The organism is Actinoallomurus vinaceus (assembly GCF_039542055.1).
GTDB lineage: Bacteria > Actinomycetota > Actinomycetes > Streptosporangiales > Streptosporangiaceae > Actinoallomurus > Actinoallomurus vinaceus.
This window is the reverse complement of sequence record NZ_BAABHK010000002.1, coordinates 1,016,078-1,129,562: the sequence shown is the minus strand read 5'-3', so window position 1 is coordinate 1,129,562 and position 113,485 is coordinate 1,016,078. Positions and strand designations below refer to the sequence as shown.

General features: G+C 71.2%; 101 protein-coding genes and 1 pseudogene (2 of these 102 cut by a window edge). 50 read left to right on the top strand and 52 right to left on the bottom strand.

The genetic code is table 11. The annotated features are described in order from the left end of the window. The 4 genes from ABEA24_RS10990 to amaB all read left to right on the top strand — a co-directional run. On the top strand, positions 1–179 hold the final stretch of the coding sequence (locus ABEA24_RS10990; RefSeq protein WP_345430590.1) for a LysR family transcriptional regulator. Its footprint begins 751 nt before the window's first position; the window shows 179 of its 930 coding nt (coding positions 752–930); its start codon lies off the left edge, out of view; the stop codon is at positions 177–179. 282 nt (positions 180–461) lie between these two features. Next, the gene (locus ABEA24_RS10985) at positions 462–1,604 is read left to right on the top strand and encodes a Glu/Leu/Phe/Val family dehydrogenase (protein ID WP_345430589.1); all 1,143 of its coding nucleotides are present in this window, start codon (positions 462–464) and stop codon (positions 1,602–1,604) included. Between the two features lie 14 nt (positions 1,605–1,618). Beyond that, the gene (locus ABEA24_RS10980; RefSeq protein ID WP_345430588.1) at positions 1,619–2,767 is read left to right on the top strand and encodes an NAD(P)/FAD-dependent oxidoreductase; all 1,149 of its coding nucleotides are present in this window, start codon (positions 1,619–1,621) and stop codon (positions 2,765–2,767) included. Positions 2,768–2,784: 17 nt separating this feature from the next. Next, on the top strand, positions 2,785–4,317 hold the full coding sequence (gene amaB / locus ABEA24_RS10975; RefSeq protein ID WP_345430587.1) for an L-piperidine-6-carboxylate dehydrogenase: 1,533 nt from the start codon (positions 2,785–2,787) through the stop codon (positions 4,315–4,317). A 65-nt stretch (positions 4,318–4,382) separates the two neighbouring features. Here the strand turns inward: amaB and ABEA24_RS10970 are convergent, their stop codons facing one another. Further along, entirely contained in the window at positions 4,383–4,739 is a 357-nt protein-coding gene (locus ABEA24_RS10970; protein ID WP_345430585.1) for a peptidase inhibitor family I36 protein, read from the bottom strand. Between the two features lie 318 nt (positions 4,740–5,057). Then, on the bottom strand, positions 5,058–5,798 hold the full coding sequence (locus ABEA24_RS10965; protein WP_345430584.1) for an SDR family oxidoreductase: 741 nt from the start codon (positions 5,796–5,798) through the stop codon (positions 5,058–5,060). A 318-nt stretch (positions 5,799–6,116) separates the two neighbouring features. Here ABEA24_RS10965 and ABEA24_RS10960 point away from each other — a divergent pair, with 318 nt between their 5' ends. After that, positions 6,117–7,007, top strand: coding sequence for a TIGR03619 family F420-dependent LLM class oxidoreductase (locus ABEA24_RS10960; protein ID WP_425551161.1), 891 nt, complete (start codon positions 6,117–6,119; stop codon positions 7,005–7,007). A 69-nt stretch (positions 7,008–7,076) separates the two neighbouring features. Here ABEA24_RS10960 and ABEA24_RS10955 read toward each other — a convergent pair whose 3' ends face one another. The 6 genes from ABEA24_RS10955 to ABEA24_RS10930 form a co-directional block, all read right to left on the bottom strand. Then, positions 7,077–7,769, bottom strand: a complete 693-nt coding sequence (locus ABEA24_RS10955; RefSeq protein ID WP_345430582.1) for a haloacid dehalogenase type II — start codon at positions 7,767–7,769, stop codon at positions 7,077–7,079. Between the two features lie 33 nt (positions 7,770–7,802). Beyond that, a complete protein-coding gene (locus tag ABEA24_RS10950; RefSeq protein ID WP_345430581.1) occupies positions 7,803–8,507 on the bottom strand; it encodes a hypothetical protein in 705 nt (234 codons plus the stop codon). A gap of 52 nt (positions 8,508–8,559) precedes the next feature. Continuing rightward, positions 8,560–9,456, bottom strand: coding sequence for a phosphotransferase (locus ABEA24_RS10945; protein ID WP_345430580.1), 897 nt, complete (start codon positions 9,454–9,456; stop codon positions 8,560–8,562). A gap of 234 nt (positions 9,457–9,690) precedes the next feature. Further along, positions 9,691–10,326, bottom strand: a complete 636-nt coding sequence (locus ABEA24_RS10940) for a type 1 periplasmic-binding domain-containing protein (protein WP_345430579.1) — start codon at positions 10,324–10,326, stop codon at positions 9,691–9,693. 30 nt (positions 10,327–10,356) lie between these two features. Then, positions 10,357–11,916 (bottom strand): class I adenylate-forming enzyme family protein, encoded by a 1,560-nt coding sequence (locus tag ABEA24_RS10935; RefSeq protein ID WP_345430578.1) that lies wholly within the window; start codon positions 11,914–11,916, stop codon positions 10,357–10,359. 172 nt (positions 11,917–12,088) lie between these two features. Next, entirely contained in the window at positions 12,089–12,589 is a 501-nt protein-coding gene (locus ABEA24_RS10930; protein ID WP_345430577.1) for an Lrp/AsnC family transcriptional regulator, read from the bottom strand. Between the two features lie 110 nt (positions 12,590–12,699). On the opposite strand from ABEA24_RS10930, the gene pdhA reads away from it, so the two are divergent. The 3 genes from pdhA to ABEA24_RS10915 are packed head-to-tail and all read left to right on the top strand — an operon-like array spanning position 12,700 to position 16,450. Beyond that, on the top strand, positions 12,700–13,812 hold the full coding sequence (gene pdhA, locus ABEA24_RS10925; protein WP_345430576.1) for a pyruvate dehydrogenase (acetyl-transferring) E1 component subunit alpha: 1,113 nt from the start codon (positions 12,700–12,702) through the stop codon (positions 13,810–13,812). Positions 13,813–13,826: 14 nt separating this feature from the next. Next, complete coding sequence (locus tag ABEA24_RS10920) at positions 13,827–14,828, top strand: alpha-ketoacid dehydrogenase subunit beta (RefSeq protein WP_345430642.1); 1,002 nt, start codon at positions 13,827–13,829, stop codon at positions 14,826–14,828. Next, positions 14,825–16,450, top strand: a complete 1,626-nt coding sequence (locus tag ABEA24_RS10915; RefSeq protein WP_345430575.1) for a dihydrolipoamide acetyltransferase family protein — start codon at positions 14,825–14,827, stop codon at positions 16,448–16,450. Before ABEA24_RS10920 ends, ABEA24_RS10915 begins: the two co-directional genes overlap by 4 nt. 71 nt (positions 16,451–16,521) lie before the next feature. On the opposite strand, the gene ABEA24_RS10910 is transcribed toward ABEA24_RS10915, so the two are convergent. Continuing rightward, positions 16,522–17,388, bottom strand: coding sequence for a C39 family peptidase (locus ABEA24_RS10910; protein ID WP_345430573.1), 867 nt, complete (start codon positions 17,386–17,388; stop codon positions 16,522–16,524). Between the two features lie 267 nt (positions 17,389–17,655). Here ABEA24_RS10910 and ABEA24_RS10905 point away from each other — a divergent pair, with 267 nt between their 5' ends. Next, positions 17,656–19,662, top strand: a complete 2,007-nt coding sequence (locus ABEA24_RS10905; RefSeq protein WP_345430572.1) for a zinc ribbon domain-containing protein — start codon at positions 17,656–17,658, stop codon at positions 19,660–19,662. Between the two features lie 4 nt (positions 19,663–19,666). On the opposite strand, the gene ABEA24_RS10900 is transcribed toward ABEA24_RS10905, so the two are convergent. Next, positions 19,667–20,095 (bottom strand): SRPBCC family protein, encoded by a 429-nt coding sequence (locus tag ABEA24_RS10900; protein WP_345430571.1) that lies wholly within the window; start codon positions 20,093–20,095, stop codon positions 19,667–19,669. 332 nt (positions 20,096–20,427) lie between these two features. Here ABEA24_RS10900 and ABEA24_RS10895 point away from each other — a divergent pair, with 332 nt between their 5' ends. After that, the gene (locus tag ABEA24_RS10895; protein ID WP_345430570.1) at positions 20,428–21,477 is read left to right on the top strand and encodes a LacI family DNA-binding transcriptional regulator; all 1,050 of its coding nucleotides are present in this window, start codon (positions 20,428–20,430) and stop codon (positions 21,475–21,477) included. A 6-nt stretch (positions 21,478–21,483) separates the two neighbouring features. Further along, positions 21,484–23,034 carry a glycoside hydrolase family 43 protein gene (locus ABEA24_RS10890; protein ID WP_345430569.1) on the top strand — a complete coding sequence of 517 codons (1,551 nt, stop codon included), beginning with the start codon at positions 21,484–21,486 and terminating at the stop codon, positions 23,032–23,034. Between the two features lie 100 nt (positions 23,035–23,134). Here the strand turns inward: ABEA24_RS10890 and ABEA24_RS10885 are convergent, their stop codons facing one another. Continuing rightward, a complete protein-coding gene (locus ABEA24_RS10885; RefSeq protein ID WP_345430568.1) occupies positions 23,135–24,166 on the bottom strand; it encodes a LacI family DNA-binding transcriptional regulator in 1,032 nt (343 codons plus the stop codon). 257 nt (positions 24,167–24,423) lie between these two features. Between ABEA24_RS10885 and ABEA24_RS10880 the strand changes: the two genes are divergently transcribed. The 8 genes from ABEA24_RS10880 to ABEA24_RS10845 all read left to right on the top strand — a co-directional run bounded on the left by ABEA24_RS10880 (position 24,424) and on the right by ABEA24_RS10845 (position 34,080). After that, on the top strand, positions 24,424–25,737 hold the full coding sequence (locus tag ABEA24_RS10880; RefSeq protein WP_345430567.1) for an ABC transporter substrate-binding protein: 1,314 nt from the start codon (positions 24,424–24,426) through the stop codon (positions 25,735–25,737). Positions 25,738–25,799: 62 nt separating this feature from the next. After that, on the top strand, positions 25,800–26,732 hold the full coding sequence (locus ABEA24_RS10875; RefSeq protein WP_345430566.1) for a carbohydrate ABC transporter permease: 933 nt from the start codon (positions 25,800–25,802) through the stop codon (positions 26,730–26,732). 10 nt (positions 26,733–26,742) lie between these two features. Further along, positions 26,743–27,573 (top strand): carbohydrate ABC transporter permease, encoded by an 831-nt coding sequence (locus ABEA24_RS10870; protein WP_345430565.1) that lies wholly within the window; start codon positions 26,743–26,745, stop codon positions 27,571–27,573. 14 nt (positions 27,574–27,587) lie between these two features. Further along, entirely contained in the window at positions 27,588–29,507 is a 1,920-nt protein-coding gene (locus tag ABEA24_RS10865) for a glycoside hydrolase family 127 protein (RefSeq protein ID WP_345430564.1), read from the top strand. 76 nt (positions 29,508–29,583) lie between these two features. After that, complete coding sequence (locus ABEA24_RS10860; protein ID WP_345430563.1) at positions 29,584–31,263, top strand: glycoside hydrolase family 43 protein; 1,680 nt, start codon at positions 29,584–29,586, stop codon at positions 31,261–31,263. A 62-nt stretch (positions 31,264–31,325) separates the two neighbouring features. After that, positions 31,326–32,063, top strand: a complete 738-nt coding sequence (locus ABEA24_RS10855) for a 2OG-Fe(II) oxygenase (protein ID WP_425551160.1) — start codon at positions 31,326–31,328, stop codon at positions 32,061–32,063. Continuing rightward, entirely contained in the window at positions 32,060–32,689 is a 630-nt protein-coding gene (locus ABEA24_RS10850; RefSeq protein ID WP_345430561.1) for a type 1 periplasmic-binding domain-containing protein, read from the top strand. Before ABEA24_RS10855 ends, ABEA24_RS10850 begins: the two co-directional genes overlap by 4 nt. Positions 32,690–32,925: 236 nt before the next feature. Next, a complete protein-coding gene (locus ABEA24_RS10845) occupies positions 32,926–34,080 on the top strand; it encodes a PLL family lectin (protein WP_345430560.1) in 1,155 nt (384 codons plus the stop codon). A gap of 149 nt (positions 34,081–34,229) precedes the next feature. On the opposite strand, the gene ABEA24_RS10840 is transcribed toward ABEA24_RS10845, so the two are convergent. After that, complete coding sequence (locus ABEA24_RS10840; RefSeq protein WP_345430559.1) at positions 34,230–34,892, bottom strand: class I SAM-dependent methyltransferase; 663 nt, start codon at positions 34,890–34,892, stop codon at positions 34,230–34,232. Positions 34,893–35,146: 254 nt separating this feature from the next. On the opposite strand from ABEA24_RS10840, the gene ABEA24_RS10835 reads away from it, so the two are divergent. Both ABEA24_RS10835 and ABEA24_RS10830 read left to right on the top strand, forming a co-directional pair. Further along, positions 35,147–36,361, top strand: coding sequence for a cytochrome P450 family protein (locus tag ABEA24_RS10835; protein WP_345430558.1), 1,215 nt, complete (start codon positions 35,147–35,149; stop codon positions 36,359–36,361). Between the two features lie 400 nt (positions 36,362–36,761). Next, on the top strand, positions 36,762–37,628 hold the full coding sequence (locus ABEA24_RS10830) for a chitosanase (protein ID WP_345430557.1): 867 nt from the start codon (positions 36,762–36,764) through the stop codon (positions 37,626–37,628). Between the two features lie 76 nt (positions 37,629–37,704). Here the strand turns inward: ABEA24_RS10830 and ABEA24_RS10825 are convergent, their stop codons facing one another. The 7 genes from ABEA24_RS10825 to ABEA24_RS10795 all read right to left on the bottom strand — a co-directional run bounded on the left by ABEA24_RS10825 (position 37,705) and on the right by ABEA24_RS10795 (position 47,620). Then, entirely contained in the window at positions 37,705–38,844 is a 1,140-nt protein-coding gene (locus tag ABEA24_RS10825) for a VWA domain-containing protein (RefSeq protein WP_345430641.1), read from the bottom strand. A gap of 127 nt (positions 38,845–38,971) precedes the next feature. Next, positions 38,972–41,551, bottom strand: coding sequence for a DUF5682 family protein (locus ABEA24_RS10820; RefSeq protein WP_345430556.1), 2,580 nt, complete (start codon positions 41,549–41,551; stop codon positions 38,972–38,974). Between the two features lie 2 nt (positions 41,552–41,553). Continuing rightward, entirely contained in the window at positions 41,554–42,636 is a 1,083-nt protein-coding gene (locus ABEA24_RS10815) for an ATP-binding protein (protein ID WP_345430555.1), read from the bottom strand. Between the two features lie 475 nt (positions 42,637–43,111). After that, positions 43,112–44,794 (bottom strand): DUF5691 domain-containing protein, encoded by a 1,683-nt coding sequence (locus ABEA24_RS10810; RefSeq protein ID WP_345430554.1) that lies wholly within the window; start codon positions 44,792–44,794, stop codon positions 43,112–43,114. Beyond that, positions 44,791–45,774, bottom strand: coding sequence for an SWIM zinc finger family protein (locus tag ABEA24_RS10805; RefSeq protein WP_345430553.1), 984 nt, complete (start codon positions 45,772–45,774; stop codon positions 44,791–44,793). The genes ABEA24_RS10810 and ABEA24_RS10805 overlap by 4 nt, the downstream gene beginning before the upstream one ends. Before the next feature lie 178 nt (positions 45,775–45,952). Further along, the gene (locus tag ABEA24_RS10800) at positions 45,953–46,432 is read right to left on the bottom strand and encodes a macro domain-containing protein (protein WP_345430552.1); all 480 of its coding nucleotides are present in this window, start codon (positions 46,430–46,432) and stop codon (positions 45,953–45,955) included. A gap of 297 nt (positions 46,433–46,729) precedes the next feature. Beyond that, entirely contained in the window at positions 46,730–47,620 is an 891-nt protein-coding gene (locus ABEA24_RS10795; protein WP_345430551.1) for an NAD(P)-dependent oxidoreductase, read from the bottom strand. Positions 47,621–47,715: 95 nt separating this feature from the next. Between ABEA24_RS10795 and ABEA24_RS10790 the strand changes: the two genes are divergently transcribed. Next, on the top strand, positions 47,716–48,093 hold the full coding sequence (locus tag ABEA24_RS10790) for a winged helix-turn-helix transcriptional regulator (RefSeq protein WP_345430550.1): 378 nt from the start codon (positions 47,716–47,718) through the stop codon (positions 48,091–48,093). 26 nt (positions 48,094–48,119) lie between these two features. Here ABEA24_RS10790 and ABEA24_RS10785 read toward each other — a convergent pair whose 3' ends face one another. Continuing rightward, positions 48,120–48,344: a DivIVA domain-containing protein gene (locus tag ABEA24_RS10785; protein WP_345430549.1), complete on the bottom strand. Its 225-nt coding sequence runs from the start codon at positions 48,342–48,344 to the stop codon at positions 48,120–48,122. Positions 48,345–48,574: 230 nt separating this feature from the next. Between ABEA24_RS10785 and ABEA24_RS10780 the strand changes: the two genes are divergently transcribed. Beyond that, on the top strand, positions 48,575–49,201 hold the full coding sequence (locus ABEA24_RS10780; protein ID WP_345430548.1) for a LysE family translocator: 627 nt from the start codon (positions 48,575–48,577) through the stop codon (positions 49,199–49,201). Positions 49,202–49,399: 198 nt separating this feature from the next. Here the strand turns inward: ABEA24_RS10780 and ABEA24_RS10775 are convergent, their stop codons facing one another. The 4 genes from ABEA24_RS10775 to ABEA24_RS10760 all read right to left on the bottom strand — a co-directional run bounded on the left by ABEA24_RS10775 (position 49,400) and on the right by ABEA24_RS10760 (position 54,683). Further along, entirely contained in the window at positions 49,400–51,004 is a 1,605-nt protein-coding gene (locus tag ABEA24_RS10775) for a DHA2 family efflux MFS transporter permease subunit (RefSeq protein ID WP_345430547.1), read from the bottom strand. A gap of 13 nt (positions 51,005–51,017) precedes the next feature. Continuing rightward, the gene (locus ABEA24_RS10770; protein ID WP_345430546.1) at positions 51,018–51,824 is read right to left on the bottom strand and encodes a class I SAM-dependent methyltransferase; all 807 of its coding nucleotides are present in this window, start codon (positions 51,822–51,824) and stop codon (positions 51,018–51,020) included. A gap of 285 nt (positions 51,825–52,109) precedes the next feature. Beyond that, on the bottom strand, positions 52,110–53,738 hold the full coding sequence (locus tag ABEA24_RS10765) for a LuxR C-terminal-related transcriptional regulator (RefSeq protein ID WP_345430545.1): 1,629 nt from the start codon (positions 53,736–53,738) through the stop codon (positions 52,110–52,112). A gap of 87 nt (positions 53,739–53,825) precedes the next feature. Next, complete coding sequence (locus ABEA24_RS10760) at positions 53,826–54,683, bottom strand: NAD-dependent protein deacetylase (protein ID WP_345430640.1); 858 nt, start codon at positions 54,681–54,683, stop codon at positions 53,826–53,828. A gap of 184 nt (positions 54,684–54,867) precedes the next feature. On the opposite strand from ABEA24_RS10760, the gene ABEA24_RS10755 reads away from it, so the two are divergent. From ABEA24_RS10755 to ABEA24_RS10735, 5 genes are all read left to right on the top strand, one after another. Further along, positions 54,868–55,206, top strand: coding sequence for a HEAT repeat domain-containing protein (locus tag ABEA24_RS10755; protein WP_345430544.1), 339 nt, complete (start codon positions 54,868–54,870; stop codon positions 55,204–55,206). 388 nt (positions 55,207–55,594) lie between these two features. Beyond that, positions 55,595–56,206 (top strand): hypothetical protein, encoded by a 612-nt coding sequence (locus tag ABEA24_RS10750; RefSeq protein WP_345430543.1) that lies wholly within the window; start codon positions 55,595–55,597, stop codon positions 56,204–56,206. Between the two features lie 1,134 nt (positions 56,207–57,340). Next, positions 57,341–58,465 carry an ABC transporter substrate-binding protein gene (locus ABEA24_RS10745; RefSeq protein ID WP_345430542.1) on the top strand — a complete coding sequence of 375 codons (1,125 nt, stop codon included), beginning with the start codon at positions 57,341–57,343 and terminating at the stop codon, positions 58,463–58,465. Next, the gene (locus ABEA24_RS10740) at positions 58,458–59,510 is read left to right on the top strand and encodes a FecCD family ABC transporter permease (RefSeq protein WP_345430541.1); all 1,053 of its coding nucleotides are present in this window, start codon (positions 58,458–58,460) and stop codon (positions 59,508–59,510) included. The genes ABEA24_RS10745 and ABEA24_RS10740 overlap by 8 nt, the downstream gene beginning before the upstream one ends. Then, entirely contained in the window at positions 59,510–60,280 is a 771-nt protein-coding gene (locus ABEA24_RS10735; RefSeq protein ID WP_345430540.1) for an ABC transporter ATP-binding protein, read from the top strand. The genes ABEA24_RS10740 and ABEA24_RS10735 overlap by 1 nt, the downstream gene beginning before the upstream one ends. 232 nt (positions 60,281–60,512) lie before the next feature. Here the strand turns inward: ABEA24_RS10735 and ABEA24_RS10730 are convergent, their stop codons facing one another. Further along, on the bottom strand, positions 60,513–61,097 hold the full coding sequence (locus tag ABEA24_RS10730) for a dihydrofolate reductase family protein (protein WP_345430539.1): 585 nt from the start codon (positions 61,095–61,097) through the stop codon (positions 60,513–60,515). Between the two features lie 178 nt (positions 61,098–61,275). Here ABEA24_RS10730 and ABEA24_RS10725 point away from each other — a divergent pair, with 178 nt between their 5' ends. Together ABEA24_RS10725 and ABEA24_RS10720 are read left to right on the top strand one after the other, a co-directional pair. Further along, positions 61,276–62,340 (top strand): serine hydrolase domain-containing protein, encoded by a 1,065-nt coding sequence (locus ABEA24_RS10725; RefSeq protein WP_345430538.1) that lies wholly within the window; start codon positions 61,276–61,278, stop codon positions 62,338–62,340. A gap of 157 nt (positions 62,341–62,497) precedes the next feature. Next, positions 62,498–63,742, top strand: coding sequence for a phospholipase D-like domain-containing protein (locus ABEA24_RS10720; protein ID WP_345430537.1), 1,245 nt, complete (start codon positions 62,498–62,500; stop codon positions 63,740–63,742). A gap of 13 nt (positions 63,743–63,755) precedes the next feature. Here ABEA24_RS10720 and ABEA24_RS10715 read toward each other — a convergent pair whose 3' ends face one another. From ABEA24_RS10715 to ABEA24_RS10705, 3 genes are all read right to left on the bottom strand, one after another. Beyond that, on the bottom strand, positions 63,756–65,321 hold the full coding sequence (locus tag ABEA24_RS10715; RefSeq protein WP_345430536.1) for an MFS transporter: 1,566 nt from the start codon (positions 65,319–65,321) through the stop codon (positions 63,756–63,758). Further along, complete coding sequence (locus tag ABEA24_RS10710) at positions 65,318–66,007, bottom strand: LppX_LprAFG lipoprotein (protein ID WP_345430535.1); 690 nt, start codon at positions 66,005–66,007, stop codon at positions 65,318–65,320. Before ABEA24_RS10710 ends, ABEA24_RS10715 begins: the two co-directional genes overlap by 4 nt. Before the next feature lie 275 nt (positions 66,008–66,282). Further along, complete coding sequence (locus ABEA24_RS10705) at positions 66,283–66,750, bottom strand: hypothetical protein (RefSeq protein WP_345430534.1); 468 nt, start codon at positions 66,748–66,750, stop codon at positions 66,283–66,285. A gap of 403 nt (positions 66,751–67,153) precedes the next feature. Here ABEA24_RS10705 and ABEA24_RS10700 point away from each other — a divergent pair. The 6 genes and pseudogenes from ABEA24_RS10700 to ABEA24_RS10675 all read left to right on the top strand — a co-directional run. Further along, positions 67,154–67,846: pseudogene (locus ABEA24_RS10700) on the top strand (response regulator); the annotation flags it as partial. 236 nt (positions 67,847–68,082) lie between these two features. Beyond that, positions 68,083–69,213, top strand: a complete 1,131-nt coding sequence (locus ABEA24_RS10695) for a sensor histidine kinase (protein ID WP_345430532.1) — start codon at positions 68,083–68,085, stop codon at positions 69,211–69,213. Between the two features lie 286 nt (positions 69,214–69,499). Then, positions 69,500–70,096, top strand: a complete 597-nt coding sequence (locus tag ABEA24_RS10690; protein WP_345430531.1) for a hypothetical protein — start codon at positions 69,500–69,502, stop codon at positions 70,094–70,096. An 88-nt stretch (positions 70,097–70,184) separates the two neighbouring features. Then, complete coding sequence (locus ABEA24_RS10685) at positions 70,185–72,113, top strand: hypothetical protein (protein WP_345430530.1); 1,929 nt, start codon at positions 70,185–70,187, stop codon at positions 72,111–72,113. 130 nt (positions 72,114–72,243) lie between these two features. Continuing rightward, entirely contained in the window at positions 72,244–73,530 is a 1,287-nt protein-coding gene (locus tag ABEA24_RS10680) for a hydroxyacid-oxoacid transhydrogenase (RefSeq protein WP_345430529.1), read from the top strand. Between the two features lie 169 nt (positions 73,531–73,699). Then, entirely contained in the window at positions 73,700–74,113 is a 414-nt protein-coding gene (locus tag ABEA24_RS10675; protein WP_345430528.1) for a DoxX family protein, read from the top strand. 6 nt (positions 74,114–74,119) lie between these two features. On the opposite strand, the gene ABEA24_RS10670 is transcribed toward ABEA24_RS10675, so the two are convergent. Further along, positions 74,120–74,527: a cupin domain-containing protein gene (locus ABEA24_RS10670; RefSeq protein WP_345430527.1), complete on the bottom strand. Its 408-nt coding sequence runs from the start codon at positions 74,525–74,527 to the stop codon at positions 74,120–74,122. Positions 74,528–74,670: 143 nt separating this feature from the next. Between ABEA24_RS10670 and ABEA24_RS10665 the strand changes: the two genes are divergently transcribed. Next, positions 74,671–75,636, top strand: a complete 966-nt coding sequence (locus ABEA24_RS10665) for a helix-turn-helix domain-containing protein (protein ID WP_345430639.1) — start codon at positions 74,671–74,673, stop codon at positions 75,634–75,636. Positions 75,637–75,816: 180 nt separating this feature from the next. On the opposite strand, the gene ABEA24_RS10660 is transcribed toward ABEA24_RS10665, so the two are convergent. The 4 genes from ABEA24_RS10660 to ABEA24_RS10645 form a co-directional block, all read right to left on the bottom strand. Then, positions 75,817–77,016: a cytochrome P450 gene (locus tag ABEA24_RS10660; protein WP_345430526.1), complete on the bottom strand. Its 1,200-nt coding sequence runs from the start codon at positions 77,014–77,016 to the stop codon at positions 75,817–75,819. 161 nt (positions 77,017–77,177) lie between these two features. Then, the gene (locus ABEA24_RS10655; protein ID WP_345430525.1) at positions 77,178–78,020 is read right to left on the bottom strand and encodes a patatin-like phospholipase family protein; all 843 of its coding nucleotides are present in this window, start codon (positions 78,018–78,020) and stop codon (positions 77,178–77,180) included. Continuing rightward, positions 78,017–79,525 (bottom strand): DHA2 family efflux MFS transporter permease subunit, encoded by a 1,509-nt coding sequence (locus ABEA24_RS10650; RefSeq protein ID WP_345430524.1) that lies wholly within the window; start codon positions 79,523–79,525, stop codon positions 78,017–78,019. Before ABEA24_RS10650 ends, ABEA24_RS10655 begins: the two co-directional genes overlap by 4 nt. 46 nt (positions 79,526–79,571) lie before the next feature. Continuing rightward, complete coding sequence (locus ABEA24_RS10645; protein WP_345430523.1) at positions 79,572–80,186, bottom strand: NADPH-dependent FMN reductase; 615 nt, start codon at positions 80,184–80,186, stop codon at positions 79,572–79,574. 107 nt (positions 80,187–80,293) lie between these two features. Here ABEA24_RS10645 and soxR point away from each other — a divergent pair, with 107 nt between their 5' ends. Then, positions 80,294–80,749, top strand: coding sequence for a redox-sensitive transcriptional activator SoxR (gene soxR / locus ABEA24_RS10640; protein WP_345430522.1), 456 nt, complete (start codon positions 80,294–80,296; stop codon positions 80,747–80,749). A gap of 142 nt (positions 80,750–80,891) precedes the next feature. Here soxR and ABEA24_RS10635 read toward each other — a convergent pair whose 3' ends face one another. The 3 genes from ABEA24_RS10635 to ABEA24_RS10625 form a co-directional block, all read right to left on the bottom strand. Beyond that, positions 80,892–81,806 carry a phosphotransferase gene (locus ABEA24_RS10635; RefSeq protein ID WP_345430521.1) on the bottom strand — a complete coding sequence of 305 codons (915 nt, stop codon included), beginning with the start codon at positions 81,804–81,806 and terminating at the stop codon, positions 80,892–80,894. Between the two features lie 4 nt (positions 81,807–81,810). Next, complete coding sequence (locus ABEA24_RS10630; protein WP_345430520.1) at positions 81,811–84,504, bottom strand: hypothetical protein; 2,694 nt, start codon at positions 84,502–84,504, stop codon at positions 81,811–81,813. Positions 84,505–84,845: 341 nt separating this feature from the next. Further along, a complete protein-coding gene (locus ABEA24_RS10625) occupies positions 84,846–85,265 on the bottom strand; it encodes an ATP-binding protein (RefSeq protein WP_425551159.1) in 420 nt (139 codons plus the stop codon). Between the two features lie 177 nt (positions 85,266–85,442). On the opposite strand from ABEA24_RS10625, the gene ABEA24_RS10620 reads away from it, so the two are divergent. The 4 genes from ABEA24_RS10620 to ABEA24_RS10610 all read left to right on the top strand — a co-directional run bounded on the left by ABEA24_RS10620 (position 85,443) and on the right by ABEA24_RS10610 (position 87,522). Next, positions 85,443–86,258, top strand: coding sequence for a helix-turn-helix domain-containing protein (locus ABEA24_RS10620; RefSeq protein ID WP_345430518.1), 816 nt, complete (start codon positions 85,443–85,445; stop codon positions 86,256–86,258). Further along, positions 86,255–86,371 (top strand): DUF397 domain-containing protein, encoded by a 117-nt coding sequence (locus ABEA24_RS53465; RefSeq protein WP_425551158.1) that lies wholly within the window; start codon positions 86,255–86,257, stop codon positions 86,369–86,371. The genes ABEA24_RS10620 and ABEA24_RS53465 overlap by 4 nt, the downstream gene beginning before the upstream one ends. Before the next feature lie 62 nt (positions 86,372–86,433). Next, on the top strand, positions 86,434–86,847 hold the full coding sequence (locus ABEA24_RS10615) for a DUF302 domain-containing protein (protein WP_345430517.1): 414 nt from the start codon (positions 86,434–86,436) through the stop codon (positions 86,845–86,847). A gap of 12 nt (positions 86,848–86,859) precedes the next feature. Then, a complete protein-coding gene (locus ABEA24_RS10610; protein WP_345430516.1) occupies positions 86,860–87,522 on the top strand; it encodes a hypothetical protein in 663 nt (220 codons plus the stop codon). 203 nt (positions 87,523–87,725) lie between these two features. On the opposite strand, the gene ABEA24_RS10605 is transcribed toward ABEA24_RS10610, so the two are convergent. Further along, the gene (locus ABEA24_RS10605) at positions 87,726–88,052 is read right to left on the bottom strand and encodes a putative quinol monooxygenase (protein WP_345430515.1); all 327 of its coding nucleotides are present in this window, start codon (positions 88,050–88,052) and stop codon (positions 87,726–87,728) included. A gap of 197 nt (positions 88,053–88,249) precedes the next feature. Beyond that, complete coding sequence (locus tag ABEA24_RS10600) at positions 88,250–88,867, bottom strand: LUD domain-containing protein (protein WP_345430514.1); 618 nt, start codon at positions 88,865–88,867, stop codon at positions 88,250–88,252. A 44-nt stretch (positions 88,868–88,911) separates the two neighbouring features. On the opposite strand from ABEA24_RS10600, the gene sigJ reads away from it, so the two are divergent. Then, the gene (sigJ, locus tag ABEA24_RS10595; RefSeq protein ID WP_345430513.1) at positions 88,912–89,979 is read left to right on the top strand and encodes an RNA polymerase sigma factor SigJ; all 1,068 of its coding nucleotides are present in this window, start codon (positions 88,912–88,914) and stop codon (positions 89,977–89,979) included. A gap of 279 nt (positions 89,980–90,258) precedes the next feature. On the opposite strand, the gene vph is transcribed toward sigJ, so the two are convergent. Continuing rightward, positions 90,259–91,122: a viomycin phosphotransferase gene (gene vph, locus ABEA24_RS10590; protein WP_345430512.1), complete on the bottom strand. Its 864-nt coding sequence runs from the start codon at positions 91,120–91,122 to the stop codon at positions 90,259–90,261. A gap of 194 nt (positions 91,123–91,316) precedes the next feature. On the opposite strand from vph, the gene ABEA24_RS10585 reads away from it, so the two are divergent. Both ABEA24_RS10585 and ABEA24_RS10580 read left to right on the top strand, forming a co-directional pair. Beyond that, positions 91,317–92,129, top strand: a complete 813-nt coding sequence (locus tag ABEA24_RS10585; RefSeq protein ID WP_345430511.1) for an AAA family ATPase — start codon at positions 91,317–91,319, stop codon at positions 92,127–92,129. Beyond that, the gene (locus ABEA24_RS10580; RefSeq protein WP_345430510.1) at positions 92,023–92,403 is read left to right on the top strand and encodes a radical SAM protein; all 381 of its coding nucleotides are present in this window, start codon (positions 92,023–92,025) and stop codon (positions 92,401–92,403) included. The genes ABEA24_RS10585 and ABEA24_RS10580 overlap by 107 nt, the downstream gene beginning before the upstream one ends. An 88-nt stretch (positions 92,404–92,491) precedes the next feature. On the opposite strand, the gene ABEA24_RS10575 is transcribed toward ABEA24_RS10580, so the two are convergent. The 3 genes from ABEA24_RS10575 to ABEA24_RS10565 form a co-directional block, all read right to left on the bottom strand. After that, entirely contained in the window at positions 92,492–92,845 is a 354-nt protein-coding gene (locus tag ABEA24_RS10575) for a hypothetical protein (RefSeq protein ID WP_345430509.1), read from the bottom strand. 193 nt (positions 92,846–93,038) lie between these two features. Beyond that, a complete protein-coding gene (locus ABEA24_RS10570) occupies positions 93,039–95,213 on the bottom strand; it encodes a TerD family protein (RefSeq protein WP_345430508.1) in 2,175 nt (724 codons plus the stop codon). 113 nt (positions 95,214–95,326) lie between these two features. Continuing rightward, a complete protein-coding gene (locus ABEA24_RS10565) occupies positions 95,327–95,662 on the bottom strand; it encodes an STAS domain-containing protein (RefSeq protein ID WP_345430507.1) in 336 nt (111 codons plus the stop codon). Between the two features lie 172 nt (positions 95,663–95,834). Between ABEA24_RS10565 and ABEA24_RS10560 the strand changes: the two genes are divergently transcribed. The 3 genes from ABEA24_RS10560 (at position 95,835) to ABEA24_RS10550 (ending at position 98,111) form a co-directional block, all read left to right on the top strand. Beyond that, entirely contained in the window at positions 95,835–96,158 is a 324-nt protein-coding gene (locus ABEA24_RS10560) for a helix-turn-helix transcriptional regulator (protein WP_345430506.1), read from the top strand. A 125-nt stretch (positions 96,159–96,283) separates the two neighbouring features. Continuing rightward, a complete protein-coding gene (locus ABEA24_RS10555) occupies positions 96,284–97,504 on the top strand; it encodes a low temperature requirement protein A (protein WP_345430505.1) in 1,221 nt (406 codons plus the stop codon). Between the two features lie 52 nt (positions 97,505–97,556). Then, positions 97,557–98,111, top strand: a complete 555-nt coding sequence (locus ABEA24_RS10550; RefSeq protein ID WP_345430638.1) for an alkaline phosphatase family protein — start codon at positions 97,557–97,559, stop codon at positions 98,109–98,111. Here ABEA24_RS10550 and ABEA24_RS10545 read toward each other — a convergent pair. Together ABEA24_RS10545 and ABEA24_RS10540 are read right to left on the bottom strand one after the other, a co-directional pair. Further along, on the bottom strand, positions 98,026–98,877 hold the full coding sequence (locus ABEA24_RS10545) for an NmrA/HSCARG family protein (protein ID WP_345430504.1): 852 nt from the start codon (positions 98,875–98,877) through the stop codon (positions 98,026–98,028). The genes ABEA24_RS10550 and ABEA24_RS10545 overlap by 86 nt on opposite strands. Before the next feature lie 98 nt (positions 98,878–98,975). After that, complete coding sequence (locus tag ABEA24_RS10540) at positions 98,976–99,680, bottom strand: YoaK family protein (protein ID WP_345430503.1); 705 nt, start codon at positions 99,678–99,680, stop codon at positions 98,976–98,978. Positions 99,681–100,035: 355 nt separating this feature from the next. On the opposite strand from ABEA24_RS10540, the gene ABEA24_RS10535 reads away from it, so the two are divergent. Continuing rightward, entirely contained in the window at positions 100,036–101,685 is a 1,650-nt protein-coding gene (locus ABEA24_RS10535) for an MFS transporter (protein ID WP_345430502.1), read from the top strand. Positions 101,686–101,709: 24 nt separating this feature from the next. Here the strand turns inward: ABEA24_RS10535 and ABEA24_RS10530 are convergent, their stop codons facing one another. From ABEA24_RS10530 to ABEA24_RS10500, 7 genes are all read right to left on the bottom strand, one after another. Then, a complete protein-coding gene (locus ABEA24_RS10530) occupies positions 101,710–102,135 on the bottom strand; it encodes a universal stress protein (RefSeq protein WP_345430501.1) in 426 nt (141 codons plus the stop codon). A 257-nt stretch (positions 102,136–102,392) separates the two neighbouring features. Beyond that, positions 102,393–103,118 carry an alpha/beta fold hydrolase gene (locus ABEA24_RS10525; RefSeq protein ID WP_345430500.1) on the bottom strand — a complete coding sequence of 242 codons (726 nt, stop codon included), beginning with the start codon at positions 103,116–103,118 and terminating at the stop codon, positions 102,393–102,395. Between the two features lie 64 nt (positions 103,119–103,182). Next, the gene (locus ABEA24_RS10520) at positions 103,183–104,157 is read right to left on the bottom strand and encodes an alpha/beta hydrolase (RefSeq protein ID WP_345430499.1); all 975 of its coding nucleotides are present in this window, start codon (positions 104,155–104,157) and stop codon (positions 103,183–103,185) included. Positions 104,158–104,294: 137 nt separating this feature from the next. Next, positions 104,295–105,260 carry a helix-turn-helix domain-containing protein gene (locus tag ABEA24_RS10515; protein ID WP_345430498.1) on the bottom strand — a complete coding sequence of 322 codons (966 nt, stop codon included), beginning with the start codon at positions 105,258–105,260 and terminating at the stop codon, positions 104,295–104,297. Continuing rightward, a complete protein-coding gene (locus tag ABEA24_RS10510) occupies positions 105,257–106,327 on the bottom strand; it encodes an AraC-like ligand-binding domain-containing protein (protein WP_345430497.1) in 1,071 nt (356 codons plus the stop codon). Before ABEA24_RS10510 ends, ABEA24_RS10515 begins: the two co-directional genes overlap by 4 nt. Before the next feature lie 77 nt (positions 106,328–106,404). Beyond that, complete coding sequence (locus ABEA24_RS10505; protein WP_345430496.1) at positions 106,405–107,391, bottom strand: alpha/beta hydrolase; 987 nt, start codon at positions 107,389–107,391, stop codon at positions 106,405–106,407. 112 nt (positions 107,392–107,503) lie between these two features. Then, entirely contained in the window at positions 107,504–110,311 is a 2,808-nt protein-coding gene (locus ABEA24_RS10500) for an AAA family ATPase (RefSeq protein ID WP_345430495.1), read from the bottom strand. 280 nt (positions 110,312–110,591) lie between these two features. On the opposite strand from ABEA24_RS10500, the gene ABEA24_RS10495 reads away from it, so the two are divergent. Continuing rightward, a complete protein-coding gene (locus ABEA24_RS10495; protein ID WP_345430494.1) occupies positions 110,592–113,372 on the top strand; it encodes a helix-turn-helix transcriptional regulator in 2,781 nt (926 codons plus the stop codon). A gap of 36 nt (positions 113,373–113,408) precedes the next feature. Here ABEA24_RS10495 and ABEA24_RS10490 read toward each other — a convergent pair whose 3' ends face one another. Next, positions 113,409–113,485, bottom strand: the 3' end of a protein-coding gene (locus ABEA24_RS10490; protein WP_345430493.1) for a pyruvate dehydrogenase. 1,663 nt of this gene lie beyond the right edge of the window; the window shows 77 of its 1,740 coding nt (coding positions 1,664–1,740); its start codon lies beyond the right edge, outside the window — the gene reads right to left on this strand; the stop codon is at positions 113,409–113,411.

Sequence of the window (113,485 nt, the reverse complement as noted above, 5' to 3'; positions counted from 1 at the left end):
ACCAGCCGAGCGAGGGCGTGGTCGCGACCCGCCTCGACGGGGCCGAGGCCCGCCGGCGCGTCGTCGCGGTGTACCGGCCCGCGGCCGCGAACCCCGTGGTGACGGGCGCGGTTGAGGTGCTGCGCGAATCCGCGGCCCGGCTCGCCGGCGACCTCCCCGGTATCGCGGCGGAAGCATGAGAACTCCCTCGGAAGCATAAGAACTTCTTCGGCCACGCCCACAGATGGCGGTGCTCAGCCGCTTCCTCCGGCTCGGCGCGCTCCCCGATGCTGGACGCACCGACCGAGACGCGAGGCGGAAACGCCGCTGTGAGCGATGCCGCGAGGCGGAAACGCCGCTGTGGGCGATGCCGAGAGGCGGAGCGCCGCCGTGACGAATGCCGAGAGGTGGAAGCACCGCCGTGACCGACGACAAGAGGTGGAAGCGCCGCCGTGAGCGATGCCGAGAGGTGGAGCGCCGCCGTGACCGATGACGTCTTCGCGCTCATGGACGAGTGGGGACCCGAGAAGGTCGTCTGCGTGTCCGACCGCAGAACCGGCATGCGCGGTGTCCTCGTGCTGGACAACACCTCGCGCGGGATGGGCAAGGGCGGCACCCGGATGAGCCCGGCCGTGACCGTCGGCCAGATCGCCCGGCTCGCCCGCACCATGACCTGGAAGTGGGCCGCGGTCGACCTGTTCCACGGCGGCGCCAAGGCCGGCATCGTCGCCGACCCCGCCGCGCCGAACAAGGAGGAGATCCTGCGCGCCTTCGCCCGGGCGCTGGCCAACGAGGTGCCGAAGGAGTACGTGTTCGGCCTCGACATGGGCCTGACCGAGAACGACGCCGCCGTCCTGCTCGACGAGCTCGGCGATCGCGGCGCGGCCGTCGGCCTGCCCAGCGCGCTCGGCGGCCTCCCGTACGACCAGCTGGGCGTCACCGGCTACGGCGTCGCGGAGGCGACCGACGCCGCCGCCACCGAGCTCGGCCTCGAACTGCGCGGCGCCCGTGTCGCCGTCCAGGGTTTCGGCGCCGTCGGCCGGGCCGCCGTCCGCCGGCTGGCCGAGCTCGGCGCCGTGGTGGTGGCCGCGTCCACCGCGTCGGGCTGCGCGTACGACCCCGACGGCCTCGACGTGGACCGGCTCCTCGCGCTCAGCGCCGAGCTCGGCGACGACTGCGTCCGCGAGTACGGCCCGCCGGCGCCGCCGGAGCGGGCCCTGACGGTTGCCGCGGACATCCTGGTGCCGGCGGCCCGCGAGGACGTGATCGACGCCGGCGTGGCCGAATCGACCACCGCCAAGCTCGTCGTCGAGGGGGCGAACCTCCCGGCCACCCCGGAGGCCCGCGCCATCCTGCACAAGCGCGGCGTCGCGGTGGTGCCCGACTTCATCGCCAACGCCGGCGGCATCGTCGCGGCCGCGCACTCGATGGACGCCCGCCACTCACCCTTCCCGGTGCGCCCGGACGACGTCTTCGCCATGATCTCCGCCAAACTGCGCGCCAACGCGGTCGCCGTGCTGCGCGAGGCCCGCGACCAGGAGATCACGCCCCACGAGGCGGCGTACGCGCTGGCCCAGAGCCGCGTCCGCGAGGCGATGGTCCTGCGCCGGCGCATGCCGGCTTGAGAGGAGACCTGCCGATGAGTCGTGAGCTGCCCTCCCGCGCCTCGGTGGTCATCATCGGAGGCGGCGCCGTCGGCGTCGCCTCCGCCTACGAGCTCGCCGCGGCCGGGGTGACCGACGTCGTCCTCATCGACAAGGGGCCGCTGGGCTCCGGCTCGACCTCCAAGGCCGCCGGGGGAGTGCGCGCGCAGTTCTCCGACCGGGTCAACATCGAGCTCGCCGTACGCAGCCTCGAGACGTTCGACGCCTTCGCCGAGCGCTTCGGGCAGGAGATCGATCTGCACAAGCCGGGCTACCTGTTCCTGCTCGACTCGCCGGAGGCCGTCGCGGAGTTCGAGAAGAACGTCGCGGTGCAGAACGACCTCGGCGTCCCCAGCCGGATCATCACGCCGTCCGAGGCCGCGGAGCTCTCACCGCTGATCGACACCGACGGGCTGCTCGCCGCCGCCTACTCGCCCACCGACGGCCACTGCACACCCGAATCCGTGGTGCTCGGCTACGCGAGCGCGGCCCGCCGCCACGGCGCGCTCCTCCTGCCGAACTGCGCCGGGACCGGCATCGAGACGGCCGACGGCCGCATCGTCGCCGTACGGACCGAGGGCGGCCGCATCGAGACCGACACCGTGATCTGCGCGGCCGGGGCCTGGTCGCATGCCGTCGGCGAATGGGTGGGCGTCGACCTGCCGGTCACGCCGCTGCGCCGGCAGATCCTCGTCACCGAGCCGATCCCCGACCTGCCGCCGACCGCGTTCACCATCGACTTCGCCACCTCCTTCTACTTCCACCCCGAAGGCCGCGGCCTGCTCATCGGCATGTCCGACCCCGAGGAGACCCCAGGCTTCAAGCTCGACCGGTCCGACGCCTGGCTGCCGCGGCTCGGCGAGGCCATGGCCCGCCGCGCCCCGGCCCTGCTGGACGTCGGCTTCGGCACCGGATGGGCGGGCCTGTACGAGGTGACGCCCGACCACAACGCGCTCATCGGCGCCGCCCTCGACCGGTTCATCTACGCCACCGGCTTCTCCGGCCACGGGTTCCTGATGAGCCCGGCCGTCGGCGAGGTCGTCCGCGACCTCTACCTTGGCAGGGAACCGTTCGTCGACGTCACCGGCTTCGACGCGCACCGCTTCGCCCGTACCGGGGCCAGGCCCGAACTCAACATCGTCTGACGAGAGGAATAACCCTGATGGTGACCACGCTGCCCGGCGCCGAGGAACTGGCCGCGCTGGCGCGAGACACCGCCAAGCGCTGTGGTGTGGACGTGGACGCGCTCGGCGCCCAGGTCGCGACCACCTCGCCGGTCAACGGCGAACGGCTGGCCGCCGCGACCTGGGTCGACGCGGGCGCCGTCGACGCCGCCGTCGCGCGGGCCGGGGAGGCGTTCCTCGCCTGGCGCCGCGTGCCCGCCCCCGTACGGGGCGCGCTGGTGAAACGGTTCGGCGAGCTGCTCACCGAGCACAAGGAGGACCTCGCGGCCCTGATCAGCCTGGAGGTCGGGAAGATCACCTCCGAGGCGCTCGGCGAGGTCCAGGAGATGATCGACATCTGCGACTACGCGCTGGGCCTGTCCCGCCAGCTGTACGGCCGCACGATCAGCTCCGAGCGCCCGGGCCACCGCCTCATGGAGACCTGGCACCCGCTCGGTGTCGTCGGCGTGATCAGCGCGTTCAACTTCCCGGCGGCCGTCTGGGCGTGGAACACCGCGATCGCCCTCGTGTGCGGCGACCCGGTCGTGTGGAAGCCGTCGGAGCTCGCGCCGCTGACCGCCCTGGCGAGCGCGGCCCTGCTGGAGCGCGCCGCGGCCGAACAGGGCGCGCCCGCGCACCTGAGCCAGGTCGTCATCGGCGGCCCCGAGGTCGGCGAGGCGCTGGTGGACCACCCGGGGGTCGCCCTGGTCAGCGCCACCGGCTCGACCCGCATGGGCCGCGCGGTCGGGCCGCGCGTCGCGGAGCGCTTCGGGCGGTCCCTGCTCGAGCTCGGCGGGAACAACGCCGCCATCGTGTGCCCGTCGGCCGACCTGGACCTGACCGTACGCGGCATCGTGTTCTCCGCCGCGGGGACGGCGGGCCAGCGCTGCACGACGATGCGCCGCGTCATCGCCCACACCGACGTCATCGACGCGCTCGTCGACCGCCTCGCCGAGGCGTACGGCCGACTGCCCATCGGCAACCCGATGACGCCCGGCACGCTCGTCGGGCCGCTCATCAACGAGCGCGCGTACGAGGCCATGCGCGGCGCGCTGGACGCCGCCGTCGCACAGGGCGGAAGGCTCGTGGCCGGCGGCGGGCGCAGGCTGGAGGACCAGGCGCCGGGCGCCTACTACGCCGAGCCGGCGCTGGTACGGATGCCGCAGCAGACCACGATCGTGACCCAGGAGACGTTCGCGCCGATCCTGTACGTCATGCCGTACGAGAGGCTCGAGGAGGCCATCGCGCTCAACAACGCGGTGCCGCAGGGGCTGTCGTCCAGCATCTTCACGCGGGACCAGGCGGAGGCGGAGCTGTTCGTCTCGCCCGAGGGCTCCGACTGCGGCATCGTCAACGTCAACATCGGCACGTCCGGGGCCGAGATCGGCGGCGCGTTCGGCGGCGAGAAGGAGACCGGCGGCGGCCGCGAGTCCGGCTCCGACGCCTGGCGCGGCTACATGCGCCGCGCCACCAACACCATCAACTACTCCGGCGAGTTGCCCCTGGCCCAGGGCGTCGAGTTCGACGTCTGACCGGGCGCCCGGCCCACCGTGAGGCGGTGGGCCGGGCGCGACATCCGCGGTGCGTGCGCAGGGCCTCAGGCCGGGCAGTTCCCCGGCCGGGCGGAGTGGGCATGGAATCCGAGGTCGCCGATGGTCTGGCCGCGGTCGATCTCGCGATGCTCCCCGTTGAACCCCGGGTCCCTGTAGAGGCACCAGGGGAGAGGACTCTGGTTCTGCGCGCTGCGCACGGGCGGGGCCAGGAACTGCTCCTCGTGACGGAACAGCCTCAGCTCACCATGGCCATTTGGTCCGGTGAAGACGCACAGCACCCCGAAGATGCGTGGGCACGGCAGCGGCTCATCGGCATGCGCCGCCGAGACCGGTACTGTCACCCCGGCCGCGACGGCGGCCCCGGCCACCGTCAACGAAACGCGACGGACGATCCCGTTCATGGTCCTCCTTCGTGTGGGGGCACAACCTCTACACGTGGAGTTATAGCAGAGAGTAACCATTCTTGAGCGAGGAGTAGTTACTGCTGGCCGGGTGACGTGATGGTCGCTTGCGTGACACTGGCTCCCAGGCTCCAATACGGGCCCGGTCTCCGTCAGGCCGGTGGGGGCCGGTTGGAGTCGGCTTCAAGGAAGTGTGTCGGGATTCCGCTGTGCTGGCCTCGGTCGTCCGATCCTCGACGGGTGCGCCAAGAGCGCTGTGGCCCGCGACAGAGTCGGCCTGACGCTATCGCGTTGCAGGAAGCGCGCGGTGCGGTCCCTTCACAGAAGGCCGCCGGTAGCGCGGATATTCTGCCCAGTGACCCACTGGGCATCGGGTCCTGCGAGATACGCTACGACATTCGCGATGTCGCTAGGTTGTCCAAGGCGCCGAAGCGCTGTCGCTGCTACGAAGTTTTCTATTATCGAGGGGCTCTGTTCCTCGTACAGTGCATCGGTTTCGGTCGCTCCCGGGGACACGCTATTTACGGTGATGCCGCGGTGGCCGAATTCGTGAGCTGCTACGGACATCAGCTGCTCACAAAAAGCCTTGCTTGCGGTGTACAGGCTCCATTTAGGGGTCGAGCGGGCCGTGCCGATGGTGGAGATATTAATAATCCGACCGTTCTTGCGCATCATCTGATCGGCGAGTTGTAGGGCGACAAACGGCCCTTCAGTGTTGACTGCCATGACGCGATTGAAGTCGCTTTCTTTGACGTCCGCTATCCTGGCCTTTCCGAACGATGCGGCATTGATAACAAGAATGTCTAGTCCGCCGAGACGCCGATTGCTCTCCTCGAAAAGGCGTTTGAGGTCGTCTCTCCGCCCCTGATCGGCTTGAATAGGATGGATCTGATCATGCGGTGCGTGTGAAGTATCTGCCACTTCGTTTGCGGCTGACTTGTTGGTTAGGTAGCTAAACGCCACCGATGCGCCCTCTCTGGCGAGTCGGTGCACGATAGCGCGCCCAATGCCACGCGATCCACCTGTCACCAGTGCGGTCTTTCCGTCAAGTGTTCCCATATTCCCTCATCAAGGAGCCTGTGATGGCTGGAAGTACTCCATCATTGGTATACGCATCCGGTATTGCAAGTGTCGAGGTGGCCTGTGCATGCGATGGAAAAGGGGGCGGTGGGCTAAGGGGTAACGGTCAGGCCATAAATCGGTCGTGAAGTGCATTCACCTTGTGGGTGAGCGGTGACGCCCCCGGGTGAGTGGCGTCCACGGGCTCGCGCCGACGATGCAGGACCGACTTAAGATTCTCTAGAGTACACAAATTTGTCAGTTGAGATAACATGGAATTACTTAGATGGAGGTTGCTTCGTGCGAATTGGGCTAGCGATGGCACAGTACGGTACGTTCGCCTCGGTCGACTCGGTCAAACGAGTTGCTTGCGAGGCCGAAGCCATCGGCTACCAGAGCGTATGGGTCGGTGACCGCGCTATGGTGCCAATTGCACCCAAAGATGCTTACCCTAGCCTCGACGGATTGATTCCCGACGAGCATCGCAGATTCCTTGATCCGCTCGCAGTGCTTTCCGGCATCGCGCTGATAACCAGCCGGGTCCGACTGGGCACAAGTACACTGAATGCGCCATGGTATCCACCGCTCCTTCTGGCCCGCTCACTCGCAACGATTGATCTGCTGAGTGGTGGTCGGCTGGACGCTGGGTTCGGCTTGGGTTGGTCCACCGAAGAATATGCGGCTGTCGGCGTACCGTGGGCTGAACGGGCAGGGCGCCTGGAGGAGACTCTTGATGTGCTTGAGGAAGTCTGGACCCGTGATCCCGCATCTCATGAAAGCTCGCGCTGGCCGATCCCACCGTCCTATGTCCATGCCAAGCCGGTGCAGCGACCGCGACCACCGATCTATCTTGGCGGCTTCACCCCAGCGGCATTGGAGCGGGTCGGTCGCCGTGCCGACGGCTGGCTCGGGGTCGCGATGCCATTCTCGGATCTACTGGGATTGTGGAACATCGCTCGGGTATCGGCTGAGCGCGTTGGGCGAGATCCCGACGGGCTACGCCTGGTGTTGCGTGTGAACGCCACCGTCACCGAATCGCCGGCACCGGCGAACATGGTCCCCTATTCGGGCACCGTGGAGCAGATTGCCGACTATCTGCGGTCAGCGGCCATGGCGGGTGTGCACGAAGCGTTCCTCGATCTCCAGCTCGGCTGTACTAATGGCGATCAGTTGCTGGCACTTGCGCAGCGTCTGATTCGCGCGCTATGAGGCGGTCCGGTTAGGGAGGACGTGCAACGAATGCTTCTGCGGTCACACGAACGGCACCGACCTGGGTCGTCAGGTCGCGTTGAGACGCATGGCCAGGTCATCGAGGCTCTTTGCGTGCAGCTCGAATGCGTCGATCGCACTGGGAGGGTCCCCGACGGGGCGTTCGACGTAGGCGGTCCTCATGCCCACAGCCTGCGCGCCTCGAAGGTCCCAGGCATGGGCGGCGACCATGAGCAGGCGGTCCGGCGAGCAGCCTGCGTTGGCGATCGCGAGTCGGTAGACGGCGGGATGGGGTTTGTAGTTGTGCGCGTCTTCGGCCGAGAGCACCTGGTGCCAGCGAAGCCCGGCGTGCGCGCTGATGCGGGTGAGCGCTGAGCGGCTGGCGTTCGACAACCCGACCACCGGGAACCGCGAGGCGATCCGGTCCAACGCCGGGACAGAATCCGGCCACGGCTCCAGCCGCTGCCCGGAGGCCGCCAGCGAGCGAACCGCGTCCGCGTCGCTGACACCGGCCTCGGCCGCGACGCGTGTCGCCGCCTCGAGGTCGATCACCGTGCTGTCGGAGTAGGGGCGACGGCCCGCGAGAACCTCCTGCTGTTGCTCGTCGACATGCCGGTACCACACCTCGACAAGCTCGCTCGTCCTCGCGTCGTCGATGTCTGGGAGCAAGGTTCGGATGCCGCGTCTGATCCCGCTTGGCTCATCGACCATGGTCCCGAGAATGTCGAAGACGATCACGTCTATGTCGGGGTGTGAACTCACGAGAAGCGCTCCTGGGGTGGACGGCAGACGCGGTCAAGCAAGGTTCCGGGCGCGGATCACCGTACCGTCCTCCATACGGCACTCGATGATGTGCGAGAGCATGCTCGCGTACGACTCGAACGCGGGATAGACCGATTCAGTGCCTGGCCTGCCCGCGTAGCGGTTGTCCATGATGTCCTCGTCGCACAGGTCGACGATGCGTCCGTTCGCAGGATCGCGGAGGTCGGCGGCGAGCAGGTATTCCACCCCGGTCGTGGCGGACAAGATCGGGTAGCACTCGGCCCCCGTCATCAGCCGGTCACGGTCTTCGTCTTGCAGATAGCCGAAGAAGCGGTCCTCGTACCACAGGTCGATGAAGCCGTCGTCGTCATCCGTGTCATCCGCGCGTGGGCTGAGCCAGTCGTCGAAGTCGTCGAAACGGATCTGAACGTCCGGCCCCAGGCCGGACAGCGTCTGCCGGACCTCCCACAGCCAAGGCGGCAGTACCACCGCGTTGCGTAGCTCCAGGTGAGCCAGAAGAGCCGCGTCGTCGCGGTAGAAGGTGAGTCCGGGAAACCTGTCCACGAAGACGCGAAACGCGGCCTTGTCCACCTCGGGCAGCGACGAGCACTCAACCCAGTTCACGGCTTCAGCGGCTGAACCGATCACGCGGTGTGCCGGATAGTCGAACTTGTCGCTGATGATGTCTGGAATATCGGTGGATGGGGAGTCTGGGGCGATGTCTGGACCCTCGGACATGGCGCGCCTACCTTGCTTGACCGGCACAAATACGGATGAACGATCGAACTTTTCAAACCTCACTAAGGTGCGCAACTGCTTCCAGGAGGCCTTGCCATGCCTCTTCCGTGTCGAGGGAACGGTCATGAGGTGCGCGGAACCAGTCGACGTAGCTGGACACCTCTTCGAGATCCCAGCGGAGTGGGTAGAGCGTGAGGGCCGAGGCGTTGACGGTGTGGCCAGTGGCCTCGGCGTACCGCTCCAGGTCTTCTGGGCTCTGCGCGACCGACCACAGGTCGCGTTCAGGCGGTGCGAGGCCGACCGTGTCCCAGTCGATCAGCAGGTAGCGGCTCTCGCACTGCAGGAGGTTGCCCGGGTGCGGCTCGCCGTGGGTGAGGACGGGTGCGCCGTCGCTTCTTCTGACGTCTTCGACCAGCCGGTCGAACTCCTCCACTCGTCGCAGAATCGCGGGGGCATGCGTGGACAGCAGGGTTCTGGCAGGTTCGGTGAACGGCCCGGACGCCCAGCGGATCGCGTCGTTGAGAGCGCTGTGCAGGAGGCCGCGCATGGATAGCTCGAGGTCGAGAACCGGCACCGATGCCGGCGGCGCCTGTCGATGCAACTCGGCGAGCAGTTCCAAAACGGCGCCGCGTTCGTGCGCGGTCCGGGGCTGGTCGAAGTCTCCGGGAACCCCGTCCACGAAGGGAAAGACGCTGAGGGCGTACCGAGGGCCGAGTCGGCGGACGGTTTCGCCGCCGGCGGCCCGCAACGGGGCCACCACGAAATCTACGCGCCCCTCATCACGCAGGGCTGCGGCGGTGTCCATGGCCGCGCGTAGGCTCCGCAGCGCGGCGTGTGAGTCCTGCTCGCCCTTGAGCTCCAGGTCCGCGACGGTGACGAACCACTTTTCTCCGGCGTCACCGACCGCGATCCAGTGATGGTCACCGAAACCGACCGGGGCATACTCCACTGAGGTCGCACCGATTCCCCACTCACCCAAAGCTCGGAGCAATCGCTCCTCGTCGAGATCTTCCGGCTGCGTCCTCACTCCGATCACGTTAGGTGCCCATGGTCGGCTCCGCACCGCAATATTCACTCGACCGCCCGCTACTGCCGCCGATGGCCGTCGGGGTGGCGGTCGTCTTCCAGTCCCCGCGTGCGAGGTGGCTTTTGCTGGAAGTAGCCGTGACTCAGCGGACCGCCGTCACGCTCTCCCGTTCGAGGAAGCGGGCGGCGACGACGGTGCGGCGGCCTCGGCGGGTCGCGTCCAGCGGGCTGGAGCGTCCCATCTGGGTGAAGAGCTGTCGGCGGCGGCGCGGCCCATGTCGTACGACGGCTGTACGTCGACCGAGATCCGGGGTCGTACGAGCGTGGTCCACTCCAGGTCGTCGAAGCCGTCAGGGAGAGCTCGTCGGGGATCGCGATGTTCCGCTCGGACACTAGCTCGAACGCGCTTTTCGTCATGTAGCCGTCGGCGGTGAACAGCGCGGTCGGGAGGGCGTTCGGTGTCGAGCATCGTCTCGACCGCGTGCTCGCGGCGCTTCGGCTCGTCGTGCGGGACCAAGGCGATGAGGTCGCGGTCCGCGTGGATCCCCGCTGCGGACAATGCCCGCAGGCAGCCCCGCACGCGCTCCAGGGACGGCCGGGCGGGGCCCGCGACGCTCGCCCGGACGTTGCCGATCCGCAGAGTGGGGGGCTCTTCGGGTCGGACCGAGCCGAGGAAGGCGATGCGGCGGTGGCCCAGGCCGATGAGGTGGTCGATCGCGGCGGCGGTGGCCGTCTCGTTGTCGGCGACGACGCTGTCGATGCCGCCGTCGCTGAGCCGGCGGTCGAGCGTCAAGGCTCCGTTTCGGCTCTGGGGCTCGCGCGGCTATTCCGCGCGGCTCGACAGGTGGCTCTCCTTGAGGAGCGCCTTGTGGATCTTTCCGACGGGGGTCAGCGGCACGTCGGCGGTGACGACGAACTGGCGGGGCACCTTGTAGTCGGCCAGTCGCTCCCGGCAGTAGGCGGTGAGTTCGTCGACAGTGGGCGGCTCGGCTCCCGGTCGCGGCACGACGTAGAAGCGGCCGACCTCCCCGAGCACGCCATCGGGCACGCCGATCCCGGCGACCATGGCGACCTTCGGGTGCGTGGCCAGGACGTTCTCGATCTCCACCGGATAGACGTTGAAGCCGCCCTGGATGTACATCTCCTTCTTGCGGCCGCGCAGCACCAGATGCCCGTCCGGCTCCATGGCGACCATGTCCCCGGTGGCCAGCCAGCCGTCGGGCAGGAAGACCTCGGCAGTCTCCTCGGGCATGTCCCAGTAGCCGGCGGTCACGCAGTCGCCGCGGACCTGGAGTTCGCCGGTCTCGCCCGGCGGGAGGACCACCTCACCCGGACCGACGACGCGGGCCTCGAAGTCGCCGATCATCACGCCCAGCGTGCGGGCGACCGTCCCGGGATCGTCGTCCGACCGCGAGATCACGCACGCTCCGGAGGACTCCGAGAGCCCGTACAGGCCGTACAGCCGTGCCCCGGGGAAGCCGCGGCGGATCGCGTCGGCCAGCGCCGGCTCGACGTTGGACCCGCCCGCCAGACAGACGCGCACCGACGAGACGTCGTGGTCGGCGAAGTCCTCCCGGCCGAGCATGAGCACGTACATCGTCGGCACCGCGCCCAGGAAGGTCACCCGGTGGCGCTCGACCGCGCGCAGCGCCGCCTGCGGGCCGAAGGCGGGCAGCAGCGCCACCGACCCGCCGCTGACCAGCGCGGCCATGAGTGTGCAGGTGATGCCGGCGACGTGGTTGAACGGCAGGTGCCCGAGCAGCACGTCGCGGTCGCTCATCCCGCAGTGGTCCGCCTGCGCCGACGCCGAGGCCAGGATGCCGTGGTGGGTGATCATCGCGCCCTTGGGCCGCCCGGTCGTGCCCGAGGTGTAGAGGATCATCAGCGGGTCCTCGGGGACCACCGTCGGGCGCACCGCCGCGAGCAAGGCCGCATCGGCCGGTGTCGCGGTGAGTTCGTCGAACGAGGCACTGCCCGCGAATCCGCTGCCGAAGAACACGTAGTCGCCGACGTGGGGCAGCCGCTGCCGGAAGCCCTCGAAGAACGCCGCGAAGTCGAAGTCGGGCGTACGGTCGAGGCAGATGACCATCCGGGCGCCGCTCTGGCCGAGCATGTACGACAGCTCCCGTTCCCGGTAGCGGACGTTGAGCGGGACGACGACGGCGCCGATCCGCGCCGCGCCGAAGAACGCGGCCAGCCACTCCGGCGTGTTCAGGCCGAGCAGGCCGATCCGGTCGCCGCGCCGGATCCCGCGGGCCAGCAGCCCGCACGCGACCCGGTCGGTCAGCTCGTCGAACTCGGCGAACGTGATGGGGTCGTCGCCGTCGTACAGGAACGCCTTGCCCCGTACCGCCGCGCCCTCGAGCACGGCTCCGACCGTCATCGCCCGCATGGTGCTCCTCCTCGACCGATCTCACTCAACGATCACTGATCGGGGACGGTCTGCCAACGCCTCGCCACTTCGGGTGAAGGCGCCGTGTCACTTTAGCGGCGAATGCCGGGCTTTATCGATCTCCGTCGCTCGTCGGCCGGAAGAGCCCCGCATGTCGAGCGATTCACTCGAAGCGGCTTCCGCCGGCCGCCTCGTCGAAGATGAGCCACGTCCGCGTCGACCGTACGCCCGGGACCGCGTGGATCCGGGCGATCACGACGTCGCGGAGCGTGACGTTGTCGGGCGTGCGCACCAGCAGCACGAGGTCGACGTCGCCGCCGACGAACGCCATGTGCTCGATGTACGGCACGTCGCGCAGACGGGCGGCCACCTCGCGCCACGAGTGCTGCTCGATGGTGAGGAGCACGTACGCCGAGGTGCCCAGCCCGGCGCGTACCGGGTCGATCCGGGCGGTGAATCCGGTGATGACGCCTTCGGAGATCATCCGTTCGACGCGCGTGTAGGCGTTGGAGCGGGAGATGCTCACCCGCTCGGCCAGGGCGCGCATGGACAGGCGGCCGTCGGCCTCCAGCTCGCGGAGGATCGCCCGGTCGATGTCGTCGAGCGCCGCCGATCGTCCGGCGGGACGAGGGTGCGCCGCCGCCTCGAACGACAGATGGTCCATCAGCCGTCCCTATCTGAGCAATGCGTTCCTGATTTGGCCTGGCATCTGTTCTTTTGGCCCTGTTTCGAACGATATTCCTACCACTGGTCGAGCAAGGAGGGTGGGGCCGTATGACCGAGCGACATCATGACGGCGGCCCGGAGGCGCTGCTTCCCTCGGCGCAGCCGGTCCGTTTCCTGACCGACACCGGAGCGGCGGTACGAAGCCGTCCCCGCTATCCGCTGCCGGACTCCGAGACGCTGCGACAGGCGTACCGCGCCATGGTCGTCGGGCGCCGGTTCGACGCCCAGGCCACGGCGCTGACGAAACAGGGACGCCTCGCCGTCTACCCGTCGAGCCACGGCCAGGAGGCGTGTCAGGTCGGCGCCGTCCTCGCCTTGGAGGACGGCGACTGGCTGTTCCCCACCTACCGGGAGTCCGTCGCGCTCGTGACGCGCGGCATCGAGCCCACCGAGGTGCTCGCGCTGCTGCGCGGCGACGCGCACTGCGGCTACGACCCGAACCGGCACCACGTGGCGCCGCAGTGCACGCCGCTGGCGACCCAGACCGTCCACGCGGCCGGTCTGGCGTACGCCGAGCGGCGCAAGGGCAGCGGCCGGATCACGCTCGCCTGCGTCGGCGACGGCGCGACCAGCGAGGGCGACTTCCACGAGGCGCTGAACTTCGCCGCCGTGTTCAAGGCGCCGGTCATCTTCCTGGTGCAGAACAACCAGTACGCCATCTCCGTCCCGCTCGACCGGCAGACCGCGGCGCCCTCCCTGGCCCACAAGGGCGTCGGCTACGGGGTGCGCTCGGAGCGGGTCGACGGGAACGACCCGGTCGCGGTGCTGGCGGTGCTGTCCGCCGCCGCGGAGCACGCGCGGTCCGGCCAGGGACCGTTCCTGGTCGAGGCGCTCACCTACCGACTCGAGTCGCACACCAACGCCGACGACGCGACCCGCTACCGCACCGACGCCGAGGCGGAGGAGTGGCGTCGGCGCGACCCCATCGCCCGTCTGGAGGCGTACCTGCGCCGCCGCGGCCACCTCGGCGACGACGACGTCACGGAGGCGGCGGCCGCCGCCGAGGAGTACGCCGCCCGGCTGCGCACCAGGATGAACGCCGACCCGGAGCTCGACCCGCTCGGGCTGTTCGACCACGTCTATGACGTCCCGACCCCGCAGCTGGGCGAGCAGCGGGAGTCGCTCCGCTCCGAACTCGAGGCCGAGGAGGCGCTGACTTGACCGGTACGACCACCATGGCGCAGGCCCTGAACGCCGCGCTCCGCGACGCCCTCGCAGGCGACGAACGGGTCGTGGTCTTCGGCGAGGACGTCGGCCCGCTCGGCGGCGTCTTCCGCATCACCGACGGCCTCACCGCGGAGTTCGGCGACGACCGCTGCTTCGACACGCCGCTCGCCGAGGCCGGCATCGTCGGGTTCGCGGTCGGCATGGCGATGGGCGGCTTCCGGCCTGTGGTCGAGCTGCAGTTCGACGCCTTTGCCTACCCGGCGTTCGAGCAGATCGCCTCGCACGTGGCCAAGATGCGCAACCGCACCCGCGGGCGGGTCGAACTGCCGATGGTGATCAGGATCCCGTACGCCGGCGGCATCGGCGGCGTTGAGCACCACTGCGACTCGAGCGAGGCCTACTACGCGCACACCCCGGGGCTGAAGGTCGTCACGCCCGCGACGGTGGACGACGCGTACTCCCTGTTGCGGGAGGCGATCGACGACCCGGACCCCGTCGTCTTCCTGGAGCCCAAGAAGCTGTACTGGGCGAAGGCGCAGGTCACCCTGCCGGCGCGCACCGAGCCGTTCGGCCGTGCCGCCGTCCGCCGCCCCGGCGGCGATGCGACCCTCGTCGCCTACGGCCCGACCGTCCCCGTCGCGATGGAGGCGGCCGAGGCCGCCGCCGAGGAGGGGTGGGATCTGGAGGTCGTCGACCTGCGGACGATCGTGCCGTTCGACGACGAGACCGTCACCGCGTCGGTGCGTAAGACGGGCCGGTGCGTGATCGTGGGGGAGGCCGCGGGCTTCGCCGGAGTGGGCGCGGAGATCGCGGCGCGCGTCCAGGAGCGGTGCTTCCACAGCCTGCACGCCCCGGTGCTGCGGGTGACCGGGTTCGACATCCCGTACCCGCCGCCGATGCTCGAACACCATCACCTGCCGAACGTCGACCGGATCCTCGACGCGCTCGACCGGCTGCAGCGCGACGACCGGCCCGACACCCGTTTCCTCCCGCTGGGCGGTGCGGCGTGAGCGAGGTGGTCTTCCGGCTCCCCGACCTCGGCGAGGGCCTGACCGAGGCCGAGATCACCGAGTGGCGCGTCTCCCCAGGGGACACCGTCACCGTCGACCAGAACGTCATCGAGGTCGAGACGGCCAAGGCCGCGGTCGACGTCCCCATCCCGATCGCGGGCACCGTGGCGAGGCTGTACGGAGGGGTCGGATCCGTCATCGGCGTCGGCGAGCCCCTCATCGCGGTGACCGTCGAGGACCGACCCGCCGCCCCGGAACCGGACGCCACGGCACCGCCGCCGACGGCGGGCCCGTCCGCCCGCGACGAGCGGTACCGCGAGGAGGAACGCGCCGGATCGGGCAACGTCCTCGTCGGGTACGGGACGGGTACGGCACGCCGATCGCGCCGCCGCCGCGCCGGACGCACCGGGTCCGTGCCGCCCCGCCGGGCGACCGGACCGGTTCCCGGCCCTCGGGTGTCCGTGGTGAGCGGGCAGGTTCCCGCGGCCCCGCCCTCAGCGGCGGCCGGGCCGGTTCCCTCGTCCCGCACGTCCTCCGTGCCCCCGGCGTCCACGGCGGCCGGGCCGGTTCCCTCGTCCCGCACGTCCTCCGTGCCCCCGGCGTCCACGGCGGCCGGGCCGGTTCTCGAGGCCCCGGTGACCACGCCGGGCGGGCCGGCGCCCGCGGCTTCGGCCCCCGTCACGGCCGCGCGGGCGGAGGCTCCGCGCGTCATATCACCGGTGGTCCGCCAGCTGGCGCGGACGCACACCATCGACATCGCCGCCCTCACCCCCAGCGGTCCCGGTGGCGTCGTGCTCCGCCGGGACGTCGACGCCGCCATCGCCGCGATCACGTCCGGAACGGCTCCGGCGGCCACTGTCAGGTCCGCGTCGGCGCCCGGCCTGGCCGTCGCACCAGAGACGCCGGAACGGCCGGCGCCTGATCAGGAAGCCCCCGTCCGGGTGCCCCTGCGGGGCGTGCGGCGGACCGTCGCCGAGAAGCTCTCCCGCAGCCGGCGTGAGATCCCGGACGCGAGCACGTGGGTCGACGTCGATGCAACGCCGCTGGTGGAGCTCAAGGCCGATCTCGACCGAGCTCTCCCGGACGCCCGCATCGGCCTGCTGGCGCTGTTCGCCCGGATCTGCGTCGCCGGGCTGCGGAGGTTCCCCGAGCTGAACTCCTACGTCGACACCGAACGTCAGGAGATCGTCCAGGTCCCGCAGGTGCACCTCGGCTTCGCCGCGCAGACCGACCGGGGCCTCGTCGTGCCGGTCGTCCGCGACGCGCACCGGCTCACGCTCGCCGAGCTCGCCGCCCGGCTCCGAGAGCGGACCGAGGACGCGCGCGCCGGCCGGCTCGGCCCGCAGGACCTCACCGGGGGGACGTTCACGCTCAACAACTACGGCGTGTTCGGCGTGGACGGCTCCACCCCGATCATCAACCACCCCGAGGCGGCCATGCTCGGCGTCGGGCGGATCATCGACCGGCCCTGGGGGTACGAAGGGGAGATCCGGCTGCGCAAGGTCACGCAGCTGTCGTTCACGTTCGACCACCGGGTCTGTGACGGAGGCGTGGCCGGGGGATTCCTGCGCTTCATCGCCGACTGCGTGGAGCGACCGGAGCTCATGGTCGCCCATCTGTAGCCCGCCGCAGTCTGCCACGGCATTCGCCCCGGCACCGCGTCCGCGGCGCCGGGGCGAACAGGCGTCTTCGGTCAGTTCCCCCACACCTGGGTGGGTTGCAGGTAGGCGGTGCTGTAGGTCATGCCTTCGCCGCCGGGGCCGCCATTGGTCCACGGACCGAAGGGGTCGTTGACGATCCACTGGCCATCGTCGGTGTAGCCCTTGATGAGGACCATGTGACCGGCGCTGGTCATGTTGCCGGCCACGACGACCAGGTTGCCGATGTCGATCTGGTGCCTGACCCACGCGGCGTCCCAGCCGTTCTCCTGGGCCCAGCCGGTGTGGCGGTTCAGGTAGTCGAACAACCGGCTCCAGACGTTGCCCAACTGCGGGTCGTACATCCAGCCGTGCGCACCGGCCCACGCGCCGTTGCCGGAGTAGTCGGGTGCGGTCCGGTTGAAGGTGGTCCCGTTGTAGGTGTAGGCGTCGGTGACGTACCGGCCGTAGTTCGTGACATGGGTGCCGCCGTAGTTGACCGTGATGGGCGACGCGGCGAGCTGGTAGCCGGCGAGGTCCATGACGGCACTGGTGGAGGCGCAGGACCCTCGGCCGTCGAACGCGTCGCGGGTGTCGTAGATCTGGTTCACGAACGCCGCGGAGTTGGTGCGCGCCATGGGGCGCACCACCCGGGGCGCGAGGCCGCTCGCCGCAGGCGCCGTCGCGGTGCCCTGGGCGATCGCCGCGGCGTTCACGGTCTTGTCGCCGAACCGGTCGGAGGCGACTCGCAGGACACCGCGGTCGACTCCGGCGAGCCGGAAGTCCGATGACAGGCCGGTCACCGCCCGGGTCCGCCGGCCCGTCGACGCGTCCGCGAGGTAGGTTCCCGCGACGCTGTCAGCCTGCCGCGCGGCGGCGGCGGGCGCGGTTCGCACCTTGTCGGCCGGGCGGTCCAAGCTCACAGGTTTCTTGGGGATCTGTGATGTTGCATAGCGGGGCTCTGACCCATCAGGAGTGGGTCAGAGCCCGTAGCGGTCACTGGAAGGTGTCGAGTTGCTGTGGTTGCACAAGATGGCGTAAGCGAGGTGCACTCGATGGTGCTTCGCCGGTAGGCGGTGGATGTCCTGAAGGCGCTGATCTCGCTCGGATTTTCGAATCGCCGAGCGGACTGCGGATACGGATCGCTACTGTGCGTACATGCTTGGTCGCGTGTCGTCCGGTCGTGTCGTATGAGCCGCAAGCTTGCGCTGGCCGACGGCCAGGTGGCGCGGGCTGCGGCCGCCCATGTTCTGCTGCGCGGCGGGGTGGATGAGAAAACGGGAGAGGCCCTGACGGCGCGGGTCGTGGCTGAGCGGGTGGGCTGGGCCGCAGACCTGGTCGCCGGGATGGCCACCGGTCTGCTGGCCGGGCACTGGAATGCTGGTGATGTGGCCGTGCTGGCCGCTGGGGTGGATGGCGCGGGTCGCGTCTTGCCGTCGAATGCGTGGATGGCGTTGCGCCGGTTGGGCTGGGGCGTGGCCGTGCCTGAGGGGGTGCGGGTCAATGACCGGATCGTGCGGATGGCTCAAGAACAGGCCGGGCGGATCCTGCGCGGTGCGCAGCACCGTGTCGAGATGGTCGGCGGGATCGTGGCGGCCTGGCCTGCCGACCCGGGCAAGCGCACGCCGGCCGAGTGGGACGCTGTCCGCGAGGCGATCCCGGACGGCAGGACCCTGACCAGCAGCGTGATCAAAGCGCGCACACGGCAGATCACCGCGTTTGCCGACGCTCAGGGGCGGTTTCCGGTCGATGTGTTCGACCTGGAAGACCCGCCGAACGCGGCGCGGATGCTAGTGCTCGCTGCGGTGGACCGCCAACAGGCCACCCTGGAACGCGCCGACGACGATGCGGCCAGGGTGTTGCTGCGGCTGCAGTTGCCCACCCGCCCGGATCCGTACTCGTATGCCGACTGGGCCTGGGTGTCCTGTCCGATCACGCTGCCGTCCACCGTGCCGCCGGATGCGGTGCTGCACCTGCCCACACTGCGCCCCCGAGGCCAGAAAGTACACGCGGACCTGTCGTTCTCCCACCCCGTCCCCAAGACTGAACGGAAGGATCACTCGACGGCGCTGGGTGTGGACTGGGGTCTGAACACCCTGCTCAGTGCGGGGGCTTGTCGGTTGTATCCCGACGGCGCCATCACCGCGCTGGGCGCCGGGGCGATGTTTCGAGCCGCCGGAGTGGTGGCCCGTCAGCACCGGCTTCGCCGCCACGGCGAACACCTGCACGCCAAAACCGATACTTACGAACAGCTGATCGGAGGCGGCCAGGGCCACGCCCTGGCCGCCAAACACGCCGTCCTGACGGCCGAACGCCAGCGCGTGGCCGACCGCCGGTCGGGGCTGAACGACGCACTGGCATGGGCGGCGGCGCGGTGGGCGGTGGATCAGGCGATCGCTGCGGGTGCGAGTGTGATTTATGTGGAGGATCTGCGGTCGATGGAGGCCAAGGGCATGGGCCGCACCCTCAACACCCGCCTGTCCCAAGCCGTGCGCGGGCAGATCGTCGGCAACATGCGGCACGTTGCCGCCGAGACCGGCATCGCCGTGGTCACCGTCCCGGCCCGCAATACTTCTAAGCACTGCCCGCAGTGTCTGGTCCCTTTGCGGCACTGCAAGGCACCCGACCGGCCCACCATCCCCGGATGGAAATGGGCGATCTGCCCCGACCCCGATTGTGGCTGGCAGGGCGACCGCGACCACGGCGCATGGCGCCGCATCGCCGCCCGCGGCCTGACCCACCAGACGAAGACCACCATCGACCGCGCCACCGGCCAAATGGCCATCCCCGGTGTGATCGACACCCTCGAAGCCGGCGCGGTCGTCACCCCGACCGCGCCTGCTCAGGCCAGCGGAGGTGACCGGTCCAAGGCCGGACCCACCCCCCGCCGAACCCCACGCCCCGCGCCCAGGCGACGCAGGGCACCCTCCACCCCCAGCCCCAACAGGCCGGCGGGTCAGCGTCCGGAGGGACACGCTCACACGGACCACAGACTGCCGCGGGCGGCCTGCCGGTACCAGGGCGTGCGCACACCCGTGCACACGATCAGCTCAAACACCCCTACCAGCCGGGGCCGTCCACGGCACCGGCCCAAAGGGGCGGCACTGGGCGCAGGCTTCCACCTGCACGCCCACGCCACCCCACCACGGTGGGCAGATCCCCCAGCCACAACACTCGTTCTGACTACGGATCCCTAGCTGATCAGAGACGCTCTGGTGCAGGGCCCGTTCCGCTGGCCGACTCACCCCGTTCCACCTTGTCGGCCAGGCGGTCCAGGCTCTCGTGCAGGGCCTGTTCGACCTTCGCGCCGGGTGGCGCGTGGTCGGGGTCGAAGAACGACAGGTGGACGACCACCTCGCTGTGCTCCGGTTCGATGCCGGTGACCTGGAGCCAGCCGGCGTAGTCGCCGGTGTCACGGGTGCCCCACTCCACCCGGAGCTGATCCCGCTCCGCCCGCAGCAGGGCGCGTTCCCGGTCGGCGCCGTGGCTGACCGTCACCTCCGGCAGGTCGGCGGATTCCAGGTGGACGTTCTGGGGCAGCCACGCGTCCATCGTCCCCGGGTCGGACGCCTCGTCGAACACCAGCTCCGCGGGCGCGGTGATGCGCCGGGAGGCCTCGTACTCGCTCATCGTCGTATTCCTTCCGGTCAGGGCGGCGGTGACGTGCGCCCGCCGCGCTGCTCGCTCGGCTACCCGCAGCGGCCGGGCCGACACGTGGATCGATCCGCGGAAGCCCGGCGGAGCGGAGACCGGTCGGCCTATCGTGGCACCGGCAGGGGGACCGCGAGTCTGATCGATACCTTTCGAAATTTGTCGGCGGCCCACTCCGGCCATTCGGCCGGAACTCCCGGTGTCCGTGTGTCCAACAGGGCGTGACGGCCACCCGGGCGACCTGGAATCAGGGTTCGCCGAAAGATTGCGCTAATCTTCGAAACGTACGGTCGACGATGTGGAGGAGTGCGGTGGGACGTCCAGCCGGAACGGGATCGGAGCCGACGACCGGTCGGCGCTCCCGGCCCACCTTGGCCGACATCGCCATGGAGGCGGGCGTCTCCACGGCCACGGTGTCCAAGGTGCTCAACGGCCGGACCGACGTCGCCGCGGCCACGAGGGAACGGGTCGCCCGGCTGCTGAAGGCCCACAGCTACCTCGCGCCCGGCGTACGGCGGGCGCGCCGGTCCGGGCTGGTCGACGTCGTCATCGGCGGCCTGGACAGTCCCTGGGCGGTGGAGATCCTGCGCGGGGTGGAGGCCGAGTGCGCCGAACGCGGCACCGGCACGGTCGTCTCGCTCGTACGCGGGGAGGACGCCCGGCCGCCGAGTTGGGCGTCGCTGAGCGTCCAGCACCACAGCGACGGCGTGATCCTCGTGACGTCCCGGATCACCGCGCAGCAGCGCGCACAGATCGAGCGGGCGGGTGTCGCCCTCGTCGTCATCGACCCGGTCGACCTGCCCGACCCGGATCTGGCGAGCGTCGGCGCGACCAACTGGTCGGGCGGCCTGTCGGCGACCGAGCACTTGATCTCCCTCGGGCACCGGCGGATCGCCGCGATCGGCGGCCCGCAGGAGATGCTGTGCACCCAGGCCCGGATCGACGGGTACCGTGCCGCGCTCGAACGCGCGGGCATGGAGCTCGATCGCACTCTGATCAGGTATGGCGACTTCCGGTACGAGGGCGGGTTCCAGGCGGCCCGTGAGCTCCTCGAGCAGCCGGACCGGCCGACCGCGATCTTCGCGGGCAGCGACCAGCAGGCGATGGGCGTCTACGAGGCGGCGCGCCAGGCGGGTCTCAGCGTCCCGGCGGACCTCAGCGTCGTCGGCTTCGACGACCTGCCGCTGTGCCAGTGGCTGTCGCCACCCCTGACCACCGTCCGCCAGCCGCTCGAGGAGATGGGGCGGATCGCCGCCCGGACGCTGTTCCAGCTGCTCGACGGCGAGCCGCTGGTGAGCCCGCGCGTCGAACTCGCCACCGAGCTGCGCATCCGGCTGTCCACCGCTCCGCCGTCCGCCTGACCGGCGATGCGCACCTTCCGCAACCCGATCCTGGCGGGCTTCCATCCCGACCCCTCGATCTGCCGGGTCGGCGCCGACTACTACCTGGTGACCTCCTCGTTCGAGTGGTTCCCCGGGCTGCCGATCCACCACAGCCGGGACCTGGTGAACTGGCGGCCGCTCGGACACGTCCTCGACCGGCCCGAGCAGCTTCCGCTCGACGGCGTCCGGCCGTCGGGAGGTCTGTTCGCGCCGACGATCCGGCACGCCGGCGGCACGTTCTACGTCGTGTGCACCCTCGTCGACGGCACCGGGCCGTCCGGGAACTTCGTGGTGACGGCCACGGACCCGGCCGGGCCGTGGTCCGAGCCGCACTGGCTCGGCGAGCCCGAGAGCTTCGACCCGTCCCTGCTGTTCGACGAGGAGGGGCGGGCCTGGTTCCACGCGACCCGGCCGGTCGACGCGGCGGGGCACACCGAGATCTGGCTGCGGGAGTTCGACCCGGCGACGCTGGACCTGACCGGCCCGGAGCACGTCCTGTGGAACGGCGCTCTGAACGGTGCCGTCTGGACCGAGGCGCCGCACCTGTACCGGGTCGGGGACCTCTACCACCTCCTGGTCGCCGAGGGCGGCACCGAGCTGAACCACGCCGTCACCGTGGCCCGGTCCCGCGACGTCACCGGCCCGTACGAGGGCAATCCGCGCAACCCGCTCCTGACCCACCGCCACCTCGGGGCCGGGCATCCGATCGTCGCGACCGGGCACGCCGATCTGGTGGCGACCGGCGCGGGGGAGTGGTGGGCGGTGCTGCTCGGGGTCCGTCCGTCCGGCGGGTACCTGGGCAACCTCGGCCGGGAGACCTTCCTCGCCGAGGTGGTGTGGGAGGACGACTGGCCGGTCATGGCCCCCGGCGTCGGCCGGGTCGAGCCCGTCGGCGCCGCCCCGAACCTGCCCGAACACCGCTGGCCCGCCGAGGCCGCCTGCGACCACTTCGACGACCTCGAACTCGGCCCCCAGTGGAACCAGCTCCGTACGCCGCGCGAGCGGTTCTGGGACCTGACGGCACGGCCCGGTCACCTGCGGCTGCGACTGCGGCCGGAAACGGTCACCGAGCGCGCCTGCCCGAGCCTGATCGCCCGCCGGCAGAGCCACGCGCACTTCGCCGCCCACACCGCGGTCGACTTCGCCCCCTGGGGCTCGAACGAGTGCGCGGGCCTGGTCCTCCTGCAGAACGACGGCTTCCAGATCCGGTGCGCGGTCACCCTCCGCGACGGCCGGCGTGTGCTCCGGTTGATCCGCAGGGCGGCCGGAGCCGACGAGACGCAGGCCGAAGAGGTCCTGCCCGACGGGCGCGTCCGGCTGGCGGTCGAGGCCCACGACCAGTCCTACGCGTTCCGGTACGCCACCCCGGCGTCGGCGTGGCGGCCGCTCGGCGGTCCGGTCGACGGCAGCGTGCTGAGCACCGAGATCGCCGGCGGCTTCGTCGGGGCCTACCTCGGGATGTACGCCAGCAGTACGGGACGGCCGAGCACCAACGTCGCCGACTTCGACTGGTTCGAGTACCGCGGCCTGGACTGAGGCGCGCTCGCCCTGTCGCAGTCAGCGGCGAGTACCGCCCGTCTCGTGCGGTCGGCCGCATCCGGTCGGTGGTGAGGCTTTCGCCGGGTCGGCTCCGGGCTCAACCGGCCGGCTGTGAATCCACCGGGACGGTGGTGGACTCGCGGACGACCAGCCGGCACGGCCGGACGTGCGGCCCGGGGGAGGGCTCGCCGTTGATGGCCGTGAGCAGCAGGTCGGCGGCGGCGCGCCCGAGGCCTTCGAGGTTCATGTCGACGCTGGTCAGCGGGGGCTGGCAGCCGAGGACCATGACGTCCCAGTTGTCGAATCCGACCACGGCGACGTCCTCGGGCACTCGTCGGCCCGCCGCCCGCAGCGCGTCGGTGACGCCCCGGGCGACCTGGTCGCTGCCGCAGAAGACCGCGTCGAACTCGCCGGCCGTCGCGAGGAGCATGCCGACGGCCCGCCGCCCCCAGGCCTCGCTCCACTCGCCGAACAGCGGCGGACCGGCCGGCTGCAACCCCGCCTCGGCCAGCTGTTCGATCGCCGCGGAGGACCGTACGACGGCGGAGTGATGGTGCTCCGGCCCGGTGACGTGCGCGATCCGGCGACGGCCGACGGCGAGCAGATGGTCGATGGCCTTCCGGGCGCCGCCGGCCTCGTCGGCCACGACAGAGCAGTCCTCCGGATCGGTGGAGCTGACGAACGCGTACACCACCGGGACCGGCAGGCCCGATCCGATCGGAGGCCGCGGCCGGGCGTGGCGGCCCGTCACGATGATCCCGTCGACCCGGCGGCTGAGCAGCGTCTTCAGGTAGTACTGCTCACGGATCGGGTCGTCTCGTCCGTCGCACAGGAACACCGACATGCGGCCCGCGCCGAGTGCGTCCTCCACTCCGATCAGCAGCGGGATGCTGAACCGGCCGATGGTGTCCGTGGTGATCATCCCGACGGTGTAGGTGCGGCCGGAGCTCAGGGTGCGCGCCGCGGCGTTGGCCTGGAAGCCGAGCTGCTCGGCGGCCGCCTGCACCCGCTGCCGGGTCTCGGCCCGCAGGGAGCCGCGGCCGTTGAGCGCCTTGGAAGCGGTGCCGACCGAGACGCCCGCCAGCGCGGCCACATCGCTGATGGTGGCCGGCCGCGCCGACTTTCCCATGTTTCCTCCGGTTTCCTGATGTGCCGATACTCGAATGTACCGCACACCGCCAGACGGGGTAGCGGGGCCCGTAACACTAGGGAAATACGGGTCTTGACGGCGATTCACCGGCGACTTAGCCTCCGAGGCAATCGGTTTCCGAATTTTCTTACTAGCGGTCAGATGGTGCTCCGCTCCGCATGGTCGGCCGCACCTCGGGGGTTCGACCGGCGTGGGCCGTGGCCGGCGCCGGATTCCGTTGGACACAAGGAGGCACGATGGCCCTCTCCCGCCCCCGGGCACGGCTCCGGCAGGCTCCCGTCCTCACCGCGCTGGCCACCGCGACGGTGCTCCTCGCGGCGTGTCAGAGCGGGGGAACCGCCTCCTCCGCGAGCGACACCAGCGCGAAGGACGACGGCACGACCATCACCATGTGGACCCGGTCCCCGACGGCGATCTTCAGCCAGACGCTGATCGACGCCTACAACCGCGGCCACCGCAACAAGGTGAAGCTGACGGTGATCCCGGCCGACTCCTACCAGCAGAAGGTCGGCACGGCCGCGGGCGCCCGGCAGCTGCCGGACGTGCTCGCCTCCGACGTGGTCTACGCGCCGAACTACGCCTCGAAGGGCGTCTACCTCGACCTGACCGCCCGGGTGAACAAGCTGCCGTTCAAGGCGTCCCTCGCCCCGGCCCACATGAAGACCGCCACCTACAACAACAAGATCTACGGCGTGCCGCACGACATCGACCTGTCCGCCGTCTTCTACAACAAGGCGCTGTTCACCAAGGCGGGCCTGAACCCGGACAAGCCACCGACGACACTGGACGAGCTCTACGCCGACGCCAAGAAGATCAACGGCGTGGGCGGCGGCGCGCACGGCTACTTCTTCGGCGGCGCCTGCCCCGGCTGCATGCTCTTCACCACCTGGCCGATGATCTGGGCCTCGGGCGGGACCGTGCTCAACGAGAAGGGCACGGCGTCGACCATCGCCAACGACACGGCGGGGAAGGTCTACGCCCTCTACCGCCGGATGTACCAGGAGGGACTCGTCCCGGCCTCGGCCAAGAACGAGAACGGCCCGACGTGGACCCAGCAGTTCGCCAACGGGAGGATCGGCATCCAGCCGATGGGCGCCACCGTGCTGCAGACCCTGAAGGAAGGGCCCGGACTCAAGGTGGGCGTCGCCCCGATCCCGGGCCTGACGGGCGGCACCTCGTCGTTCGTCGGCGGTGACGTGCTCGGCGTGAGCTCCAACAGCAAGCACGCCGCGCAGGCATGGGACTTCATCTCCTGGACCCTGTCCAAGGACGCCCAGGTCGACGTCGTCGCGAAGAACAAGAACATCACCGTGCGCACCGACCTGGCCGACAACACCTACGCGCAGCAGGACCCCCGGCTCGCGACGTTCAACAAGCTTGCCGCTCAGGGCCAGACGCCCATCTCGGTCGACTTCGGCAAGACCTACAACGACCCGAACGGCCCGTGGACGTCAACGGTGACCGACGCGGTCTTCGGCTCGGGCGATCCGGCCGCCATCCTGCAGCGGCACAACGGCGCCATCACCGAGTCCCTGTCCGGCAACGGCTGAGCGGCCCCAGCACCGAGCCCGACCGCCACGCCGCCGTCTCCGTGATCAGCGAGGAGCACCCGATGGTCTCCCTCTCACCCACCCGCGCGCCCTCCCGCGACGCGCCGTCGTCCCCGCCGCGCGCCCGTCACGACGTCTCCCCGCTGCGGCGCGGCCACCGGCGCCTGGCGATGGTCTACGCGACCCCGCTGGCCGTCATCGTCGCCGTCCTGTTCGTCGTCCCGCTCGGCCTGATGGTCTGGATGTCGTTCAACCACTGGCCGCTGCTCGGCGCGTCCGCGCCGAACGGGGTCACGAACTACCGGGCCCTCGGCGACCCGCTCTTCCTGCACGCCCTCTGGTTCACCGTGAAGTACACGGTCGTGACGACCGTCGTCCTCGGCCTCGTCGCCTTCGGCCTGGCGCTGCTCGTCCAGGAGGGCCCGCGGGGCGTGGGGCTGTTCCGTACGGTGTTCTTCCTGCCGAGCGCGGTCGGCCTCGCCTCGGCGAGCCTGCTCTTCTACGGCATGTTCAACACCGACTCCTCACCGTTGAACGCGGCCATGCGGCTGCTGGCGGGCGGCGACGTCGACTGGCTCGGCAGCAGCGGCAACGCGCTGATCTCCACGGTCGGCATGATCACCTGGCGGTTCGCCGGCTTCTACATGCTGATCCTCATGACCGGCCTGCACGGGATCGACCCGGTGCTGTACGAGGCCGCCCGCACGGACGGGGCCGGCTGGTGGCAGACCATGCGGCGGGTGACGCTGCCGCTGCTGCGGCCGACGATCGCGCTGATGATGGTGCTCTCCGTCACCGGGTCCCTCCTGGCCTTCGACCAGTTCTTCATCCTGACCGGCGGGCGGCACGGCACGGCGACCATCGTCATCGACGTCTACCGGGAGGCGTTCCTGTCCCAGGACCTCGGACGGGCGGCCGCCGTCTCGGTCGCCATCCTCGTCGGCCTGGTCATCATCAACGGCGCGCAGCTCCGCCTCCTGCGACGCGATTCCTAGGAGCCGATCAATGTCACGACCGCGTCACCGCGCCGCCCGGTCCGCGGGCTTCTACTCCACGTCCACCGTGCTCGCGGTGCTGTTCCTGTTCCCCATGGTCTGGACGCTGTTCTCCTCGGTGCACGGCCGCCAGGCGAGCGGCCGCGGCAACGGCTGGGGGATCGACGACTACAAGCGCCTGTTCCACTACGGCAGCGGGTTGCCGGCGTACCTGCTCAACACCACGGTGGTCGCGCTCATCACGGTGTGCGTCACCGTCGTGGTCACCACGCTGGGCGGCTACGCCGTGGCGCGGTTCGACTTCCCAGGCAAGAACGTCCTCTTCCTGGTCACCCTCGCGATCCTCATGGTCCCGTACGCGACCATCCTCGTGCCGCTGTACGTGTTCCTCGGCTGGATCGGCCTGCAGAACTCCCTGATCGGCCTGGGACTCGTCCTCGCGATGTTCCAGCTGCCGTTCGGGCTGTTCATGATGCGCAACTCGTTCGAGGCGCTGCCGGTGGAGCTGGAGGAGGCCGCGCTGATCGACGGCTGCACGCCGACGGGGGTGCTGCGCCGGGTGCTGCTGCGCGGGGTGGCGCCGGGCATGGTGACCGTCGCGCTGTTCGCGTTCCTCGCCGCGTGGAACGAGTTCGTCGCGCCACTGATCTTCCTGACGGACGGCGCCAAGTTCACCCTTCCCGTGGCGCTGTTCAACCTGGAGGCCGGCAACTTCGGGTCGGTCGACTTCGGGGCGCTGCAGTCCGGCGTGGTGACCGCGGCGGTGCCGTGCGTCGCGGTGTTCCTTCTCCTGCAGCGCTACTACGTGCGCGGGTTCACTTCCGGTGCCCTCAAGGGCTGACGAAGAGAGAGAGCATGACCGATTCACACCCCGGCCCGGTCTCCCCGACGACGGAAGCCCTCGGCACGCTGCGGCCGCTCCCCCTCGACGCCGTACGGCTCGAACCCGGCGGACTGCTCGGCGCGTGGCAGCGGCGCAACGCCGCAGCGACGATCCCCTACTGCGTCGACCAGATGTCGGCGACCGGCACGCTGGAGAACCTGCGTCGTGCCACGGGGCAGAGCGATCGGAAGTACGCGGGCATGTGGTTCCGCGACTCCGACATCTACAAGACCCTCGAGGCGGCCGCCTGGCAGCTGGCCCACGGGGACGACCCCGGGCTGCGGGACTTCCTCGACACCACGGCGTCGCTGCTGGCCAAGGCCCAGCAGGACGACGGCTACCTCAACTCCTACTTCACCGTGGTGCACCCGGAGAAGCGGTGGCGGGAGCTGGACTGGAGCCACGAGTTGTACTGCGCCGGCCACCTGGTCCAGGCCGCGGTCGCCGCCGCCCGCACCGACGCCTCCGCCGAGCTGATGACGGTCGCGCGGCGGTTCGCCGACCTGATCGTGGAGCGGTTCGGCCCGGACGGGACCGACGGCGTGTGCGGGCACCCCGAGATCGAGACCGCGCTCGTCGAGCTGTACCGCGCGACCGGGCACCGGCCGTACCTCGACACGGCGCGCAGGTTCCTGGACCTGCGCGGGCGCGGCCTGCTGGGGGAGGGGAGGTTCGGCGCGGCGTACCACCAGGACCACGTCCCGGTCCGCGAGGCCGAGGAGGTGGCCGGCCACGCCGTCCGGCAGCTGTACCTGCTGGCGGGCATGGTCGACGTCGCCGTCGAGACGCGCGACACCGCGCTGCTCGACGCGGCGAAACGGCTGTGGGACAGCGCGTTCCGCACCAAGACCTACCTCACCGGCGCGCACGGATCCCGGCACCGCGACGAGGCCTACGGCGACCCGTACGAGCTGCCGCCCGACCGCGCGTACGCCGAGACGTGCGCGTCGATCGCGAGCTTCCACTGGAGCTGGCGCATGCTGCTGGCCACCGGCGAGCGCCGCTACGCGGACGAGATGGAGCGGGTCCTGCACAACGCAATCGCGGCGGGGATCGCGGCGGACGGCCGGCACTTCTTCTACTCGAATCCGCTCCACCTGCGCACGGGGCACGACGGGTCGGACGAGGACGCGCCCTCGCAGCGGTTGAGCTGGTACTCCTGCCCCTGCTGCCCGCCCAACCTCGCCCGGCTGATGGCCTCCCTCCACGGCTACCTCGCGACGGCCGACGACGACGGCCTGCGGGTCCACCTGTACGGCGCCGGCATCCTGCGGTCGCCGGTTCCCGACGGCGAGGCGGAGGTGACGACGCGGACCGCCTACCCCTGGGACGGGCGGATCGAGCTGACCGTGACGGCGACGACCGCCCGGCCGTGGACGCTCGCGCTGCGGATCCCGGGATGGTGCGGCCGCTTCACCGTCGAGGTGGACGGTACGACGGTCGCGGGCGACGCCGAGGACGGCTACCTCCGCCTGACGCGGAGCTGGGACACCCCGACGGTGATCGTCCTGGACCTGGACATGCCCGCCCGCCTGGTCTCCGCGCACCCGAGGGTCGACGCGGTGCGCGGCTGCGTCGCCCTGACGCGCGGCCCGCTGGTCTACTGCCTCGAGCAGGCCGACCTCCCCGACGGGACCGTGCTGGAGGACGTACGGCTGGACGCGTCCGCTCCGGTGCGCGCGGTCGAGCGCGCGGACCTGCCGGACTTCCCCGTGGCGCTGGCCGCCGGCGGGACCGTGGACCGGTCGCCCTCGCCCGAGCCGTACCGCGACCACGCGGCGGCCGAAGATGCGGCCGAGCCCCTGCCCCTGACCGCCGTGCCCTACTTCCTGTGGGCGAACCGGACACCGGGCCCCATGCGGGTCTGGATCCCGCTCGCCGCCACCGGCTGACCAGGCCTTGACCGCCTGGGGACCTGTTGAGAGACTCCGTCGGAAAACCTTTTCCTAAACCCCTGGGAGCACGCGGATGGGTGAGCAGAGTCGCAGGCGGGTCCTCCAGGCGGGCGTCGGTGCGGTGGCCGGATCGGTGGCCCTCGGCCGGCTCGGTGGCACGGCCGGCGCCGCCGAGCGCGCGGCGGCCGCGTCCGCGGACGGCCGGCCGACCGGCCTTCCGTGGGTCGCGGACCTCGGGGACGGCCGCTACCAGAACCCGGTGCTGAACGCCGACTGGTCCGACCCGGACGCCGTACGCGTCGGGCCGTACTTCTACCTCACCGCCTCGACGTTCAACCGCATCCCGGGACTGCCGATCCTCCGATCGCGCGACCTGGTGAACTGGACGATCATCGGCCACGCGCTGACCGAGCTGGAGCCCCGCGACGTATTCAGCGTGCCCCAGCACGGGAACGGCGTGTGGGCGCCGGCCATCCGTCACCACGCCGGCAGGTTCTGGATCTTCTACCCGGACCCGGACTACGGCATCTTCGTCACCACCGCCGTCGACCCGTCCGGCCCGTGGACCAAGCCGCACGCACTGAAGCCCGGCAAGGGCTTCATCGACCCGTGCCCGCTGTGGGACACCGACGGCCGGGCGTACCTCATCCACGCCTACGCCAAGAGCCGGGCCGGGATCAACAACCGGCTGACCCTGCACGAGATCAGCCCGGACGGCCGGGTGCTCCTCGACGACGGCCGGATCGTCGTGAACGGCGACGAGATCCCCGGCTACACCACCCTCGAGGGACCGAAGCTCTACAAGCGCGACGGCTGGTACTGGATCTTCGCGCCGGTCGGCGGCGTGACCGGCGGCTGGCAGTCGGCGTTCCGCTCGCGCAGCATCTTCGGCCCGTACGAGAACCGCATCGTCCTGGCCCAGGGCGACACCCCGATCAACGGCCCGCACCAGGGCGCCTGGGTCGCCACCGAGCGGGGTGAGGACTGGTTCCTGCACTTCCAGGACCGCGGCGTCTACGGTCGCGTCGTGCACCTGCAGCCGATGCGGTGGCGGGACGACGGCTGGCCCGTGATGGGCGAGGACGACGGCAGCGGACGCGGCAAGCCGGTCCTCGTGTACCGGAAGCCCGCGGTGGGCCGGCCGTCGAAGATCACCGCCCCCGCGAGCGGGGACGAGTTCACCGGCCACCGGCTGGGCGAGCAGTGGACCTGGCAGGCGAACTCCGACCCGTCGTGGGCGTCGCCGCGCGGCGGACGGCTCCGGCTGACCTGCCCGCCCAGCGCCGACACCGCCGACCTGCGACTCCTGCCGAACGTCCTGGGCCAGCGCTTCCCCGCCGAGTCGTTCGTCGCCACGACCTCGCTCACGCTGCACGCCGGCAGCACGGGAGCGCGGTCCGGGCTCGTCGTCCTCGGCTACGGCTACGCCTGGATCGGGCTGCAGCGGCTCGACTCGGGGCTCGCGCTCGTGCACCGCACGGCCGCCCAGGACAAGGCCGAGGTCGACGCCGCGACGCCGATCCCGATGCCGCGCGGCCGGTCCTGGGTACGGCTGCGGGTCGAGGTCGGGTCCGGCGGCGTGTGCCGGTTCGCGGCCGACGTGGACGGGCGCGGGTTCCAGCCGGTCGGCGGGCCGTTCACCGCGTCACAGGGCAAGTGGATCGGGGCCACGCTGGGCCTGTTCGGCACCGCCCCGGCCGGCGCGCACGGCGACGCCGCCGAGGTCGACTGGTTCCGCGTCGGGCCCGCCTGACGACCCGGAAACCTGGTGTCGGTTTCCTGCCAGCGACGACGCCGGGCCTGCCGCACAGTGGAATGGTGACGACCGAATCGACGACCATCGACACCACCGCCGCGCGGCAGGTCGGCGCCGCCGACTGGACGGCGCTCGCCGAGGAGCTGGACGCCTACGGCTGCGCGCTCACGCCCCGGCTGCTGACGCCCGAGCGGTGCCGCGCCATCGCCGGACTGTACGAGCGGGCGGAGCTGTTCCGTACGACGGTCGACATGGCCCGCCACCGGTTCGGCTCCGGTCAGTACCGCTACTTCACCCACGACCTGCCCGAGCCCGTCGCCGAACTGCGCCGCGCCTTCTACCCGCACCTGCTGGCCATCGCGCGCGACTGGGCGGCGAGGCTCGGCAGACCGGCGCCGTGGCCCGACGACCTGGACGAGTGGCTCGCGATGTGCCACGCCGCCGGGCAGGACCGGTCCGCCCAGATCCTGCTGCGCTACGGGCCGGGGGACTGGAACGCCCTGCACCGCGACGTGTTCGGCGACATGGTGTTCCCGCTCCAGGTCGTCATCGGCCTGGACGAGCACGGCACCGACTACACCGGCGGGGAGTTCCTGCTCGTCGAGCAGCGGCCCCGCGCCCAGTCGCGCGGCACCACCACGGTGCTCCGGCAGGGCCACGGTCTCATCTTCACCACGCGCGACCGGCCCGTCCCCACCAAGCGCGGCTGGTCGGCGGGCGCCGTACGGCACGGCGTCAGCACCGTACGGTCGGGCCGCCGCCACGCGCTCGGCCTGGTCTTCCACGACGCCACGTGACCACGGGGATGGTGCGCTTCTCGTCGCCGCGACTCACGGAGGCGGCGGCGTACGGGGGATCACCACGGCTCACCGAGGTGGAGGCGGCGGTGTACGGGGAATCGCCGCGACTCACTGAGGCGGAGGCGGCGGTGTACGGGGAATCGCCGCCACCCGGTCCGCACACCGACGCCGAACTCGCCACGCTGATCGGCCTCCTGGAGCGGGACCGACCGCGCATCGCGACGGTGGTCGTCGGGCACGGCCGCGACGGCGCGTCCACGGCCACCGCCCGGGCCTTCCTCGACGCGTGGCAGGCTCTCGGCAGGGAGATCCTCGCGGTGGTGGACTGGCCGGAGCAGGCCGCCTCATGGCTCCGTCCGGCCCGGCGGATGACCGCGCAGACCCCGGACGCGTGGGTCGTTGCCGCCGCACCGCTCGGCTTCGCCCAGCTCGCCCGCCGGCTACGGCACGACACCGACTGGGATCCCCGGCGCACGTTCGCGTTCGCCTCGCTGCACGATCCGCGCGTCCCGGCGCTCGCCGGGCCCGGCACGGTACGCGGGCTGCGCGGAGCGACCGCGGACGGCGCGACCTGGGAGGCCGCGGACCGCTGGATCACCACACGCCTGCCGGAGCGGCCATAGGCACCTGGCGTCAGTGCCGCGCACAGGTCCCGATACAACCGGCCCTCGGCAGTCCCCATGCTGCCAGGCGTGGCGGCACGCGCCTGTGTCAACCCCCCAAAGTTCGGAATTCCCGAGGGGCCCGGCGCCAGACGATCCTCGACTACGTGCCCCGGCAGGGGGCCTGGCGGCCTTCATCGGCTCAGGCCCCTGCCCAGCACATTCATGCACCGAAGCTGCGCGAAAGGACGAGCGCATTGCGTGGGTACCTGAGAACACTCGCCGGCCTCATCGTGGCCGGCCTGCTCCTGGCCGGTCTTCCCGGCATGGCCGCCCAGGCCGCGCCCGGCCGGCCCGGCCCGGCCGCCGCGCAGGACGTCGGACGGCCCGGAAGCGTCGCGACGACCTCGTGGAAGGACGGGCGCTTCGACGTCTACCGGCTCTTCCCCGAAGGCAACGCGAGTACGGTGCGGCTTCGCACCTTCGACGGCCGGCAGTGGAGCCCCTGGCTACCGCTCGGCGGGACGTTCTACAACACCGCGGGCATCTCCGCGCTGTCCAGCGGCTACAGCCACATCGACATCTTCCTCGTCGGCACCACCACCCCGAACGAGGTCCGGCGCACCCTCGTCCACCGGTACTTCGATGGAAGCTGGCACGGTTGGGAGCCGATGGGCACCGGCTACCTCGACTACGCGCCGGACGTGGTATCTCCCGCGCCCGACCGCCTCGACCTGGTTGGCCGGAAACCGGGCGGCGACATCAGCCACCGCTCCTTCGTCCAGGGCCGTGGCTGGGGCCCGTGGGAGGACCTCGGCTTCCGCTCCTGGGCCGGCCCCCACGCGGCCGGCCGCACCGCCGCCGGCGTGGACATCGTGCAGGGCGACTCCGAAGTCGGGCTCTCCCACGTGTACGGGACGGACGGGCAGTGGCAGAGCAGCCGGATCGAGCCGCCCAGCTCCGCGCAACACACCTCGTACGCCGACACAGCCGGACTGGTCCCCCTCCCGTACGGGAACGAGCAGCCGCGGATGCTGCTGTACAGCTGGCGCCACAACGTCGACACGCTGTACCTCAACATCTACAACGGCTACTGGCACGGTTCGGACGTGGTCCCGTACAGCGACGCGCTCTACTGGAACTCACCCGTGGCCGGCACCTCCTGGGACAAGCGGGCCGACCTGTTCAGCAAGGGCAAGGACGGCTACGTCTACCACAGCGCGATCGACCTGGCCGGGACGGGCGGCGACAGCCACTGGCAGTCGCTCGGTGGGCCGCGCGACATCAGCGCCAGCCCCGTGGTGACCTCCTGGGCCACCGGCCACATCGAACTCTTCGCGGTCGACGGGTCCGGGGTGCTGCACCACCGTTCCTACAACAACGGGACCTGGGGCGCGTGGGAGGCTCTGTGAGACCGCCGGGCGGGCCTGTTTCCTGAGGCGCCCGCCCGAGAGACGGGCGTCGGCCGCCACGGGCCGGCGCCCGGACCTGCCCGTTCCGGCGCCCCGCTCACCAAGGACGCCCCGGCGCCCACCCGTTCCGCCACCGAAGGTGGCAGGGTTCACGCAGGGATCGCGAACACCGCCGCCGCGGTGACGGCCCGCTCCTCCAGATTGGCGGTGCCCGGCACCTCGTACCGAGCGAGGACGGTCAGGCCGCGCGGCAGGTAGGGCCGCAGCGGATCGCCGAGCAGAACGTCCCTGCCCCGTCGTCGCTGCCCGCGCAGGAACGTCATCATGGCGTCGGCGAGGTCCGCGTCATAGCAGACGTCACCGGCGAGGACCATGTCCACTCCGTCGAGGTCGCGCTCCAGGACGTCTTCCGTGAGGACGTCGACGCGTACGTTGTTGAGGGCGGCGTTGAGGTCGATCGCGGCCGCGGCGAGCGGATCGATGTCGCAGGCGGTCACCGATTGCGCGCCGGCCAGCGCCGCGCTGATCGCGACGAGACCGGACCCGCTGGCCAGGTCCAGGACGCGCCGCCCGGCCACTGCCGAAGGGTGGTCGAGGACGTACCGGGCGAGGGCCTGGCCGCCCGCCCACGCGAACGCCCAGAAAGGCGGCGGCAGATCGGAGGCGGCCTGATCGGTGCCCGCCTGGTCGCGCTGGGTCGCCTCCCAGGCCGCGAACGGCTCGTCGGCCAGGTGCAGGGAGACCTCCGGGACCAGCGGAGGCGCCGAGACCCGCGTCAGCGCGCCTACTGTGCCGGCTCGGCCGTCCGTCACGGGCGGCTCCATGGTGCGGCGCCGCGAGGCCGTCGAAGTGCCGAGCGCCGATGGCGCGATCGGAGAGCGTCGCGGGGCGATCGGCCCGGCAGGGCGGCGGGCGAACAGGGCGTCACCCCGCCCAGCCTATCGAGCCGGGCCGACGGGGCCGGATCGACGACATGGGCGTGCCGAGGAGTTGCCGATCCTGGATAGCGTGGGACCGTCTTGATCACCGGCTGCCGGCCGGACGACGGCACTGATCGGAGTTGACCATGGCGGACTCGCCCCCCGTAACCTCGCCGTTCGTTGAGGCCACGCCGGCTGCCCGGTATGCCGCGTTCGCCGAACTGGCGAAGGCCGGGCCCGTGCAGCGGGTCACGTTGTTCACCGGTGTCCCGGTATGGCTGATCACCGGGTACGCCGAGGCGCGGGAGGCGCTCGCCCACCCCGACATCATCAAGGGCAAGGGGGGTGACGGCCCGCATCGCGACGCCGTACCGGCCGAGCTCGCCGCGGCGATGGACCACCATCTGCTCGGTGCCGACCCGCCCGATCACACCCGGCTGCGCCGACTGGTGTCCGCCGCGTTCACCCGGCGACGGATCGACGGGCTGGAGCCGGAGATCCGCCGCATCGTCGACGGTCTGCTGGACGACGTCTCGGCCGCGGGGGAGCATGGCGCGCCGGTCGACCTGCTGGCCGCCTTCTGCTCTCGTCTCCCGCTCACCGTGATCAGCGAACTGCTCGGCGTACCGGCCGACCGCCGGCACGACTTCCAGGAATGGACGGCCGTGGCCATCAACGGCTCGGTCCACCCTGCCGAGACCTTCATCGCCGCGGCGACCTCGTTGATCGACTACACCCGGGAACTGATCGCGCAGAAGCGGGTCGACCCGTCCGACGACCTGATCTCGGGGCTGGTCGCGGCGCGCGCGGACGGCGACCGGCTGTCGGAGGACGAGCTGACCTCGATGCTCTTCCTGCTGCTCGTCGCCGGCTACGAGACCACGGTCCATCTGATCTCCGGCGGCACGCGGGCGCTGCTGATCCATCCCGACCAGCTCGACCTGGTGCGCGCCGAGCCTGATCGGTTGCCCGCGGTCGTGGAGGAACTGCTCCGTTTCCACAGCCCGGCGCAGGTGGCGATCCCCTCCCGGACCGCGGCGCCGGTGCGGATCGGCGGCGTCACCATCCCCGCCGGCGAGGTGGTGCTGCCCGCGCTGCTCGCCGCCAACCGCGATCCCCGCCAGTTCCCCGAGCCGGAACGACTCGATGTCACGAGGCAGCCGGCATCACATCTGGCCTTCGGCCACGGCATTCACCACTGTCTTGGCGCGCCACTGGCCCGGCTGGAGGCCAGGATCGCGCTCGGCGCGCTGATCGACCGATTCCCGAAGCTGCGCCTGGCCGTGCCCCCGGAGGAGCTCACCCTGCAGGCCAGTCTGCTCATCAACGGGCTGACCGCCCTGCCGGTCGTCGTGGCCTGACGAATCATCCATCCGGCACCGCCCAAGGGCCGGCCGATCGCCGGGCGAGGTGATCGGCCGCCCCCGGGCGGTGCCGCCTCGGCATCACCGGTGCTCGCTGGGGCTCGGCCGGTGCGCTTCGGGCGGTGAACGTCAGCCGGATCGGGCGGCCTTAATTCGCGCATAAGCCTCTCTTAAGGTAATGCCCGGTGCCGCCGAAGTCGGCATTCTCTGATCCGGCGAACGTGTTGACAGCGCCTTCGGGGCCTGCTTTCATCCTGATTTGTTAGGAACCTTACCTAACGCATTGGCGATCGCCCTGTCGTGACAAGCCGCCATCGCCCGCCGATGGTGCGGTGCCGTTCTGCGCCCCCTGCTGTGGAACGGCATGTCAAGAAAGCCGACTGAAACGGTTAGGAACATGCGTCTTCCACTTACCCGAAAGTCCGCTCGACGGAGCGTCCCGGTCGTCCTCGCCCTGGGCGTGGCCTTCGCCTCCGCGGCCGCGGTCGAGGCGGGCACCGGGCACGACCCCGCCTCGCACGCCGTCCAGACCGGCTCCGTCACGGCCGCGGCCGTCGACCTCACCGACCCGCACAAGAAGGACATCGCCATGCAGCTGGTGTCCAGCGCGGAGAACTCCTCGCTGGACTGGCGAGCCCAGTACAAGTACATCGAGGACATCGGTGACGGCCGGGGCTACACCGCGGGCATCATCGGGTTCTGCTCCGGCACCGGTGACATGCTCGAACTCGTCCAGCTGTACACGGATCGAGAGCCCGGCAACGTCCTGGCCAAATACCTCCCCGCACTCAAAAAGGTGAACGGCTCCGACTCGCACAAGGGTCTGGACCCGAATTTCACCAAGGACTGGCGTAAGGCCGCCTCGGACAAGGTCTTCCAGCAGGCCCAGGACGACGAACGTGACCGCGTCTACTTCAACCCTGCGGTCAACCAGGCCAAGAAGGACGGCCTGCGCGCGCTCGGCCAGTTCATCTACTACGACGCCATCGTCATGCACGGGCCCGGCAGCGACGGCGACAGCTTCGGCGGGATCCGGGCGGCGGCCATGAAGAAGGCCAAGACCCCGGCCCAGGGCGGCAACGAGGTGACCTACCTCAACGCGTTCCTCGACGCGCGCAAGGTCGCCATGAAGCACGAAGAGGCCCACAGCGACACCAGCCGGGTCGACACCGAACAGCGGGTCTTCCTCAAGGCCGGCAACCTGGACCTCGACCCGCCGCTGCACTGGAAGGTGTACGGCGACAGCTACTCGATCGAGAAATAGGGGACCGGACGGGCCCTCGGGCGGCGGCGTGGTGGTCCGCCGCCCGAGAGCCGCGGTTTCTCCAGCAGGTTCTTCTCTAGCGATGGGGCGCCGTTCGCTCCGCCCATTCCGTGAGGTCGCGGCCTTCGATCGCGGCGGCCATCAGGTCGGGGAACGCGTCGGGCGTGCAGGCGAACGCCGGAACGCCCAGGGCGGCAAGGGCGGCGGCGTTCCCGTGGTCGAAGGCCGGGGTGCCCTCGTCCGAGAGGGCGGTCAGCGCCACGACCTGGGTGCCGGCCGCGGTCACGGCCGCCGCCCGCCTGAGCATCTCCGCGCGTGCGCCGCCCTCGTACAGGTCGCTGATCAGGATGAGGACCGTCTCCTTCGGGCGGGTGATGAGGCGCTCGCAGTAGGCGAGGGCCCGGTTGATGTCGGTTCCGCCGCCGAGCCGGCTGCCGAACAGCAGGTCGACCGGGTCGTGCAGCCGGTCGGTGAGGTCCACCACCGACGTGTCGAACACGACGAGCGAGGTGCGCAGCGACGGCATCGAGGCGAGCACCGCGCCGAACACCCCGGCGTAGACCAGGGACGACGCCATCGAGCCGCTCTGGTCGACGCACAGGACGATGTCGCGTTCGACGGCGCGCCGCCGATGGCCGTACCCGATGATGCGCTCGGGGACGACGGTCCGGCGCGACGGGACGTAGTGGGGGAGGTTCGCGCGGATGGTGCGGTTCCAATCGATCTCGGAGGCGCGCCGGGGCCGTCGGCGCCGCGCGGACCGGTCGAGGGCGCCGTCGACCGCCGACCGCGTCCGCTGCGCGAGGCGTTCCTCGAGCCGGCGTACGACGGTGCGGACGACCGCCCGCGCGGACTCCCTGGCCCGTTCCGGCATCACCTGGTTCAAGGACAACAGGGTGCCGACCAGGTGAACGTCGGGCTCGACCGCCTCCAGCATCTCGGGTTCGAGCAGCAGGCGGGTCAGGTCGAGGCGTTCGACGGCGTCCTTCTGCATGAGTTGGACGACGGTCGAGGGGAAGAGCGTCCGGATGTCGCCGAGCCAGCGTGCGACCTGCGGCGCGGACGCGCCCAGCCCGGCACCGCGGCCGCCCCGCCCCGCGCCCCGCGCGCCGTACAGCGCCTCGAGCGCGCCGTCCATCTTCGCGTCGACTCCGGTGAGGGCCGCGCCGGTGGGCTCGGCCGCCTCGCCGCCGAGCACCATCCGCCAGCGCCGCATCCGCTCCTCGCTCACCGTCCGCCTCCGCTCGCCTGCGAGACGTCCTCGCACGCCGGGTCTCGTCGCCCGGCCGCAGCTTCCGGCGTGCCCGCTGCTTCCGGAGCGCCCGCGACGGCGTTCGATTCGGTCACCGGTGTTCCCTCTCGTCTCGCGGTCGGCCCCTACCCGTCTCGTCGTCTCGCGGTCGGCCGCGACCCGCCTCGGACCAGGGCGGGCCGAGAATGTCGAGGACCGTCCGTACGGCCGGGGCGGCGCGTATCAGATCCAGGGGCTCGTCGCCGGTGTCCGGCGCGGAGGCCGTGGCGATCCGGGCCACCCGCTCGCCGATCGATCGGCGCTCCGGCGCCTCGAACGTCGCGAACGTCCGGCGCAGCAGCGGCAGCACGTCGGTGAAGGAGTCGGCGGGCAGGCCGGTGATCCAGTCGTCGACCAGACGGAGCAGCCGGTCGTCGTGGACGAGGATCAGGCCGCCGCCGGACAGGAAGCCCTCGATCCAGGCGGCCGCCCGGGCCGGTGACTCGCCCACCGAGACGGCGCGCGCCATCCGGTCGCCGATCCGGCCGGCGGGCCCGTCCTCCTCGACCGGCGACCCGGCGTCCAGCAGCAGCCGGGCGAGCCGTCCCTCGATCAGGCCGGGCAGCCCCGGCCGGTCGAGGAGGGAGGCCAGCGTTCCGTGCCAGCGGGCGGTGTGCTCGCCGTCGCCGAGGAGGGCGATCGCGTCGTGGACCTCGTCGACGCGGTCGAGGAGCGTACGGGCCGCGTCGTCGTCGAGCCCGGAGACCTCCTTCGGCAGCCCCACGCAGATCCGTACGACCAGGCCGTCGACGACGGTGCGCAGCGGTCCCACCGAGGTGCCCCGCACGTCGCCGTACCGCAGCGTGCGGACCAGGGCCGGCAGCGCCGCCATGAGGTGGGTGACGTCGGTGTCGGCCGCCGCCCGGTCGGCGAGCATGGCCATGACGGCCGGCAGCGCCTCGGCGAGGTCGGCCAGCAGACAGTGCTCGGCCAGGACGGTGAGCGCCGGGAGGGCGTCCACCTCCGCGGCCAGGGACCCCGCCCGAGCGGACGCCGCGCTCCGGACCGTCAGACCCCACGCGCCGGCCTCGACCAGCCGGACGTCGAACTCCGGCCGCCAGGTCAGGGTCCAGCTCTCGCGGAAGGTGCCCTTGCCGCGACCGGACCCGGCGGACTCTCCCCACGGGACCCCGAGCAGGCGGAGGCGGTGCAGCAACCGGCTGCGGTCCAGGTCGGTGGTCCGGCGCAGGTCGAGGTCGAGTTCCTTGGCCGTCGCCGTGGGCTTGAGCCGCAGTCGCCGTTGCTCGTCCCGCAGGTCGCGCTGCAGCGGCACCATCGGCGCGTCCTCCGGTACGGCTCCCATGCGCTCGCCGACGACCATGCGGCGCTGGATCAGCTCCAGGGGGAGCTCCGCGCCCTCGCACAGGACGGCGAGGGCCGCTTCGGTGACCTCGGCGAGCCCGGCGAGCGGCCGGCCGCGTAGGGCGGCGAGCGCGTTCGCGAGGCGGACGGCCTCGATGACGTGCGCGGACGACACGGGCAGGTCCTCATCGCGCAGCACCGCCGCGACCGCGGTGAACCAGCGCTCGATCGGCCGGTCGGGCGCGGTGAACAGGTGGTGGTACCACCCCGGCGAGGTGACACCGGCGCCATACCCGGAGCGGCTCGCCAGGCGCCCATGCGTCCACGGCACCCAGGTCAGCGCCACCTTCGCCGTGGGCAGTCCGCGCAGCGTACGGTCGTCGCCCGCCGCAGTGGGCGCGCCTGCCGAACGAGGCGGGCGGAGCCCGGCGGCGATCGCGGGGACGTGCCACGCGCCGCAGACCACCGCGATGCGTTCGTACCCCTCCTTGAGCGCCTGGCGCACGGTCCTGCGCATGAACGCCTCGCGCCGCTCCTCTCGCCGCACGTACTCCTCCGGCAGGGCCGGGGCGTGCTCCCGGAGCGCGGCCATCGCCTCGGCGATCGCGGGGAAGGGCGACGGCCCGCCACCACGGTGCTCGACGACGTCGTCCCACCAGCGTTCGGCGTCGTCGTAGCCCGCGGCCTCGGCCAGCCGGGCCAGGGGATCGAGCCGCACCGCCTCCGCGACCACGTCCGGCGCGTCGGCCTCTCCCACGCTCTCCGTCACGGGGTCATCGCCGAGCGGGCCATCGGCGGACGGGCGGTCGGTGGGCGGAGCGGCACCGGACGGGTGGTCGACGGACGGAGCGGCACCAGGCGGGTTGTCGGCGGATCGGCGGTCAGTGGGCGACGCGGCACCGGACGGGTGGCCGGCGGACGGAGCCGCACCAGACGGAGGCTCGGCGGAGTCACCGCGTGAGTCGTCGGCGGTGTCACCGGGCGGGCCGTCGGTGAGCTGGTGGGCGGCGGGCAGGTCGCAGAAGCGGACGGGCACCCCCGCCCGCAGGGCATGGCGGATCGCCTGCCATTCGGGGCTGAACTCCGCGAAGGGCCAGAACGCCGCCCGCCGTTCCTCTCCGCCGTCCACGGCGTGGGCGAGCAGCGCCACCGGGGGGACCATGCCGGGGTCCCCAGCGAGCCCGACGATCGCGTCGGCCTCCGGCGGTCCTTCGATCAGGACGATGTCGGGCCGCAGCTCATCCAGCGCGCGGACGAGCGCCCGCGCCGATCCGGGGCCGTGATGCCGGATCCCGAAGATCCGTACGCGCTCGTGGGCAGGGGCGGCCACGGTCAGGAGACCTCGCGGCAGGCACGGTAGAAGTCATGCCACTCGGGTCGGTCGCGGACGACCGTCTCGAGGTACTCCTGCCACACAACGCGGTCCGACACCGGGTCCTGCACGACGGTGCCGATGATGCCGCTCGCGACGTCCGCGGCGCGCAGCACACCGTCGCCGAAGTGCGCGGCCAGGACGCGGCCGTTCGTGATCACCGAGATCGCCTCCGCGGTGCTGAGCGTGCCGCTGGGCGACTTGAGCCTCGTACGGCCGTCCGCCGTGCGCCCGGAGCGCAGCTCGCGGAAGACGGTCACCACCCGGCGGATCTCCTCCAGCCCGGTTCCGGTCTCCGGCAGCTCCAGCGACGTGCCGATCTGGGCGACCCGGCGGGCGACGATGTCGACCTCCTCCTCGGTCGTCGCGGGCAGTGGCAGCACGACCGTGTTGAACCGTCGGCGCAGTGCGCTGGACAGGTCGTTCACGCCCCGGTCACGGTCGTTGGCGGTGGCGATGACGGTGAACCCCTTACGGGCCTGCACCTCGGTGCCCAGCTCGGGGATCGGAAGGGCCTTCTCGGACAGGATCGTGATGAGGGTGTCCTGGACGTCCGAGGGCATGCGGGTCAGCTCCTCGATCCGGGCGACGGCCCCGGACCGCATCGCCCGCATCACCGGGCTCGGCACGAGCGCCTGCTCCGAAGGGCCCTCGGCCAGCAGCCGGGCGTAGTTCCAGCCGTACCGGATCGCCTCCTCCGCCGTGCCGGCGGTGCCCTGGACCAGAAGTGTCGAGTCACCGCTGACCGCCGCCGCCAGGTGCTCCGACACCCAGGTCTTGGCGGTGCCGGGCACGCCGAGCAGCAGCAGCGCCCGGTCCGTGGCGAGGGTGGCGACGGCCACCTCGACCAGGCGCCGCGGCCCGACGTACTTCGGCGTGATCACCGAGCCGTCGGGCAGCGTCCCGCCGAGGAGGTAGACCGTGACGGCCTGCGGCGACAGCCGCCAGCCGGGCGGTCGCGGCCGGTCGTCCCGCTCGGCGAGCAGGGCGAGCTCGTCGGCGAACTGGTGCTCCGCATGCGGCCGCAGCACGGCCTCGCTCATCAGATACCTCCGTGGTAACCCCGCCCTTGGGCGGGCAAGAGATCGGACCCCTGCGCAGCAGGGCAAGGGTCGGAGACTCGTCTCAGTGGATTTTCATAACCGACTGAACGTGGTCGATGGCGGACGGTAATGTGACGTTTCGTCCGGCGGGCGATAGCCAAGCCCGCCGGGCCTACCGCCGGGCTGACGGGAAGTCACGTCTGTGGAGCCTGTGTAAGACCGATGGGCGGCACTCCGTCCTACGCCGGTTAGCCGGGTCGGCAACGGGCGGTGAAGCAGAAAGCTCAACCCGCGAGGGTTGAATCCCCCTGCTTCAGCTGGGGGAGAAGTCAACGGCAGGACTCCTTGGTCGGAGGCAGAGGACGGACGGTCATGTCGGGCTCACTCGGGTTCGTGGGCCGTTGGCCCTCCTCAACCGCGGAGTGGGCGGCTCGACCCTCACCGGGCTCGCTCGTGCTCACTGCTCGTGGCGGCGTCACTGCAGCTCCTCGAGCATGTCGTGGCGGAAGCGCAGGACGTCGGCGAGTTCGGACAGCGGCCGGCACGCGGGGTGCCGACGGGCGAGGTCGGCCAGGCTGGGCGCGGTGGCCGGCGCGAGGCGCTCGCCGGCGAGGCGGGCCAGGTCGACCGGGAAGCGTCCGCCGTCGGGATCCGCCGCGGCGGCGGCCAGGGTGGTCGTCACCGCGGCGGCAAGCGCGCCGGCCCAGGGGCCGGGGACCCTTTCGAGCACTGTGAGGCGGTCGGCGTGCCCCATGATCCGGCGGGCCGACTCGGCCGCGGCGCCGTCGCGCTCGGCGGCGGGCAGGACGTCCAGCAGATCGGCCAGCGTGGTGGCCTCGCCGAGCACGACGTCGCCCAGCAGGAGTGCGCGGGCCCAGGCGGCGTCCCGCTGCCGCGCCGCCGCGCGGGCCCAGCCGAGGTGGACGTCCCGGGTACGGCCCGGGTCCGGCTCATGCGAGCCGTCGACGACGATCGGCAGCCGGACGATCCGCTCCGGTGCCGCGCCGAACCGGTCGTTCCAGGTCGACAGCGGCGTACGCGCGAGGATCTCCCGCAGCCAGCCCGCGTGGTTCCCGACGCGCTCGGCCGCGTGGTACGGGATGCCGTCGCGCCGCATCGCCTCGTCGTGGTCGGCCGGTGGATCGACGAGGATCTGTTGCGGCGTGGCCGCCGGCCCGATCTGCGGGCGCAGGCAGGCGCGGGCGCGGTCGGCCATGCGTGCGCCGTACGCCGAGCCGGGGAGCCGGGCGAGCAGGTCGGCCGCGATGCGGCGCACCTCAAGGCCGCGGTCGTCGAGCCCGGCCTCCAGGAAGTCCTCGTCGGCGAGGGACAGCCCGCGCTCGAACGTCGCGAGGAACAGCGCCCGCTCTGGGGCGGGCTCGCGTGTCCACGTCGAGGACAGCGTCGTACGGGCCGCGGCCGGGTCGGTGGCTCGCAACCGCATGAGGTGCGCGACACGCTGGGCGCGGGCACCGGTCTTCCACACTTCGGGGTCCTCGGCCGCCTCGCCGCCGCTCGCCACGACGAGGTACGCCCAGTCGAGGTTCTGCATCGCCAGCCACACGCCTCGGCGGCCCGCCGCCCGGGCGATGGACCGTCGGAGCGCCCGGTCGGAGCGGCCCCTGTGCAGCAGGTCCGGAAGCAGGTGTGCGGGGACGCGACGACCGCTGCGTGCGGCCGCGTCCAGCCACTCCGGCAGGACCCGCGCGTGCTCGCCGGACAGGATGCGGCGCAGCCGGGCGGCTGCCGTGGGCGGAACGACCGGCGCGGTCTCCGCCGGGGCGGGCGCAATCGGCTCCGCCGTGACCGGCCGCCACCCGGCCCGCCGGCGCGCCGTCAGCACCGCCGCCTGGTCCAGCAGGCGGGCCGCCGGCTCAGTCGGCTCGGCCGGCCCCGCCGGTGCATCGTCGAGCGCAGGCGCCCCGTCCAGCTCCAATGCCCGGCCGAGCGGCGGTGCCCCCTCGGACGCGGGTGTCCCGTCGGGAGGCGATGCCTCATCGGGCGCGAGTGTTCCGTCGGGCGGCGACGCACCGGCGAGCGGTGGTGTCCCGTTGGGTGGCGGGGCCTCGTCGGGCCTGGGCGTCCTGTCCAGCGGCGGCACCGGCCGCCGCCGCGTGCCCAGCAGTGCGGCGCTCACGTGCTCGCCCCAGGCGCTCACAGCGCCACGGTCCCTTCCTCCTCCTGCCAAGCCGACAGCGGGAGCAGCCCCTGCGGCGACCACTCGCCGGACACTGTGAACGGTCGGCCGCCGGACACCGCCAGCAGGCGCCACACGTCGGTCGTGCGCAGGGGGACTGCGTCGCCGTCTCCGTCGACCAGATGGGGGCGGCCCGCGTCGTCGCGTGCCGGGCGGACGCCCGCCAGCACGGCGGGCCACGGCTCCTGCCACGGGTCCCGGGCCAGGGCTGCGGCGTGTTCGCGCAGGAGTCCCGCCACCGTGGTGCCGCGCGGCGGGCGCTGAGCGGGCGCGGGGTGGCGGGCCGCCACGAGGGCGCGCAGTGGCAGCGCGCCCGGATAGAAGGCGAGCTCGGCGTCGATCGTGTCGCCGACGGCGAGGGACGCGTCGAGTGCCCGGCCCGGCGCGGCGAAGGTCAGCACGAGCGCGGACCGCCCGGTCTCCCGGCCGCGCAACCAGACCCGCCGCGCGACGAGCCGATCCTGATCGACGTCCCGGCACCCCGCGACGTACCAGTGATCCCGGATCCGCTCGCCCGCCAGAACCTCCTCCTGGCTCACGGTGAAGCCGACCCGGGACCGGACGGTGGCGCGCAGCGGCTCCGGCAGCTCGTCACGGCGCCGGTAGGCCGTGGTCAGCAGCCGCAGCAGGGCGTACTCCTCCAGCAGCCGCTCGGGCCGGTCCCCGCCGCGACCCGGGATCGCCCCGAGCTCGCGCACCCGGACCGCGAGCCCGCTCGCCTGGGCGTCGACGAGGCGGCGGGCGACGTCCTCCCACATCGTGGACGGTGCGCGGTCGGCGTGCGCCAGGCCCTGGTCGATCTGGTCGCACAGCCATCGATCGAGCTCCTCGACACCGGCAGCGACACGCCGCTCACGACGCTCGGCCGTCGTCAGCGACCCGGTCGCGCGGTCGTCACCGGCGTCGCCGTGGTGGGCGGGCGTCCCCTCCGGTTCGATCACACGCTCGACGCTATCGGTGTCCGCCGACATTCCGCCCTTACCGTGGAGTACGGGATGGCCCGCCGTTCCCCGGCAGTTTCGGGAGGGCGGTTCCGGCGCACTCGACGCGAGGGGTGTCCCTACGGATTCGTCAAGGCCCTTGGACTGTTGGTCCAGAGCGCTTGTCGGAGGCATCGGTCTATGACATGTCGTAGACCGTGACGGAGACATCGGAGCTGATGAGTTGGCTGATGATGAGGGGTTCAATACGGTCCCACCGTCCGCCGGCCAGGCCGCAGCCGATGCGGGGCATGTGGACGGTTGCTTTGAGTTCGGCGGCGTACGCGGCCAGGTTGCGCAGACACTGATCCACGGCTTCATAGCGGATCGGCGGCCCGGAGCTTCGGCCGGTCTTGATGCCGTGCTGGCCGATCATGTTGGCGACCCACTTGTCCGGGCTGACCTGGACGAGCTGGGTCGCACCCAGGCCGAAGTCATTGTTGGCGCGGTCACGGTGCCAGCTGCGGTAGGCCGCCTCAGGCCCTGGCCAACGTCGTGACACCGCCAGCACGAACCCTTTACCCCACCCGCCCTGGTCGTTGCAGATGTGCGCGATGACCTTGGGGCCTTTGGCTTGTGGGGAGGTCGCGTCGCCCTGTAGGTAGTGGATCTGCGCCATGATCGGCACGATATCCAGACATACGGACAAACCCACTGGCCGTGGCCGCATGGACCGTTCTGTTGGGTTCGTCAAGCGGCCTGGGCCGCCGGCCTGCGGGAGGGTTGGTAGGGCTGTTCGTCGCGGAGCATGGCGTAGATGACATCACAGCGGCGGCGGCGGTCCACCGACGCCACCCAGGCCCGGTGACAACACCCCCCGGCTCATGCGAGCGACAGGGGGCTTGAGTCATGCCGGGTCGGGTGACCTGGCGCCCCACCACCCGGCGGGGACGTGAAAAAGGTAACGGGGCGGCCGTCAGCCGGCCCGGTCCGTACGGTGTCCGAGCAGGTCGATGACGCCCGTGGTGTCCTCGTCGCCGTGCCCGTCGGCGAGGCGGCGCTTCATCAGGTCGAGGTACGGCGTGAGCAGTTCCGGGCTGACGCCCTGCTCCTCGGCCGTGCACAGCAGCGTCGCCGTCCCCGCGACCTGCATGGCGAGGTTGGAGGCGACGCCAGTGGTGTAGTCGCCGCTCCGCAGGTGGTCGGCGGTCCCGTGTACGGACGCGGTCATGGCGGTCAGCCAGCCCGCGAGCAGGGACGCGAAGTCCTTCAGAGCGACGTCTTCCTCCCGGACCAGCGCGAACGCGTGCGCGACCCCGGCGAACATCCCGTACATCGCGCTCAGCAGCGCCACGTCGTGCAGGGCCGCCAGACGGGGATCCTCTCCGACGTACTCCGTGCGGGCCGGTACGGCCAGGGTGTCGCGATGGGCGTCGAAGAGCGCACGGGAGCCGCTGTAGAACACGTACGCCCCGGAGCCCGGGGCTCCGATCATCGGCGGGACCGCCATGATCCCGCCGTCCAGGAAGCGGGCGCCGCGGGCCTGCGCCCACGCGGCCCGGTCCCGGGCCTGGTCCGGGGTGCCCGTGGTGAGGTCGACCAGGTCCTTGCCCGTCAGGTCGGCGTCGGTCAGGGCTTCGGCGACCGAGGCGTCGTCGAGCAGGCAGACCACGACGAGGCCGCCTGCGGCCACCGCCTCGGCGGCGGTCGCCGCGACCGTCGCGCCGTCGGCGGCGAGCGGTTCGGCCCGGGCCGCCGTGCGGTTCCACACGGTGAGCGGATGCCCGGCGGCGAGCCAGGCACGGGCGAGTGCGGTGCCCATCGTGCCGAGCCCGAGAAGAGTGAGGGGAGTTTTTTCCACGTTCATGCTGGTTAGGCTGGTGCTCAGGGCCCGAAACGATCAAGTACGCACTTCGAAGTGCGTGGTGACCGCGGGGTAAGCGAGCAGGCAGGAGGGGTGCGTTGGCGACCGTACGCAGGCCCGGGAGCTACGTGTGCGGCATCGACGCCGCCATGGACGTCATCGGCGGGAAGTGGAAGGTGCTGATCCTCTGGGCGCTCAATGAGCGGCCGTGCCGGTTCGGCGAGCTGCGCCGGAACCTGCCCGGTATCACGGAGAAGGTGCTCGCCTCGCATCTGCGGGAGCTCGAGGAGGACGGCATCGTGCACCGTGAGGCGTACGACGAGGTGCCGCCCCGTGTGGAGTACTCGCTGACCGCGCTCGGCGTCTCGCTCAACGCCGCGCTCGCCCCTCTCGGCGCGTGGGGCCGCGAGAACATCCTCGGCGGCGCGTATGCCCACGCCTCCGCGCGGGAGACCGCCGCCCCGACGGCGACCTGACGCGGGCGGGTGCCCGCCGTCCGCATTCAGGAGCTGAAGAAGCCCTCCATCGGCCCGCCGTCATCCGGGCGGCCGCCGGGCGATCCCTGCTCGATGATGTATCGGTCCACCTGGTGGCGGTCGTAGCCGCGTAGGACGACGTCGAAGGCGGGGCGGGGCGTGCCTGTGGGGTCGTCGGCCAGGTGCCGGAGGTACTCGTCGACCTGGCGGCGGTCGTAGCCACGCCAGACGATGTCGAACGCGTCGGTCACGGCGGTGCCTCCCGCGTCGTCGGATCCTGATGATCATCTCAGACGACGCGATCGCGGCGGGACCGGATGCGGGATGAGCGGTCCCCGGCCGTGACGCGTGACGGAGGTTCTCGTGCCGACCGCCGTGGTGACCGCCGCCTCCTGAGGTGTACGGCCGGTGAGGATGGTCCGTGTTCCGGGAGGGGGATTGGACCTGTGCCGGGTCCGGCGCCGGACCTAGCGTGCGGACGGTGACCCATCCCCTCCTGTTCCTGTTGGCGGCGCTCACCCTGGTCGCCGTCCCCGGACCGAACCATCTCTACATCACGACGCGGAGCGTCGGCGAAGGACGCCGCGCGGGCATCGCTTCGGCGCTCGGCGTCGAGACGGGCACGCTGGTGCACGTCCTCGCGGCGGCGGCCGGGCTGTCCGCGCTGGTGGCCGCCTCGGCGGCGGCGTTCGGCGCGGTGCGGTACGCCGGGGCGGCCTACCTGGTCTACCTCGCGGTGCGGACGCTGCGCCGCGGCGACGACGAGGGCCTGGTGCTCGAGCCGCGGCCGCTCCGGCGTGTGTATCTCGACGGCGTCCTGGTCAACCTGTTCAACCCGAAGGTGATCCTGTTCTTCCTGGCGTTCCTGCCGCAGTTCGTGGACGAGCGGGCGGGCGCGGTGCCCGCCCAGATCGTCGTCATGGGGCTCGTGACGGCGCTGATCGGGCTGGCCTCCGACGTCGCGTACGCCCTCGCCGCCGGCTCGCTCGGGCACCGGCTGCGCGGCAGCCGGGCGTTCCGGCGCAGGCAGCGGTACGTGACGAGCGCCGTGTACCTCGGGCTCGGCGTGCTCACCGCGTTCGCCGGCCCCGGTCACCGGCGGCGCTGAGACAGGCACACCCGCATTCGCCATCCGAGCCGGGCGCACCCGGATTCGCGGTCCGAGCGCGGACCGGCGCCAGGGCGCCGGTCCGCCTCATCCCACCCGCAGCAGTTCGTCGCCGAAATCGGCCATGAGGCTGAGACGCCCGCCGAGCGCCTCCACGTACCGGCCGAGGACATGGACCGCCGCGGTATCGGGGCGGGGTCAGACGGCTTCTTCCTGAGGGCGGCGTTCTTCCGGCGTCTGCCCGGCTGCCTCGTCCCTCGCCGGCGCGCGCCTGAGCAGGAGGCAGCTCGCCGCGCCGGCCACCACCAGGGCGATCAGCATCCACAGGGCCGGCCGCTCACCCGCGGCGAACGCGTTGGCGTACGCCTCGTGTGCCAGGCGTTGGAAGAGCCCCGTGCCGCCGGATCCGCCGGAGCGGGGGATGACCCCGCCGCCGCCGACCATCCGGGGGAGTTCGTCGGCGAACCGGGCGCGCTCTCCGGGCGGAAGCTGCCGGGCCAGGCGGGCGGCGTTGCCGGATATCTCGTTGGTCATCCGGTTCTGCAGCACGGCGCCCACGACCGCGACGCCGATCGCGCCCGCCACCTGGCGGCCGCTGTTGAACACCCCGGACGAGGCTCCGGCGAGCCGGGCCGGCAGTTCCCGCATCGCCTCGGTGGTGGCCGGGGCCATGACGAACGCGATGCCCACGCCCACGACGAGGAGTGGCCCGACGAAGGTCGACGCCGTCGCCGTGCCGGACTCCACCCAGGCCAGGAGGCCGATCCCCGCCGCGAGGAGCACCAGGCCGCCGAACATGAGGGAGCGTCCTCCGACGCGGTCGGTCAGCCGGCCCGCGGGAACGGAGAGGAACCCCATGGCGAACGCCATCGGCAGATACGTCAGCCCGGTACGGAGGGCGCTCATGCCCGCGACCGACTGCAGATGAAGGGAGACGAGTAGCGTCACGCCGTACATCGTGAGGTAGAGGACGGCGTTGACCGAGTTCGCCACCGAGAAGGACCGGTAGCGGAACAGCGCCAACGGCACTAACGGCTCCGCGTGACGGCCCTCCCACCAGACGAACCCGGCGAGGACCACGGCACCGGCCACGATGATCTCCGGGATCGTGACGAACCCCGTCACCGTGCCCCAGTCGTAATGCCGGCCCTCGATGAGGCCGAAGGTGATCCCGCCCAGCCCGGCGGTGACGAGGACGATTCCGAGCAGGTCGAAGCGATGCCGCCGGGCGGGGCGCGCGTCCGGTACGAAGAGCACCGTCAGCACGCACGCCGCCGCGCAGATCGGCACGTTGATGTAGAAGACCCAGCGCCAGCTCCAGTCGGTGACGATCAGGCCGCCGAGCACCGGCCCGCTCACCGCGGCCACCCCGGCCGTGGCGCTGAGCAGGCCGAAGGCTGCGCCTCTGCGCTCCGCCGGGAAGATCGCGGAGATCAGCATCATCACCTGGGGCACCATCAGGGCGCCCGCGAGGCCCTGCAGGATGCGCGCCAGTACGAGCTGGGTGACGGTGTCGGACACCCCGCACAACGCGGATGCCGCTGTGAACAGGACGAGGCCGGCCAGCAGCATCCGCCGCGAACGGAGCACGTCGCCGAGACGGCCGCCCGTGATCAGCAGAGCGGCGTAGACGAGGACGTAACCGTTGACGACCCAGAGGACCTGGTCGAGCCCCGCGTGCAGTCCGGTGACGAGGTTCGGCAGCGTGACGTTGACGATCGTGGTGTCGAGTGAGGCCACCAGCATCCCGAGGCACAGCGCCGTCAGCGCCACCCAGGGGTGCTTCGCATCCGCTGATCGCATGTCGGCTCCCGGCTCAGGACGTCGCGATGACGCATTCGAGGTAGTCGGCGTGGGCGACGAGGCTGCCGTCGCCGGCCTCGTTGGTGCTCTCCCATACCGCGACCATGTCGTCGTGCAGTGCCTTACGGCCCGCCTCGTCGAGCCGGTCGAACGCGGCGCGGGCCGGGCCGTACCACGCGCGGAAGTACTCGACGGCGAACTCCACCGACGGGTAGCAGATCGGCTGCGCGCGGCGGGCGACCTTGATGGACCTGATGCGCCCGCCGAACAGCTCGCGGATCCGCTGCTCGGTTCCCCATTCGAACGGGGAACGGAGGCCCGGAGGCGGCTGCAGGTACTTGCCGATCGTCTGCGCGTAGCGGCCGATGACGCCGTCAGGGGTCCAGGCGGTGAGGCCGATCCGGCCGGTCGGACGGACGACGCGCAGCAGCTCGTCGGCCACGCGCTGCTGGTCCGGGGCGAACATGACGCCGAACGTCGACAGGACGACGTCGAAGTCGCCGTCTTCGAACGGGAGGTCCTCCGCGTCCGCCTCGTGGGTCTCGAGTTCGAGATCCTCGCAGCCGGCCAGGTGGGTGGCCTTCGCGAGGAAGTCGCCCACGAAGTCGACGGCGACGACGTCGCAGAAGCGGCGTGCCGCGGCGATGGACGTCGTGCCGGTCGCGGCCGCGACGTCGAGGACCCGTTCGGTGGGGCGCAGCCGGATCGCTTCGCAGAGCAGTTCGGCGTAGAGCGTGGACGTGCGGGCGGCCAGTTTGCCGAGGTCACCGATCGACCATGCCTTGCGCTGGGCTTCGGTGATGAGCGCGTATTCGGTCATGTCCGGGGACGCTACGGCCGGTCCGCCCCGGCCATCTTCGCCCGAGCGGGCCAACCTCGCGGGAGCCGTGGCCCGAACGGGCCACACCTCCTCCATGGCCCCAAGAGCGAGAGCCTCCGCGCGGGTCCCCGGGCGCGGGCTCTGCGCATGCGGGCCGCCAGGAGCGAGCCCCCGGGCGCGGGGTCTGCGCGTGCGGGCCGCCAGGAGCGAGCCCCCGGGCGCGGGGTCTGCGCGTGCGGGCCGCCAGGAGCGAGCCCCTCGGCGGCTCCCTCGAACAGGCCTCCTCTAGAGCAGGCCGACCCGGGAGGCGTACGCGACGGCGGCCGTGCGCGAGGGCAGCCCCAGGCGGGCGAGGATGTTCGCCACGTGCCGTTTGATCGTGTGCTCGCTGAGGACCAGCCGGTCCGCTATCTCCGCGTTGGTCAGGCCGACCGCCAGCAGCCGCAGGATCTCGACCTGGCGCGGCGTCAGCTCGGAGGTCGGCGCGCCGTGGGCCCGGCCGGCCAGGCGGTTCGCCCGCCGCGCGTCGGCGGTGGCGCCCAACCGCTCGAAGACGTCCTGCGCGGCCCGCGCCTCTTCCGCCGCCGGGCCGGGCCGGCCGCTCGCGAGGAGAGCCGATGCCAGGTCGAGCCGGGCGCGGGCGGCGTCGTACGGTCCGCCCGCGCGTTCGTACAGCTCGAACGCGCTCTCCAGCAGCGGGATCGCCCGGGCCGTGTCGGAGAGCGCGGCGCGGTGAACGCCCCGGGCCCACAGCGCCGCCGCCTCCACGGCCTCGACGCCGGACGCGCGGGCGATCTCGGCCAGCTCGTCGACGGCCCCCGCGACCACGTCGGGGTCCTTCGTCCGCACGCCGGCGCGGACGAACACCTCCAGGGCGGGGCCGCGCTCCGCGCCTTCGATCGCCTCCAGCAGCCGCCCGGCGAGGTCGAGCGCGCCATCCGGGTCGTCCCGGTCCAGGTGGAACTCGGCCTGTCCGATGCGAGCGGCCGGAAGCGACCGGCTCGACGCGAAGAGGTCGGCCGCCTCCTCCCACCGCCCCTGGCGGCGGCGCAGCTCGCCGAGGCGTACCCAGGCCTCCGCCGCGAACAGCGGTCGCTGGACGCGCAGGGCCCTGGCGGCGTCGAGCAGCTCGGCCTCGGCTGCGGCCCAGTCGCCGCGCCACAGCAGGATCGTGCTGTAGTGCGTACGGCACCGGGAGAAGGGGGAGCCCAGGTCGAAACGGCGGCAGAAGTCCATGACGCGGGCGCGCCACTGCTCGGCCCGATCCCAGTCGCGCACCTGCTCGCAGCCCTGGACGAGGTAGCAGGTGGGGATCCAGACCGACCCCACCTCGCGCACCTCGCCCGCGAGCGCCGCCGCGGCGGCCTCGTCGAGCAGCCGCATGCCGTCGGCGACCTCGCCCTGGCCGATGCGCGCCATCCCGGTGAGCGCCATTCCCTGGACCTCGAGGTCGGGGGAGCCGAGCCGGCGGCCGATCTCGACGGCGCGCGCCGCCAGCTCGTCCGCCTCTCCGACGTCGCCCCGGAAGCGCGCGGCCATTCCCTTGAAAAGCGCCAGCAGACCGTGTTCCTCCCCTTCGGGAAGGTCGGCCAGGAGCCGCTCGGCACGCTGGAACCAGCCCTGGGCGACCGCGGCCTCACCGCGCAACTGGAGCGCGCCGTTGCCCAGCCAGGCGGCGACCCTGGCCGCCCCGCGGTCGTCGCCCGTCGTGCGGTAACCGCGGTAGGCGTCCTCGTACCGCGCGGTGACCTCCGTATCGTTCTCCAGCCACCACGCCGCCCTGGCGATGCCCTCCGCTGCCGCGGGGTCGTCCGACTCCTCGAGGGCCACGGCGAAGACCTTGCGCGCCTCGGCCCACGCGCCACGGCGTAAGAGGTCGCGGCCCTCCCGCAGCCGGTCGGCGATCATCGTCATACTCGCATCATCGCTCACCCGCAGAGGGCCGGCATCATCTCGACGAGGACGGCGTGCCTCTGGATGATGCGCCCGCGCTCGTGAGGTTCACGGGCGAGGAGTCAGCTCGGCGAGGAGCGCGGTGAGCGTCGTGCCCAGCGGGGCGTCCAGGGTCAGCAGCGCCTCCGCGTCGCCCCGCGTGGCACCCCGGTTGACGATCGCGACCGGGACCGACCGCTCGGCGGCGCGGCGCACGAACCGGTACCCCGACATGACCGTCAGCGAGGACCCGAGGACGAGGAGGGTGCCGGCGCGCTCGGTCAGCGCGTAACACTCCTCGACGCGCGGGCGCGGGACGTTCTCGCCGAAGAAGATCACGTCCGGCTTGAGCGCCCCGCCGCAGTCCCGGCACTCGACGGTGCGGAAGGAGTCGACGCGGTCGTCGCCCAGCACCGCGTCACCGTCGGGATTGATCACGCTCGCCTCGGCGTCCCAGCCGGGGTTGGCCGCGCGCAGCCGCTCGTCGAGCTCCTCGCGCGGGGTGCGCCGCCCGCACGCGAGGCAGACGACGCGGTCGAGGCTGCCGTGCAGCTCGATGACGTCCCGCGCGCCGGCGTCCTGGTGCAGGCCGTCGACGTTCTGGGTGATGACCCCGGCCAGCAGCCCACGCCGCTGAAGCCCGGCCACCGCGCGGTGACCGTTGTTGGGCGCGGCGCGCGCCACGTGCCGCCAGCCCAGGTGGCTGCGCGCCCAGTAGCGCCGCCGAGCCGCCTCGCTGCCGACGAAGGTCTGGTACGTCATCGGGGTGGCTTGTCGGCGGCGCCCGGTCTCCCCCCGGTAATCCGGGATACCGGACTCGGTGGACAGGCCTGCCCCGCTCAGGACCACCACGTCGCCGTCGGCGACCAGGTCGACCAGCATCGCGAAGGCGGTGCCGGCCGCCGGATCCGCTCCCAGCGGCGCCATCCCGGACGGCGCGCGAGCACCATCCGGCCCGACACGAAGTCCGCCGTCGTACACCGCCCCAGTCACCCCTCCATGATGCGCGATGCCCGCCCCTGCCCGAGCCAGGTGGGTGATGGTGAGACCGTCGGTGGTTGCGTCTACGATGCGGTGAGTTCCCCGAATCACCGGTGCCGAGGATGACCTGATGGCGAACCAGCGCGTTGCACGGGCCCTGGAGTCGATGCGGAGCCCGGATCCGGCGCTCCGCGCTCAGGGCTTCGACTTCCTGCGCGAGCACGCCGACACGTACGTCGACGAGATCGTCGCGGCGTTCGGCCAGGAGCGCGACGACGACCTGCGCTGCCTCCTCCTCGAGCTCATCGCCGAGGCCCGGTCTCCGGGCGCTCTGACGATCCTGGCGGATCAGCTCGACAGCGACGACGAGCCGGTGCGGTTCTGGGCGATCCGGGGTCTGGAGATGCTCGACAGCGCCGAGGCCCGCCAGGCCCTCCACCGGGCACGCGTCAACGGCTGGCTCGCCTGACGGTCGCCCCGTTCCCGGCCACGCGTCAGTGGTCGGGTTCCCTGACGTCCTGCCTGTCCCCGGGCGCGCTGTCTACGGCTGGATCGCCTGACGTCCTGTCCGTTCCCGGGCGCGCGTCAATGGCTGGGCCCCTGACGGTCGGCCCGTTCCCGGCCGTGTCAATGGTCGGATCCCCTGATGTCCTGTCCGTTCCCGGGCACGCGTCTACGGCTGGATCGCCTGACGGCCGCCCCGTCCCCGGGCGCGCGTCAATGGTCGGATCGTTTGACGGTCGGCCAGCCTCCGGTCGGGCGCATTGATCGTCCGTACGGGCGCGCGGTGTAGTCTCCGTGTACTACACGCCGTAGTAGTCGGTGAGGTCATGCGTCCGCCTGGGTGGTTCCGTCTGATGCGCGCCGGGGTCTTCGCCTCGGTGTGCGTCGTGCTGTCCATGGCCGGTCACGACATGATGGCCGCCCGGCCGGCCCCCGCCTGGGCGGGGTGGACCGCCTTGGCCGTCGTCACGGCGGTGGGCTACCGCCTCGCCGACCGGCGGCGGTCGGCCTGGTGGATCCTGCTGGCCGTCGAGGTCGCGCAGATCTGCCTGCACCAGTGGTTCACCTGGGCCACGCCCTCCGCTCCCGGGCATCTCGTCATGACGATGGACGGCGGCGCCCACCACGTCGTCGGCGCGGCCCCGCCCGTACGGCACGGCGCGTCGGCCGGGCTCGGCATGCTCAGCGCCCACGCGATCGCCGGAATGCTCGTCGCCCTGTGGCTGTACGCCGGCGAACGAGCCCTGTGGCGAGCGCTGAGCGCGCTCGGCGAGTCCCTCCTCGGCCGTACGTTGCGGGCACTGGTCCTGCTGGCATACGCGGACCTTCACACACCTCCGCGTCCCTCCGCCGCGCCGTGCCGTCGCGACGACGACCCCCCGCCCGTCGCGGCCGCGCTCCGGCACGTCCTCGTACGGCGCGGCCCTCCTCGGCACGTCGGCGTTGCAGTGAACGCCCTCATCTGATCACCACCCGTCCCGACGACGCGCGGCGTCCCACCGCCGCGTCGCCGTCCGCCCGGTCGCCCCGGCGTCCGGCACCGGATACCGCCTCGCGGCCCCGAACGGCGCACCGGCGCATCCGCGCCAGACGCCGAACGCGGTTGCGCCTGGCACCTGCGGTCTCGCATGGGACCGTGCGTGGTTGTGCCTCGCATGGCGTGCGGCGCGCCGGTGCCACCGCGCCGAGCGCTGGTCGTGCCTGGCACGTGCGGTCTCGCATGGGAGCGTGCGTGGTCGTGCCTCGCATGGCGCTTGGCGCGGCGGTGCCACCGCGCCGAGCGCGGTCGTGCCTGGCACGTGCGGTCTCGCATGGGACCGCGCGCGGTCGCGTCTCGCATGGCGTGCCGCGTGCTGGTGCCGCGCCAGGCACGGCCACGCCTGGCCCCTGCGCGCAGGCGTCCTGCGTGGGGCCGCGTGGTTGTGCCTCGCATGGCGTGCGGCGCGGCGGTGTCGTCGCGCCGAGCGCTGGTCGTGCCTGGCACGTGCGGTCTCGCATGGGAGCGTGCGTGGTCGTGCCTCGCATGGCGCTCGGCGCGGCGGCGCCACCGCGCCGAGCGCGGTCGCGCCTGGCACCTGCGGTCTCGTAAAGGATCGTGCGTGGTCGCGCCTTGCATGGCGTGCGGCGCGCCGGTGCCGTCGCGCCAGGCACGGCCACGCCTGGTGCCTGCGGGCACGCGTCCTGCGTGGGTCCGCACGCGGTTGCGTCGCGCATGGCGTTCCGCGCGTTCCGGCCGTGGCCCGGGGCCATCGCATCTGGCTCGCGTCGCGTGCGGCGCCGAGGGCTGCGAGGTCTGGGCTGCGTCGTACGCGGTGCCGTGGGCTGCGGTGCCTGACTTGCGTCGCGTGGGCTGAGGCGTCTGGCCCGCGCCGCGGCGCCCAGGACCGGGCGCACGGCACCACGCCGCCAGGCGGATCGGCGACGCGCCTGCGCCCAGCCCTGCCACGCGGCGGATCGGCCTGGCCCTGCCATACGGCGGATCGGCGACCGCGCCGGGCGGCGGCCGTGCTGGGCGGCGATAGCGCCGGGCGCGATCGCGCTGGTGGCGCCCATCGGGTCGGGGTGGCGTGTTCCATCCGCATGTCTTTCCGAGGAGCAACATGTCTTTTCCGCGTGCCCTGGCACGAGTATCGAGCCTGTCGGCGACCAGCCCTGGACGGGCCACGAAGGCGCTCGCCGCGTTGACCGCGGCCGTCGTCGTGACCGCCGGCGGCTGCGGCACCGAGCCCGTACGATCCGGTGCGTCCGCGCCGGACGACGCCGCGCCCCGCAGGACCTCCTATCCGCTGACCATCGACAACTGCGGGCAGAAGGTGAGGTTCACCCGGCCGCCGAGCCGGGTGCTGATCCTCAACGGCACGTCGGTGGGCGAGGTCGAGAGCTTCATCATGCTCGGCCTGACCCGCGCCATCCTGGCGAACGTCCAGCACTACGGGGTGTCGGACGACCCGTCCATGGTCGCCGCCATCAAGGCGCTGCCGACCCGGGGCCTGACGATGAACAAGAACTTCGACGTCCCCGCCGAGCAGGTGCTGGCGGCACGGCCCGACCTGGTGGTCTCCACCTGGTCCGGCGGGTTCGACGCCCGCAACGGCTTCGCGACACGCGAGCAGCTCGCGGCGGCGGGCATCAACTCGCTCGTCAACCCCGTCAACTGTGCGAACGGCAGGCCGGACGCGTCTCCGGCGGAGAAGGAGGCGTGGCGGCACGCGTCGATCGAGTCGTCGTTCCAGTTCATGACGCTGCTCGGGCGGATCTTTGACGTGCAGGCCAAGGCCGCGCAGACGGTCGGCGCGCTTCGCGCCCGTGTGCGGGCCGTTCAGGAGAAGGTCGCCGGAAAGCCGCCGCGGAAGGTCCTGATCGCCTATCCGGGCATGTCGATGATGAACGCCAACGGTCTGCCCGCGATCATGACCGGCGGCATCTACGACGACGTCATCAAGGCCGCGGGCGGCGTGAACTCCTTCGCCGGACGCACCGAGGACACGACGCGCACCCTCGACAAGGAGCAACTGGCCACCGCTCAGGTCGACGTCCTCGTCGTCGGAGCCTTCACCCCGAACGAGAGACCCGCCGAAGAGGCCGAGCGTCTGTTCGCCGCCTATCCGCAGTGGCAGGCGTCGAGGACCCGCACGTACACCGTCGTCTCGGACGGCGTCTACCTGGGTCCGATGAACGCCTGGGCCGTCGAGAAGCTCGCGAAGGTGATCCACCCTGATGGCTGACCGTCTCGACAGAGCCCATCCGGTCTCCGGCCGCGCGACCGGCGCGCTGATCGGCGGGCTCGCTCTCGCCCTGCCGGCGGCCTCGATGGTGGCGATCTCGATCGGCTCGGTGACGCTGCCGGTCGGCGCCGTGTGGCGGGTGATCGGCGCTCACCTGACCGGGCGGACCGGAGGGCTCGATCCCCTGCGCGACCAGGTCGTCTGGGACATCCGTACGCCGCGGGTGCTCCTCGCGGCGGTCGCCGGGGCGGGCCTGAGCGTCGCCGGCGTCACGTTCCAGGCGCTCGTCCGCAACCCGCTCGCCGACCCGTACGTCCTGGGCGTCTCCTCGGGTGCCTCGCTCGGCGCCGTCCTGGTCGCCGCGCTGGGGACGACGGTTTTGGGCGGCGTCGGGGTCACCGGCGCCGCGTTCGCCACCGCCCTGGTCAGCGTGCTGCTGGTCTACCTGCTGGCCCAGCGCGCCGGCCGTCTCCTGGATTCACGCCTGGTGCTGGCGGGGGTCGCCGTCGGTTACCTGTGCTCGGCGGTGACGAGCTATGTCCAGCTCCAGCTCGATCCGACGCAGCTGCAGGGGCTGATGTTCTGGCTCATGGGCAGCGTGGCGGGCGGCACCTGGCGTGCTCTCGGCCTGCCCGCCGCCGTGGTCGCGGTGTGCGTCGCGTACCTGCTCCTGCAGGCGCGGAGCCTCAACGCGCTGTCCGCCGGCGACGACGCCGCGGCCGGGCTCGGCGTCCCGGTGCAGGCGCTGCGGGTCACGCTGCTCGTCGTCGGGTCGCTGCTGACGGCCACGGTGGTCAGCGTGGCCGGCGGGATCGCCTTCATCGGGCTGATGGTCCCGCACATGGCCCGGTTCATGGTCGGCGGCGACCACCGGCGCGTGCTGCCGGTGGCGCTCCTGCTGGGCGCGGTGTTCCTCGTCGTGGTCGACCTGGCCTCGCGAACGGTGGACCGGCCGGAGGAGCTCCCCATCGGGATCTTCACGACCGCCGTAGGCGTGCCGTTCTTCCTGTGGCTGCTGCGGCGCCGGGCCGGGGGGAGGGGCTGATGCGGCTGCGGATCGCGGGCCTGTCGGCACGGGTCGACACCCGCCCCGTCCTGTCCGGCGTCGAGCTGACCGCCGAGCCGGGCGAGTTCGTCGCCCTCGTCGGCCCGAACGGCAGCGGGAAGTCGACGTTGCTGCGCACGGTCTACCGCGCGCTGCGGCCGACGGCCGGGGTCATCTCCCTGGACGGGGAGGACCTGTGGGCGATGCGCGCCCGCCAGGCCGCCCGCCGCCGGGCGGTCGTCACCCAGCACGGCGACGTCGACGCCGAGCTGTCCGTCGCCGAGGTCGTCACGATGGGCCGGGGACCCCACAAGGGCCTCCTCGACCGGGAGAACGACACCGACCGCGCCGTCGTCCGCGCCTCCCTCGAACGGGTCGGGATGGACGGCGAGGCGGGCCGGCCGTTCTCGACCCTGTCCGGCGGCGAACGCCAGCGCGTGCTGCTGGCCCGTGCCCTGGCGCAGCAGGCACCGCTGCTGGTCCTGGACGAGCCCACCAACCACCTGGACGTCCGCGCCCAGCTGGACCTGCTGGACCTCGTACGGGACCTCGGTCTCACCCTGCTCGCGGCACTGCACGACCTGGACCACGCCGCCGCGTACGGCGACCGCGTCGTCGTGCTGGAGCAGGGCCGGATCGTCGGTCACGGGCCGCCGCTGGAGGTCCTCACCCCGGCGTTGATCGCCAGGGTCTTCGGCGTCCGCGCCCACGTGGGCCCGCACCCCATCACCGGCCGCCCGCACATCGCGGTGGCCTCACGCCCGGTGTAGCCCTGTCGGCCGTGGTTCCCGCGTCAGGGGACCACGGCCGGCGGTCCGGTCAGCCGTTGCAGCCGCAGGAGCATCCCTTGGCGCAGGAGCAGCTGGATCCGTGTCCACATGAACATCCGCGTCTCATGGACCGAGCGTGCGCTCTCCGGCCGTGGCGGGCAAGGCCAGATCCCGCTTACCTCCGCCGGTTACCGATTTCTCCCGGCGTACGAAGCGGCGGAGACCATCCGGCTCAGCGGGGAGCGCCGGCGGCCCGGCGTTCGTAGCGCAGGAGGACGGTCTGGGAATCGAAGGTGCGCGAGCCGACGAGCGTCATGTCGATGCGGTCCTTCGGCTCCAGGAACAGCCGCGGCCCGCCGCCGAGGACGACGGGGTGGACGACGACGCGGTAGTCGTCGAGCAGGCCGAGTTCGGTGAGCGAGGCGGCGGCCTCCGCGCCGCCGGTCAGCAGGATGTCCTTGCCCGGCTGCCGCTTCAGCTCCGCGACCTCCTCGGCGAGGTTCCTCCCGATGACGCGGGCGCCCCAGCCGGGCTCCTCCAGCGTCCGGGAGACCACGATCTTCGGGGTCCGCCGCCAGTACGGCGCGAACACCCGGGCGTGGTCGTCGGCCGTGGCGGGGTCGGCGTCGGCCGTCGGCCAGTAGGCGGCCATCCCCTCCCACACCCCGCGCCCGTACAGGAGGGTGTCGACCTGCTCGTTCATCGCCTCGGAGTACGCGAACAGCTCAGGCCCCACGGCCGGCCAGTCGAACTCTCCGTACGGCCCCGCGATGTGGCCGTCGATCGACGCGTGGACCCAGTAAATGATCTTCCGCATGACGCTCCTCCGCTGACCGCGGCGCCTCTCTCGGGCGCCGTCACAGGGGAGTCGGAGCCACCCGCACGTTCTTGACATCCCGGAGGAGATCGAATGTGACCGCCGCCGGTTCCCGGCGGCCGAGGGGCCCGGAAAAAGGGTTGGCTCGGCCGTTCCAGTCCGGGTTACTTTGCGCCCTATGGCGGAGATTCAGGGCAGATGCGACGACCGGTTCACCAAGGTGGCCGAGGCGCTGGCGGCCTCGCTGGACGCCGAGGACGTCGGCGCCTCGGCGGCGGTCTACGTCGACGGCGAGCCGGTGGTCGACATCTGGGGCGGATACCTCGACGCGGCCCGTACCGTCCCGTGGGAACGCGACACCATCACCAACGTCTGGTCCACCACCAAGACGATGACGGCGCTGTCCGCACTGATCCTGGCCGACCGCGGCGAACTCGACCTGGACGCGCCGGTCGCCCGCTACTGGCCCGAGTTCGCGGCCGCGGGCAAGCGGGACGTACGGGTGCGGCACCTGCTCGGCCATACGGCGGGCCTGCCGACCTGGGACGGGCCGATCACGGTGACGGACCTGTACGACCGGCCGGCCGTCACGGCGCGGCTGGCCGAGCAGGCCCCGCAGTGGGAGCCGGGCACCGAGGCCGGTTATCACTCGATCACCTTCGGCTTCCTGATCGGTGAGGTCGTCCGTCGCGTCACCGGGCGCAGCCTCGGCGCGTTCTTCGCCGAGGAGGTGGCCGGGCCGTTGGGCGCCGACTTCCACATCGCGCTGCCGGCCGAGCACGACCATCGCGTCGCTCCGCTGATCGCCGCGCCCCAAGGGGACAGGCCGGAGGGGTTCCTGGTCGGAGTGTCCGACGCCAATACGCCTGCCTGGCGGCGCGCCGAGATGCCCGCCATCGGCGGGTACGGCAACGCCCGCTCCGTCGGCGCCGTGCAGTCGGTGCTGGCGGGCGGAGGCGTCGCTCGCGGCGTACGGCTGCTGTCGGAGGCCGGGTGCGAGCGTGTCTTCGAGGAGCAGTACCGCGGTGAGGACCGCATCCTCGGCATGCCGATCCGCTGGGGCATGGGCTACCGGCTAGAGAACCACACGTGCTCTTGGGGCGGGTGGGGCGGCTCCGTCGTGCTCGTCGACTTCGACCACCGGATGACGGTGTCGTACGTGATGAACCAGGTCCTCTGGGACGACGGCTACTCCCGGGGGCTCGGCATCGTGCTGGCCGCCTATGACGCGATCTCGGCCTAGTGATGATCCGCCTTCACGTGAGGGCGTGGCGGAAGTTTTTACCTTTATGTCCGGTTCGAGGTCTCGATGACGTGTAGTGACCTCTTGTACGATCTGCGGCACTTGAGTGGATTTGCGGCATTTTTTCGCTCAAGATCCCCCGTGTGCAGGAGAAACTGTGGCGATCTCGGTGATGGAGGCGGCTGTCGTCGCCTGTGTGGTGGCCGTCGGAACCGTCGTCCCGGAAGGCGTCGCGCTCGCGGCCACCACGGCGGCCGTCGCCCGGCCGGCGGCCGGGGATCCTCGGGACGACGGGACGCATTCCGCCGTCCGCACCGGACCGATCTTCAACTCCCCGCAGGGCGGTTCCGCGAAGCGGGACGCGATCGCCGACCGGGTCGGCGGCCTGATCAACGGGACGCCTTCCGGTCAGACGATCACCGTGGCGATGTACCACTTCGCCAGCCTCGACACCGCCGCGCAGCTGGTGGCCGCGAGCCGCCGAGGTGTGCACGTCAACGTCGTGCTCGACCACGAGTCCACGGCGTACGCCGCGTACCGCAGGCTTCGGCGCGGGCTGGGCCACGACACCCGCAAGCGGTCGTGGGTCGTCGTGTGCGCCCGTGACCGGGGCTGCATCGGGCCGAGTTTCAACCACAACAAGTTCTTCCTGTTCTCCACGACGCTGGGCACGAAAGACGTGGTGGTGCAGACCTCCGCCAATGCCACCGACGGCGCCCGCGACACGCAGTGGAACGACGCGCTGATCATCGAGGACGCCGGGGTCCGCGCCGGCTACCTGCGTTACTTCAACGACCTCGCGGCCCGGCACCCGAACAGCGACTACCACCGCTCGGTCCAGTCGGGGCCGTACCGGATCGACTTCTTCCCCTGGGCGAAGGGCGACCCGATCAGCGACGCCCTCGACAAGGTGTCGTGCGCGGGAGGCACGCGTATCCGGCTGAGTCTGGGTCACTTCACGTGGCCGCCGATCGCCAAGCGGCTGTGGAAGCTCGACGGCGAAGGCTGCCGCGTGCAGGTGGTCTTCGACATGGTCGGCCGGCGGGCGGCGCGCCGCCTGACGAAACCGGGGGGCCGGAACGGCAACCCGGAGATCCGTTACCTCTCGGAGAGCGACGGCCGCATCTACGCGCACTCGAAGTACCTGCTGATCGACGGCGGCTACCAGGGCAAACGACAGAAGGTCGTCTTCACCGGCAGCAACAACTACACGGAGGTCGGCTTCCACGGGCACGACGAAGCGATGATCACGATCGCGGACGATGCCATGGAAGGCCGTTACGCCGCCAACTTCGACACGCTGTTCGGCCACGCTCACCAGGTGAAGGCCACCGACATGGCCGCGATTCCGCAGGCGGTCTTCGAGCAGGACGACAGCAGCCCGACCAACAAGAGCGAGTGAGCCGGCCCCCCGTTCAGGCGGATGGCGGCCCGGCGGGGGAGGGGACGGACGTCACCTCGGCGGGCTCCTCGTCCGCGGCGGCCGGGGCCGGCCCGCCGACGGCGAGGCCGAGGAGGGCCGCGACCACGCACACCACGGCCGTCGCCCAGAAGACGTCGGCGTACTCGGTGTGCAGGGCGGCCTTCACGGCGGCCAGGTAGGCGGCCAGGCGGCGGGCGAACTCCGTGGCCGACACACCGATCGGCAACGGCGTGACGAGGTGCGCGGTCAGCGCGTGGAAGCGGTAGAAGCCCCACGCGCTCAGGCCCGCGACGCCGAGCAGCATGCCCATCATCCGGGCGACCACCACGGCGGCCGACGCGACGCCGTGCCGTACGGCGGGGACGGACCGGAGCGCGACCGACGACAGCGGCGCGATCACCAGGCCCAGCCCCAGGCCGGCGACGGCCAGGTCCACGCCTACCCGTGAGACGGCGAACAGCCCCAGGTCGTAGTGGACGGCTTCGGCCCGCACCGGCCAGGCGGCGATGCGAGCGTAACCGCCGGCGGCCACGAGCATCCCCCCGGCGACGATCCAGCGTTCGGCGACCCGCCGGGCCAGGAGCCCTCCGGCCAGCGCGGCCACCGCCAGGGGGACGAGGAAGCGGGCGAGGAGGACGGCGCCGCCGGTGGAGTTCCGGCCCAAGAGCGTCTGCGCGATCAGCTGCACGTCGACCAGCGTGATCATCAGGGCCGCCCCGGAGAGCAGGCTCACCCCCAGGACGGCGAACAGGCCGCCGCGCCGCGCACCGCGCAGGTCGAGCAGCCGGGTCCGCGCACGCGCCTCCCAGACCGCGAACACGGCGATCACCACGCCGCCGGCGGCGACGCACGGGACGCCCCAGGAGGGCAGGGCGGACCGCTGCGGATCCGGGTTGTACAGCCCGGCGACCAGCAGGCCCAGCCCGGCGGCGAGCAGCAGCCCGCCGACGACGTCGACGCGCGTCGCGGTGGACGGGCGCCCGCGCGGAACGGCCCACCACACCGCCACCATCGCCAGCAGCGTGATCGGGATGTTGATCCAGAAGATGCCGCGCCAGCCGATCAAAGCGGCCACGCCCGCCCCGTATAGCGGACCGAGCACGCTGCCCAGCTCCTGCAGCGCGCCGACGCCGCCGAGGACCGCCGGTCGGCGGCGCTCGTCCCACAGGTCGCCCGCCAGCGCCATCGTGATCGGCAGCAGGGCCCCTCCGGCGAGCCCCTGCAGGCCGCGCCCGGCGATCAGCACGGACAGCGAGCCGGCGAGCGCCGTCACGGCCGACCCCGCCGCGAACCCCGCCAGGCAGGCCTGCACCATGATCCGGCGGCCGAACCGGTCCGACAGCATCCCCAGCAACGGCATGCCCGCGACGTAGCCGAGCAGGAACGCCGTGATGACCAGGCTGGCGTGCTCGATGTGGTTCACCGGCACGCCCAGATCGCCGACCATCGTCACCAGGACGGTGACCACGACGTACGCGTCGATGGCGGCGAGCAGGACGACGACGCCGCCGACGCCGAGGGCGAGCCGCCGGGAACCGCCCGAATCGGTGGAGGTCACTGGGCCGGTGCGGTGATCGAGAACGGCTTGTTGAAGTCCGTGAAGGTGACCGTCGCCGTGCCGGGCTTACCGCCGTTCTTGGCCGGTACCTTCACGTCGGCCTTCAGCACGTGGTGCTCGGCCTTGGAGATCCACAGCTCCGACGGCGTGTCGGCGGAGATGCCCGGGACCAGCCGGGACAGCGGCGCCTGGGCGAGCGTCGCGTCGACCCGGTAGCAGTCCTGTCCGGCGACCTTCTCCCGGCCCTTCGTGCTCGGGTTCTTCGCGGTCGAGAGCAGCTGCACGAGCCCGCGGTCCGGGTCGAGCACGGCCGAGGGATCGTAGATCCCCGCCACCCGGGACAGCGGCTGCTGCTGCCATCCTCCGGTCAGGCCCCGCAGGTGGACCGTCTTGCCGAGGACCACGAAGTCCAGCTGGATCGGCAGGCCCAGCTGGATCGTCTTGACCGAGCCCTGGGAGTTGCCGTTGCGCAGCAGCTTCGCGTCCGCGCTGTCGACCTTGAGCTGCGGAGCATTGGAGGTACGCAAGGAGAACGCGAGGCTGGTCACGGCCCGCGTCGCGGTGGCCGCCTGCTGGGTCAGCGTCCCGCCGGGCGGGTTCTTCCCGGAGTCGCCTCCGCTGCAGCCGGTGGCCAGGACGGACGCGAGCGCGACGAGGCAGGCGACCTTCGCCCGGAGAGATGACATAAAGGAAACATAGCGCCGCGTCAATCAAGGTCGGCTGCATTTCGACCGTGTTGGACCACCGGGAGAGCGGAGCCGACGCTCCCCGGCGAACTGTGGGGCGCGCCCGGCGAGGTCCGCTCCGCCGTGGAGGGCAGCCTCTTCAGTACCGTCATCACCACTGGCCACGAGCGCCGTACGCCGATGACCTGGCCGCCGTACGACGCGGGGCCTGGCAGCGGGTCTCGGCGGGCGCCGGCGCCCACGGCCGGCCCGAGTATGACTTCAGAGATCCTGCGTCAGTGGCAACTCTTGAACGTGAAGAATGCACGTCCAGTGTCCACGGCAAGGATCGCCTGCCCGTAGAGGTGTGAGCCGACGACGAGGGCCGCACCCGTGAACTTCGTGGTCTTCGTGTGCCACAGGAGCCGCCCACCGGAATACTGATAGAACTGCACATCCCCGTTCTTCGCGACGCGGACGAACGCGGACCGGCCGGTGAGGTGCCCCTTGGCCTGCCATGACCAGCAGATCTTCTTCTTGTAGTACAGGTTGATGTCGTAGTGCGTTCCGACGCAGAACTTGGCCGGTCTCGACGTGCCGGAGCCATCGACGATGCAGTGTCCCGCCGTGAGCTTTTTCCCATTGGGCAGGCGGTTGCTCGCCGCGCTGGCCGAGCCGGCGCCGATCAAGGTGACCGAGGCTGTGATCGTGCAGATGGCCGTGGCGCGAGCGGTCTGCGAACCGATTCCGGGAATACGTGCCATGGTGCAGCCTCCTCGGGGGATGAATCGGACCTCGCCGATGCCGCTAAAGCGGCACTCGCCGGTGCCCTGATCGCTATACTTTCTTTCTCTCGATACCTCCTTTCGGGATCCGAATCTGGGCGGATCTTAACTGAATTGCCGGGCGAGTCGAAAGGGACTCAGGGTCCATTCTTTGGTCGTAGAGATAGGTCCTGGGACTCTAGAATGAATCCAATGCCAACATGTAAGCTTCTAATTTTTTTGTGTTTCGGGCTGTCATGCCGGAGACGGTGGAGCTCGCGTGGTGGCCGGGCGGCCGAACCCGGCTTCGTAACGCCCCGCGCATGCGGCGTTCGACGGCGATCTGGGACCGAGTCGGGCGAATCGCCCGCCATTCGGGCGGTTCGTCCTTACACTCCCGACCGTGGAGAACCACGCCGAGGTGCTGGTCGTCGACGACGATCCCATGGTGGCCGAAGTGGTCACCGCGTACCTGACCCGCGCGGGCCTCCGGGTCCGCCGCGCGGCCGACGGGCCGTCGGCGGTCGCGTCGGCCGAGGCGCACCTCCCGGACCTGGTCGTGCTCGACCTGATGCTGCCCGGCCTCGACGGTTTCGAGGTCTACCGCCGGATCCGCGAACTCGGGCCGGTCCCGGTCATCATGCTGACCGCGCGGGGTACCGAGGGCGACCGGGTGCGCGGGCTCGAACTCGGGGCGGACGACTACGTGACCAAGCCGTTCAGCCCACGCGAACTCGTCCTACGCGCGCGGTCGGTGCTCCGCCGCGCGTATCCCGCCCCGCCGGAGGAGCAGGAGACGCCCCCCGTCCCCGAGGTCCGGACCATCGGCGACCTCACGCTCGACGCCGCGGGCCGCCGCGCCGTCAAGGCCGGAGAGACGCTGACGCTGACGAGCCGGGAGTTCGACCTGCTCGGCTTCTTCGCCGACCACCCCGGGCAGGTCTTCACCCGGACCGAACTGCTGCAGCACGTCTGGGGCTGGGAGTTCGGCGACGAGTCGACCGTCACGGTCCACGTACGGCGGCTCCGCGAGAAGATCGAGGCCGACCCGCACCACCCCCGCCTCATCGCCACGGTCTGGGGCGTCGGCTACCGTTTCGACCTTCCCAACGCGGCCGCCGCGCCCCCGCACGCCGCTGACGTGTCAGCTGCCGCCAGACCGTCGGGTGCCGCCGCGCCCCCGCACGCCGCCGGTCCGCCGGGTGCCGTCGGGCCGCGGGACGCCGTTGCCCCGCCGGGCACCGCCGCGCCTGACCCGTCGGGCACCGCTGCACCCGACCCGTCGGGCACCGCCGCGCCGCCGGCCGGTCGGTCCGGTGATGAGGGCGACCCATGAGCGACGACCTGCGCGTCATCCTGATCGGCGGTGGTTCCGCCGCCGCGGTCGGGCTCGTGGGGATGGCGGTCATGCGGGCGGTACGCGGCAGGTCCCTGCGGCTCGCGCTGTTCGTCCTGGTGGTCGCCAGCGTGCTGGCGATGATCACGGGCACGGTGGTCGCGGCCGAGGAGATGTTCATCTCCCCGGAGGACTTCGGCGTCGTGCTGACCGTCTGCGCCGCCTCCGGGGTCGTGACCTCGGCCATGGCCCTGCTGCTGGCGCGCGCCATGGTCGCCGACAGCCGTACGCTGCGCCGCGCCGTGCGGGCCCTTGGGCATGGTGCCGCACCGGGGGCCGACGGGAGCCTGTCGACGGCGGAGATGGGGGAGCTGAGCAGGGAGCTCAGTCTCACCAGCCAGCGGCTCGCCCAGGCCCGGGAACGCGAGCGCAGCCTCGAACGGTCCCGCCGGGAGCTCGTCGCCTGGGTCTCGCACGACCTGCGGACGCCGCTGGCGGGACTGCGGGCGATGGTGGAGGCACTGGAGGACGGCGTGGCCCCGGAGCCGGCCCGCTACCACACGCAGATGCGCCTCGCCGTCGACCGCCTGTCCGGCATGGTCGACGACCTGTTCATGCTGTCGCGCATCCACGCCGGGGCGCTGGCCCTCTCCCTGGAGTGGGTCACCCTCGCCGACCTGGTCGATCAGGCGGTGGCCGGGACCAACCCGCTGGCCCGCGCGCAGGGCGTCCTGCTCGGCGCCGAGATCAGCGAACCGGTCATCGTGCGGGCCGATGTCCGCGAGCTCAACCGGGCCCTGACCAACCTGGTGGTCAACGCGATCCGGCACACGCCGTCCCCCGGATCGGTGCTCGTCGAGGCGGGCCGGCTCGACCACCATGCGGTGCTGGCGGTGTCCGACGCGTGCGGCGGAATCCCGCCGGACGACCTGGGCCGGGTCTTCGACGTCGCGTGGCGCGGGACGGCGGCGCGTACGCCCGAGCCGGACTCCGGGGCGGGCCTGGGGCTGGCGATCGTCCGCGGCATCGTCGAGGCGCACGCGGGCGCGGTGAAGGTCCGCAACACCGATCACGGCTGCCGTTTCGAGGTCCGGCTGCCCCTCTCCGCCGCGCCGTACGGCGTGTGACGGACGCCTGCCTCCGGCATCACCAAGGACGCTTTCCGGTTCGGCGGCGCGGAATTCACGACCGCCCACGTCCGGCCGCGTCGCGGGGCCTCTCCGGCTCGGCCGCGAATTATTACGAGATTCGAACACGGCGCTCGATGGGCCCTGCGGGACTCGGCCGCTCCCTACATTCCTCAGCGGCACTACCGGTGCGTGAGCGCGGATTCTCACGGGGGGCGACCACGCACCGAGGTCCAACCCAGGCGGCCCTCGCCGGGCCGCGTACGACGGACGAAGGAGCGACCCCGTGAAGACATCGACGAAGGTCACCGGCCTGACCCTGGCCGGGCTCACCACCGCCGGCGCGGCGATCGCCGTCATCGGGACCGGCTCATCCACCACGGTGGCCCGCAACGTCAGCCAGAGCCGTCACCTCACCGGCGCGAACTCCGGCGAGGCCGCGAGCCGGTCCTCCGATACGAGCCGGCATCGGCAAAGACCCACGACCGTGACGCTGGCCTCCCGCTACGCCGTCACCAACGTGCGGGCGGGACACTCCGTCGCGGTCCTGCGGAAGATCGGTCATCGGTGGCGCGTCGTGGGCGCTCTGCGCTCGACCGACCGGTCGGTCCGGGGCGCCACCGTCGCCGTCCGCCGCCCGACCACGCTGATCGCGGTCGTGGGGCGTAACGCCCTCTCCCTCGTCGTCCCGCCGCGCGCCGTCGTGGTCGTCGCCGACAACGGCCGGATCGGCGTGGTCGGATGGCGCTTCCTCAAGAAGGTCAAGGTGACGACGCCGACACCGACGGCCGCCCCGACGACCGCGACCCCGACACCGGCTCCGTCCGGTTCGCAGTCTCCCGTCGTCGGCGGCCTGCGGAACCGGGTCTCCACGAAATGGTGACGCGCCGCCCAGCGTGACCTGAGCGAGGTCACCGCAGACTTCCGCGGAACACGCCGCGCGCCCCCACCGTCTCCCGAGAGGACACCGAATGTCGTTCATGGAAAGGTCGAACTGGAAGGACCCGAACCACCCGCGGCGGTTCCGATTGTTCATCCCGCTCGCGGTGGCACTGGTCCTCGCCGCCGGCACGGCCGTGGCCCTCACCACGAAGATGGGGCTCACCGCTTTCGGCGGCTCACCCGGGTGCCCGAGCGCGAGCGGCACCGTCGCCGCGAGCGCCGCCCCGAGCGGGCGGCCGCCTCGCACCGGCCCCGGCCGCCGCCGGCTCCGGCAGAAGGGCGCCGAAGAGGTGAAGGTCGGGGCCACCCCCGCAGCCTCGCCGACCGCCTCCCCGTCCGGCGGTGCGCCCACGGGGACCACGCCCTCCGGCGGCGCGCCGAGCGCCGACCCGGGAACCGGCGCGCCCTCCCCGGCCGCCCGGGCCGCCACCCCCCTCGCGGCGAACGCCTCCACGATGGCCTCCGATCCCGCCGGCACGGCCACGCCGGACGCGCAGCCGTCGGCGGGGACCGCACAGCCGGGCACCGCCGCGCCTGACGCCGGGACGATGCCGAGCGCGAGCGGCTCGGCGGGAACGGCCATGCCGGATCCGACCGCGAGCGGGGCTCCGGGCAGCGCGGCCCCGGCCCACCGTACGAAGGCCAGCCCGACCCCGAGCTCCTGCCCGACGCCGACCGGCACGGCCGGGGGCGGCGCGCCGGCGGCCGATCCCAACGCGAACTGCACGCTCGTCGTCCCCGCGAATCCGCTCAGCGCGCGCGGCCTGGCCACGCCCTACCGGCTGACCGCCACGAACGCGGCGATGGGCCCCTGCAACGAGGCGAACGTCAACCAGTCGGCGTTCGTCCAGGCGACGGTCATCGATCCGGCGACCGGCAAGCTGTCGGTCTACAGCCCGCTCGTGATCGACCAGGGGACGCAGCCGGCCGCCGCGCCGGTGACGCCGACCCTCCCGGCCGGCGCGGTCGTCGGCATCTGGTTCGGGTACAACGGCGACCAGCTGACCCTGCGCGGCGCCGGCGGCAGCCTGCAACAGGGCAGGTGCGTGAACGGCCTGAACGGCTCGGTCTTCGGGCAGTTCGCCTACTGCAACGCCCCGGCGTTCTTCCGGGCGGCCAACGCCGCGATCAAGGGCGGGATGCTGACCGTGCCGGCGCTCGGAACGGCGAAGGACGGCATGCCGTGCATGTCGACGCGCGACTTCGCGCTCGTCGACCAGGACCAGAGCGACAACGTCCAGACGACGTACCTGACGACCGGGAACGGGCGGATCGCGCAGAACACCGCGGCGAACAAGGGCCGCCTGGCCGGCGCCCAGACGCTCTCGAATCCGAGCGACAACGCGCTGCTCGACGTCTTCGTCGACCCGGCCCTCGGCTGCACGCCGTGGACGGCGACCGACCTCGCCAACCCGGGGGCGGTGGTGACGTCCCTGGCCATGGACGAGCTCCAGGCCGCCGCGCACCAGGCCGCGCCGAGCGCGCTGGTCCCGCTGAACAACCCGATGACCATGGTGAACAACCAGATGAGCGCGGCGAAGACGAACCTGTACCGGGTCGGGGTCGACCAGGCCGCCGAGCCCGCGGGACAGACGCCGGCGGCGTACTGCCGGATGATGTCCACCGTCCAGTCGGCCCGGCTGCAGAAGGACATGCAAATGCTGGCGGCCCAGGCCAGCCCGATGCCCGACGCGGCGAACAGCCTCTTCACCTTCCTGGGGATGCGGCTCCAGCAGTCGTTCGGGAACCTCAACTGCCAGAACTTCGGCCTGACCAACCCGGTCGCGAAGCTCACGATGAACGGCGACGTCGTCACCGCGGTCACCTTCGCCAACCAGGGCGGCAACGGCGGCAACCAGGGAGGCAACGGCGGTAACGGCGGCAACCAAGGTGGTAACGGCGGTAACCAGGGCGGGAAGGGGAGACCGCGTCACCACGGGCCGTCACCGCAGAACTGACCGTCCGTTCGGGCGCTGAGCCCTGCGGCGAACCGTCGCCTGCCGTCCCGGCCGGGGCACGCCCCGGCCGGGACGGCCGCGTCCTCACCGGGAAAATAAGGTGGCCGGAGAGAGGCGAAAGGGGTACGCGATGGCAGCCGTTCCCAGTGATCCCGAGTCGGTGTTCACCTATGGCGCTCCGCAACTGAAATTCGGCCCCGGCGCGTCCGGCGAGATCGGCTTCGACCTGGCCCAGTACGGCGTACGGCGGGCGCTGATCGTCACCGACCCGGGCGTCGCGGCGACCGGCGCGCCGGAGCGGATCGCCGATCGAATGAAGAAGTACGGGATCGACGCCGAGGTGTTCGACGGGGTCCACGTCGAACCCACCGACGCGAGCCTCCGCCACGCCGTCGACCGGGCGCGCGAGTCCGGCCCCTGGGACGCGTACGTCGCCGTCGGCGGCGGGTCGAGCATCGACACCGCCAAGGCGATCAACCTCCTCACCACGAACGACGGCGAGCTGACCGACTACCTCAACCCTCCGATCGGCGCGGGGAGGGCGCCCGCGAGGCCGCTGCTGCCCCTGGTCGCCGTGCCCACGACGACCGGCACCGGCGCCGAGAGCACGACCGTCTGCGTCCTCGACGTCCTCGACCTGAAGGTCAAGACCGGTATCAGCCATCCGCGGCTCCGGCCCACTCTCGCCGTCGTGGACCCCGACCTGACGGTCACCCAGCCCGCGGGGGTGACGGCGTCCGCGGGCATGGACATCGTCTGCCACGCGCTGGAGAGCTACACCGCCAGGCCGTACACCTCCTATGAGCGCAAGGCGCCGGAGCAGCGGGTCCCCTACTGCGGTGCCAACCCGGTCGCCGACATGTGGTCCGAACGCGCGCTGGCCCTGATCGCCGGTTCGTTCCGCGCCGCCGTACGGGACGGGAGTGACGCCCGCGCCCGCGCCGACATGGCGCTCGCCGCCACCTTCGCCGGGCTCGGCTTCGGCAACGCCGGCGTGCACATTCCGCACGCCGGCGCGTACCCGATCGCCGGCCGGGTCAGGGACTTCCGCCCGGACGGCTACCCGGGGGAGGAGCCGCTCGTCCCGCACGGCATGGCGGTGGCGCTCACCGCGCCGGAGGCGTTCCGGTTCACCTTCGAGGCCTGCCCGGAGCGGCACACGCGGGCGGCCGCGCTGCTCGACCCGGCACTGGACCGCCCCGACGACCCGGCCGAACACCTGCCGACGGCGTTGCTGCGCCTGATGCGGGACATCGGCATGCCCGACGGGGTCGGCGGTGTCGGCTACACCGACGCCGACGTACCCGACCTGGTCGACGGGGCGATGAAACAGCGGCGGCTGCTGGAGATGGCGCCGCGGCCGGTGACCGGCGAGGACCTGGCCGGTGTCTTCCACCGGTCGATGACCCTGTGGTGAGGCTCGCGCGACCCTGCCCGGCCCGCTCTTGGCCGGGCGGTGACCGTCCCATGCGCTTTCGCCGGTAGGGCCGGCCGCCATCCGCCACTAGGGTCGGGGTGAGGACGGTCGTATGTCCCTCCACTCCCGCGCGGTCACGATTCGAGATTCGGGGGGATCCGTGAACGCGATGGATCGTGCCCAGCCCGTTGTGCTGTCGCTCTTCCGGATCATCGTTGCCTTCCTGTTCGTCGGCCACGGCCTGGCGTCGCTGTTCGGCGTGCTGGGCGGGGTGTCCGGCCGCGGCGATGCGCTGCCGGTCGGGACCTGGCCCTATTGGTGGGCGGCCCTGATCGAGCTGGTCGGAGGAGTCCTCGTCCTGGTCGGCCTCGGCACCCGCGTGGCGGCGCTGGTCTGCTCGGGGACGATGGCCTTCGCCTACTTCTCGGTGCACCAGCCACGCGCGCTCTTCCCGATCCAGAACGAAGGAGAGCTCGCCGTGCTGTTCTGCTGGGCCTTCCTCCTGGTGGCGATCTTCGGTCCCGGGCCCTGGTCGCTGGACCGGCTGGTCGTCCCGGCCGCACGCCGCCGCGTCTCCGGATGACCCTCCTCACCCGCCGAGCGGGTGCCCGGTGGTGGCGTCGACGTGGTCCGGTAGGGGGTCGTGACGGTCGCCGACCGAGAGCGTCGACGTCGGCTCGAACATGAGGATGGCCGCTCCCGCCGGTGCGGACGGCCTGTGCTCCACTCCGCGCGGGACGACGAAGACGGCGCCGGCGGGCAGGGTCACGACGCGCTCGCCGGATCCGCTGTCCGCTCCGTCGCGCAGGGCGATCGTCAGCTCGCCGTCCAGGACCAGGAAGAACTCGTCGGTGGTGTCGTGGGCGTGCCAGACGTGGTCACCCGCGACCTTGGCGATCCGGACGTCATAGTCGTTGACCTGGGAGACGATGCGCGGGCTCCACAGGGCGTCGAACCCGGCGAGCGCGGCCCGCAGGTCGATCGGTTCGTTCGTCATGGCGATCAGACTGGCCGGTGACGGCCGCAGGGCGCGAGTGATAGGAATCGCGCATGCCGCAAGAATCCTCGCACGACGGTGCCGGCCGGGGGCTCAGGGTCTCCCCGGGCCGCGCGCAGCGGCCCCGGCCGCACCGGGTCGTGATGATCGTTGACGCGGGCTCCAACCCGTTCGAGATGGGCATCGCCACGGAGATCTTCGGCCTGCGCCGTCCGGAGCTGGACGTCCCGTGGTACGACTTCACGCTCTGTGCGGCGGAGCCCGCCGTCCGGATGCACGCGGGGATGTTCACCCTGTCCGGCGTGGCCGGGCTGGAGGCCGCCGACCAGGCGGACACGATCATCGTCCCGAACCGGCCCGACCCGTACGTCGCCCCCGCCCCGCCGGCGCTGGCGGCGATCCGGCGGGCCGCCGCGCGGGGCGCCCGGCTGGTGAGCTTCTGCACCGGGACGTTCGCGCTGGCCGCCGCCGGTGTCCTCGACGGCCGCCGGGCCACGACGCACTGGCGCTGGGCCGAGCTGTTCGCCGCCCGCCACCCCGCCGTACGGCTCGTCCCGGACGTCCTCTTCGTGGACGACGGCGACGTTCTCACCGCGGCGGGCAGTGCCGCGGCCCTGGATCTGGGCCTGTACCTGGTCCGCCGCGACCACGGGGCGGAGATCGCCAACGCGGTGAGCCGCCGCCTGGTGTTCGCCGCGCACCGTGAGGGCGGTCAGCGGCAGTTCATCGAACAGCCCGTCCCTTACGTTCCGGACGCGTCGCTCGCGCCGGTGCTCGCGTGGGCGCGGGAGCACCTGGACCGGCCGCTCACCGTCACGGACCTCGCGACCCGCGCGGCGGTCAGCCCCGCGACCCTGCACCGGCGTTTCCAGCGCGAGCTCGGCACCACGCCGCTGGCCTGGCTCACCGCCGAGCGGGTCACGCTGGCCTGCCGGCTGCTCGAGCGCGGCGAGACGAGGCTGGAGGCCATCGCCCGCGCCACCGGCCTCGGAACCGGCGCGAACCTGCGGATCCAGCTGCGCCGGCGGACCGGCCTCACCCCGTCGGCGTACCGCCGCCGGTTCGGCCCTGCCGAGGGACCGACCCCCGATCGCCCGGGGCCGGGATGACCTGGCCCGCCCCCAGCTTGCCGATGACGCGGGTAACAGCGAGATGTCCATCAGCGCGCTCGCCGGCGAGCCGGCCACGTTGCTGTCGTCGGCGAGCCGGTCGTGCGGCCGGCTCGAGGCGGCGGAGCTGATCTCGCGGGACACGGACCCGGATGATCGCCGGGAGGTGTGCGCGCGACGTCACCAGGTGAGCGGCAGGTGGTACACCCCGTAGATGACCATGTCGTCGCGCAGCGGGACCTCTTCGGGCGGTACGGCCAGGCGCAGCGCCGGGAAGCGGCGGAAGAGCGCCGGGTAGGCGACCTTCATCTCCGCGCGGGCCAGCTGCTGGCCCAGGCACTGGTGGAAGCCGTGCCCGAAGGCGACGTGCTGCGACGGCGGCCGGGTGATGTCCAGGCGGTCGGGGTCGGGGTAGTGCTCGGGGTCGCGGTTCGCGGCCGAGAGCGAGGCCACGACCGTCTCGCCGGCGCGAACGCGCTGTCCGGCGATCTCGAGGTCCTCCCGGGCGACGCGGACGAGGCCGTACTGGACGATACTGAGGTACCGCAGCAGCTCCTCGACCGCGCCGTCGATCAGTTCCGGACTCTCCCGCAGCGCCCGCAGCTGGTCCGGCCGCGTCAGCAGGGTGAAGGTCCCGAGGGCCAGCATGTTGGCGGTCGTCTCGTGGCCGGCGACGAGCAGCAGCAGCCCGACACCGGTCAGCTCGTCGACGGTGAGCGAGCTCTCCGGGTCGTGGATGAGGCTGCTGATCAGCGCGTCGTCCGGCTCGTCCCGTTTGCGCTCGACGAGGCCGCGGATGTAGGCCCACAGCTCGTCGCGGGCCGTGAAGACGTCCTTCTCGTCCGCGCCGATGCGCAGCAGCGTGCCGGTCCAGCCCTGGAAGGCGGCACGGTCCTCGTACGGGACGCCGAGCAGTTCGCAGATGACGAGGGAGGGGATCGGCAGTGCGAACGCCGGGACCAGGTCGCACGGTGGCCCGGTCCGCTCCATCGCGTCGAGGTGCTCGGTGACGATCCGCTCGATCCGCGGGGTCAGCTCGCGCATCCGCCGGGTCGTGAACCAGCGGGTCAGGATCCGGCGGTAGCGGGTGTGCTCCGGGGCGTCCATGCCGATGAAGGACCCGGCGCGGAAGACGGGCTCCCCGGGCCGGACGGGGAACGACCGGACCGGCGACGAGGCGCGCAGCCGGTTCGAGCTGAACCGCTGATCCGACAGGAGCGCCCGGACGTCCTCATGCCGGGTGAGCAGCCAGCCGACCTTCCCGTCCGGGAAGGCCAGTCTGCTGACGGGATCCTCCTCCCGTAGCAGCCGGTACTCGTTGGGCGGGTCGAACGGGCGTTCGCGGCGGGTCGGCAGCGACGGCGGCGATGTCACGGACATGCGGGCACCTCCTGCGCCTTCAGGCCCGGCCCGCGGATGCGGCATCGGAGGTGCGCCGGTCGGTGCTGCCGGCCGGTGTCCCCGGCGCCGGCCGCCCGCGGCCATAGGGCCCGGACGGCAGGCCGAGCGACCATCTCCCACCTTATGTGGATACGTGTGTTTTACATAGACCGTCTTCTGCCAGCGGATTTATGGTCATGCCAGGCACCCCGGATTCGGTCGGCGGCGTCGGCGGCCTGGCGCACTCCGGCCTCGTACGACGCCCGCGACGCCGCGCGGTCGTGCAGATCGGGGCCGAATGCGGCCACCGCCGCCGGGTCGGGGACGACCCGTACGACGCCGGGTGCGCCAGCCGTCGGGCTCGCGGGGAACAGGTGCGCCAGCGGCTCGACGAGGACCGTTATTCCGGCGCCGTCGGCGAGGTCGGCGTTGCTGCCCTCGGCCAGGGCTCCGTCCATGTACCGCCGGCCGTTCACGGTGATCGGCGGGTAGGCGCCCGGCATCGCGGTGCTGGCCGCCACGACGGTCGCCGGCGGGGCGCCGTCGGAGCGGTCCCAGACCCGGCGCTCACCGGTCTCGACGTCCACCGTCGTGATCAACAGGTCGCGGTCCGGCCACTCCCGCGCGCCGACCAGCGCCGCCATCCGCGACACGTGCGTCTCCTCCCCGCCGGTCTCCGCGGCGAGGGCGATCCGGCCGACCCGCCTCCGGGCCTCCGCCGGATCCAGACTCCGATCGCCGAGCACGGCGAAGACCTCGTTCATCCGCGCGGGGTCCGTCGCCGGGGCGGACGCCGTGGCGTCGACCGGAAGGGCGCCGAGCCGTTCGAGGTCCTGGCCGGTCGCGAGCATCGCACCGACGATCGCCCCCGCCGAGGTGCCGACGATCAGATCGGCGTCCGCCAGGTCCACGCCGGCGCGTCGCAGGCCGACGACCAGGCCGGCCGTCCACGCCGTGCCGACGACTCCTCCGGGCCCCAGGACCAGGCCTCGGGTCTCCGTCATGATCCTGATCCTTTCACGTCGGCCGCCGGCCGGCTGCGCGGCAGGAACAGTGCGGGCACCAGAGCCACCACCATCAGGACCACGGCCCAGACGTAGGTGTGCTGGAACGCGTCGGCCAGCCGCGGCGCGATCGCCTGCCGCGCCGGTGCCGGGAGCCCGCGGACCGACCCGATGCCGCCGGAGACCTCGGGCAGCCGGTCGGTCATCGCGGTGGCGAGCACGACCGAGATGAGGGCGGTGCCGAGCGAGGCGGAGACCTGCTGGGTGATGTTCAGGGCCGTGCTGGCACCGGGCACCTGTTCGCTCGCGAGGTTCCGGGTCGCCGCCGCCATCGCCGGCATGATCGTCGCTCCGACGCCGATGCCCGTCAGCATGAGCGGGACGATGAGGAGCCGGTACGGGGTGTCGGCGCGGACCTGCGTGGTGAAGAGCAGGAACCCGGTGCTCGCCAGCCCGATCCCCACCGGCACCAGCCGCCCGGGAGGAACTCTGTCGATCAACCGGCTGGCGATCTGCATGGAGATGCCGGTGGCGAGCGCCTGCGGGATGGCCAGCAGACCGGAACCGGTCGCGCTCTGGCCGCGGACCACCTGGTAGTACAGCGGCAGCAACAGCATCGACCCGAAGTACGCGCTGGTGTAGAACACCAGCGTCACGGCCGCCGTCGCGAACGCACGCCGCCGGAACAGCCGCAGATCGATCAGCGGGTGGCGGGCGGTCAGCCCGCGGATCACGAAGGCGACCACCAGCGCCGCGCCCAGCGCGGTCGGGAGGAAGACCCCGGCGGAGCCGAAGTCGCCGTGTTCGCCGCCGGTGGCGAGACCGTAGATCATCGCGGCCAGCCCGGGGGAGAGCATCAGCAGGCCGGGGACGTCCAGCCGGTGCCCGGGCTGCGGCGTCTCCGTCCGGAAGATCCGGCCGGCCAGCAGGAGCACCAGCGCCCCGATCGGGACGTTGACGAAGAAGATCCAGCGCCAGGACACGCTGTCGACCAGCCAGCCGCCGAGGATCGGCCCGGCCAGCGGCCCGATGAGGACGGGGATGCCGAGCACGCTCATCATCCGGCCCATCCGCTCCGGGCTGGCGGCCCGGATGACGATCGTCATGGCCACCGGCGTGATCATCCCGCCGCCGAGCCCCTGCAGGGCACGGAACCCGATCAGCGATCCGGTGTCCCAGGCGAGCCCCGCCAGCGCCGAGCCGAGGGTGAACACCCCGATCGACGCCATGTACGTGCGTTTGGTGCCGAACCGGCCGACGGCCCAGCCCGTGGCGGGGATCACCGTGGCCAGGGCGAGGGTGTAGCCGGTGGCCACCCACTGGATCGTCGCCACCGGCGCGCGGAACTCCTGCGAGAGCCGGCCGAGCGCGACATTGACGATGGTGATGTCGATGACCGTCATGATCGACCCGAGCACGATGACCATGGCGATCGCCATGGTCCCGGGGCCGTCGCCCGGCGGCCGGGCCTCAACGCGTTGGCTGGGAGGGGACGCGGTCGTCATGGTGGGGGAGTCCTGTCCGTCGCGAGGTGGGGAGGCGGTCACGGCGTCAGGCGGCGTACGGGCGGGCGGCCTTGGCGTCGCGCAGCGCGTGCGCCCACCACAGGAGCTGGTCGAGCAGGGCCTTCGCGGCTCCGTTGCACCCGGCCGGATCGACCGGCGCGCCCTCGGCGTCGAACCGCTCCCACGCGCCGTGGAAGCTCACCGTCTCGCGGACCGTCACCGCGTGCAGCTCCGCGAAGACCACCCGGAGGTGCTCGACCGCCCGCAGACCACCGGACAGCCCGCCGTACGACACGAACCCGACGGGTTTGGCCTGCCACTCGGCGTTGTGCCAGTCGATGAGGTTCTTCAGCGCCGCCGGGAAGCTGTGGTTGTACTCCGGGGTCACGACGACGAACGCGTCGGCCGCGGCGAGGCGTGACTGCACCGCGGCGAGCGCGCCGGCCGTCTCGGGCTCCGGGAGGGACCCGAATGCCGGGAAGCGCAGCGGCAGTCCGGCCTCGGCCGGATCGATGACGTCGACCTCCACGTCAGCGCGCTCGGCCGCCTGACCTGCGAACCAGTCGGCGACGGTGGTGCCGAACCGGCCTTCGCGCACGCTGCCGAGGATGACGGCGACCCTGAACGGCGCCGCGCCGGTGGCGTCGGTGTTCTCGGACATGACAGAACCCCTGTTCGTTCGATGGCGATGTCTCGGCCGCCACAGGAGCGGCCGTGAGAACAGCCTCGAACCTAAACAAAGGTTGAAGTCAAGCTACGCTGATCACCATGCCCGAACGCCCCAAGATCACCAAAGAGCTCACCATCGGGGAGCTGTCCGAGCGCAGCGGCGTGTCCGCCTCCGCACTGCGCTTCTACGAGCGGCAGGGCCTCATCCACAGCCGGCGCACCACAGGCAACCAGCGCCGCTACCACCGCACGACGCTGCGCCGGGTCGCCTTCATCCGCGCGGCGCAGAGCGTCGGCATGCCGCTGGAGTGCGTCGGCTACGTCCTCGGCATGCTCCCGCCGGACGCCGAGCTCACCCGGGAGTTCTGGGTCGGAGTCTCCGAGTACTGGAAACAGGAGGTCAACAGCCGCATCACCAAGATGGAGCGGATGCGGGACCGGTTCACCGAGTGCATCGGCTGCGGCTGCCTGTCCTTCGAGCAGTGCACGCTCGTCAACCCCGACGACATGCTCGGGGCACAGGGCCCCGGCCCACGCCGGCTGCTCGCCCCCTAGCGGGCGTACCACATGTACTCCTACGTCTGGGTCCGCTGACGTTTCCTCCGTTTGCCGGGGAGAGGTGGTGGGCGGCGTCCAGGCACGGATGGCTGCCGGCCCCGGGCGACCGGGATCCTCGGAATCCCGCTGTACGGAACGGTCAGAAGCCGGCCAACGAATCCACGAAGCCGTACATCTCTTCGTGCAGGTGACACTTGCGTTTGTCCGGGAAGCGGATGTTGTGCCGGTGATACCGGTGGAAGGCGATGATCAGAGCGGCGTGCTCGACCTCGGCCGGGAGCGCGGCAACTTCCTCGTCCGACAGCGGCCGTACCTTGGTGTAGCCGGTGACGATCTGGTGCGCCCGGTCGTGGTCCAGACGGCCGTCGACCTTGGCCAGGCCGAGGAGCGACATCCCGAGGTCGAGCAAGGCGCTGTCCAGCGACACCGTCTCCCAGTCGATGACGGCGAGTTCGTCATCGGGCCGCACGATGAGGTTGTCGGCGAACAGGTCGCCGTGGCTGACGACATCCGGAGCGGGCGGTAGGGCCACCTCCTCCCGCTGAACGGCGTCCAGCCGCTCCGACAGCCAATCCGCGAAGCGCCGGTTCGGGAATTCGTCGATCAGTTGCAGATGCTCGGGCGACAGGCGCCGGGTTTTCGCGGGGAGGTCAGGGACATCCTGCGGAAGATCGTGCAGGTGAGCGAGAAGTTCGCCGGCCGTTGACAGCAGGCGACTCGGAAGCGGATCGACGACCTGGCCCTCGATCCAGCGTTTGACCATGACGGGCCGCCCGCTGATCACAGAGATAGTGCGTCCGTCCACGTCAGGGATGACTTCCGTGGTCGGTACGCCGAGGCGGAACAGCGCCTCGGTCCGGGCAGCGAGGGCCTCGGCACCGGCCAGGTCGTGGTTGTCCAAAATCGTTAGGACGAAATCGCCCTGCTTCGCGGTGGCCCTGAAACTCGAGTTCGCGGCGCCGCCGTGCAACGCCGCAAGATGCAGATTTTCCCAGCCGTACCGGGCGGCGATCTGGCCGAGATCGAGATCGTCTATCGAGGTGTAGGTGGCCACCGGGTCAGTCTCCACTCATGGACGTGAGTTCGCGCTGCCGATCGGCGACCAATCGCGTCCAGCGGTCGGCGGTGGCAGTGACTCCGTCGATCCAGCGGGCGCGGGAAAGGTCGGCCGGCGGCTCCTCGCCGAGCATCAGATAGGTCAGTTCCAGCAAGTATGCGAACTCGTCGCCATGGACGCTCTCGCGCAGCCGATCGCGGCTCGCCGCGATGAGTTCCGGGTCCTGCAGGATGGCGGCGTGGTAGCAGGCGGCGAACCGCGCGTACGCCACCGAGGACGACAATCCGTTCTCTGTGGCGAGCGCGGCCACCGCTTCGGCCTGCTCTGGAAGGCGGCCCCCCCGGCCGCAATCCTGGAGGAGACGCGCGTTGCGAACCTGGAGTTCGGCGAAGCGTGCGTTGGTTCCGGCAAGCATCCGCTCCGCTCGGTCGATCTGTTCGCGGGCACGGGCCCGGTCCTGGAACGCGGCGGCGAAGGCCAGGCATGCCTGGCTGAGGGCAGCCTCTCCGTGGCGCCCCTCGCCGAGAGCGTCGTCGCGGCCACGCGCGTACTCCGAGCAAGCCAGTCCGATGTCGCCCTGCGTCCACCACAGGTCGCCCAGGGTGCGGTGCTTCCTGCCCTGCGGGCTGAGCTCGTCGACCGCCGCGAGGACTTCGGGGAAGCGTCCCAGCCGTCGGGCCAGGTGGAGCAGGCCCCGGGACGCGTCGGCGGCCAACCGGCCACCGCCGTCCGCAACCCGACGCATGCCATCGAGGGAGGCGGTCAGGTTCCCGAGGTCACGGTCGCATTCGGCGAGGAAGTAGCGAGGGAGTTCGTCCAGACCCGACGGCAGCGATCCCGCGGCGAGGATCGTACGGAGCCGGTCGGCGGTAATGGCACGATGCTCACGCTGCCGCCCGGCGATCGTCGTCAAGGCCTCCGCCAGCGCGACGGCCGGACCGTCGGCTGCGGGACCGCCGGGTTCCTGCGGGGTTCCCCGTGCCGAGGACGCCACCGTCTGGACGTCGATGGGCTCCCAGACGAAGTCCGCGACGTAGGTGAAGGCCGCGTCCACGAGCCAGCCGAGTTCCAGGTCGAAGTCACGGGCCAGGGTCAGCCCCTGGCGGAGGCAGCCGATGAGGCGTCGGCGGTCCGATCCGCCGCCGTGATCCGCGAACTCGCGGCCGAGGGCATCGAACGCCCGCTGTGAGGCGCGCCGCCAGTCGGCGTCGCTCCACCGATCCTCGCTCGACGAGTCGGCGTCCCGTACGGCTGCGCGTACCACGTCGTGGAGGTGGTACGGCCAGGGAGCACCGGGGTCGGCGTCGACAAAGGGACGTTCTGTCAGCTGAAGGGCCGGTGCGTCCCGGTCCATTCCAGCCGCCGTCGTGGCCAATTCCACCGAGAACGCGTCGAGCAGGCTCACCGCCCGCAGCACCTGGCGTTCCTCGACGGTGAGGTCACGGAATGTACGGGCCACAAGGGCAGGGAAGTCATGGCTGAACTCGCTCACATCCGGAGCATGCCCGAGCCGTTCGTACAGATCCAGGAAGCGCATCACCGCGAGATCCAGATACAACGGCAGGCCCTGGGAATGAGCGATGATGACGCGTCGCGTCCGGTCGTCCATCAGCGGCCGGTCGCCAACCGTGAGGCGGCGCTGAAGATAGTCCTGGGCGTCATCTTCGGCCAGGTAGCCGACGCGGTACTGCCGTGGATCCTCGGCGGCGCCGGATACCAACTGAGGCCAGCAGTGCGCACCGACCCAGTCGAGTTGCCCTTCCAGTCGCGTGTCGTCCCACTGGAGCCGATTCCGGCCGGTGATGACGAACAGCGCGTTCGGCAGCAGCCAGGCCATCCGCTGGATCAGCCGCTCGAAATCCCGGTGCGTACGATCCCCGACGTCCTCGAACGTGTCCAGGAGGATCACTGGCGTCGCCGTTCGCTCCTCCGGGAGCTGCGCCAGGTCCCAGGCGAGGAGATGCGGGTAGTAGCTCAGCGCGTCAGTGTCCGGCTCGGCTTCGAGGATGTCCGGCAGACGCCGGCAGCCGGCGAGAGCCCTGGCCTTCTGCCTACGGTCGCGCAGCGCCCGTACGACGAGGCGCAGCCCTTGGCCCGCCAGTGAGCCGATCATGCCTGGCATGGTCAGCGCCTGGGCGATGTCCTCCAGCCCCGCCTCCATCTGGCCGCGCAACGAATCGCGGGAGGAGAAGCGTCGGAAGAAGGTGTGACGTCGGAGATACTCCTCCAGCGTCTCGCCAGGATGGTTGTGCTCCCAGTACCGATAGAACGCCAGATCGAAGGCCCGCATCGGGCGTCCGAGGTTCGCCGCCGCCAGCCGTACGGCTAGCACCACGGTCTCCAGGTTCGCACCGAACTGGCGGGACAGATCAATCCGGATAGGGATGACACGGCCTAATTGCGCATTTGGCGCGAGCCAATGGGTCGGCCCGGCCTCCGGGTCGCTCAGGTGCTCCGAGATCCGCTGCGACAGCGTTGTCTTCCCGATGCCGCCGACTCCGTAGAAGACCAGGACGTTGCAGCGAGGCGTCTGCACGTCCTCCACGTCGAACGTGGGGTTCCGCCGCGCGGCGACGACACTTGCCAGGCCGCGCGAGACGGCCGCCCATTCCTCTTCCCGGTTGGCGAACACGTCGACCGAGGCCAGGGAACGATTGTTCGTGCGGAAGACCCCACGCAGATCAGGGCGCGACAAGGACGGCCACCTCCCAGCGCCAGCAGTCGCCCCCCCGACGATGAGACGGGGCCCGACCGGCGAGCGAAAGCGCCCGTGGACTCGGACGCCTGGTTGGTGGGAACCCCCATCCCGATAGCGCCTCGATCGTACCTTGACAGCCGAGCGCACCCAATGTGTTAGGTGATTACGGCAAGCCCAGCCTTCCCCGGTTCTCAGACTGGAATCGATCCATCGCCCTTCAGACTCCGATGTTCTCGGATATGACGGAACCCCTGTTCGTTCGCTGGTGGTGTCACTGCCGCCAGGGGAAGCGGCCGTGCGAAAATCGGTGCGAGCGACGCCGGGGCCTCGACCACGCGTCAGCCGATGGCCGACCCTCGCGCGGAGCCGTCCTCTGGCGAGCGGGCGTCGGCGACGACGCGAGCCCAGACCCACTTCCCGGGGGAGCGGCCCGTCCGCGGGTCGACGGGGTCGGGGCGGTAGCCCCACTCCAGGGCGAGCGCGTCGACGATGTGCAGTCCGCGCCCGCCGTTCGCGTCGAAGCCGGCCTCGGACAGGTCGAGGTCGTCCAGGGTGAGCTCGCTCGCGTACGTCGGCGCGGGCCGCTCCGGGCTGGAGTCCCAGACGGCGACGTAGACCCCTCCGTCCTCCCAGCGGCACAGGAACCGGATGGCCTCACCGGGCGTAGCCTTCATGGCGTTCGTCACGAGCTCGGTCGCCACCAGAGTGGCGTCGTCCGAAATATCGGAGTATCCCCATTTTCTGAGGCGTCGCTCCATAAGCGTGCGCGTGAAACCGGGGGCTGCCGCCGATGCTGGCATGCATATCCGGATATCTTCGGTCATGGGCCGCCGCCGTTTCCTCGATCTTCCCGTGATTCTAAATTCTTCCGCTAAGAATGGCCCTTTCGGCTTACAGTCGGGCGTGTCCGTAACGATCGAAAACAAGGGGGCGCCATGCCGATCGTGCGAGCACCGCTGGACCCGAAGCTCTCCCTCTGGCATTTCCTCGCGTACGAACTGCGCTACGAGCGCGAACGCCACGGCCTCTCGCTGACCCAGATGGGGCAGATCATCAACGCCGCGCGGTCGACTGTTTCCAACATCGAGGCGGGCCGCCGCAAGATCGGCGACGACCAGGCCAAGTCCATCGACGGCGCGTGGGGGACCGGCCGCCTCTTCGAACTGCTCCTCTGGTACGCCCAGACCTCCCACGGCCCCGACTGGGGCCGCACGTTCGCCCGGTACGAAGCGACGGCCGGGATGCTCAGGGTCTATCACGGCCAGGCGATCCCAGGGCCACTGCAGACTGATGAGTACATCCGCGCGCTTCTCCAGGAGAGTGACGTCAAGGACGCCGACGCCGCGCTGGCTGAGCGGATCGCCCGGAAGAAGGCCATATTCGAGCGTCCGGATCCACCTCTCATCTGGGCACTGATGGACGAAAGCGTCTTGGCCTTGCCGGTAGGTGGGCCTCAGGTCATGAAGGCGCAGCTACGGCACCTCCGCGAGCTGGCCGATCAACCGAACATCATCCTGCGGATCATTCCAACATCGTCGGGGGCGCATCTCGGGCAGGATGGTCCGTTCCAGGTGATAAGCCTTGATGCCCGAGAGGTTGCCTATTCCGGGGCGCAGAATGGAGGGCGCCTCATCGAAGACACCGCTGAAGTCAAGCAGCTCGCTGTACGATTCGAACGTATCGGTGCAAAGGCCGCATCGCAGGACGGATCACGAGCCCTCATTGATCAGTACTTGGAGAGGTACGCATGACTCGGCAGGGTGCGTCTCAGTGGCGAAGAAGCTCACATAGCGGAGGTGTCAACGACCAGGCCTGCGTCGAGGTCGCGCTGGTGACATCGCCTGGGGACGGTCGAGAGGCCTGAAGACCCGCACCACCGCCGGTGCGGCCGACCGGTGGCGACCCTCAGGAGGCCCGGGGGAACGGATGGAGGAGCGCGGCATGCTGACGGTTGCCAGCGACTGGCCCGTCGGTGAGACGGTCGACCGCTTGCAGGCCCTGGTCATCGGTGCCGGCCTGTTCGTATTCGCGAGAATCGACCATGCGGGCAACGCCGCTCGGGTCGGGATGGAGCTTCGCCCGACGGAACTCCTGATCTTCGGCAACCCCCGCGGCGGCACTCCGTTGATGCAGGACCGGCAGACCAGCGGCATCGACCTGCCGGCGAAGGCTCTCGCCTGGCAGGACCAGAACGGCAAGGTGTGGCTGACCTACAACGGCGCTTCCTGGATCGCCGAACGACACGGGCTCGGCGCCGAAAGCGAGACCGCCGTCAAAGCCATCGAGACGGGTCTCGCGCGGCTCGTCCAGCAGGCGGTCGGCTCGGCGGCCATCACATAGGCGAGACGTGGGGTGGAGATGATCGAGGGGTTCGGGATCCGTGAGTTCCAGCTGTGGGTGCTGCTCTGCATGGATTTTCCCGGCGGCGTGGAGCATGTCTCGGCGGCGCTGGAGACGCTGGGGTCCTCCCGTGAGGAGATGCGTGCGTGGGGAGATCGCGAGCAGGCGATACCGCAAGTCCCGGTGGAGAACCTGACGATAACAATTCACGCCGCGGGCGAATCTCCGACCTCGCACCCGATGCCGACGGTGCCGTGCTCGTGGTTGCTGGAGTTCTATACCAGCGTGCTCGGTGACCCGGTCTGTGAAGGCCTGGAACGACGGCGGAAAGGGATGCTCGGTCACCGCCTGTTGCGCTGGTCGCTGCCATTGTGGCCGGAACTCTGGTTCGAAGTGGCCGTCGGAGCCGACGGCCTGCTCGCCTCGTCGACTCGGCTGGTCCGCCGCGATGACATGCCTGCCGTCATGCTGCGTGACGTCACCGACCTGCGATCGTGGTCCACCACGTTGGATGACATCGACCGTTGTGCCTTCGGCCCGACCGTCGACAGCGGCGATAATTTCGGACCCGGAAACAAGACCATGCTGTTCACAGCGCCTGATCGCCGGGGCCGGTATCGGGAATATTACGGCAGGTTCGGCTATGACCTGCTCCTGGAGGTCGGGAGGGCCTGAGGAGGACGCGGCGTACGACGACGGTGGCGGTCGGCCAGATGACCAAAGGACCCACCGACGGCGGTCGGCGGGCCCTCAAGTCGTGGCGAGGAGAGCGAGGGGACTAGGAAGCGGTTATCGGCCGAGAAGGAAGTCCCCTCATGGCCTCGCTGATCAGCGACCGTAGCCACCCGTCGGTCGTGGATCAACTCGTTAAGCCGGTCCTACTCTGGCACGGCCATTTCCCCCAAGGTGGACCAGTCGTCCTGGGGTACCTTCATGTTCACGATTCGCGGTGTCTCGGCGAGATGCGGCGGCAGTGTCCGCTGCGCCGCCTTGAAGTGTTCCGACTGTACGTGCGCGGCGCCGGCCTCGTCGTCGCGGAAGGCCTCCACCAGCACATATTCCGTAGGGTCGGCCAGGCTGCGCGACCAGTCGAACCACAGGCAGCCCGGTTCGTTGCGGGTCGCCTCCGTGAAGTCGCGCGCGATGTCCGGCCACCGGTCGGCGTCTTCGGCACGTACGCGGAACTTGGCGGTGATGAAGATCATCTGGACTCCTTGTGCCCGGCATCACTGTCTCAAGGATCAAAGCATGTGACAGCGGTACTTCGGTCTGTGACGCACTTAGTTCAGCCCGGCGATGAACTCGCTCAACAGACGGTTCGCCGAGTCGGACTCGTACAGGCGCTCTAGCTCCGCCCGGGAGACCTGGTGCCGGAACTCACCTTGATACACCGACGGGTGGTTCAGAATCCGATGGCTTCGCGGAGCAGCAGGACGGTGCCGCGCCCGGGGTGGGGTTCTGCGTTGAGGATGAGAAGGCGGTTGATGGCGCTGGGCCACCCGTAGGCCTCCTGGGTGCGGGCACTTTCCAGCGGGAGGCAGTGGTCTTCGACGCGCCGCAGTGCGGTGCTCAGGTCGGGTACCAGCTTCTGCGCGCCGACGATCCAGATCGCGCGGGCGGCGCCACCGGCGTAGCCCGGTAGTTGGCTTCCGCTGCCCGAGGCGACCACGAGGGAGCCGGTTTCGGTGAGCGCGGCGACGCTGCCCACGATGACGTCGGGGCCGGCGAGCAGCCGCCGGATGTCGTCGGCGGCGGTGGCGCGGTCCATGGCCAGGACGCGTGGCTTGATGGCGTCGTACCGCCCGCTGTTGTTGATGTCCTCGTCGATGCCGGACAGGCGGAGGCTCTCGCTGGCGCCGGTGAACACGCTGGCGCCCTCCGGTATCAGATCTTTGATGCGGGTACGCGCGGCGGCGGCGTCGTCGAGGATTTCCACGGTGAAACCGTGTGCGGTCAGCGCAGTGGCCGCCCGCTCCAGGCGCCGCGCGGGCCCCGGGTCGGTGAACGGTGTTGCCGGCATAGGGGTGGTCATGATGTCTCTGAGCTTCCTGTTCGCTGGATGATGTGTTCGTCTCAGCAGTTCGACAACACAGCCCACCGGAATGTGAGGCGACGCATGGGCCTCACATTCCGGTGCGCTGCCTTGTCGAACTGGTGAGGGCAGATGCGACCAAGGGAGCCATCGACACCATGACCACCCGATCCGGGCAAGGACACGGCCGGCCAGATCCGGGCCTGGACGCGATCATGAGCGAGCGGCGCCAGCTGATCAATATCGCGTACCGGCTTCTGGGCTGCCTGACCGAGGCCGAGGATGCCGTACAGGAGACGTACACCCGCTGGTACGCCATGTCCCGGCAGCAGCAGGACGCCATCGAGTCCCCCGGTGCCTGGCTGACGACGGTCGCCAGCCGTATCTGCCTCAACCTGCTCGGCTCGGCACGGGCCCGGCGAGAGACCTACGTGGGCGAATGGATCCCCGAGCCGCTGCCCGAGCGTACGGAGTGGATCAGCGGGCGGCCGGGCGGTGCGACCGTCGACCCGGCCGACCGGGTCACCCTGGATGAGTCGGTCAACATGGCCTTCCTGGTCGTGCTCGAATCGATGACCCCGGCCGAACGCGTCGCGTTCATCCTGCACGATGTCTTCTGCCATACCTTTGCCGAAGTGGCCGAGATCGTCGGCCGTACGCCGGCGGCATGCCGCCAGCTGGCCTCCTCGGCCCGCCGGCGCATTCGCGAATCGCAGGGCCCCGCGAGTCCGACAGCCCAGCAGGCCGGCATCGTCAGGGACTTCAAACAGGCATGGGAGGCCAAGGACATCGACGCCCTGATCGGCCTCCTCGACCCCGACGCCACGGCGATCGCCGACGGCGGCGGCCTCGCCACTACCTTCCTGCGCCCCATCGAAGGCGGCGAGCAGATCGCGCGCGCCTGGGTGGAAATCGCCCACCGGGCGTCGTCCAGCGACATGACGTTCCTGGAGCGTACGGTCAATGGTCAGCCCGGTCTGGTGGCTCAGCAAGACGGCGTCACCGTGACGGTGTTCGCGTTCGAGGTCGCGGGCGACCGGATCAAGCACATCTGGGCAGTACGCAACCCCGAGAAACTCCGTCGCTGGACGACGGGCTGAGGCGCGTCTCCATGCCATCGGGCCCGCTCGCAGCCGCCGCCCAGCGGCGGGACACCTTCAAGGACGTGAGGGCCCGCCGGCTGTCGCCGGTGGGCCCTCACGTCAGGGCGAGGAGAGCGAGGGGGCTAGGGCAGTCCGAAGCTGAGAAGGAAGCCCCCTCATGGCCTCGCCGGTCAGCGACCGTAACCGCTCGCCGGTCGGGGATCAACTCGTTAAAGCGCCTAGTGCTGTGACCGGGGAAGGATCAGGCGGTTGCGGTGTCGGGTCCGACGGCGTGCCTCAGCGGTAGTCGGCCAGGCCCTCCGCGAGTTCTTTGTCGTCGTCGTCGCGGACGGCGTAGAGGGCTTGCTGGAGGGCGAATGTGCCGCGGATCGCGGCAATGCGGGTGGCGAGTCCGTCGTCTGGCCAGTTGCCCAGGGCGAGCACTCGCTCCAGGAGGTCACCGCCGTAGCCGGCGTCGATGGCTGCGAGGTCCTCGGCCGGGTCGTTGAGTGTGACATCGTCCCAGTCGAGTACTCCGGCCAGGCGCGGCAGGCCGTGCGTCCACTCCCACAGGAGGTTTTCGGCACCGAGGTCACCATGCACCACTGCTCGGGTCAGACAGGGAAGGCTGTCGAGGGCCGCGAGTTCCTGTTCGGCTCGAAGGCGCCCGCGGCCGGACATGAGCACGAACAGCTCCGCACGCACATTTTCCGCGAATCGATTCCACCGGTCCTGTGATGCCTGAGGCAGAACCGCTCGTACCGCCTCGTCGGTGCCGGCGCGGGCCAGGTCGGCCAGCAGTGTGGCGAACTGCGCTGCCACCGCGCCGGCCACCTGGGCATTGTTGAGCGCGTCGGCCTCCAAGGGTTCCCCGTGAATGCGGCTGAGCACCAGGAACGGCTCCTCGTCGGCGCCGTCGGCTCCGCCCTGCAACAGTGGCTCAGGTGTGCGGAAGCCGAGATCGAGTCCGGCAAGGGCGTGTAGTACGGCCGCCCGCTCGGGCAGCCGGGCGGCCGCCGCCTGAGTGCGGGGCAGACACACGACGCGGTCTGAGCCAATGACAACGGTGTGGAATTGCCCCTGGCGTACGGCCAGATCGTCCGGCTTATCGTCAGGCAGCAGACGGCTCAGCAGAGCACGATGCGTTGTACGAATGCTCACGGGTGACCTCTGGATCCTTCGATGGCGCGGAGGCGATGTGCACGAGGGCGCCGTCAACCGCTCCCAGCGCCGACCCGGCGAACGTATGCGGTCACAGCACAAGCGCCGTGATCTGCGCCATCCCTTCACTCGGGACCGAGCGATCCGGCGATTCTTCCATGGTCGGATCGGCGCGAGGGGCCAGGCAGGCCGCGATGAGTCGGCCCGATTTTCGGATTGGCAAAAAGGCCGGAATCGATTTCCAAATCAGCAAGATCGCGAAGGTGTTGCTGGGGCGGAGCGCGGAGCTTGGGCTCGTTGAGCAACTGGTGGACGAGGTACGGGCCGGGCGGGCGTTGCTGGTGACGGGGCCGCCGGGGATCGGGAAAACGGCGCTGCTGGAGCACGCGGTCGGTCAGGCCACGCCGGAGACGCGGGTGTTGCGGGCCGCCGGCGTCGAAAATGAGGCAGAAATGCCGTACTCGGCGCTGCACCTACTGCTCCGGCCCGTGCTCGGCGAGATCGATGAGCTGCCCGATCCGCAGGCCGACGCGTTGCGGGGGGCGTTCGGCATGGCGGCGACCGATGCCGTCGATCCGCTGCTGGCCGGGTTCGCCGTGCTGACGTTGCTTTCGGGGCTCGCCGCCGAGCGGCCGCTGTTGTGCCTGGTCGACGACGGTCACTGCGTGGATCTCGCGACGGTCGAAGTGGTTCGGTTCGTGGCCCGGCGGCTCGCCGACGAACCGATCGGAATCCTGTTCGCGGCCCGGGAGGACGACGGCCGGGTGCGGAGCACCACCGGCCTGCCCCGGCTGCACCTCACGGGCCTTGCCCCCGATGCGGCGGAAGCCCTGCTGGGCCGGGCGGCGCCCCACCTGCCCCGCCATCTGCGAGAGCCGCTCGGTCCCGGCCGGCACCGAGGTGACCTTCCGCCTCCAGACCAACGGCGTCCTGCTGACACCGAGCACGCTGGACGTCCTCCTGGAGCACGACATCGCGGTGGGCGTCAGCCTCGACGGCGGGCGTGAGGCGCACGACCGGCACTGCCGGTACGCGAACGGCCGCGGCAGCTACGACGCGGTGGTCGAGGGCATCGAGCGCCTGCGCCAAGACCCCTATCGGCGCCTCTTCTCGCATCTCTACTGCACGATCGACGTCGCCAACGATCCCCTCGCCACGTACGAGGAACTACTGCGGTTCGAGCCGCCCTTCATGGACTTCCTGCTGCCCGAGGCAATTGGACGAACCCGCCGCCGCGGCTCGACATCGACGGATCCGATACGCCTTACGCGGACTGGCTGATTCCCATCTTCGACCGCTGGTACGGCGCGCCTCGAAAGGAGACGAGCATTCGGTTCTTCGAGTCGATCATCCAGCTCGTCCTCGGCGGTCAGAGTCGGGTCGACTCGGTCGGGCTGAGTCCGAGCGTCCTGATCACGGTGGAGACCGACGGGACCATCCAGCAGGTGATTCGCTGAAGTCCGGCTTCGAAGGCGCCTCGGAGACGGGTCTGAACGTCTTCGCCCATCCATTCGACCTGGCGCTGGACCACCCGGCGATCGCAGCACGTCAGGTGGGCTTCGCGGCCCTCTGCGACACCTGCCGCGAATGCCCTGTGGGCCAGGTGTGCGGCGCGGGCTATTACCCGAATCGCTACCGAGAGGAAACCGGCTTCGCGAATCCCTCCGTGTACTGCCGCGACCTTTTCCGGCTCATCGACCATGTTCACCAGCGCCTGAGGCACGACCTGGACCTCCTCCAGCAGGGCTGACGCTCGATCGGTCGGCGGCGCGGCCGAATGACGTGAGGGCCCGCCGACTGTCGTCGGCGGGCCCTCACGTCACGGCGAGGAAAGCGAGGAGACTAACTATGGATTAGTTATCCGCTAAGAAGGAAGTCCCCTCATGGCCTCGCCGGTCAGCGACCGTAGCCGACCCTTACTCGGGGATCAACTCGTTCAGCCGGTCCAGCGCATACACCTCCGAGCCCTCCGGAAGGCCCTCGGGGCGCTCGAGCCCGACGAACGTCACCGGACCGTCGAGCTCCATGCCCGGCTCGTACGGCGTCACCGTCCCGGCCTTGGCGGCCAGCAGATCGACCAGGTACGACATGGGCAGGTAGCGGCGCTCCAGGACGCCGCGGGCCAGCATCGTCGTCGACACCCGATTGGTCTCCACCCGGTTCGCCCAGCTGGTGCCCCGCAGGTACAGGTGCATCCAGCGCGCCGACCAGCGGCCGTCGTCGCCCCGGGTGAACACCACGGGCAGCGCGACCCGCCCCGTACCGCGCAGGTCCGACTTCGTCCGCACCGTACGCGGCTCGAAGGGCCGGCCCGCCTGGTCGGGGCTGCGGAGCATGAACCCGAAGAACGACTCGGCGACCTGCGTGAAGCCCTCGCCGGAGAAGACGTTCACCTGCGGCAGGACGTACCGGGCCCTGACATTCTCCAGGTTCAGGTCGATGAACTCCGACGCGCCCGTCGGGGCGTCGACGATGTCACCGGAGTGCACCGCGCCGCCGTCCTGGAGCCGCGTCCACGAGACCTGCCCGGCCGGGCGGAAAGCGTCGTCCAGGAGCAGCACCGACAGGTCGAAGTCGGTCGTCTCGCGTGCCTGCCGCCAGTACACGAAGAACCGCAGCGCCTCGCCGTCGACCGGCACGACCGACCCGCGAGGCACGACGCCGAATCCGTTCGGCGCGGTCTTGTTCGTCAGCGGCACGGTCAGGTTCAGCACGGCCGGGTCGACCACGATCCGCTCCCAGGAGGGCAGGCGACGGGTCAGCTCTTCGTCCAGGATCGCGGTGAGACGCCGTACGACGGGCTCCGGCAGCGGCGGCCGATCGTCCGGGCGTGCCCACGCGCGAGCCTCCCGGTTGACGAAGATCCGCGCGGCGTCCGGCGCGGTGCGGTTGGCGACGTGCTCGCGTACGCCCAGGATCACGCGTCCCGACACCTGGCAGGCCGTCTCGCGTACGGCCGTGAGCGCCGCGTCGGCCTCGGCGGGCGTCGCGGTGCGCAGCACCCGGTCCAGCGACCGGAACAGCATGCCCGGAGCAATGGTCAGCAGCGACACCGCGTCGCCGACGCGCTCGTCGGCGAACGCCAGCTCCACGCGGCCCGTGAGCGACCGTACGACGGTCTCGCCCCGGGCGACGGCGAACACCTTCAGCGCGTGCGGCAGGTCCGGGTACTCGTGGGGGTGCAGGCGCTCGCCGAGCCGCTTCCACATCTCCCGGTGGCGGCCCACGTCGGCGGCCTTGGCCGGACTGTCCCGTACGACCGTGTCGAGGGCGGTGAGCAGCGCGCGGCGCCGCGCACGCGGGAACGACCGGAACCGGGTCGGCGCGGTCAGCGACACATCCCCGTCGGACATCGCGCACGCGAGCCGCAGCACGTCGGTGACCGTGTCCACGCGTACCGGCCGGCCCGCCGCCAGCCACGCCCGGTTGACGACGGCGAGGCTCTCCCGGCTCGGGATCGTCTCCGGCTGCGCACCGTCGACGCAGGCGGCGGCGAGCTCGCCGAGCAGTTCGAGGTCCGTGTCGCCGAGCGGGATCGGACTCCCGGCCAGGGCCAGGTAGAGGTCCTGCGCCTCCTCGGCGAGCGGCCGGCCCAGGTGGAGGACGGTGAGCCGGTCCTTCAGCGACGGGATCAGCTCGTCGTGCGCGGCCAGCATCTCCGCGTACGTGTGCCGGTACCGGCCGTACTTCGGGAGCCGCAGCAGGTCGACCCGGCCGGTGCTCAGCATCGCCCGCAGTCCGTCGTCATCGGGCGGCTCACCGGCGGGGCGGGTGCGGACCACCGCGTCGCGCAGGCAGTCCAGCCAGAACTCGACGGTGTCCGGGACGTTCGCCGGGAAGTCGCGGAAGTAGACGTTGTGCTGGACATGGTCCCCGACGAGCGCGCGGACCGCCGCCAGGATCCGGACGCCCGTGTCCATGACGACACCGGGCTCCACGTGCGACAGGTGCTCCAGCAGCTCGCCGGACGCCTTGAACCCGACACTCAGCAAGACGGTGTCCACCTGGCGGGCGACCGTGCCGCCGTCGCCATGCGGGCCTGCCGTCATCGGCACCCGCAGCGTCTTCTGGATGATCCCTGTCTCGAGCATGACCCTTCCGCGGTCGGTGGTATGCGGCGCCGCCCAGCATGGCACTCCGGGCGGAGCCCGGCATAACGGTTATCGCGGTGCGCGTTCCCGGTCTACGAGACTGATAGCGAGGGTCAGAGGGACATCATGCGGTCGCTCAGGCGGCGGACGCAGGGGGCGACGTTGAGCAGCCGAGGGCGGGGTCTGGCCGGGGAGGCGAGGAGGACGCGCCAGCCGGAGACGTCGATGAAGCGGAGCTCGGCGGTGTCGACCGACACCTGACCCCATCGCGCGGTGACCTGGGCGAGCGCGTCGGCGAGGGCCGCGCTGTTGGTGATGTCGATGTCACCCTTGAGCAGAACGGTGTCCGGTGGGGTCGCCTGGACGATGCTGAGCTGGTCGTCCTCGTAGAGCACGAGAGTCGCCTCCGGCGAGACGGCTTCCGCCGCGTGAGCGTTACGTTCTGCCATGACGGCCACTAACATCACGAGGGTGCACTCGCATGGGCCGCCCTTCCATCCACATGCTTTGAGGATGCCCGTACAGCAGAAGCACGTCAACCGATACCGGAAACCAACTTCTTAATATGCTCTTGAGAGCACCGCGATGACCGGCCCAGACGCAGATCGGACGAGCACGACGATGGCCACGCCCCAGGGCGGCGAACCAGCGAGACAGTGGACGTTCCTGACGAACCACGCCCGCGTTCTCCTGGAGATCGCCCGAAATCCGCAGGCGCGGCTTCGGGACATGGCGGCCATCGCCGGCATCACCGAGCGGGCGGCGCAGACGATCGTGACCGATCTTGAGGCCGCCGGTTACCTCACCCGGACCCGCGTCGGCCGCCGCAACCACTACACGGTCGACCCCAGTCGTCGTTTCCGCCACCCCGCGGAGGCGGACCACCGGATCGAGGGCCTGCTCTCCCTCTTCACCCACCGCGAGGAGAACCGCGAGGAGGAGTAGACCCGTGGGGCCCGCCGTCCGAAGCGATGAACGCTCGGATGAGAGTCGGCCCTTGCTGGTCTGCCTGCGAGGCCGGGCCGGGGACGTCCAGCTGGTGAACAGGAGAACGGGGAGGAGCACGGGCCGTGAGCGAACGCGCCGACGGCCCGGCGGGCGGCACGGTTCCGTCCGGGCCATTGCTGCGGACCATGGTCAGACGGGATCCGGACGAAGCGCACCGAGTCGCCACACCGCTGGAGCTTTTGTTCGATCTGTGTTTCGTGGTGGCGGTCGCGCAGGCCGGTGGCAGGCTGGTGCACGCCGTGGCGGCGGGCCATGCCGGGCAGGGCGTGGTCGGCTACGCCATGATCTTCTTCGCCATTTGGTGGGCCTGGATGAACTTCACCTGGTTCGCCTCCGCGTACGACACGGACGACGTGCCCTACCGGCTCACCACGCTGGTGCAGATCTCGGGCGTCCTCATCCTGGCCGCGGGCGTGCCCCGCGCCTTCGACCGCACGGACTACTCCATCGTCGTGGTCGGCTATGTGGTGATGCGGCTGGCCATGACGGCTCAGTGGCTCAGAGCGGCCCGCAGTGAGCGGGGCGACGCCCGGACCACCGCCTTGTGGTACGCCGTCGGCGTCGTCCTCGTGCAGACCGGCTGGGTGGCGTTCGGATTCCTGCCGCACAGTGGCGCGCAGGTGTGGATATTCGTCGTCCTGGCGGTCGCGGAACTCGTCGTGCCTGTGGTGGCCGAGCGCCACAGACCCACTTCCTGGCATCCCCACCACATCGCCGAGCGGTACGGAGGGTTCACCCTGATCGTCCTGGGTGAAACGGTCGCCGCCGCGACCGGGGCCGTGCAGAGTGCTCTGGACAGGGGGCACTCGACGGAGTTGCTGCCGATCGCAGCAGGGGGCCTGCTGATCGTCTTCGCCGCCTACTGGATCTACTACGTCGTTCCCATCCACGAGCATCTGCACGGGAGCAGACGCGCTTTCCTGTGGGGATACGGGCGCTACCTCGTCTTCTCCACGGCCGCCGCCATCGGCGCCGGACTCGCAGTGGCGATCAAGCAGATGATCGGCCAGGCCCACATCAGTGCCACGAGCGCCGCCGCCTCCGTCACCGTCCCCACGGCCGCATTCGTCTTCTTCACCTGGCTCCTGCATGCCTGCCACCACAAGCCGTCACTGGGGCGGCAGGCGGTCCTGCCGCTGACCGCGGTCGCGATTCTGGCCTGCACGTCCGCAGGCCCGTGGGCAGTGCTGCTCACCGGATTCGTCGCGGCACTCAGCGTGGCCGTCTCCTTGTTCCTGCGCCACCGCATCACCCGGTCATCAGACGCTGCAGCCGCTGCCTGAGCAGCGCGGCAGACCACTCTTTTCGAATGAGGGTGTGGCCGGCCCCGCGTGGATGCGGAGCCGGCCACGGCCGTCATGGGACGGCCCTCAGTCACTGCATCGAGTGCCGGTGATCAACGCTCGAATTCCGTTCACGGCACCTGCAGAGGGAACGCCGGGGGAGTGGGTCACCGTTTCCCCGCTGCCCAGCGGCGCGTCGGGGATCGCCGGCCCGATCGGACCGGGCTTCCGCGTCCCCGCGCTCGTGATCTCGCCGTGGAGCCGCGGCGGATGGGTGTGCAGCGAACCGTTCGACCACACCTCGACGCTGCGTTTCCTGGAACCGCGCTTCGGCGTCATGGAGCCCAACATCAGCGCATGGCGCCGCAAGACCCTCGGTGACATGACCTCCGCTCTGCGCCTCCACGGCCATGACCACTCATTCCCCCGGCTGCCCGACCCGACCGCGCTGTACGAGCTCGAAAAGCAGGAAGCGGCCACCCTTCCGCCTGAACGCGGCTCCGAGCGCGCCACGGCGTCGCTCACGGACTGCCGGCGAACGTGCGGCGGGCCCAGCCGGCGAAGCTCGTCCAGGCGATCTCGGGGTGGGCGGCATGCAGCGTGGTGATATCGACGCGGTAGCCGGGTCCGTTCAAGAACGCCCACATCGCATGCATGTCAGGGTTGCTGATCGCGTCCAGTGGCACCCGTTCATAGCGCACTTCCCGCCCCAGTGCCGAGCCCAGCGCGGCGGCCATCTGCGCGGGGGTGGGCGCGTCGCTGGCCAACTCGATGCGCTGCCCCACATAGGGGGCGGGATCGAGCAGCACCTGAGCGGCAAAGGCGCCGAGGTCGGGACGGGCGAGTTGCTGCAGCGGCCGATCTGATGGCAGCGGCAGGTCGAGTACCCCGCTGAGGATGCGGTCCGCTCCGCCGAGGGCATTGTCAAAGAAATACGTCGGCCCGAGGATCGTGTAAGGCACCTCTCCCGCGCGCAACTCGGCTTCGACGCGCGCCTTGCTCTCGAAGTGCGGCACCCCGCTCCTCTGGTCGGCCCCGGCCACCGAGCTGAACACCAGATGTGGCACTCGTGCCTCGCCGGCGGCTGCCAGAATCGCGCGTCCCTGGGCCACTTCGGCCTCCACGCCGGCCTCGAAGGGGGTCGTGAACGCGAAAACGCCCGACACCCCGGTCATCCCCGCGGCAAGCGAGCGGCGATCATTCAGCGACCCCGCGATCACCTCGACACCTCTGACGGCCAACCGGCGCGCGGCCTTTCCTTCCGGGTCGCGCACCAGTGCCCGTACTGAGGCCCCGCGGCGCAACAGTGCGTCCGTCACGGCGCCGCCCTGCCCCCCGGTCGCCGCGAGCACCAAGATCGGGTCATCGGTCATCGAACGCTCCCTCCCTTCGGCTCTCACGTTAGCCGCGGGCCGACTCCGCGTTTGACTCACCGCGCACGCCCGGTTGTCCGATACCGCACCCGGCCGGCTCAAGCCGCCGGCTTCGGCTCCCGGTAGCCCACGGCGACCGCCGCCACAACGACCGTGCTCGCGAGCAGGGCCAACGGCAGCAGCCCGTGAAGCACCATCACCGCGCCGAGTGCGGCGCCGGTCACCATCAGGGCGATGGCCAGCAGCCGACGCCGTATCCGCACGTTGTCGCCGCCGGCCAGCGACGAGTCGGCGCCGATGCCGGTGATGGTGAGCGTCAGCACGGTCGTCGTCATGTCGGGGACTCCGAGCTTGCGGACCGTGCCGTTGCGCAGCCCCATGGCCAGGGCGAGCAGCGCGATGAGGAGCCTGGTCTGTCCGGGCGCGGCGAAGGCCACGACGGTCGCCCCCGCCTGCAGCGATGTCTCCGTGATGAGCGCCGCGCGCACCCAGGGTTCGCGGCTGCGCGTGGCGGCCCGTGCGGCCAGGCGTCCCGCGCCGACCGCGCCGATCAGGAACGCCGCGAGTGATATCAGCGAACCGGTGATGGAGAAGCCCGGGGCGCCTGCGAGGGCGAAACCGATCACTGCGACGTTGCCGGTCATGTTGGCCGTGAAGACATGTCCCAGGCCCAGGTAGCTGACCGCGTCGATGAAGCCGCTGGCGAGGGTGAGGGCGAAGAGCGCCAAGGACAGTGGGTGCGCGTCGCCGACCCTCACGGGCTCGACGGGTGTACGAGTGGGCAGCGGCGGGCTCTCGTTCACAGGACGTCCGGGATCGCTCGACGGGACAGATCCCTTGACAGTAACCGCCGCGCCCGCGCGCGGAGTTCGCAGAGCGCACGACGAGTTGTCCTGCGGCGCACGTCCGGCCACAGTGCACTGTCGGCATGGTAGTGCGCACGCACGGCAAAGCCGCCGAGCCCGCTGCGACCTAGCATGGGCCGGGCGCGGTGTGCGCACAGTCCGTGGGGGAGAAGCGCGCCGTGGGCTGATGTACGTCTCCCGCCTCGAACCGCCCGACGACGCGACTTCTCCCTGCATGTCGTCGGGCTTCTTCCTCTCGGTGCGGGACTGAGCGAACGGGCGGTGCGGCGATGACCGACACGGACGGAACGTCGTGACCTCGAGTGATTCAGCCTGGTCGCCGCTGCGGGTGCGGGTCTTCCGGGACCTCTGGCTCGCCCAGTTCGGGTCCAACATCGGAAGCTGGATACAGACCGTGGGCGCCCAGTGGTTGCTGGTCGGTCACGGTGCGGCGCAGGTGGCGCTGGTGCAGGTCGCGGCCGGGCTGCCAGTCCTGTTCCTGGCGCTGCCGGCCGGCGTTCTCGCCGATCTCGTCGACCGTCGTCGTCTGCTGCTCGTGATGCAGGGCGCCATGGCGCTGGTCGCCGCCGTACTCGCCGGGCTGTCCTTCGCGGGGCTGCTCGGTTCCTGGACCCTGCTGGCCCTGACGTTCCTCCTCGGCTGCGGCAACGCGCTCAACGGACCGGCCTGGCAGGCGGTGCAGCCGTCGCTCGTCGCGCGCGACGAGCTGCGCCAGGCCTCCGCGTTGGGGGCGGTGAACCAGAACCTGGCACGCGCGATCGGCCCGGCCCTCGGCGGAGCACTGGTCGCCTTCCTGGGAGTCAGCTGGACGTTCGCGGTCAACGCCGTGTCGTTCCTGGGGATCCTGGTCGTGCTGGCGTCGTGGCGACCGCGTGGGGAGGCGCGCCCGCCACGGCCCGGGCAGGAGCGGGAGCACATGCTCGCCGCCCTGCGCGCGGGTGGGCGGTACGTGCGCAGCGCGCCCCGGGTGCGCCGAATCCTGCTACGCAGTGCGCTGTTCGTGCCCAGCGCCGCGGCCCTGTGGGCACTCCTGCCGGTGACGGCCCAGCAGTCCCTCGGTCTCGGCGCCGCCGGCTACGGGCTGCTCCTGGGCGCGGTGGGCCTCGGCGCGGTCGGTGGAGCGGCCGCGCTGCCGGCGGTCTCCCGCCGGATCGGCGGCAACGGCGCGCTGGCGCTCGCCGGAACCGTGTTCGCCGGCGCGCTGCTGGTCCTCGCCGAAGTCGCGAGCATCGCGGCCGCCTTCATCGCCCTCGTGCTGGCCGGCGCCGCCTGGATCATCGGACTGTCCACGCTGAACGCGGGGCTGCAGCTGGGACTGCCCACCTGGGTGCGGGCCCGGGCGGTGGCCTTCTACCTGCTGGTCTTCCAGGGCGGGAACGCCCTCGGCTCGTTGTTGTGGGGCCAGGTGGCGCAGCGCTCCACCGTCTCCGTGGCGATGGTCCTGGCCGCGCTGCTCCTCCTCGTCGGCGTGCCGTCGCTGCGCCGCCTGCCGCTGCTCGACGGCCAGGCCGATCCGACCCTCTCCGAGGCGTGGCCGGAACCGCGTCTGATCGTGGAGCCGAGGCCGCAGGACGGTCCGGTGCTGGTAACGGTGACCTACCAGGTGCGGGCGGATCGCGTGCCGGCCTTCGTGGCGGCGATGTCGCGGGTGGAGCCGTCCCGCCGCCGGACGGGCGCGGTCACCTGGGGTCTGTATCGGGACGTCGAACGTCCGGACCGATTCGTGGAGGCGTTCACCGTGACGTCGTGGTCGGAGCATTCCGCACAGCACCACGGCCGCTACACCGGGATGGACCACACCTTCGAGACCCGCGCCCGGGAACTGCTGGAACAGGAGCCGGTCGTCACCCACGCCGTCATGGTCGAGCAGGAGCCGGAGGCGGGCCGTTCCCGCCGACCCGATGTCGGAGGCGGGACCGGCCCCGTCGCGGTTCCGTCCTGAGCTCCGGTCTGGTCGTACGGCCGCTTACGACGAGACGTCGGGGATGAGCAGGATCGGGACGCGCGCCGCGTGGCTGACCGCGTCGGAGACGCTGGGGTCGAACCAGGCGGCGACGGCGCCGCGGTGGTGCGGGCTGAGCACGAGCAGGTCGGCCCCGACACGCTCGGCCGCGGCGGAAATCGCCGCGGGGACCTCGTTCCTGAGGCCGCCCAGCAGTTCGCCGTCGGCCTGGACGCCGGCGTCGAGCAGGGTCTTGACCGACTCGTCGAGCATCCGACGTGCGTCGTCGTCCTCCTCGATCGCGACGACGGCGGTGGCCATCACCGCGATGGGTGCGATGTGCACGACGTGGACCGAACTGCCGAAGCGTTGTGCCAGGGTGGCGACGGCGTCGAGGGTGTGCGCGCGTGCGTCGCTGAAGCCGACGGCCAGCAGGATGCGCTGGAACACAGGAGTCTCCATGGGGTCGATGGCGTGGCGAAGGCCGACCGGTGGTGCCGGCCGGCCTTCACGAGCACAGGGTTAGGCTACGCCGCCGGGTGCTCGAGCCCGACGTCCGGGCCAATCGGGTCGTCAGCCCACGGTCCGGGCCGCGTCGATGATCGTGTCCGCGACTCTGATGGATATGGGGCCGGCTGGTCATGGTCCTCCTTCGCGAAGGGACGCCGCCCGGCGTGCGAGTACGGGCGGCGCCCCGGTCCGCCGGGTCAGCCGGTGACGGTGCGCACGGCCTCGCGGATGAGGTCGGCGACCTGCTGCGGCTGGGACAGCATCACGAGGTGCGAGGAGGCGACCTCGACCGTGGTCATGCCGGCCCGCTGGTAGCCGAAACGCTCGACCTCCGGGTTGATGGTGTGGTCGGCCGTGGCGATCAGGCCCCAGGACGGCTTGGTCTTCCACGCGGCCGCCGACGCGGGCTCGCCGAAGGCCTGCGCCGCCAGCGGACGCTGCGACACCGCGAGCACGCGGGTCAGCTCCGGCTCGACGTCGGCGGCGAAGATCTGGGGCAGCCGGGCGGGGTCCACCGACACGTCGGTGCCCTGCTCCGTCGAGCCCTCCAGCGGGAAGGTCGTGTAGACCAGGGCGGAGGCCAGGTCCGAGTCGGGGAAACGGCCCTGCAGCTCGCCGAGGCTCTCGCCCTCCTCCAGGGCGTAACCGGCCAGGTAGACCAGGCCCTTGACGTTCTCCTCGACACCGGCCACGGTGATCACCGCGCCGCCGTACGAGTGCCCGACCAGCACCACCGGTCCCGGGATCTGCCGGACGACGGAGGCGATGTAGGCGGAGTCGCCGACCAGGCTGCGGTTGGGCACCGCGGGCGCGACCACGGACAGGCCGTCGGCGAGGAGTTCGGGGATGACCCGGGCGAAGCTGGAGGCGTCGGCGAAGGCGCCGTGCACCAGGACGACCGTGGGGGTCTGCTGTTCGCTCATGTCGAAGTCCTTGTTTTTCGGGCTCGCCGCCGGCGTTCGCGGCGGCGAGCCGGGGAATTTGGCCTCAGGCCTGGTGCAGCGCGTCGCGCAGGGTCTGCACCGCGAGGGTGATGGCCCCCTGGGCCGCCTGCGTGGACCGAAGGGCGTTGAGCATCACGAAGTCGTGGATGATGCCCTGGAAGCGGACCGCGGCGACGGGGACGCCGGCCTGGCGGAGTTTGTTGGCGTAGGCCTCGCCCTCGTCGCGCAGGACGTCGGCCTCGCCGGTGATGACCAGCGCCGGCGGCAGGCCCTTGAGCTGATCGAGGGTGGCGCGCAGCGGGGAGGCGGTGATCTCGGCGCGCTGGGAGGGGTCGGTGGTGTATTGGTCCCAGAACCACTGCATGGCGTCGCGGCGCAGAAAGTAGCCGGTCGCGAACTGGTGGTACGAGGGGGTGTCGAAGCTCGCGTCGGTGACCGGGTAGAACAGGACCTGGTGCGCCAGCCGGACGCCGCCGCGCTCCTTGGCCATCAGGGTGAGGGCGGCGGTCATGTTGCCGCCGACGCTGTCGCCCGCGACCGCCAGTCGGGTGGCGTCGAGGCCCTTGCTCGCGCCGTCGGTGACGACCCAGCGAGCGACGGTCCAGTTCTGCTCGATGGCGACCGGGTAGCGGACCTCGGGGGAGAGGTCGTACTCGGGGAACACCACCGCAGCGTCCGTGCCGACGGCAAGCTCGCGTACCAGGCGGTCGTGGGTGTGGGCGTTGCCGAACACCCAGCCGGCGCCGTGGATGTAGATGATGACGGGCAGAGTGCCGGTCGCGCCGGCGGGCTTGACGATCCGGACCCGGACGGAGCCGGTGGGACCGCCGGGGACGGTGATCCACTCCTCGTCGACCGCCGGCTTGGCGATCTCCCCGGACTGGACCTCGTCCACCGCCTTGCGGCCCTCGACGGGGCCCAGGTCGGGCAGGTACGGCGGGTTCGCCGTGGCCTCCGAGAAGGCCTTGGCCTCGGTCTCCAGGATCGGCTTGACACCGTCCGTGTTCGCGTCGGACATGGTGTGCTCCTTTGAATTCGATGTTGTCGTCGACGTTCAGGCTAGGAAGGACGAGCGGACCTGCTTGCCTGATGGCGCACCCTCTCCAAGCGGTCCGTGCACACGTTCCTTCGTCTGTCGGGGGGCGTCACGCTCCGTCAGGGTCCTGGTCTGCCGCGTGCCTGGCCGCGCCATTGGATGGGGGACATTCCGTAGGCCTCGCGGAAGGCACGGCTGAAGTGGGAAGCGTTGGTGAACCCCCACCGCGCCGCGACGGCGGAGATCTCCCGTCGGGCCGCATCGGGCCGTGCCAGTTCCTGGTGCGCGGCATCGAGGCGCCTGCCGCGGATCCAGCCGCTGACCGTGCTGCCCTGGCGCTGGAACAGTTGGTGCAGGTAGCGCAGTGAGACGCCGTTCTGATCGGCGATCACCTGAGGGGACAGATCGGGATCACTGAGGGAGGCCTCGACGGAGGCGGTGATCCGGTCGAAGAGCGACTGCGTCGGAGGCCGCGTGCCCGGCACGAGCCGGGCCGCGTGGTCCGCGGCCAGGACGGCGAGCAGGTCGGCGGCGGTCCGCGCGAGGTGGTCCTGGACCGGGACCGCTACGCCGGAGATCTCCCGTCCGATCCCGGTCAGGAGTGGAAGCAGAAGCGCGTTGGCGTCCCCGTCGCCGGGGTCGACGCGGGTCGCCGTGAACTGACGCAGTGCGTTCTCGTCGAGGCCGAGCAGAGGCCGGGGGACCATCAGGGTACGGGCGCATTGCGGCACCGGGACGGCGATCCTGAAGGCGCGTCCGAGGTCCAGGAATGTGAGCGAGCCGGGCGGGAGCTCGGCGGAGCGGTCGTCCTGTGACACATGAACCGTGCCCTCCAACTGCAGCCGCGCGAGGACGTGCCGACGCGGATCGGCGGCGACGGATCCCGTGCTGCGCAGGACCGTCGCCGGGCCGGAGGTCTCGTCGGTGATCTGGAGGGCTCCGAGACGATGAGTGGAAAGGGACGCGGTCCACGCGGCCGGGTCGGGAACGGCCACCTCGACGCGTGCGAAGGCGCGCGACAGCGCCTGCTGCCACCGGTTCACACACTCCGCTGGAGCCGCCGGCTCGTCAGCGAGCACGGTCACGATGCGTGGACCTTCGACAAGCCGGCCGTACACGACGCCTCACCGGCCGTCCGGCGGTCGCGTTCCTGTTTGAGCCAGTCCGTGGGGGACAGGCCGTAGGAGCTGCGGAAGGCGCGGCTCAGCTGTGCTCCGCTGGTGAAGCCCCACCGCCGGGCGATCCGGGCGACACTGAGGGAGCCGGAGGGTGCCGCGATGAGGGCTCTGCGGCACTCCTGCAGGCGAATTTCGCGGATCCACTGGCACAGGGTGCGGCCCTCGCCCTCGAAGAGCCGGTGCAGGTACCGCACGGAGATGCCGTGGACCCGCGCGATGACCGGGGGCGTCAGCCCTGGATCGGAGATGTTCCAGCGGATGTAGCGCTGCACGCGGAGCAGCATCACGCGGTCCGCGCCCGGCAGATGCTCGGTCCGTCGGCCCAGTTGGTCCGCGGCGGTGGCGGCGAGCAGGTCGACGGCACCTCGAACCAAGCTCTCCGCCATCGGTGTGGCGTAGGTGTCCAGGGTGTCGGCGAGACGGGCCAGGAACGGAGAGACCAGTCCTCCGAGACGGTCGCTCGGGCAGAGTGACCGGGCCGTGAGTTCCCGGAGGTCGGCTTCGGACTGTCCCAGCAGGCTCCGCGGCACCGAGAAGATCTTCAGCTGGAAGCGTTCGGGGAAGCGGGTCCGGAACGGGCGGATCGTCTCGAAGAAACCGATGTCCCCAGGGCGCAGCTCGGTGGTCCGGCCGTCCTGCTCGACCTGGGCCACGCCGGTGCTTTGGAGCCCGACGAAGATGTGCCCGCCATCACCGCGGGCGATGAAACGCGGTGCCCGGTGCACCTCCCCCGGGTCGCAGTCGACCGTGCTGATCCGCAGGTCGTCGACCAGACCGGTTCGCATGGTGGCGTCGTAGGTGCGGCCGGCGGTCCGGATGTCCATGCCGACGAGGGTGCCGAGCACGGCGTCATGCCAGAAGTCCAGGCTCTCGTGTGCCGGGACCGACCGGGTGGTCAGCAGCTGACTGCGTGTCCTCGTGGTGGGGAGGGAGCGGTCGCCGTCTTCCTCGATAAGGGAGATCGTTGCTGGCATGTCGCCAGCCTGCCGGTGGTGGGCGGCCCGGCGCATGCGTAAGACGACTGGTCTGCCGATCCCGTTACTGATATCGGTCAGCCCAGGCGGGCCCGCAGGAAGGCGCATCCGTACCGCAGCGCCGCGCGAGACGGGGGGCTGTCGCGCAGTGCGTTGAGCGAAACGAAGTCGTGCACGGTACCGAGGAAGCGCACCGCCGACGCCTCGACGCCGGCCTCGCGCAGCCGGGCGGCGTACTGCTCTCCCTCGTCCCTGGCCACGTCCACCTCCGCCGTGATGACCAGCGCCGGAGGCAGCGCTCGCAGCACCTCCGGGGCGGCGCGCAGCGGGGAGGCGGTGGGCCGGTCCCGGTTCTCGGGCGCGCCCAGGTACTCCTCCCAGTAGTGGCGCAGAGCCTCGCTCGTGAGCAGGTAGCCGGTGCCGAACCGGCGCTGCGACTCGCTGTCGCGATGAGGATCCGTCAGCGGGTAGTACAGGAGCTGTGCCCTGATGGCGGGTCCGCCGCGTTCCTGGGCGACCATGGTGACGGCCGTGGCCAGCGTGGCGCCCGCACAGTCCCCGGCAATGGCCATGCGGTCTGGTCGCAGGCCCAGGGTCTCCGCGTTCGCCGCCGCCCAGTCCAGCAGGGCGTAGCACTCCTCCAGCGCCACGGGATAGCGGGCCTCGGGCGTACGGCTGTACTCCGGGACGACGGCCGCCGTCCCGGTGCCTCTGACGAGCTCGGTGATCAGACGCGCGTGCGTCTGCGCGTCGCCCAGCATCCAGCGACCACCGTGGACGTACAGGAGCATGGGCAGGGGAGCCGCCACGCCGGCCGGGCGGAAGATCCAGAAGCCGACGAGCCCCGAGGGTCCCACCGGAGCCACGCGGAAGGCGGCCTCCACGTCATAGTCCTCGACGCGGTCGCCCTGGGCCTCCAGTAGCGCCTGCCGTCCGGCGACGGGGCCGAGGTCGTCGAGCCCCGGCGGCGTGGCCGAGGCTGCGACGAGCCGCGCCACGATCGGGTCCAACCCGATCCGCGGCTGTGGGAGCAGGCCGTCATCGGGCGAAGAGTCGGGCTCCACGCTGCCTCACCTCTCGCTCGGCCTCTCGGGGTATCGCCGCTTTGGGCCCCCGGGCACGTGATGGCACCGTATCGCTGTCGGCAGCACCGATGCACGACCGGGCCGGGTGGTCCTAACGATCCTGCAGCAGGTCGCGGAGCTGGTGGCGGCGGGTGACCCCGAGCTTGGGGTAGACGTTGTACAGGTGCGTGCCCACGGTACGTGGCGAGAGGAAAAGCTGTTCACCGATTTCACGATTTGAGAGGCCTTCAGCGGCCATACGGACGATCTGTCGCTGTTGGGCGGTCAGCTCGGCCAGTGCGGCCGTGGAGTCCGAGGATGTCGCCACACCGCTGGCGCGCAACTCGTGGCGGATCCCCGTGGCGACGCACTCTGCGCCCAGGGGCTCGACGATCTCGAGCGCCGCAGCCAGTTGCTGCCGCGCCTCGGAGGGACGGCGGGCACGGCGCAACCAGATCGCATAGCTCAGGCGTGCCTGCGCGCGCTCCACCGGCCACCGCTCACCCTCCGCGTTGACCAGCGCGAGCCGGAAGTGATGCTCCGCGTCGGCTCCGGGGTCCACCAGCGCCGCCGCGTGATGCAGGAGAAGCGTCATGCGTGTCGTGGGTCGTTCCCCCTGTGAGTCCCGTACCCGTGCCAGGATCCGCGCGGCTTCCTCCACGTTGCCGGCCCGGTGGCCCGTGAGCGCGAGCTCGGCGATGCTGCGCGGCGAGTGGAACGGGTGCAGTGCCGCGCCGTCCTCGTCGAAGAGCGTCCGCAGCCGTCGGAAGGCGTCGGCCCAGTCCCCGCGTGAGAGCGCGGCGAGGGCGCCGGCCCGTACGACACGGGCCCGGGTAGCGGCGTTCTCACGCAGGTCGATCCACGGCCGCTGATCGGGACGCGAGGGAGCCGCCGGCGTCATACCGCGCAGCGCTCGGAGCGACAGGCGAAGGGCTTCCAGGTCGGCTCGCAGACGCGGAAGGCGCAGTAGCGTCGCTTTGTCCAGTGACTCGTCCAGCAGGATGTCGGCCTCCGTCCACCGCCCGGTGGCCAGCAGCGTGTCCAACATGGGAGCCAGGTACCGGGCGCGATGTCCGAAAGCCCGGCGGGAGCGGAACCGCAGTTCGGCGGCACGGTACTGCTCCAGGCACACGTCCGGCTCGTCGGCGTGGTAGGCGACCGAGGCCACGGCGACCCGCGGCGTCAGCCGGGTCGGTTCGTCCAGGTGCCCGCCCAGACGGGGGACGTCCAGCCGTCTCAGGCCATGCCGGGCGGAGCCGGGCACGTCGGACACGGCCCTTACGAACGCCACCAAAGCAGCCGTGTCCTCGGCAGCGTCGATGCGTACCGACGCGTCGTCGCGCTGCTCCTCCGGGCCCGGCGTGGCGTCCGCGGCCCACGCAGGCAGTGCCGAGAGGCGGCGCCGGTGCTCGGCCAGACCGGACTGCTGCGCGATCGCCGCGGCCGCCGCGGCCAGCTCGGCTGCGGCCCCGGCGTCTTTCGGCGGGGCCTGCTCCGCCGCGTCCAGCAGGAGGCCGAACGCCTCGATCTGGCGGCCTGTCTGCGACAGGGCGTCCGCTGCCGCCAAGGCGGCATCGCGCCGGAGCCGGGGGTCGGTGTCGAGGCAGACGAAACGCGCGTGGAGATCGTGCGCCCAGCCGGGGTCGCCGACCGCGAGAGCGGCGCCCAGTGCCTCCGCCAGGAGCCGGGCGCGTTCTCCTGCGGCGGTGCTGAGCTGCGCGGCGTCCTCCAGAGCGCGGGCCGCCGTGAAGTCGTCCGGAGACGACCCGGCCGCCGCCCGCAAGGTACGGGCGACCGACGCGTCCGGGCCGAGCGTGGCTGCTGCCACGTGTCGCGCCCGGTCGAGTGGCCGCGCGGCGGCCAGTTCGGCGAGAGCTCGATGAGCCCGATGCCGGAGCGAGGCCGGCTGCCCGATGGATGCGGCGACACGCGCCAGCGGGTGGCGGAAGACGATGCGGCCGTCGATCAGCGCGACGATTCCCGCTTCCTCGGCGGGAGCCCAGACTCCCAGATCGGAGGTGCCCAGAGCGGCCATCACAGCGGCTGCGTCGTCTCCGGGAAGCGCCAGGGCGGCATAGGCGAGAGCCCGCTGCGTCTGCGATGGCAGGAGACCCAGCAGCGCCTCGAATCTGCTCCCCAGGTGCTGAAGGCGCGGGGGGCGTTCATGCGCGAGAACCGGATCGGCGCTCGAAGCCCGCAGGCGGCAGAGCTCGATCAGAGCCGAGGGGTTCCCGTGGGCCTCGTCCAGCAACTCGAGGCGGCTCCGTCCGTCGGGCGCATCGGGCAGCCGTTCCAGCAGGTCGGCGGACTCGGGCGGCGAGAGGGGCGCGACGTGCAGGACGTCGACGTCGGAGGGGAGATCGAGCAGAAGTTCGCCATCGCGCGACGCGAGCAGGACCGAAACCCTGACGTCGCCCGTGCGGCGGGCAAGCGAACCCAGCAGCTCCAGGGTCGCCGCGTCGCAGTCGTGCGCGTCGTCGACCGTGACCAGCACCCGGCCGGAGGGACTGACATGGCCCGGACGACCGAGCCGGTCGAGCAGGGCCGAGCTGCCCGATCGCACCGCCGCACCGGGCGGTACCGCGCCGCCGGGTTCCAGGCCGAGAACAGTGCCCAGGACCAGACGGTGGGGTTCGGGCAGCGCCTGAATCTGGCCGGTCAGCGGGGCGAGCAGGTGGCGCAGGCAGCCGAAGGGCTGTTCCCGCTCCGCGGCCCAGCCCTGGGCCGACAGCACCAAGCCCCCGGCAGCGGCCGCGTACTCACCGGCCGCGCGCAGCAGCCGTGTCTTGCCGATCCCCTCCTCGCCCAGCAGCACGAGCGCCCTCGGCGTGCCCGGCTCCTGCCGGACGCAGCGGCGGAGGCGTTCGAGTTCGGCGTCGCGCCCCACGAGTGTGCTCGTGTCACGCACAGGGGCTGTCAAGCCCCCAGAAGATCCTGGGGAGACCCAGGTCGTCTCCATGATCGACATCCTTGGACTCTGGACCCGCGTGGTGCGTCACCTCGGGACTTGTCTCGTCTTCGTCGATCTTTCTCCGGATCCGTCCGCCGCGCTTCTGTCAGATGACCAGTCCCCAGGATGCTCGGAAGGGGCCGAACCCTGTGCTTGGCGGGCTCGTGCGCGTCGCAGTGGCTCAACTGGCAGCATGGAATCAACGCATCGGGGATGAAGCCGCGCGAGGCCGCAGAAACGGGGTACACGTTTGGAGACCAGCACCGATCGGTCGACCGTTCCGGCGATCCTCGGCCGCCGGTCCGAACTGGCCCGGATCGGCAGCCTCCTCGACTCCGCTCAGGGAGGCGGTGGACAAGTCCTGGTCCTGACGGGCGAGCCCGGCGCGGGAAAGAGCACGCTCGTCGAGTGGGCGGCCGAGCAAGGCCGCGCTCGCGGTATGCGAGTCCTGCGAGTACGGGGCAGCGAGGGGGAGTCCGGCCTCGCGCTCTCCGGCCTGCACCAGTTGCTTCGCCCATTGTTGCCCGGCCTCGACCGCCTGCCGGAGAGTCAGCGGGACGCGCTGCGCTGCGCGTTCGGTCTGGACACCCCCGGTCAAGCGCCCGTCGACCCTTTGCACCTGTGCGCAGGCGTGGTCACCTTGCTCACAGAGGAAGCCGCCCGACAGCCCCTGCTGCTGCTGGTCGACGACATCCAGTGGCTCGACCTGGGCTCACTGGACATCCTCGCCTTCGTCGCCCGCAGGCTGGACGGCGAGGCCGCGGTCATGTTGCTGGCCTCCCGCGAGGAGCCGGTGCCCGCTCGCTTCGACCGCGACTTCTCCCACCTGGCCGCGGGCCCCCTGGAGCGCGCCGACGCCGGCCTGCTTCTGGACGCCCAGCCGAACCCACCGATCGGCAGGGCGCGTTCGCAGGTCCTGAAGGAGGCCGCCGGCAATCCGCTGGCCCTCATCGAGCTGAGCCGAGCCCTTGCCAAGGGGCCGAGCCACCCCGGCACCGCACAGACCCTGCCCCTCACACGTCGGCTGGAGAACCTGTTCGCCGCCGATCTTCCGGAGCTGCCCGCGGAAACCCGTGCCGCACTGCTGCTCGTCGCCGCCTCCGGTTCGACACAGCTCGCGGACATCCTGAAGGCGGCCCGCGGCGACGACGTCATCGGGGCGCTCCTTCCGGCCGAGAAGGCCGGACTGCTGAGGATCGACGGCGGACAAGTGCTGCTGCGCCACCCGCTCGTCCGCTCGGCCGTTTACCAAGCGGCCACCTTCGCTGAACGCCGTGAAGCCCACCTCGCGCTGGCGGCAGCCCTCGCGGACGAACCCGACCGCCGCGCCTGGCACTTGGCCGCCGCGACCCCTGGCCAGGACGAGGAAGTCGCCGAAGCCCTCGCCGCGAGCGCCGAGCGGTCTCGCAGCCGCGGTGGTCATGCCGCCGCGGCCGCCGCCCTGGAGCGCTCTGCCGAGCTGACCCCCGACCCGGAGAAGCGTTCCCGGCGCTTGCTGGCGGCAGCGCACTCGGCGATGTTCGCAGGGCACCCGCAGTGGGTGGGGGAGATCACCGCTCGTGTCGACGGCCTGACCGAGGACCCGATCCTGCGCGCCGAGGCCTCGCTTTTGGGCGGTTGGGCGCTCGGTGTCACCCTGCGGCACCAGGAGGCGTTGGCGGCCTTGCTCTCCGTCGGCGAGTCCATGGCGACGACCGCTCCGGCGCTGGCACTCGGAGCCCTGTCGACGGGGGCGACTTCGGCCTACAACTCGGGCGACCCGTTCTACCGGTCCGAACTCCGCCGCATCTGCGATCTGATCCCGGAGAAGGGCAACCTCGTCAACCACGCATGGGTCCAAGCGGTCATCCATCCGCACACGGACCGCCGCCGGTCACTCGAACTACTGCACCGGGCCCTGGCGGTGATGTCGGAGGACTCGCTCAACGACCTGACCGTCCTCAGCGGCGCGGCCTGGATCCTCGACGAGACGGAACAAGCGATCCGCCTGCTGAGCCAGACCATGGACCACCTGCGGCGGGTCGGCACCGCCGGAACCAACGCCACCATCACGCAGGCCCTGGCGTACGCGCAGAGCGAGTCCGGAGCGTGGGCGGCCGCCCAGACCTGCGCCGAAGACGCCTACTGGATGGCCACGGAGGCCGGAGCCGAGAACGTCACCATCGGCTCCGCCATTCTGCAGGCCACTCTCGGCGCCTTCCGGGGAGATTACGAGGCCGCCTGCGCCCGGGCACAGGAAGCGGTGTGCGGAGTCGATCTGCGCAAGTCCCGAAGCCTGCAGGTGCGCTACCACTATGCGTTCGGAATGGCCTACGTGGTGGAGGGCGACCACGAGGCGGCCTACGAGCAACTGCGCAGCACCTTCAGCCGCGACTACCAGCCCGTCCCGATTCACTACCACGCCTCGGTGTACTACCTGGCCGACCTCGCCGCAGCCGCGGTCCGAGCCGGACGGACCGACGACGCCCGCACGGTCCTGGAGTCGACCGAGCGCGGACTCGGCACCGACCGCTCACCTCGGGTGCACGCCATCGTGGAACGCGCCACAGCCCTTCTCAGCGAGCCTGACGCGGCCGAGCAGCACTTCCTGGCGGCCCTGGCCGACCCGGCGGCCGCCACTTGGGCCTTCGAACACGCCCTCACCCAGTTGGACTTCGGCGAGTGGCTGCGGCGGCGGCACCGCTCGGCCGAAGCACGTCCGCGGCTGAGCAAGGCCCTGGAAACGTTCCGGCGCCTCGATGCCCGCCCCTGGCTCGATCGTGCCGCCGCAGAGCTGCGAGCCGCGGGAGCCATCGTGCCCCAGGCCGCAGATAGAGCGGCGATGGCGGACCTGACGGCGCAGGAACTGCAGATCGCCGAGTTGGCTGCTCAGGGACTCACCAACCGCGACATCGCCTCCCGGCTCTACCTGTCGCCGCGAACGGTCGGCTACCACCTCCACAAGATCTTCCCGAAACTGGGCATCAAGACCCGGGCCCAGCTCAGGGACGCGCTCTCGGATTCCGCACGCCGGCGGCCCGACGTCCAGTGATCATTCCATCCGAGTCCACCTGTCCTGCACGGCGGCTCAGGGGCGCGGGATGTTCCGGAGATTGGCGCGGGCCAGGTGGATCATGCGTCCCACGCCTCCGGTGAGGACGGTGC

Excerpts from the sequence above, each read along its gene's own strand:
- ABEA24_RS10980 (WP_345430588.1), top strand. The coding sequence starts at position 1,619 with ATGAGTCGTGAGCTGCCCTCCCGCGCCTCGGTGGTCATCATCGGAGGC.
- amaB (WP_345430587.1), top strand. The coding sequence starts at position 2,785 with ATGGTGACCACGCTGCCCGGCGCCGAGGAACTGGCCGCGCTGGCGCGA.
- ABEA24_RS10970 (WP_345430585.1), bottom strand. The coding sequence starts at position 4,739 with ATGAACGGGATCGTCCGTCGCGTTTCGTTGACGGTGGCCGGGGCCGCC.
- ABEA24_RS10965 (WP_345430584.1), bottom strand. The coding sequence starts at position 5,798 with ATGGGAACACTTGACGGAAAGACCGCACTGGTGACAGGTGGATCGCGT.
- ABEA24_RS10960 (WP_425551161.1), top strand. The coding sequence starts at position 6,117 with ATGGCACAGTACGGTACGTTCGCCTCGGTCGACTCGGTCAAACGAGTT.
- ABEA24_RS10950 (WP_345430581.1), bottom strand. The coding sequence starts at position 8,507 with ATGTCCGAGGGTCCAGACATCGCCCCAGACTCCCCATCCACCGATATT.
- ABEA24_RS10935 (WP_345430578.1), bottom strand. The coding sequence starts at position 11,916 with ATGACGGTCGGAGCCGTGCTCGAGGGCGCGGCGGTACGGGGCAAGGCG.
- ABEA24_RS10930 (WP_345430577.1), bottom strand. The coding sequence starts at position 12,589 with ATGGACCATCTGTCGTTCGAGGCGGCGGCGCACCCTCGTCCCGCCGGA.
- pdhA (WP_345430576.1), top strand. The coding sequence starts at position 12,700 with ATGACCGAGCGACATCATGACGGCGGCCCGGAGGCGCTGCTTCCCTCG.
- ABEA24_RS10920 (WP_345430642.1), top strand. The coding sequence starts at position 13,827 with ATGGCGCAGGCCCTGAACGCCGCGCTCCGCGACGCCCTCGCAGGCGAC.
- ABEA24_RS10905 (WP_345430572.1), top strand. The coding sequence starts at position 17,656 with ATGAGCCGCAAGCTTGCGCTGGCCGACGGCCAGGTGGCGCGGGCTGCG.
- ABEA24_RS10900 (WP_345430571.1), bottom strand. The coding sequence starts at position 20,095 with ATGAGCGAGTACGAGGCCTCCCGGCGCATCACCGCGCCCGCGGAGCTG.
- ABEA24_RS10890 (WP_345430569.1), top strand. The coding sequence starts at position 21,484 with ATGCGCACCTTCCGCAACCCGATCCTGGCGGGCTTCCATCCCGACCCC.
- ABEA24_RS10885 (WP_345430568.1), bottom strand. The coding sequence starts at position 24,166 with ATGGGAAAGTCGGCGCGGCCGGCCACCATCAGCGATGTGGCCGCGCTG.
- ABEA24_RS10880 (WP_345430567.1), top strand. The coding sequence starts at position 24,424 with ATGGCCCTCTCCCGCCCCCGGGCACGGCTCCGGCAGGCTCCCGTCCTC.
- ABEA24_RS10875 (WP_345430566.1), top strand. The coding sequence starts at position 25,800 with ATGGTCTCCCTCTCACCCACCCGCGCGCCCTCCCGCGACGCGCCGTCG.
- ABEA24_RS10870 (WP_345430565.1), top strand. The coding sequence starts at position 26,743 with ATGTCACGACCGCGTCACCGCGCCGCCCGGTCCGCGGGCTTCTACTCC.
- ABEA24_RS10865 (WP_345430564.1), top strand. The coding sequence starts at position 27,588 with ATGACCGATTCACACCCCGGCCCGGTCTCCCCGACGACGGAAGCCCTC.
- ABEA24_RS10860 (WP_345430563.1), top strand. The coding sequence starts at position 29,584 with ATGGGTGAGCAGAGTCGCAGGCGGGTCCTCCAGGCGGGCGTCGGTGCG.
- ABEA24_RS10855 (WP_425551160.1), top strand. The coding sequence starts at position 31,326 with ATGGTGACGACCGAATCGACGACCATCGACACCACCGCCGCGCGGCAG.
- ABEA24_RS10835 (WP_345430558.1), top strand. The coding sequence starts at position 35,147 with ATGGCGGACTCGCCCCCCGTAACCTCGCCGTTCGTTGAGGCCACGCCG.
- ABEA24_RS10830 (WP_345430557.1), top strand. The coding sequence starts at position 36,762 with ATGCGTCTTCCACTTACCCGAAAGTCCGCTCGACGGAGCGTCCCGGTC.
- ABEA24_RS10825 (WP_345430641.1), bottom strand. The coding sequence starts at position 38,844 with ATGCGGCGCTGGCGGATGGTGCTCGGCGGCGAGGCGGCCGAGCCCACC.
- ABEA24_RS10815 (WP_345430555.1), bottom strand. The coding sequence starts at position 42,636 with ATGAGCGAGGCCGTGCTGCGGCCGCATGCGGAGCACCAGTTCGCCGAC.
- ABEA24_RS10800 (WP_345430552.1), bottom strand. The coding sequence starts at position 46,432 with ATGGCGCAGATCCACTACCTACAGGGCGACGCGACCTCCCCACAAGCC.
- ABEA24_RS10795 (WP_345430551.1), bottom strand. The coding sequence starts at position 47,620 with ATGAACGTGGAAAAAACTCCCCTCACTCTTCTCGGGCTCGGCACGATG.
- ABEA24_RS10775 (WP_345430547.1), bottom strand. The coding sequence starts at position 51,004 with ATGCGATCAGCGGATGCGAAGCACCCCTGGGTGGCGCTGACGGCGCTG.
- ABEA24_RS10770 (WP_345430546.1), bottom strand. The coding sequence starts at position 51,824 with ATGACCGAATACGCGCTCATCACCGAAGCCCAGCGCAAGGCATGGTCG.
- ABEA24_RS10765 (WP_345430545.1), bottom strand. The coding sequence starts at position 53,738 with ATGACGATGATCGCCGACCGGCTGCGGGAGGGCCGCGACCTCTTACGC.
- ABEA24_RS10760 (WP_345430640.1), bottom strand. The coding sequence starts at position 54,683 with ATGGCGCCGCTGGGAGCGGATCCGGCGGCCGGCACCGCCTTCGCGATG.
- ABEA24_RS10755 (WP_345430544.1), top strand. The coding sequence starts at position 54,868 with ATGGCGAACCAGCGCGTTGCACGGGCCCTGGAGTCGATGCGGAGCCCG.
- ABEA24_RS10750 (WP_345430543.1), top strand. The coding sequence starts at position 55,595 with ATGCGCGCCGGGGTCTTCGCCTCGGTGTGCGTCGTGCTGTCCATGGCC.
- ABEA24_RS10745 (WP_345430542.1), top strand. The coding sequence starts at position 57,341 with ATGTCTTTTCCGCGTGCCCTGGCACGAGTATCGAGCCTGTCGGCGACC.
- ABEA24_RS10740 (WP_345430541.1), top strand. The coding sequence starts at position 58,458 with ATGGCTGACCGTCTCGACAGAGCCCATCCGGTCTCCGGCCGCGCGACC.
- ABEA24_RS10735 (WP_345430540.1), top strand. The coding sequence starts at position 59,510 with ATGCGGCTGCGGATCGCGGGCCTGTCGGCACGGGTCGACACCCGCCCC.
- ABEA24_RS10730 (WP_345430539.1), bottom strand. The coding sequence starts at position 61,097 with ATGCGGAAGATCATTTACTGGGTCCACGCGTCGATCGACGGCCACATC.
- ABEA24_RS10725 (WP_345430538.1), top strand. The coding sequence starts at position 61,276 with ATGGCGGAGATTCAGGGCAGATGCGACGACCGGTTCACCAAGGTGGCC.
- ABEA24_RS10710 (WP_345430535.1), bottom strand. The coding sequence starts at position 66,007 with ATGTCATCTCTCCGGGCGAAGGTCGCCTGCCTCGTCGCGCTCGCGTCC.
- ABEA24_RS10705 (WP_345430534.1), bottom strand. The coding sequence starts at position 66,750 with ATGGCACGTATTCCCGGAATCGGTTCGCAGACCGCTCGCGCCACGGCC.
- ABEA24_RS10695 (WP_345430532.1), top strand. The coding sequence starts at position 68,083 with ATGAGCGACGACCTGCGCGTCATCCTGATCGGCGGTGGTTCCGCCGCC.
- ABEA24_RS10685 (WP_345430530.1), top strand. The coding sequence starts at position 70,185 with ATGTCGTTCATGGAAAGGTCGAACTGGAAGGACCCGAACCACCCGCGG.
- ABEA24_RS10680 (WP_345430529.1), top strand. The coding sequence starts at position 72,244 with ATGGCAGCCGTTCCCAGTGATCCCGAGTCGGTGTTCACCTATGGCGCT.
- ABEA24_RS10675 (WP_345430528.1), top strand. The coding sequence starts at position 73,700 with ATGGATCGTGCCCAGCCCGTTGTGCTGTCGCTCTTCCGGATCATCGTT.
- ABEA24_RS10670 (WP_345430527.1), bottom strand. The coding sequence starts at position 74,527 with ATGACGAACGAACCGATCGACCTGCGGGCCGCGCTCGCCGGGTTCGAC.
- ABEA24_RS10665 (WP_345430639.1), top strand. The coding sequence starts at position 74,671 with ATGATCGTTGACGCGGGCTCCAACCCGTTCGAGATGGGCATCGCCACG.
- ABEA24_RS10660 (WP_345430526.1), bottom strand. The coding sequence starts at position 77,016 with ATGTCCGTGACATCGCCGCCGTCGCTGCCGACCCGCCGCGAACGCCCG.
- ABEA24_RS10655 (WP_345430525.1), bottom strand. The coding sequence starts at position 78,020 with ATGACGGAGACCCGAGGCCTGGTCCTGGGGCCCGGAGGAGTCGTCGGC.
- ABEA24_RS10650 (WP_345430524.1), bottom strand. The coding sequence starts at position 79,525 with ATGACGACCGCGTCCCCTCCCAGCCAACGCGTTGAGGCCCGGCCGCCG.
- ABEA24_RS10645 (WP_345430523.1), bottom strand. The coding sequence starts at position 80,186 with ATGTCCGAGAACACCGACGCCACCGGCGCGGCGCCGTTCAGGGTCGCC.
- soxR (WP_345430522.1), top strand. The coding sequence starts at position 80,294 with ATGCCCGAACGCCCCAAGATCACCAAAGAGCTCACCATCGGGGAGCTG.
- ABEA24_RS10625 (WP_425551159.1), bottom strand. The coding sequence starts at position 85,265 with ATGGAGCGACGCCTCAGAAAATGGGGATACTCCGATATTTCGGACGAC.
- ABEA24_RS10620 (WP_345430518.1), top strand. The coding sequence starts at position 85,443 with ATGCCGATCGTGCGAGCACCGCTGGACCCGAAGCTCTCCCTCTGGCAT.
- ABEA24_RS53465 (WP_425551158.1), top strand. The coding sequence starts at position 86,255 with ATGACTCGGCAGGGTGCGTCTCAGTGGCGAAGAAGCTCACATAGCGGA.
- ABEA24_RS10615 (WP_345430517.1), top strand. The coding sequence starts at position 86,434 with ATGGAGGAGCGCGGCATGCTGACGGTTGCCAGCGACTGGCCCGTCGGT.
- ABEA24_RS10605 (WP_345430515.1), bottom strand. The coding sequence starts at position 88,052 with ATGATCTTCATCACCGCCAAGTTCCGCGTACGTGCCGAAGACGCCGAC.
- ABEA24_RS10600 (WP_345430514.1), bottom strand. The coding sequence starts at position 88,867 with ATGCCGGCAACACCGTTCACCGACCCGGGGCCCGCGCGGCGCCTGGAG.
- ABEA24_RS10585 (WP_345430511.1), top strand. The coding sequence starts at position 91,317 with ATGAGTCGGCCCGATTTTCGGATTGGCAAAAAGGCCGGAATCGATTTC.
- ABEA24_RS10570 (WP_345430508.1), bottom strand. The coding sequence starts at position 95,213 with ATGCTCGAGACAGGGATCATCCAGAAGACGCTGCGGGTGCCGATGACG.
- ABEA24_RS10565 (WP_345430507.1), bottom strand. The coding sequence starts at position 95,662 with ATGGCAGAACGTAACGCTCACGCGGCGGAAGCCGTCTCGCCGGAGGCG.
- ABEA24_RS10560 (WP_345430506.1), top strand. The coding sequence starts at position 95,835 with ATGGCCACGCCCCAGGGCGGCGAACCAGCGAGACAGTGGACGTTCCTG.
- ABEA24_RS10550 (WP_345430638.1), top strand. The coding sequence starts at position 97,557 with ATGCGGAGCCGGCCACGGCCGTCATGGGACGGCCCTCAGTCACTGCAT.
- ABEA24_RS10545 (WP_345430504.1), bottom strand. The coding sequence starts at position 98,877 with ATGACCGATGACCCGATCTTGGTGCTCGCGGCGACCGGGGGGCAGGGC.
- ABEA24_RS10525 (WP_345430500.1), bottom strand. The coding sequence starts at position 103,118 with ATGAGCGAACAGCAGACCCCCACGGTCGTCCTGGTGCACGGCGCCTTC.
- ABEA24_RS10520 (WP_345430499.1), bottom strand. The coding sequence starts at position 104,157 with ATGTCCGACGCGAACACGGACGGTGTCAAGCCGATCCTGGAGACCGAG.
- ABEA24_RS10510 (WP_345430497.1), bottom strand. The coding sequence starts at position 106,327 with ATGCCAGCAACGATCTCCCTTATCGAGGAAGACGGCGACCGCTCCCTC.